Annotated in this window: 108 protein-coding genes, 4 tRNA genes and 1 rRNA gene (1 of these 113 running past the window's edge); 42 read left to right on the top strand and 71 right to left on the bottom strand. The window is 34.7% G+C overall.

Translation table 11 applies throughout. The features are described 5' to 3' along the window. A protein-coding gene (pepE, locus tag NO995_RS11775) for a dipeptidase PepE (RefSeq protein ID WP_258227690.1) crosses the window boundary here: on the top strand, positions 1–642 show its 3' portion. Its footprint begins 66 nt before the window's first position; 642 of the gene's 708 nt are visible here — the last part of the coding sequence; the start codon falls outside the window, past its left edge; it ends in the stop codon at positions 640–642. Between the two features lie 133 nt (positions 643–775). Here the strand turns inward: pepE and NO995_RS11770 are convergent. Then, a tRNA-Gly gene (locus NO995_RS11770) sits at positions 776–848 on the bottom strand. A gap of 321 nt (positions 849–1,169) precedes the next feature. Between NO995_RS11770 and NO995_RS11765 the strand changes: the two genes are divergently transcribed. After that, positions 1,170–1,625 carry a GNAT family N-acetyltransferase gene (locus NO995_RS11765; RefSeq protein WP_258227689.1) on the top strand — a complete coding sequence of 152 codons (456 nt, stop codon included), beginning with the start codon at positions 1,170–1,172 and terminating at the stop codon, positions 1,623–1,625. 77 nt (positions 1,626–1,702) lie between these two features. Here the strand turns inward: NO995_RS11765 and NO995_RS11760 are convergent, their stop codons facing one another. After that, positions 1,703–2,089 (bottom strand): ankyrin repeat domain-containing protein, encoded by a 387-nt coding sequence (locus NO995_RS11760; RefSeq protein WP_258227688.1) that lies wholly within the window; start codon positions 2,087–2,089, stop codon positions 1,703–1,705. Between the two features lie 252 nt (positions 2,090–2,341). Here NO995_RS11760 and gpmI point away from each other — a divergent pair, with 252 nt between their 5' ends. The 6 genes from gpmI (at position 2,342) to NO995_RS11730 (ending at position 7,163) form a co-directional block, all read left to right on the top strand. Further along, positions 2,342–3,859 (top strand): 2,3-bisphosphoglycerate-independent phosphoglycerate mutase, encoded by a 1,518-nt coding sequence (gene gpmI / locus NO995_RS11755; protein WP_258227687.1) that lies wholly within the window; start codon positions 2,342–2,344, stop codon positions 3,857–3,859. Between the two features lie 51 nt (positions 3,860–3,910). Continuing rightward, positions 3,911–4,315, top strand: coding sequence for a BT0820 family HAD-type phosphatase (locus NO995_RS11750; protein WP_258227686.1), 405 nt, complete (start codon positions 3,911–3,913; stop codon positions 4,313–4,315). Between the two features lie 89 nt (positions 4,316–4,404). After that, positions 4,405–5,223 carry a type I methionyl aminopeptidase gene (gene map, locus NO995_RS11745; protein WP_258227685.1) on the top strand — a complete coding sequence of 273 codons (819 nt, stop codon included), beginning with the start codon at positions 4,405–4,407 and terminating at the stop codon, positions 5,221–5,223. A gap of 1 nt (position 5,224) precedes the next feature. Then, entirely contained in the window at positions 5,225–6,007 is a 783-nt protein-coding gene (locus NO995_RS11740; RefSeq protein WP_258227684.1) for a DUF3050 domain-containing protein, read from the top strand. A 5-nt stretch (positions 6,008–6,012) separates the two neighbouring features. After that, positions 6,013–6,777, top strand: a complete 765-nt coding sequence (locus NO995_RS11735) for a class I SAM-dependent methyltransferase (protein WP_258227683.1) — start codon at positions 6,013–6,015, stop codon at positions 6,775–6,777. A gap of 17 nt (positions 6,778–6,794) precedes the next feature. After that, the gene (locus NO995_RS11730) at positions 6,795–7,163 is read left to right on the top strand and encodes a DUF423 domain-containing protein (protein ID WP_258227682.1); all 369 of its coding nucleotides are present in this window, start codon (positions 6,795–6,797) and stop codon (positions 7,161–7,163) included. A gap of 1 nt (position 7,164) precedes the next feature. On the opposite strand, the gene NO995_RS11725 is transcribed toward NO995_RS11730, so the two are convergent. Continuing rightward, entirely contained in the window at positions 7,165–8,139 is a 975-nt protein-coding gene (locus tag NO995_RS11725; protein WP_258227681.1) for an FAD:protein FMN transferase, read from the bottom strand. 1 nt (position 8,140) lies between these two features. Next, a complete protein-coding gene (locus NO995_RS11720; RefSeq protein WP_240574752.1) occupies positions 8,141–8,518 on the bottom strand; it encodes a Na(+)-translocating NADH-quinone reductase subunit F in 378 nt (125 codons plus the stop codon). A 120-nt stretch (positions 8,519–8,638) separates the two neighbouring features. Between NO995_RS11720 and NO995_RS11715 the strand changes: the two genes are divergently transcribed. The 4 genes from NO995_RS11715 to NO995_RS11700 all read left to right on the top strand — a co-directional run bounded on the left by NO995_RS11715 (position 8,639) and on the right by NO995_RS11700 (position 11,750). After that, positions 8,639–10,078, top strand: a complete 1,440-nt coding sequence (locus tag NO995_RS11715) for a DASS family sodium-coupled anion symporter (RefSeq protein ID WP_258227680.1) — start codon at positions 8,639–8,641, stop codon at positions 10,076–10,078. A 57-nt stretch (positions 10,079–10,135) separates the two neighbouring features. After that, positions 10,136–10,591: a Na(+)-translocating NADH-quinone reductase subunit F gene (locus tag NO995_RS11710; RefSeq protein ID WP_258227679.1), complete on the top strand. Its 456-nt coding sequence runs from the start codon at positions 10,136–10,138 to the stop codon at positions 10,589–10,591. Between the two features lie 59 nt (positions 10,592–10,650). Next, positions 10,651–11,043, top strand: coding sequence for a hypothetical protein (locus NO995_RS11705; RefSeq protein ID WP_258227678.1), 393 nt, complete (start codon positions 10,651–10,653; stop codon positions 11,041–11,043). 116 nt (positions 11,044–11,159) lie between these two features. Continuing rightward, positions 11,160–11,750, top strand: a complete 591-nt coding sequence (locus tag NO995_RS11700) for a c-type cytochrome (protein WP_258227677.1) — start codon at positions 11,160–11,162, stop codon at positions 11,748–11,750. Between the two features lie 67 nt (positions 11,751–11,817). Here NO995_RS11700 and nqrF read toward each other — a convergent pair whose 3' ends face one another. The 6 genes from nqrF to NO995_RS11670 all read right to left on the bottom strand — a co-directional run bounded on the left by nqrF (position 11,818) and on the right by NO995_RS11670 (position 18,013). After that, a complete protein-coding gene (gene nqrF / locus NO995_RS11695) occupies positions 11,818–13,125 on the bottom strand; it encodes an NADH:ubiquinone reductase (Na(+)-transporting) subunit F (RefSeq protein ID WP_258228014.1) in 1,308 nt (435 codons plus the stop codon). A gap of 4 nt (positions 13,126–13,129) precedes the next feature. Continuing rightward, positions 13,130–13,870 carry an NADH:ubiquinone reductase (Na(+)-transporting) subunit E gene (gene nqrE / locus NO995_RS11690; RefSeq protein ID WP_258227676.1) on the bottom strand — a complete coding sequence of 247 codons (741 nt, stop codon included), beginning with the start codon at positions 13,868–13,870 and terminating at the stop codon, positions 13,130–13,132. A gap of 46 nt (positions 13,871–13,916) precedes the next feature. Next, entirely contained in the window at positions 13,917–14,561 is a 645-nt protein-coding gene (locus tag NO995_RS11685; protein ID WP_258227675.1) for an NADH:ubiquinone reductase (Na(+)-transporting) subunit D, read from the bottom strand. A 4-nt stretch (positions 14,562–14,565) separates the two neighbouring features. Then, positions 14,566–15,318, bottom strand: coding sequence for a Na(+)-translocating NADH-quinone reductase subunit C (locus NO995_RS11680; RefSeq protein WP_258227674.1), 753 nt, complete (start codon positions 15,316–15,318; stop codon positions 14,566–14,568). Between the two features lie 2 nt (positions 15,319–15,320). Then, positions 15,321–16,547, bottom strand: coding sequence for an NADH:ubiquinone reductase (Na(+)-transporting) subunit B (locus NO995_RS11675; protein ID WP_258227673.1), 1,227 nt, complete (start codon positions 16,545–16,547; stop codon positions 15,321–15,323). 110 nt (positions 16,548–16,657) lie between these two features. After that, positions 16,658–18,013 carry a Na(+)-translocating NADH-quinone reductase subunit A gene (locus NO995_RS11670; protein WP_240574730.1) on the bottom strand — a complete coding sequence of 452 codons (1,356 nt, stop codon included), beginning with the start codon at positions 18,011–18,013 and terminating at the stop codon, positions 16,658–16,660. A gap of 171 nt (positions 18,014–18,184) precedes the next feature. Here NO995_RS11670 and NO995_RS11665 point away from each other — a divergent pair, with 171 nt between their 5' ends. The 3 genes from NO995_RS11665 (at position 18,185) to NO995_RS11655 (ending at position 20,369) form a co-directional block, all read left to right on the top strand. After that, complete coding sequence (locus NO995_RS11665) at positions 18,185–19,435, top strand: DUF5103 domain-containing protein (RefSeq protein WP_258227672.1); 1,251 nt, start codon at positions 18,185–18,187, stop codon at positions 19,433–19,435. Between the two features lie 103 nt (positions 19,436–19,538). Further along, complete coding sequence (gene apaG / locus NO995_RS11660; protein ID WP_258227671.1) at positions 19,539–19,925, top strand: Co2+/Mg2+ efflux protein ApaG; 387 nt, start codon at positions 19,539–19,541, stop codon at positions 19,923–19,925. Positions 19,926–19,931: 6 nt separating this feature from the next. Further along, positions 19,932–20,369 (top strand): hypothetical protein, encoded by a 438-nt coding sequence (locus NO995_RS11655; RefSeq protein ID WP_258227670.1) that lies wholly within the window; start codon positions 19,932–19,934, stop codon positions 20,367–20,369. On the opposite strand, the gene NO995_RS11650 is transcribed toward NO995_RS11655, so the two are convergent. Continuing rightward, the gene (locus NO995_RS11650) at positions 20,364–21,362 is read right to left on the bottom strand and encodes a DUF6695 family protein (protein WP_258227669.1); all 999 of its coding nucleotides are present in this window, start codon (positions 21,360–21,362) and stop codon (positions 20,364–20,366) included. The two genes, NO995_RS11655 and NO995_RS11650, sit on opposite strands and share 6 nt — an antisense overlap. After that, a complete protein-coding gene (locus NO995_RS11645) occupies positions 21,355–22,083 on the bottom strand; it encodes an NRDE family protein (RefSeq protein ID WP_258227668.1) in 729 nt (242 codons plus the stop codon). The genes NO995_RS11650 and NO995_RS11645 overlap by 8 nt, the downstream gene beginning before the upstream one ends. A gap of 145 nt (positions 22,084–22,228) precedes the next feature. Here NO995_RS11645 and pruA point away from each other — a divergent pair, with 145 nt between their 5' ends. Both pruA and NO995_RS11635 read left to right on the top strand, forming a co-directional pair. Continuing rightward, positions 22,229–23,857, top strand: a complete 1,629-nt coding sequence (pruA, locus tag NO995_RS11640) for an L-glutamate gamma-semialdehyde dehydrogenase (protein WP_258227667.1) — start codon at positions 22,229–22,231, stop codon at positions 23,855–23,857. A 131-nt stretch (positions 23,858–23,988) separates the two neighbouring features. After that, complete coding sequence (locus tag NO995_RS11635) at positions 23,989–24,948, top strand: tetratricopeptide repeat protein (RefSeq protein WP_258227666.1); 960 nt, start codon at positions 23,989–23,991, stop codon at positions 24,946–24,948. A gap of 1 nt (position 24,949) precedes the next feature. On the opposite strand, the gene rsmG is transcribed toward NO995_RS11635, so the two are convergent. Next, a complete protein-coding gene (rsmG, locus tag NO995_RS11630) occupies positions 24,950–25,579 on the bottom strand; it encodes a 16S rRNA (guanine(527)-N(7))-methyltransferase RsmG (protein WP_258227665.1) in 630 nt (209 codons plus the stop codon). A gap of 143 nt (positions 25,580–25,722) precedes the next feature. Between rsmG and NO995_RS11625 the strand changes: the two genes are divergently transcribed. Both NO995_RS11625 and NO995_RS11620 read left to right on the top strand, forming a co-directional pair. Continuing rightward, a complete protein-coding gene (locus tag NO995_RS11625; protein ID WP_240574715.1) occupies positions 25,723–26,823 on the top strand; it encodes an acyl-CoA desaturase in 1,101 nt (366 codons plus the stop codon). A gap of 18 nt (positions 26,824–26,841) precedes the next feature. Next, positions 26,842–28,026 carry a pyridoxal phosphate-dependent aminotransferase gene (locus tag NO995_RS11620; protein WP_258227664.1) on the top strand — a complete coding sequence of 395 codons (1,185 nt, stop codon included), beginning with the start codon at positions 26,842–26,844 and terminating at the stop codon, positions 28,024–28,026. A 51-nt stretch (positions 28,027–28,077) separates the two neighbouring features. Here NO995_RS11620 and NO995_RS11615 read toward each other — a convergent pair whose 3' ends face one another. From NO995_RS11615 to trkA, 5 genes are all read right to left on the bottom strand, one after another. Next, positions 28,078–28,344, bottom strand: a complete 267-nt coding sequence (locus NO995_RS11615; protein WP_240574713.1) for a hypothetical protein — start codon at positions 28,342–28,344, stop codon at positions 28,078–28,080. A gap of 174 nt (positions 28,345–28,518) precedes the next feature. Next, positions 28,519–29,919, bottom strand: coding sequence for a di-heme oxidoredictase family protein (locus NO995_RS11610; protein WP_258227663.1), 1,401 nt, complete (start codon positions 29,917–29,919; stop codon positions 28,519–28,521). A gap of 14 nt (positions 29,920–29,933) precedes the next feature. Next, complete coding sequence (locus NO995_RS11605) at positions 29,934–31,103, bottom strand: imelysin family protein (protein WP_258227662.1); 1,170 nt, start codon at positions 31,101–31,103, stop codon at positions 29,934–29,936. Between the two features lie 124 nt (positions 31,104–31,227). Beyond that, positions 31,228–32,724: a TrkH family potassium uptake protein gene (locus NO995_RS11600; RefSeq protein WP_258228013.1), complete on the bottom strand. Its 1,497-nt coding sequence runs from the start codon at positions 32,722–32,724 to the stop codon at positions 31,228–31,230. A 20-nt stretch (positions 32,725–32,744) separates the two neighbouring features. Continuing rightward, entirely contained in the window at positions 32,745–34,094 is a 1,350-nt protein-coding gene (trkA, locus tag NO995_RS11595) for a Trk system potassium transporter TrkA (protein WP_258227661.1), read from the bottom strand. Positions 34,095–34,355: 261 nt separating this feature from the next. Here trkA and ubiE point away from each other — a divergent pair, with 261 nt between their 5' ends. Together ubiE and NO995_RS11585 are read left to right on the top strand one after the other, a co-directional pair. Then, positions 34,356–35,081 carry a bifunctional demethylmenaquinone methyltransferase/2-methoxy-6-polyprenyl-1,4-benzoquinol methylase UbiE gene (gene ubiE, locus NO995_RS11590; RefSeq protein WP_240574708.1) on the top strand — a complete coding sequence of 242 codons (726 nt, stop codon included), beginning with the start codon at positions 34,356–34,358 and terminating at the stop codon, positions 35,079–35,081. Positions 35,082–35,090: 9 nt separating this feature from the next. Next, positions 35,091–35,819 (top strand): porin family protein, encoded by a 729-nt coding sequence (locus tag NO995_RS11585; RefSeq protein WP_258227660.1) that lies wholly within the window; start codon positions 35,091–35,093, stop codon positions 35,817–35,819. Between the two features lie 28 nt (positions 35,820–35,847). Here NO995_RS11585 and NO995_RS11580 read toward each other — a convergent pair whose 3' ends face one another. After that, on the bottom strand, positions 35,848–36,570 hold the full coding sequence (locus tag NO995_RS11580) for an RNA methyltransferase (protein WP_258227659.1): 723 nt from the start codon (positions 36,568–36,570) through the stop codon (positions 35,848–35,850). Between the two features lie 250 nt (positions 36,571–36,820). Here NO995_RS11580 and NO995_RS11575 point away from each other — a divergent pair, with 250 nt between their 5' ends. From NO995_RS11575 to NO995_RS11550, 6 genes are all read left to right on the top strand, one after another. After that, the gene (locus NO995_RS11575; protein WP_258227658.1) at positions 36,821–39,376 is read left to right on the top strand and encodes a BamA/TamA family outer membrane protein; all 2,556 of its coding nucleotides are present in this window, start codon (positions 36,821–36,823) and stop codon (positions 39,374–39,376) included. A gap of 179 nt (positions 39,377–39,555) precedes the next feature. Beyond that, entirely contained in the window at positions 39,556–40,623 is a 1,068-nt protein-coding gene (fbaA, locus tag NO995_RS11570) for a class II fructose-bisphosphate aldolase (protein WP_240574704.1), read from the top strand. A gap of 287 nt (positions 40,624–40,910) precedes the next feature. Beyond that, entirely contained in the window at positions 40,911–41,768 is an 858-nt protein-coding gene (gene accD / locus NO995_RS11565; RefSeq protein WP_240574703.1) for an acetyl-CoA carboxylase, carboxyltransferase subunit beta, read from the top strand. A gap of 129 nt (positions 41,769–41,897) precedes the next feature. Continuing rightward, positions 41,898–42,422, top strand: a complete 525-nt coding sequence (locus tag NO995_RS11560) for a hypothetical protein (RefSeq protein ID WP_258227657.1) — start codon at positions 41,898–41,900, stop codon at positions 42,420–42,422. Between the two features lie 145 nt (positions 42,423–42,567). Beyond that, entirely contained in the window at positions 42,568–42,837 is a 270-nt protein-coding gene (gene rpsO / locus NO995_RS11555; RefSeq protein ID WP_240574701.1) for a 30S ribosomal protein S15, read from the top strand. A gap of 165 nt (positions 42,838–43,002) precedes the next feature. Continuing rightward, positions 43,003–45,252: a polyribonucleotide nucleotidyltransferase gene (locus tag NO995_RS11550; RefSeq protein ID WP_240574700.1), complete on the top strand. Its 2,250-nt coding sequence runs from the start codon at positions 43,003–43,005 to the stop codon at positions 45,250–45,252. Between the two features lie 79 nt (positions 45,253–45,331). Here the strand turns inward: NO995_RS11550 and NO995_RS11545 are convergent, their stop codons facing one another. The 16 genes from NO995_RS11545 to NO995_RS11470 form a co-directional block, all read right to left on the bottom strand. Then, positions 45,332–45,736: a hypothetical protein gene (locus NO995_RS11545; protein WP_258227656.1), complete on the bottom strand. Its 405-nt coding sequence runs from the start codon at positions 45,734–45,736 to the stop codon at positions 45,332–45,334. 221 nt (positions 45,737–45,957) lie between these two features. Next, positions 45,958–46,644: a sterol desaturase family protein gene (locus NO995_RS11540; protein ID WP_258227655.1), complete on the bottom strand. Its 687-nt coding sequence runs from the start codon at positions 46,642–46,644 to the stop codon at positions 45,958–45,960. 57 nt (positions 46,645–46,701) lie between these two features. Continuing rightward, entirely contained in the window at positions 46,702–47,925 is a 1,224-nt protein-coding gene (locus tag NO995_RS11535; protein ID WP_258227654.1) for a radical SAM protein, read from the bottom strand. Then, the gene (locus NO995_RS11530) at positions 47,918–49,717 is read right to left on the bottom strand and encodes a hypothetical protein (RefSeq protein WP_258227653.1); all 1,800 of its coding nucleotides are present in this window, start codon (positions 49,715–49,717) and stop codon (positions 47,918–47,920) included. Before NO995_RS11530 ends, NO995_RS11535 begins: the two co-directional genes overlap by 8 nt. Before the next feature lie 28 nt (positions 49,718–49,745). Continuing rightward, complete coding sequence (locus NO995_RS11525) at positions 49,746–50,300, bottom strand: hypothetical protein (protein ID WP_258227652.1); 555 nt, start codon at positions 50,298–50,300, stop codon at positions 49,746–49,748. 1 nt (position 50,301) lies between these two features. Next, entirely contained in the window at positions 50,302–50,733 is a 432-nt protein-coding gene (locus NO995_RS11520) for a lipocalin family protein (RefSeq protein WP_258227651.1), read from the bottom strand. Between the two features lie 156 nt (positions 50,734–50,889). After that, positions 50,890–51,291 carry a hypothetical protein gene (locus tag NO995_RS11515; protein WP_258227650.1) on the bottom strand — a complete coding sequence of 134 codons (402 nt, stop codon included), beginning with the start codon at positions 51,289–51,291 and terminating at the stop codon, positions 50,890–50,892. A gap of 114 nt (positions 51,292–51,405) precedes the next feature. Beyond that, on the bottom strand, positions 51,406–51,852 hold the full coding sequence (locus NO995_RS11510; RefSeq protein WP_258227649.1) for a hypothetical protein: 447 nt from the start codon (positions 51,850–51,852) through the stop codon (positions 51,406–51,408). Between the two features lie 80 nt (positions 51,853–51,932). Next, on the bottom strand, positions 51,933–52,934 hold the full coding sequence (locus tag NO995_RS11505; protein WP_258227648.1) for an NAD-dependent epimerase/dehydratase family protein: 1,002 nt from the start codon (positions 52,932–52,934) through the stop codon (positions 51,933–51,935). 76 nt (positions 52,935–53,010) lie between these two features. After that, on the bottom strand, positions 53,011–53,802 hold the full coding sequence (locus tag NO995_RS11500; protein WP_258227647.1) for an SDR family oxidoreductase: 792 nt from the start codon (positions 53,800–53,802) through the stop codon (positions 53,011–53,013). Beyond that, positions 53,799–54,782: an NAD-dependent epimerase/dehydratase family protein gene (locus tag NO995_RS11495; RefSeq protein ID WP_258227646.1), complete on the bottom strand. Its 984-nt coding sequence runs from the start codon at positions 54,780–54,782 to the stop codon at positions 53,799–53,801. The genes NO995_RS11500 and NO995_RS11495 overlap by 4 nt, the downstream gene beginning before the upstream one ends. Continuing rightward, positions 54,779–55,456 carry a CPBP family intramembrane glutamic endopeptidase gene (locus NO995_RS11490; protein WP_258227645.1) on the bottom strand — a complete coding sequence of 226 codons (678 nt, stop codon included), beginning with the start codon at positions 55,454–55,456 and terminating at the stop codon, positions 54,779–54,781. Before NO995_RS11490 ends, NO995_RS11495 begins: the two co-directional genes overlap by 4 nt. Then, the gene (locus NO995_RS11485; protein ID WP_258227644.1) at positions 55,453–56,145 is read right to left on the bottom strand and encodes a DUF6134 family protein; all 693 of its coding nucleotides are present in this window, start codon (positions 56,143–56,145) and stop codon (positions 55,453–55,455) included. Before NO995_RS11485 ends, NO995_RS11490 begins: the two co-directional genes overlap by 4 nt. Positions 56,146–56,270: 125 nt before the next feature. Next, a complete protein-coding gene (locus NO995_RS11480) occupies positions 56,271–57,449 on the bottom strand; it encodes an AraC family transcriptional regulator (RefSeq protein ID WP_258227643.1) in 1,179 nt (392 codons plus the stop codon). Positions 57,450–57,572: 123 nt separating this feature from the next. Further along, complete coding sequence (locus NO995_RS11475; protein WP_240574690.1) at positions 57,573–57,728, bottom strand: hypothetical protein; 156 nt, start codon at positions 57,726–57,728, stop codon at positions 57,573–57,575. A gap of 197 nt (positions 57,729–57,925) precedes the next feature. Next, a complete protein-coding gene (locus NO995_RS11470) occupies positions 57,926–62,017 on the bottom strand; it encodes a two-component regulator propeller domain-containing protein (protein WP_258227642.1) in 4,092 nt (1,363 codons plus the stop codon). Positions 62,018–62,191: 174 nt separating this feature from the next. On the opposite strand from NO995_RS11470, the gene NO995_RS11465 reads away from it, so the two are divergent. The 3 genes from NO995_RS11465 to rpe all read left to right on the top strand — a co-directional run bounded on the left by NO995_RS11465 (position 62,192) and on the right by rpe (position 64,430). Further along, positions 62,192–62,566: a hypothetical protein gene (locus tag NO995_RS11465; protein WP_258227641.1), complete on the top strand. Its 375-nt coding sequence runs from the start codon at positions 62,192–62,194 to the stop codon at positions 62,564–62,566. Between the two features lie 165 nt (positions 62,567–62,731). Beyond that, entirely contained in the window at positions 62,732–63,595 is an 864-nt protein-coding gene (locus NO995_RS11460) for an RNA polymerase sigma factor RpoD/SigA (RefSeq protein WP_042497104.1), read from the top strand. Between the two features lie 172 nt (positions 63,596–63,767). Next, the gene (gene rpe, locus NO995_RS11455) at positions 63,768–64,430 is read left to right on the top strand and encodes a ribulose-phosphate 3-epimerase (protein WP_258227640.1); all 663 of its coding nucleotides are present in this window, start codon (positions 63,768–63,770) and stop codon (positions 64,428–64,430) included. Here rpe and NO995_RS11450 read toward each other — a convergent pair. From NO995_RS11450 to NO995_RS11435, 4 genes are all read right to left on the bottom strand, one after another. Further along, the gene (locus NO995_RS11450) at positions 64,427–64,843 is read right to left on the bottom strand and encodes a CBS domain-containing protein (RefSeq protein WP_240574686.1); all 417 of its coding nucleotides are present in this window, start codon (positions 64,841–64,843) and stop codon (positions 64,427–64,429) included. The genes rpe and NO995_RS11450 overlap by 4 nt on opposite strands. Positions 64,844–64,903: 60 nt before the next feature. Continuing rightward, positions 64,904–65,323, bottom strand: coding sequence for a CBS domain-containing protein (locus NO995_RS11445; RefSeq protein ID WP_240574685.1), 420 nt, complete (start codon positions 65,321–65,323; stop codon positions 64,904–64,906). 74 nt (positions 65,324–65,397) lie between these two features. Next, on the bottom strand, positions 65,398–66,294 hold the full coding sequence (locus tag NO995_RS11440; protein ID WP_258227639.1) for a zinc-dependent peptidase: 897 nt from the start codon (positions 66,292–66,294) through the stop codon (positions 65,398–65,400). Between the two features lie 245 nt (positions 66,295–66,539). Then, complete coding sequence (locus NO995_RS11435; protein WP_240574683.1) at positions 66,540–66,989, bottom strand: Hsp20/alpha crystallin family protein; 450 nt, start codon at positions 66,987–66,989, stop codon at positions 66,540–66,542. A 208-nt stretch (positions 66,990–67,197) separates the two neighbouring features. On the opposite strand from NO995_RS11435, the gene deoD reads away from it, so the two are divergent. After that, complete coding sequence (gene deoD, locus NO995_RS11430) at positions 67,198–67,896, top strand: purine-nucleoside phosphorylase (protein WP_258227638.1); 699 nt, start codon at positions 67,198–67,200, stop codon at positions 67,894–67,896. 162 nt (positions 67,897–68,058) lie between these two features. Here deoD and NO995_RS11425 read toward each other — a convergent pair. The 15 genes from NO995_RS11425 to mraZ form a co-directional block, all read right to left on the bottom strand. Next, a tRNA-Arg gene (locus NO995_RS11425) sits at positions 68,059–68,132 on the bottom strand. Between the two features lie 27 nt (positions 68,133–68,159). After that, complete coding sequence (locus tag NO995_RS11420; RefSeq protein WP_240574681.1) at positions 68,160–68,609, bottom strand: GatB/YqeY domain-containing protein; 450 nt, start codon at positions 68,607–68,609, stop codon at positions 68,160–68,162. A gap of 133 nt (positions 68,610–68,742) precedes the next feature. Next, positions 68,743–70,701 carry a cell division protein FtsZ gene (gene ftsZ / locus NO995_RS11415; RefSeq protein ID WP_258227637.1) on the bottom strand — a complete coding sequence of 653 codons (1,959 nt, stop codon included), beginning with the start codon at positions 70,699–70,701 and terminating at the stop codon, positions 68,743–68,745. 139 nt (positions 70,702–70,840) lie between these two features. Further along, complete coding sequence (gene ftsA / locus NO995_RS11410; protein WP_240574679.1) at positions 70,841–72,187, bottom strand: cell division protein FtsA; 1,347 nt, start codon at positions 72,185–72,187, stop codon at positions 70,841–70,843. Positions 72,188–72,190: 3 nt separating this feature from the next. Beyond that, entirely contained in the window at positions 72,191–72,883 is a 693-nt protein-coding gene (locus NO995_RS11405) for a cell division protein FtsQ/DivIB (RefSeq protein WP_308813197.1), read from the bottom strand. Between the two features lie 16 nt (positions 72,884–72,899). Continuing rightward, on the bottom strand, positions 72,900–74,252 hold the full coding sequence (gene murC, locus NO995_RS11400; protein WP_258227635.1) for a UDP-N-acetylmuramate--L-alanine ligase: 1,353 nt from the start codon (positions 74,250–74,252) through the stop codon (positions 72,900–72,902). After that, positions 74,253–75,362 (bottom strand): undecaprenyldiphospho-muramoylpentapeptide beta-N-acetylglucosaminyltransferase, encoded by a 1,110-nt coding sequence (murG, locus tag NO995_RS11395; protein ID WP_258227634.1) that lies wholly within the window; start codon positions 75,360–75,362, stop codon positions 74,253–74,255. A gap of 13 nt (positions 75,363–75,375) precedes the next feature. Further along, on the bottom strand, positions 75,376–76,578 hold the full coding sequence (locus tag NO995_RS11390; protein ID WP_258227633.1) for an FtsW/RodA/SpoVE family cell cycle protein: 1,203 nt from the start codon (positions 76,576–76,578) through the stop codon (positions 75,376–75,378). A gap of 37 nt (positions 76,579–76,615) precedes the next feature. Then, positions 76,616–77,953 carry a UDP-N-acetylmuramoyl-L-alanine--D-glutamate ligase gene (murD, locus tag NO995_RS11385; protein ID WP_258227632.1) on the bottom strand — a complete coding sequence of 446 codons (1,338 nt, stop codon included), beginning with the start codon at positions 77,951–77,953 and terminating at the stop codon, positions 76,616–76,618. 47 nt (positions 77,954–78,000) lie between these two features. Further along, a complete protein-coding gene (gene mraY, locus NO995_RS11380) occupies positions 78,001–79,242 on the bottom strand; it encodes a phospho-N-acetylmuramoyl-pentapeptide-transferase (RefSeq protein WP_258227631.1) in 1,242 nt (413 codons plus the stop codon). A gap of 11 nt (positions 79,243–79,253) precedes the next feature. Next, on the bottom strand, positions 79,254–80,717 hold the full coding sequence (locus NO995_RS11375) for a UDP-N-acetylmuramoyl-L-alanyl-D-glutamate--2,6-diaminopimelate ligase (RefSeq protein ID WP_258227630.1): 1,464 nt from the start codon (positions 80,715–80,717) through the stop codon (positions 79,254–79,256). Beyond that, on the bottom strand, positions 80,714–82,666 hold the full coding sequence (locus tag NO995_RS11370) for a penicillin-binding protein (RefSeq protein ID WP_258228012.1): 1,953 nt from the start codon (positions 82,664–82,666) through the stop codon (positions 80,714–80,716). Before NO995_RS11370 ends, NO995_RS11375 begins: the two co-directional genes overlap by 4 nt. Before the next feature lie 61 nt (positions 82,667–82,727). After that, complete coding sequence (locus tag NO995_RS11365) at positions 82,728–83,045, bottom strand: FtsL-like putative cell division protein (protein WP_240574671.1); 318 nt, start codon at positions 83,043–83,045, stop codon at positions 82,728–82,730. Beyond that, on the bottom strand, positions 83,045–83,941 hold the full coding sequence (gene rsmH / locus NO995_RS11360; protein WP_258227629.1) for a 16S rRNA (cytosine(1402)-N(4))-methyltransferase RsmH: 897 nt from the start codon (positions 83,939–83,941) through the stop codon (positions 83,045–83,047). The genes NO995_RS11365 and rsmH overlap by 1 nt, the downstream gene beginning before the upstream one ends. Then, on the bottom strand, positions 83,928–84,398 hold the full coding sequence (gene mraZ, locus NO995_RS11355) for a division/cell wall cluster transcriptional repressor MraZ (RefSeq protein WP_258227628.1): 471 nt from the start codon (positions 84,396–84,398) through the stop codon (positions 83,928–83,930). Before mraZ ends, rsmH begins: the two co-directional genes overlap by 14 nt. A 294-nt stretch (positions 84,399–84,692) precedes the next feature. On the opposite strand from mraZ, the gene NO995_RS11350 reads away from it, so the two are divergent. Both NO995_RS11350 and yihA read left to right on the top strand, forming a co-directional pair. Then, positions 84,693–85,457, top strand: a complete 765-nt coding sequence (locus NO995_RS11350; RefSeq protein WP_258227627.1) for an alpha/beta fold hydrolase — start codon at positions 84,693–84,695, stop codon at positions 85,455–85,457. A gap of 59 nt (positions 85,458–85,516) precedes the next feature. Beyond that, positions 85,517–86,128, top strand: coding sequence for a ribosome biogenesis GTP-binding protein YihA/YsxC (gene yihA, locus NO995_RS11345; protein WP_258227626.1), 612 nt, complete (start codon positions 85,517–85,519; stop codon positions 86,126–86,128). On the opposite strand, the gene NO995_RS11340 is transcribed toward yihA, so the two are convergent. Continuing rightward, complete coding sequence (locus NO995_RS11340) at positions 86,125–87,219, bottom strand: ABC transporter permease (RefSeq protein WP_258227625.1); 1,095 nt, start codon at positions 87,217–87,219, stop codon at positions 86,125–86,127. The two genes, yihA and NO995_RS11340, sit on opposite strands and share 4 nt — an antisense overlap. 8 nt (positions 87,220–87,227) lie before the next feature. After that, a complete protein-coding gene (locus NO995_RS11335; protein WP_240574665.1) occupies positions 87,228–89,372 on the bottom strand; it encodes a carboxy terminal-processing peptidase in 2,145 nt (714 codons plus the stop codon). Between the two features lie 177 nt (positions 89,373–89,549). Between NO995_RS11335 and surE the strand changes: the two genes are divergently transcribed. The 5 genes from surE to NO995_RS11310 are packed head-to-tail and all read left to right on the top strand — an operon-like array spanning position 89,550 to position 94,354. After that, a complete protein-coding gene (gene surE / locus NO995_RS11330) occupies positions 89,550–90,326 on the top strand; it encodes a 5'/3'-nucleotidase SurE (protein ID WP_240574664.1) in 777 nt (258 codons plus the stop codon). After that, a complete protein-coding gene (locus NO995_RS11325) occupies positions 90,319–90,603 on the top strand; it encodes a hypothetical protein (RefSeq protein ID WP_240574663.1) in 285 nt (94 codons plus the stop codon). The genes surE and NO995_RS11325 overlap by 8 nt, the downstream gene beginning before the upstream one ends. Next, on the top strand, positions 90,604–91,716 hold the full coding sequence (gene lpxB / locus NO995_RS11320; protein ID WP_258227624.1) for a lipid-A-disaccharide synthase: 1,113 nt from the start codon (positions 90,604–90,606) through the stop codon (positions 91,714–91,716). An 8-nt stretch (positions 91,717–91,724) separates the two neighbouring features. Continuing rightward, positions 91,725–92,300 carry a C40 family peptidase gene (locus NO995_RS11315; protein ID WP_258227623.1) on the top strand — a complete coding sequence of 192 codons (576 nt, stop codon included), beginning with the start codon at positions 91,725–91,727 and terminating at the stop codon, positions 92,298–92,300. A gap of 23 nt (positions 92,301–92,323) precedes the next feature. Further along, positions 92,324–94,354 (top strand): ComEC/Rec2 family competence protein, encoded by a 2,031-nt coding sequence (locus tag NO995_RS11310; RefSeq protein ID WP_258227622.1) that lies wholly within the window; start codon positions 92,324–92,326, stop codon positions 94,352–94,354. A gap of 7 nt (positions 94,355–94,361) precedes the next feature. Here NO995_RS11310 and NO995_RS11305 read toward each other — a convergent pair whose 3' ends face one another. From NO995_RS11305 to NO995_RS11290, 4 genes are all read right to left on the bottom strand, one after another. Further along, entirely contained in the window at positions 94,362–94,910 is a 549-nt protein-coding gene (locus NO995_RS11305; protein WP_258227621.1) for a thioredoxin fold domain-containing protein, read from the bottom strand. Between the two features lie 87 nt (positions 94,911–94,997). Then, complete coding sequence (locus tag NO995_RS11300; RefSeq protein ID WP_258227620.1) at positions 94,998–96,773, bottom strand: peptide MFS transporter; 1,776 nt, start codon at positions 96,771–96,773, stop codon at positions 94,998–95,000. 42 nt (positions 96,774–96,815) lie between these two features. After that, positions 96,816–98,177 (bottom strand): peptide MFS transporter, encoded by a 1,362-nt coding sequence (locus tag NO995_RS11295; RefSeq protein ID WP_258227619.1) that lies wholly within the window; start codon positions 98,175–98,177, stop codon positions 96,816–96,818. A 55-nt stretch (positions 98,178–98,232) separates the two neighbouring features. Continuing rightward, entirely contained in the window at positions 98,233–100,422 is a 2,190-nt protein-coding gene (locus NO995_RS11290; protein WP_258227618.1) for a S9 family peptidase, read from the bottom strand. 246 nt (positions 100,423–100,668) lie between these two features. Here NO995_RS11290 and NO995_RS11285 point away from each other — a divergent pair, with 246 nt between their 5' ends. Then, the gene (locus NO995_RS11285; RefSeq protein WP_258227617.1) at positions 100,669–101,994 is read left to right on the top strand and encodes a hydroxymethylglutaryl-CoA reductase, degradative; all 1,326 of its coding nucleotides are present in this window, start codon (positions 100,669–100,671) and stop codon (positions 101,992–101,994) included. Between the two features lie 4 nt (positions 101,995–101,998). After that, on the top strand, positions 101,999–102,904 hold the full coding sequence (locus tag NO995_RS11280; protein WP_258227616.1) for a GYDIA family GHMP kinase: 906 nt from the start codon (positions 101,999–102,001) through the stop codon (positions 102,902–102,904). A 38-nt stretch (positions 102,905–102,942) separates the two neighbouring features. Here NO995_RS11280 and NO995_RS11275 read toward each other — a convergent pair whose 3' ends face one another. The 9 genes from NO995_RS11275 to NO995_RS11235 form a co-directional block, all read right to left on the bottom strand. Then, positions 102,943–104,418 (bottom strand): sodium:solute symporter, encoded by a 1,476-nt coding sequence (locus NO995_RS11275; RefSeq protein ID WP_258227615.1) that lies wholly within the window; start codon positions 104,416–104,418, stop codon positions 102,943–102,945. An 84-nt stretch (positions 104,419–104,502) separates the two neighbouring features. Next, entirely contained in the window at positions 104,503–105,441 is a 939-nt protein-coding gene (locus NO995_RS11270) for a dihydrodipicolinate synthase family protein (RefSeq protein ID WP_258227614.1), read from the bottom strand. 191 nt (positions 105,442–105,632) lie between these two features. Beyond that, positions 105,633–107,762, bottom strand: a complete 2,130-nt coding sequence (locus NO995_RS11265; RefSeq protein ID WP_258227613.1) for a SurA N-terminal domain-containing protein — start codon at positions 107,760–107,762, stop codon at positions 105,633–105,635. A gap of 140 nt (positions 107,763–107,902) precedes the next feature. Continuing rightward, positions 107,903–109,192, bottom strand: coding sequence for a hemolysin family protein (locus tag NO995_RS11260; protein WP_258227612.1), 1,290 nt, complete (start codon positions 109,190–109,192; stop codon positions 107,903–107,905). Then, a complete protein-coding gene (locus NO995_RS11255; RefSeq protein WP_240574649.1) occupies positions 109,193–109,384 on the bottom strand; it encodes a hypothetical protein in 192 nt (63 codons plus the stop codon). Positions 109,385–109,511: 127 nt separating this feature from the next. Next, positions 109,512–110,066 (bottom strand): LPS export ABC transporter periplasmic protein LptC, encoded by a 555-nt coding sequence (lptC, locus tag NO995_RS11250; protein ID WP_258227611.1) that lies wholly within the window; start codon positions 110,064–110,066, stop codon positions 109,512–109,514. Continuing rightward, the gene (locus tag NO995_RS11245; protein ID WP_258227610.1) at positions 110,066–111,445 is read right to left on the bottom strand and encodes a hypothetical protein; all 1,380 of its coding nucleotides are present in this window, start codon (positions 111,443–111,445) and stop codon (positions 110,066–110,068) included. The genes lptC and NO995_RS11245 overlap by 1 nt, the downstream gene beginning before the upstream one ends. Before the next feature lie 24 nt (positions 111,446–111,469). After that, positions 111,470–112,771 carry a hypothetical protein gene (locus NO995_RS11240; RefSeq protein WP_258227609.1) on the bottom strand — a complete coding sequence of 434 codons (1,302 nt, stop codon included), beginning with the start codon at positions 112,769–112,771 and terminating at the stop codon, positions 111,470–111,472. Beyond that, positions 112,768–113,499, bottom strand: coding sequence for a type III pantothenate kinase (locus NO995_RS11235; RefSeq protein WP_258227608.1), 732 nt, complete (start codon positions 113,497–113,499; stop codon positions 112,768–112,770). The genes NO995_RS11240 and NO995_RS11235 overlap by 4 nt, the downstream gene beginning before the upstream one ends. A 170-nt stretch (positions 113,500–113,669) precedes the next feature. On the opposite strand from NO995_RS11235, the gene NO995_RS11230 reads away from it, so the two are divergent. After that, positions 113,670–113,742 (top strand) — tRNA-Phe (locus NO995_RS11230). Positions 113,743–114,093: 351 nt separating this feature from the next. Next, positions 114,094–114,166: transfer RNA gene (locus tag NO995_RS11225), tRNA-Phe, on the top strand. A gap of 404 nt (positions 114,167–114,570) precedes the next feature. Here the strand turns inward: NO995_RS11225 and NO995_RS11220 are convergent. Next, complete coding sequence (locus tag NO995_RS11220; protein ID WP_258227607.1) at positions 114,571–114,753, bottom strand: hypothetical protein; 183 nt, start codon at positions 114,751–114,753, stop codon at positions 114,571–114,573. Between the two features lie 466 nt (positions 114,754–115,219). Beyond that, a 5S ribosomal RNA gene (rrf, locus tag NO995_RS11215) occupies positions 115,220–115,328 on the bottom strand. Between the last annotated feature and the right edge of the window lie 15 nt (positions 115,329–115,343).

The following is a 115,343-nucleotide window of genomic DNA, read 5'->3' as shown; positions in this document are numbered from 1 at the left end:
GAAGAATTAAACACTTTTTTTAAAGAAGCTGAAACCATATTGTTTATCCCATACGCAAGACCAGGAGGTATTTCGCATGATGAATATACAAACATTGTAAAAACAGCCTTTACCAAAATTAATAAAACAGTTAAAGGCATTCATGAATTTGAAAATCCGGTTGAAGCTGTAGCCAATGCAGAAGCTATTTTTACCGGAGGTGGCAATACTTTTGTTTTGACCGATATGCTTCACAGAAACCACTTAATTGAAGCTATACAAAACGCTGTAAAAAACGGAACACCTTATTTAGGCACGAGTGCCGGCAGTAACATTTGTGGATTAACCATTAGAACAACCAACGACATGCCTATTGTTTACCCGCCAAGTTTTAACGCCTTAGCTTTGGTTCCCTTTAACATTAACCCACATTACTTAGACCCAGACACCAATAGTAAACATATGGGTGAAACCAGAGAAACACGAATTAAAGAATTCCACGGTTTTAACCCACAACCTGTAGTTGGTTTACGCGAAGGCAGTTGGTTACGAGTTTCTGGAGATTCTATTGTTTTAAAAGGACATTTAACCGCTCGAATTTTTGAAAAAGGAAAAGCTCCTTGCGAAGTAGAACCTGAAACCGAATTAAATACCCTGAAATAAAAAAAGCATCCCGAAAGGGATGCTTTAAAAGGAAGTTATTCTTATTTTGATTAACACTTAAAAATTAAACTTCTTCCTTAAGTTTTAGAAATAAAAAAGCCTCGTCTATTATCGATGAGGCTTTTTCTTTTTGAGCGGGAGACCGGGTTCGAACCGGCGACATTCAGCTTGGAAGGCTGACGCTCTACCAACTGAGCTACTCCCGCATTGCGGTTGCAAATATATAAAAACCTTCGAGTATTTCACAAATAAAAAATGCAACTTTTTTAAAAAAATTTCAATTAAAAAATTAAGACATTGATTTTGAATATATTTAGATAAAATTATTTTTAATAATTTCTGCTCACTTCAGTTATTAAAAGGGATTTTCAGTGTTTTTCGAACTAAAATTTGGCTTAAAAAACATTCAAAAATGTCCGTTTTATTAAATCGTAATGGAATTTTTGATGACTTGAATAAATTTCCTTTCTAAAACAGGTATGAATTTGAATTTTGATTAAGTTTGATTTCATAGACAATTTCAAATCATGATGAAGCAACACCCATACAATATAAAAATAATAAGTGCCGCTGAAACATTTCCTGTTAGACATCCTGTTTTAAGACCTGGCAAACCCATAGAAACCTGTAATTTTGATGGCGATAATTTGGAAACCACATTTCATTTAGGCATTTATAACAACAATCAACTTCTCGGGGTGGTGTCCTATTTTAAAAGCTCCACTAATTTATTATCAGAAGCATTGCAGTATCAACTTAGAGGCATGGCCGTTTTAGATACTTTTCAAGGAAAAGGACTCGGTAATTTATTAGTAGCCTACGGTGACACATTATTAAAAGAAAAGAAAATTCAAGTCGTTTGGTGCAACGCCCGCGAGGTAGCAAAGACATTTTACAAGAAAAACAATTTCACTGTTATTGGTGAGCCATTCAATATTTCAGATATCGGTTTACACTATGTTATGTACAAATCTTTAAAATAACAAACATAAAAAAGCCCTGTAAAAACAGGGCTTTTTTGAGCGACTAACTCAAATAATCATAAAATTAAGTGTTATAATTATTTTTTTGACAATGCCATTTCAATAACTTGCTGAGCATCTTTAGCACCGTGTAATTCGGCATATTTTTTTGCTGTATAACCTTTTCCACATTTTGCTTTTAAATCGGCACCTTCAGAAATTAAAAGTTGTAAAATTTCAACACGATTATATTTCGCAGCATACATAGCTGGTGTCATCCCGTTAGATTTTTGGTTAACGTCTTCACCTCTGGCTATTAATTTTTTTACGGTAACGATATCGCCTTTAGCGATTGATACACAAAAAGAATTTACTTTAAAATACGTTACTTTGTTTGTTGCAACGTTAGGTTCGATTGTTTTTGCATTTACTGATACTACTGATAAACATAATGCAATTGCTGAAAGAATGATTGTTTTTTTCATGATGAAAGAATTTTGATTTGATTAATGATTTTGTTTTTTGATTATACTTAACAGACGACATTAAGTAACATATGTTACATTAAAACCATTCTTTTCTGCATTTTTAACATATCATTCACATTTCTTTAACGGAATCCACTTTTTTTAATTATACCACAAAAAAGCACAAAAACGGGCTGTTTTTAAACAGTTTCATCTTCCTTTTTTTAACAAACTTCAGTATATTTGATACTGAAAAAATTACACATTATAATGAACAAAAAAGTTATCTTAATGATACTTGATGGCTGGGGAAATTCTCCAGATCCTAAAGTTTCTGCAATCGACAATGCCAACACCCCTTTTATAGATTCTCTTTACACAAAATACCCTTACGCTACCTTACGAACCGATGGTTTACACGTTGGTTTACCTGAAGGACAAATGGGTAATAGCGAAGTTGGCCATATGAATTTAGGTGCCGGTCGCATTGTATATCAAGATTTAGTAAAAGTTAATTTAGCGGTTGAAAACAAAACCTTAAATTCAGAGAAGGTATTGGTTGATGCTTTTGAATACGCTAAGACAAATAATAAAGACGTACACTTTCTTGGTCTATTAAGTGATGGTGGCGTTCACTCTCACATAAAGCACCTTTTCGGATTAATTGATGCCGCCGATGAATACGGTTTAGAGCACACCTACATCCACGCCTTTACCGATGGACGTGATGTAGACCCAAAATCTGGTTTCGGCTTTTTAACCGAATTAGAATCTCACCTTGAAAAATCCAATGCAAAATTAGCTACTGTAACCGGAAGATATTATGCTATGGATAGAGATAAACGCTGGGAACGTGTTAAATTAGCTTACGATGCCATGGTAAACGGTATTGGCGAGAAATCAACCAACGTTACCGATACTGTTCAAAAAAATTACAACAACGATATTACCGACGAGTTCATTAAGCCAATTATTCTAACTGGTGCAGATGGAGAACCTGTAACAAAAATAAAAGATGGAGATGTGGTGATCTTCTTTAACTTTAGAACCGACCGTGGTCGTGAGTTAACAGAAGCGTTGTCGCAAACCGATTTCCACGAGCAAAACATGCACAAATTAAACCTGCATTATGTAACGCTTACCAATTACGATGACACCTATAAAAACGTTAATGTAATTTTCAACAAAGACAACTTATCAGAAACTTTAGGTGAAGTTTTGGCTAAGAATGGTAAAAAACAAATTCGTATTGCCGAAACTGAAAAATACCCACACGTTACCTTCTTCTTCTCTGGTGGTCAGGAAAAAGAATTTGAAGGTGAAACTCGTATTTTAAGAAATTCTCCTAAAGTAGCGACTTACGATTTACAACCGGAAATGAGCGCCTACGAGTTACGTGATGCCTTAGTTCCTGAATTAGAAAAAGGCGATGTTGATTTCGTATGTTTAAACTTTGCAAATGGAGATATGGTTGGACATACTGGTGTTATGGAAGCCGCTATTAAAGCCTGTGAAGCGGTTGATGAATGTGTTAAAGATGTGGTAACAACAGCTCTTGACAACGGTTACACAACTATTTTAATCGCGGATCACGGAAACTGTGAAACTATGATTAACCCAGATGGTACACCAAATACGGCACACACCACAAATCCGGTTCCTGTTATTTTAATCGACAACGAATTAAAATCTATCAAGGATGGTATTTTAGGTGATGTAGCACCAACAATTTTAAAATTAATGGGCGTTGAGCAGCCAGCTGCCATGACACAGCATGCTTTAGTTTAATTTCTTAATTAAAATTGTACATTTGTTTTAAACAACAAGTTTATAATCTTAATGAATTTAAACACACAACTTATAATCGCCGTCGATTTTGATGGCACCATAGTTGAAGATGCTTACCCGAATATAGGAAAGCCGATGCTTTTTGCTTTTGAAACTTTAAAAATGCTTCAAAACAAAGGCCATCGGCTTATTTTATGGACTTACCGCCATGGCACTAAATTAGATGATGCGGTTAATTTTTGCAAAGAACATGGCATTACATTTTATGCCGTAAACCGCAGTTATCCGGAAGAGGATTTCAGTAATAATTCAAGCCGAAAAATTCATGCCGATTTATTCATCGACGATAGAAATATTGGCGGGTTTCCGGGTTGGGGTGAAATTTACCAAATGGTAACCAATACCGAACCAAAGGAAGAAGAAAAAAAGAAAGGCTTTTTCAGAATTTTCAAATAATCTACCTTTCATCGGTAATGTTAATTATTCCTTTCATTCAAAAGGCATTCCCACTATTTTAAGTATCTTTGCCCATATTTTTTTGACACATGATTCAGATTAAAACCAGAGAAGAAATTGAATTAATGCGCGAAAGTGCCTTAATCGTATCTAAAACTTTAGGAGAAATAGCAAAAGCCGTAAAACCAGGTGTAACGACTTTACAACTTGATAAAATTGCCGAAGCGTGTATTAGAGATCATGGCGCTATTCCAGGATTTTTAGGCTTATACGATTTCCCGAACACCCTTTGTATGAGTCCAAACTCACAAGTGGTTCATGGTATTCCTAATAATGATCCTTTAGTTGAAGGCGATATTATTTCAATTGACTGCGGAGCTTTAAAAAATGGTTTTTATGGTGATCATGCCTATACCTTTGCCGTTGGTGAAATTGACCCTGAAACTGAAAAGCTACTTCAGGTTACAAAAGAATCACTTTACATTGGTATTCGTGAATTCAAATTAAATAATCGTGTTGGAGACGTAGGCTACGCCATTCAAAAATACTGTGAAGATCACGGTTACGGCGTTGTTCGCGAATTGGTAGGTCATGGATTAGGTAGAAAAATGCACGAAGACCCTGAAATGCCAAACTACGGAAAACGCGGTCGTGGTAAAAAGTTTGTTGAAGGTATGGTTGTTGCTATCGAACCTATGATTAACATGGGAACACACCGTATTCAGCAACATAGAGATGGTTGGACCATTACCACTTTAGATAACAAACCAAGTGCTCACTTCGAGCATGATGTAGCTATTGTTGATGGTAAGCCTGAATTACTTTCAACCTTTGCTTATATCTATGATGCCTTAGGCATCACATCAAACGAAGAAGACGAATTCAGACAAAAAGCATTAGTTCTTTAACATGAACCAAATTGAACGTATTGAACAAGAGCTTGCACCTTTAAGAGCTCAGTTAAACAATCATAAATTATATAGTGACTTAAACGCTATCGACGATGTTAAAACCTTTATGGAACAACACGCTTTTGCAGTTTGGGATTTTATGTCGCTGTTAAAATCACTTCAAAACCAGTTAACCACAACTACCCTACCTTGGGTGCCTGTGGCTAATCCGGCAACCTCTAGATTTATAAATGAAATTGTTTTAGGTGAAGAAAGTGATGTTAACGAACTTGGCGAGCCTAAGAGTCATTATGAAATGTACTTAGATGCCATGCTTCAGGTTGGTGCCAGTACAAAACAGATTAATACATTTATCGATTTCATAAAAGAAGGACTTTCAATTACCGATGCAGGCTTAAAAGCAAAATTGGAAGCCGAAACATTAAATTTCATTCAGTTTTCATTCGATGTTATTGACACTAAAAAACCTCATGTTATTGCTTCGGCATTTACTTTTGGTCGTGAAGATGTCATTCCTGATATGTTCTTTCAAATTATAAATCAGTCAAAAACTGAAGATAATACCTATAGTAAACTCACTTATTATTTAAACCGTCACATTGAATTGGATGGTGATGAGCACGGTCCGTTATCTTTAAAAATGATTGAAGAATTATGCAAGGAAGATGATAAAAAATGGGATGAAGCTTTAGCAACTGCAAAACAAGCTTTAGAACACCGCATCGCGCTTTGGGACAGTATTTCAGCCTTAATTCAAACCAATCGTTTAGTTGAAGCCTAACGCCATTGAAAAAGCTTTTTAAAATAATTCTGAATGTTATTCCGCGACCTTTATTAATCAGGTTAAGTTATATCATTCGTCCGGTTCTGGCTTTCTTTTTACGAGGAAACAACTTTATCGATCCCATAGACGGCAAAGGGTTCAGAACGTTTTTACCTTATGGTTACGGCACACAACGTAATAACGTGTTGTCACCTTCAACTTTAAGTTTAGAACGCCATAGATTATTGTGGCTCTATTTGAATAAGGAAACCAATTTCTTTACCGACAACTTAAAAGTTTTACACTTTGCCCCGGAACAATGCTTTTTAAAACGCTTTAAAAGCTTAAAGCATTTAGATTATACTACAACTGATTTATTATCACCAATTGCGGATGTAAAAGCTGACATCTGTGATTTACCGTTTAAGGATAATGAATTTGATGTTATTTTATGCAATCACGTACTGGAACATATCCCTGATGATACTAAAGCCATGCAGGAATTATATCGTGTGATGAAGCCAGGCGGCTGGGGAATTTTTCAAATTCCTCAGGATTTGAATCGTGAAACTACTTTTGAAGACGACACAATAACCGATAAAAAAGAACGCGCTAAAATCTTCGGACAATACGATCATGTGCGTGTGTACGGCCGTGATTATTTCAACAAATTGCGTGCTATCGGTTTTACGGTTGATGAAGCTGATTACACCAAAAATTTCTCTGAACAGGATATTCAAACCTATTGTTTAGCCAAAGGTGAAATTATTCCTGTGGTAAGGAAATAAAATTAAGATTAGATTAAATGGCACAACACTATTTTATTATAACAGGCACTTTGTATGGCATGTTATCAGTAATATTTGGTGCCTTTGGTGCCCATGCTCTGAAAAAAATAATTTCGGACAGCGAATTATTAAAAAGTTTTGAAACAGGCGTTAAATACCAAATGTATCACGCCATTGTTTTACTTGCTCTAGGCCTAAATAACTTTAATAATTCAATCATTTACTGGTTTTTCACTATTGGAATCCTGTTGTTTTCTTTTAGCATTTACGGTTTGGTTTTAAGCGCAGCAAAAGGCAAAAAATTAAAATTTTTAGGTCCTATTACACCTCTTGGAGGTTTACTCTTAATATTAGGCTGGCTTTTTATTCTTTTGGAAGTTATTTAATTTACTCCTCTGGAAACCCGTTAAGACCTAAGGTTTCAAATTCATGCTGATCGTTTTCAAAAATTAAAAACACTTTAAGTTCCGGATGCGATTTTAAAAACGTCTTGATCTTTTCAACACCCATAGTTTTAAACGCTGTGGCATAAGCATCGGCCGTCATACAATCTGACGCAATAACCGAAATACTCAACAAATTCGTTTTACTTGGATACCCGGTTTCGGTATTAATAATATGAGCATATTTATTACCGTTTTCATCAACTTTAAACTTTCTATACGTACCCGAAGTAGCCATAGCTTCATCTTTAACGGTAATCCCCTTTAAAATAGATTGGGTTCCATCAAAATGTGGTTGTTCTACGCCTACTTTCCAAGGCAATTGTTTTTCAGCATTTATTCCTCTTGTTCTGATTTCGCCTCCTATTTCAACTAAATAATTTTTGATGTTTTTACTTTCTAAAAACTGTCCAATCACATCAACGCCATAGCCTTTCGCTATCGCATTAAAATCAATAAAAGCACCTTCTGGTTTCTTTAAAATATGATTATTCTGTTGGACTTTATCAAATCCCACCGACAGCATTAAACTATCGATTTTCAAACTATCGAGATTCACTATTTTTCCACCCGGACCAAAATCCCAGGCATTTACTAAAGCCCCAATCGTTGGATCGAAAGCACCTTGTGTTGCTTTATAAATGATTTTTGAGGTATTGAACACCTTCTCGAAATGCGCATCGACCAAACTATCTTCATTTCTATTAATTTTTGAAATATCAGAGGTTGGAATATAAGTGGACATCGACATGTTAATAACTGCAAACAAACTGTCAAACTGTGGTTTATAATTGACATCTGAATCGTAAAGTACCGAATAACTGGTTCCGAAAATCGGACCAGTCAAGGTGGTGTTTTTAACTGAAGTTTCACAAGACACTAAAACAAGTGCCAAGAAAGACGCTAAGAATAATTTCATCTTAATTAAGATTTGTTTCAATAACCTGAATACCGTTGTACTCCATTAAATATTCCTGGTTTAAATAAATGGGCATTTTTTCGCCTTCAACATTACCTATGCCAACGCCGGCATATAGCACTTTTGCATTTTTATCTCTGGCATGCTTTTTAAAAGTCTCCATCCAGACCACATCGTAATTGTTAGGGTTATCGGGTAAAATTACAGCTCTAACAATCACGAAATAGTATTGACTGTTTTTGTCGATACACACAAATTGCGGATGCTTTTTTAATTTGCTGTTTACGGCTACAAACTCAAAACCACGTTGTTCCAAGTCTTTTCCAACATGATTCATAGCCAGATTATGTAGTTCCTGTTCTGTAAGTGGTTTACTCATATTGCAAAAATAATATTAAAAATTCGCCTACCCTAAAATTAAAAAATGTTTAACTTTAAAGCACTTACTTATTTAATCCTTACCAAATTGAGGGTTCATTTTTGTAATTAATATCAATATATGACACCACATCCTCTATCTAAAAAAGTCGGCCTTTTTTTAGGACCTATTCTTTTTATATGCCTTCGTTTAATCCCTTTTGAATCTATATCAGACAATGCCAGCACCGTAATTGCGATTGCCGGATGGATGATTTGTTGGTGGATCACAGAAGCGGTTTCAATTTCGGTTACGGCCTTACTCCCTTTACTTTTATTTCCGTTGTTTAAAGTCATGCCTATTGCCGATGTAGGCGCCAACTACGGAAGTCCAATCATTTTCCTATTCTTTGGTGGTTTTGTATTGGCTTTGGCTTTAGAAAAGGTGAATCTTCATAAACGTATTGCTTTAACCATTATCAAAAAAACAGGATCAACCCCTAATCGTGTTATTCTGGGATTTATGATTGCCACAGGATTTATGAGCATGTGGATTAGTAACACCGCCAGTACGGTTGTTATGCTTCCTATTGCACTTTCGGTGATTAAATTACTGATTAATGATGAAGATGGATTTACAAAACAGGATAAAAATTTTGCTTTGAGCGTCATGCTTGGCATTGCGTTTTCAGCAAATGCTGGAGGCATTGCCACAGTAATTGGCACACCTCCCAATTCCGTTTTAATCGGTTTATTAGAAAATGAATATCATATTGAAATTTCCTTTTTAAAATGGATGATTGTAGGTTTACCTTTTTCAATCATTTTAATTGGAATCATTTATCTGGTTATGGTAAAATGGTTCTTTCCTTGTCAAGGATTAGTATTTAGTACCGAAAAAGATTTTATCGATAATGAACTAAAAAAACTTGGAGAAACTAGTAGCAAAGAAAAACAGGTACTTGTCATTTTTGGTATTACGGTCTTTTTATGGATTTTCAGAACAGTTATTAACAACCTAATTCCAGGTTTAGAACTATCGGATACCATGATAAGTATGTTTGGAGCATTACTCCTGTTTACAATTCCTCACAACTTAAAACGTGGCGAATTCATTTTAGAATGGATAGATACTCAAAAATTAGCCTGGGGTATTCTCATGCTATTTGGTGGTGGTCTAGCTTTAGCCAAAGGCATGTCGGCAACTGGTATTGTCGATGTGGTCGCAAATACCATTGCCACAAGTAACATTAGTATTTTAGTCATGGCTTCATTACTTATTATTCTTATGTTATTCATGACGGAGTTAATGAGCAATGTCGCGTTAACAGCTGTTTTAGCCCCTGTGGTTGCTGGTATAGCTTTAAGATTGAATATCCCGATGCTATATTTACTCATTCCTGTAACAATGGCCAGTAGCTGTGCTTTTATGCTCCCAATGGCGACACCGCCTAATGCCATTGTATTTGCCAGTGGTTATGTTAAAGTCAGTGAAATGGCTAAAGTAGGATTCATTTTAAATCTTATATCGGTAGTACTACTCATCCTACTATTCAAAATAGGATTGCCTTTAGTATTTTAACACACTCGTTTTGGAAAGAGATCTGATTTTTAATAAATTAGGGAAAGCATCTGTATTATGAAAACAGCAAATAACCGTTTAGATATTGCCATAAAAAAATTATACACGGCATTTCACGATGATTGCCTTCATCCGGAGTGTTGTAAACAATGTGCTGTGGGTAACATTTTAGATCATTCAGATGCCTGGAAACACTTCTCTGATGATCACGGCTCAACGAAACTCAATTATATTGGTCACATTAATGAGGCCTTCGGAAAACGGTTTAATGGCTATACCCCTTCAGAATTACTTCTTATTGAAGTCACTTTTTTAAAAGCCTGTGGATATCAATTACCATTGCATTTCAAAAATAACAAGCCTGAAAACCCAACAAACAAAGACAATCTATTCAAAGGACTGCAAGCGGTTATTGAACTACTATGCGAGTTAGATAAAAGCCCGAATGTGATGGACTACACCGAACTTTTTGATAATTTGAGAATCTCAAAAAAGTCGTTGGTTTTAAAATAAATCTTTTCCTAAGCGCAACCAATTAATTAACTGGGCATCTTATACCAAAACCAATGTTCATGAAAGTTTGTTGTTCCTTATTTTTGTCCTTAATAATTATTTCTTGTTCTTCAAATGACATCTTATCCTATGGCAATTACAAGTTAAAAAATAACCGCTGTTACAAACTTATTGAATCAAACTACGAACTTTGTGTTGATTCTATTTCAGACTCGCGTTGCCCGGAAGATGTAGTTTGCATATGGGAAGGTAATGCTTCAGTTTATTTTTCATTAAAATCGCCAAACGAAAATACTAGTTTTACTTTAAACACATTCAGAGGTTTTCAAACAGATTCCATTTTAAAAGGTTTTAAATTTACATTACTTGATGTTTTACCTTATCCGGTAAATACCACTTCTTCTGAACAAAATAATTATAACGTTGAAATAAACATCGTAGACTCCATATAACCATTGCATTATTTTTCATTCATCTGATATTATTTCCTTAAATAGAATTAAATCAGCTATTTAGAAACATTTTCTTACTTTTAGTTTTCACATAATTAACCTCTAACCAATATTATATGAAAACAAAACAATTTATTTTTTCAACATTGTGTAGTGCCGCTCTTTTGGCGTGTATTTCAAAAGAAAAAAAAGAATCTACCGAAGTTTATGAATCGATTGAAGTAAAAGAAGTCGCTGTTGATCCCATAAAACGTGGTAAACATTTGGTTAATGCCATTGGTTGCCACGACTGTCATACTCCAAAAAAGTTTACTGAAAAAGGTATGGAACTGGATTTCGATCGTTTACTTTCTGGTCATCCAGCAGATGAAATTTTACCGCCTTATGATGAAACCACAGCCAAATCATATTTGTTATTCAACATGGGTTTAACAGCTGCCACAGGCCCATGGGGGACATCGTTTGGAGCGAACTTAACACCAGATGCAACTGGTATTGGGTCATGGAGTGAAGCCCAGTTTTTAACAGCTATTAAACTAGGCCTTTATAAAGGTATGGAAGGCAGCAGACCACTATTACCGCCAATGCCGTGGCAATCGTACAAAAACCTACCAGACGACGATTTAAAGGCTATTTTCGCTTATTTAAAAACGATTAAACCGATTGAAAACATAGTACCAAGCAATATTCCTCCTAAAATGAATTAATAAAAATACAGCGTATAAAAAAAGCCAACTCGTTTGAGTTGACTTTTTTTGTATCATAAGTTTTGGATTATCCTCCGAAATCATCAAATCTGATGTTTTCATCTGGAAGACCAAAATCTTCTCCCATTTTTTGTACCGCCTTATTCATTAACGGTGGTCCACAGAAATATAATTCAATATCTTCTGGAGCATCGTGTTTACTTAAGTAGTTATCAATAACACAATTGTGAATGAATCCTACGAAACCATCACCTTCAGAGTCAATATCTGCTTTAACTTTCCAGTTATCTTCTGGTAACGGCTCAGAAAGCGCTAAGAAGAAACGGAAGTTAGGGAATTCTTTCTCCAATTGATAGAAGTGATCTAAGTAGAATAACTCACGCTTAGAACGTCCACCGTACCAATAAGTAACTTTACGTCCTGTTCTTAATGTTTTGAATAAGTGGTATAAGTGTGAACGCATTGGCGCCATACCAGCTCCACCACCAACATAAAGCATTTCTGCTTCAGACTCGTTAATAAAGAACTCACCGTAAGGACCAGAAATGGTTACTTTATCACCTGGCTTTCTTGAGAAAATGTAAGATGAAGCTACCCCTGGATTTACATCCATCCAACCATTTTTATTTCTATCCCATGGCGGAGTTGCAATACGTACGTTAAGCATGATATCACGTCCTTCAGCTGGGTAAGAAGCCATAGAGTAAGCTCTTTCAACCGTATCGTCATTTTTCATTACTAACGGCCATAATCCGAATTTATCCCACTCTGCCTGGAACTTATCCGGAGTTTCATGTTCTTCAGGGTGCGCTGTAATATCGATATCTGAATATTTAATTTCACACTTAGGGATTTCAATTTGAATATACCCTCCCGCCTTATAGTTCATATCTTCAGGGATACGTACTACGAATTCTTTAATGAAGGATGCCACGTTGTAGTTACGTACAACTTCTGCTTCCCATTTTTTGATACCAAATACCTCTTCAGGAATTGTGATATCCATATCTTGCTTTACCTTAACCTGACAAGCTAAACGCGCTCCGTGTTGTAACTCTTTACGTGTAAAGTGAGGTGTTTCTGTTGGAAGTGCTTCTCCTCCACCTGAATTTACGTGACACTCACACTGAATACACGTTCCTCCACCACCACAAGCTGATGGTAAAAATATTTTTTGATTTCCTAAAGTAGATAATAAACTACCTCCTGAGGCAACTTCGATTTCCTTTTCACCGTTAATAGTAATCTTTACCGGCCCTGAAGGCGATAACTTTTGTTTTACTACTAATAGCAAGGTAACCAGTAAAAGCGTAATAATTAAGAACGCTACTACCGTTGCTACTATTGTTCCTGTTGTACCTGCTGCTAATAAAATCATCTTAATTATTTGTATTGTTAGCTAACTCTTCTTTTTCTGTTTCAGCTGCATTTAAAGCAACCTGATCGTTTGATGTTTCCTCTTGAACAGAAGCTGTTTTCTCTTCTTTCTTAGCCTCATCATCACCGCCAGTTAACATACCACCAAAACTCATGAATCCAATCGCCATTAACCCGGTAATGATAAAGGTAATACCTAAACCACGTAATGCAGGCGGCACGTTTGAATATCTGATTTTCTCACGTATAGCAGCAATTGCTAAGATTGCTAAAAACCATCCAATACCTGAACCTACACCGTATACAGTTGCTAAACCTAAAGTTGGGATTTCACGAGATTGCATGAATAATGAACCTCCTAAAATTGCACAGTTTACTGCGATAAGTGGTAAGAAAATACCAAGCGAGTTATATAATGATGGAGAGAACTTCTCTACAACGATTTCTACTAACTGTACCATGGTTGCAATAGTAGCGATGAATAAGATGAATGATAAGAAACTTAAATCGTAAGCTGCATATTCTTCACCTAACCATTTTAAAGCACCTGGTTGTAAAATATACTGATCTAACAACCAGTTTAAAGGTACTGTTATAAGCATTACGAAAATAACGGCAGCCCCTAAACCAACAGCTGTTGAAACTTTTTTAGATACTGCAAGGTAAGAACACATTCCTAAGAACGTAGCAAATACCATGTTATCTATAAATATTGATTTTAAAAATAATTCTAAATGTTCCATATGTTTTCAATTATGAATTCTGAAAAACAGAATCCTAAATTAGAGACTAGTCTTCGATTAATGCTTTATTTCTAGAACGTTGTACCCAAATAATGATACCTACCACGATTAACGCCATTGGCGATAATAACATGAAACCATTATTTTCATATCCTATGGCATATAATCCAGTTTTTTCAATTGGGTCTCCTAAAACTTTAAATCCTAATAACGTACCAGAACCTAATAATTCTCTAAAGAAACCAACGATAACTAAAATTAAACCATAACCAGCAGCATTACCAATACCGTCTAAAAACGATCTCCATGGTCCGTTACCTAAAGCAAAAGCTTCAAAACGTCCCATAATAATACAGTTGGTAATAATTAAACCAACGAATACCGATAATGTTTTACTTAATTCGTATGAGAATGCTTTTAATACCTGGTCTACTATAATTACTAAAGCTGCAACAACAACTAACTGAACTATAATTCTAATTTTTGAAGGTATAATGTTTCTCATTAAAGAGATAACAACGTTACCTATACCTAACACAGCCATTACCGAAATAGCCATTACAATTGATGCTTTTAACTGCGCTGTAATTGCTAAAGCAGAACAAATACCTAATACCTGAATAGTAATTGGGTTATTATCTGCTAACGGATCTGTAATTAACTTTGCGTCTTTTTTTGATAAAAGTCCCATACGATTAATTATTTTTTAAATTATCAAAATAAGGTTTATAAAGCTTTAAATCACTTTTTATCATTGCTGCAACACCATTACCTGTAATAGTAGCACCAGCAATAGCATCAACCTCATTATCTGTTTTATCTTCGTTTGTAGGATCGGCATTTCCTTTAGCTACGTCAACTCCTTTAAAGTTTCCGTTAGCGTCTAATAAATGCTCACCAATAAAATCGTCCATAAAGAAACGCTCTTTAATGTTTGCTCCTAACCCTGGCGTTTCTCCTTTGTGATCGAAGTATGCTCCTTGAATAACCATATTCTCATCCATAGAAACATATCCCCAGATAGCATCCCAAAGTCCTTTTCCGTAGATAGGTACGATGTAAAATGTTTTTCCGTCTTTCTCTCCAACAAAAAGAGGTAAGTTACGCTTAGCAGCATCACCACCGGCAGCAGCTTTATCTTTTTTAAGGTCTATTAAATAAGCCTGGTCATTTTCTTCAACGTTACCATTTTTAATAACCTCTTGCTTAGTAATATATTTAGAGAATAATTCTGAAGCTTCTTTAGTATCTACAAACACAGCACTACCAGCATCGTTATTATTTACTCCCATGGCATATAGAATATTTTGTTGTTTTTCTATACGCATATTTTCTGAAATCTTCGGACTTAATGAAGAAGCCGTAAATGCTAATAAGGCTCCTACAATTACTACCATTGCTATCGCAAATAGAATAGTATATGAATTTTTGTCTGTTCTATTTTCCATCGTTATGCAACTTTAGCTTTTAAACGTTTCATTCTTTTCTTCACATTACCTTGAACTACGTAATGATCGATAGTTGGTGCAAATACGTTCATTAAAAGAATCGCTAACATTACACCCTCTGGATATGCCGGGTTAAATACACGAATTAAGATAGAGATAAATCCTATTAAGAATCCGTAAATCCATTTTCCTTTATTGGTTTGTGAAGCTGTTACAGGATCTGTAGCCATAAACACCGTACCAAAAGCAAAACCTCCAATTAATAAGTGGTGCCAGAATGGGGTGCTCATTAAGCCATAGAACTTACTTGCTTCAGAAATAATACCAGCATCAACAACCTGATTGAAGATTAATCCCATTACAATAGCTCCTACTACAGAAGATAACATAATTCTCCAGCTTCCAATTTTAGTGAAGATTAAGAATAAACCTCCTAAAAGGATTAATACTGTAGACGTTTCACCAACAGATCCAGGAATAAATCCTAAGAACATATCTGAAACTGAATAAGCAAATTCCTTTCCTTGCGCTAAGCTTCCTAAAATAGTTTCACCAGAAATAGCATCTAAATTAGCTCCGGCAGCAATCTCGTTAGTTCTTTCAACTGCACCTTCTACCCATACTTTATCTCCAGACATCCAGGTTGGATATGCGAAGAATAAAAATGCACGAATGGTTAGAGCCGGGTTAAGAATATTCATTCCTGTACCTCCAAATACTTCCTTACCAATTACAACACCGAAAGCTACTGCTACTGCAAGCATCCAAAGCGGAATATCGATAGGTACAATAAGTGGCACTAACATACCAGTTACTAAGTATCCTTCTTCAACTTCGTGTTTTTTGATGATAGCGAATAAGAACTCAATTCCTAAACCAACACCGTAAGACACGATTACTAACGGAAGTATTTTCCAGAAACCAATCATGAAGTTTGCTAAAGTCCAGAATTCTGAACTAAAGAAACCACTTGAAACTGCATCGATAGAACCAACAGCTAAATTGTGTTGATACCCCGCGTTAAACATTCCGAAAATTAAACACGGAATCATAGCCATGATAACCGTATTCATGGTACGCTTTAAATCATCTGCAGCCTTAACATGAGTTCCACCGTGAGTGGTCTCGTTTGGCAAGTATAAGAACGTATGAAGCGCGTTGAACGCAGGAGCAAACTTCGTGCTTTTATACTTTTCTTTTAAAACATGTAATTTATTTTTTAAACTCATTTTTTATAGTTTTCATTTTTAATTAGAAAAATGAATAAGATTTTATTTTTCACTCTGCTTAACAAAACGAAGAAAACTTCATTTTTCATTTTGCTTCACAAAAGGAATAATTATCCAATTTCTTTAAGCATTAAATCTAAGCCCTCTCTAATAATTTTTTGATGTGGTTGCTTAGATACACAAACAAACTCAGTTAATGCAAAATCTTCAGGAGCTACTTCATACATTCCTAAAGCTTCCATTTCATCTAAATCTTTATACATACAAGCTTTTAAAATTTGTAATGGATAAATATCTAAAGGAAATACTTCTTCGTAACCACCAGTAACAACGAAAGCACGGTGTTCACCATTTGTATTGGTATCTAAGTTGTATTCTTTTTTAGGGTTTAACCAAGAGAAGGTTAATGCTCTAGAAGTAGAAATTTTGTTGAATACAGGTTTATTCCATCCAAAGAAATCGTAATCATCTCCTTCTGGAATTACAGTTATTACATTGCTGTAATAATCTAAAGCACCATCTGGTCTTACTTGTTTTCCACTTAAAACGTTTCCTGAAATTACACGAGCATTAGAGTCTTGAGTAATACCTTTATCGTAAATCATAGTTGCTACTTCGCTACCAATTTTGGTTTTAAAGTAACGTGGTTTTTCTATCTCAGAACCTGCTAAAGCAACAATACGCTCTGCGTTAAATTTACCAGTTAACAATAATTCACCTATAATAACAAGATCCTGTGCGTTTACCGTCCAAACAACTTCACCTTTATTAACAGGGTCTACTCTGTTAATTAATGTACCTACATTCCCTGAAGGGTGTGGTCCTGATACTTTGTGAAGTGTAATTCCAGATAAACCTGCTAAAGGCGAATTAGAATTAGCACCAACAGACACGTGTACTTTACCTTCGGTTAATTTCCCTATGGCAGTAACGGCAGCTTGTAATTCTGCTTCTTTACCTTTTAAAGTAAAATCTAAATCGGCTGCTAAAGGTGCACTTGCGTAACCTGAAATAAAAATAGCCTTTGGTGTTTTAGACGGGTTAGCCACAACATCATAAGGACGTTGTTTGATAAATGGCCAACAGCCTGAAGCCAATAAATGCGCCTTAACCATTCCTGGGTTAGCCGCATCGACATCAAACTTACCGTTGTCTAAGTACACTTGTTCGCTATCAACTTCTATTTTAACAGCATCTACTCTACGTTTTGGTCCACGAACTACCTCAACTACAGTTCCAGATACAGGCGACACAAATTTCACAGACTCATTCGATTTATCATAAAAAATCGTTTCACCCGCTTTTAATGTGGTACCTTCTTTAGCTACAAGTTTTGGAATTACGCTGTGGAAATCTTCAGGTCTAACCGTGCAGTACTTACTTATAACTGCCTGTTCAACAGTTTTTTCAGCCTCACCTTTAAGTTTTATATTCAGACCTTTCTTAATCTTAATGTCGTTTGACATACGCTATATAATTGAATTTTGTTGTCTAAAAAGCGACGCAAATTTACTGAATTTCTTCAGTAATAAACGTTATTGTAATGTCTTAGTTTGTTATTTGTACAGATTCTAAATAAGAGATTATTGCCTAGGCATGAATTTTGTATATCTTTACAAGATATTATTCGTAATTAGATGAAAATTAACACACATCTCTTTTTTTATTTTTTCTTTTTCTCTTTCTTAAGCTTTGCCCAAGTTGAAGAAGTTACACCACCTGACTATATAAAAACAATAAATTTTAAAGGAAATACGCCCGAAACGCAATTACCCATTTTAAAGCTTGGTGAATATGTGGTTTTAGAGTTTGATGCCCTAAACGGAAATGAGGATGATTACTACTATAAAATTGAACATTTTAATCACGACTGGACACCTTCCGTTTTATTCAAATCGGAATATTTAGACGGTTTTGATAATCAGCGCATTCGCGACTACGAAAACTCATATAACACCTATCAAATTTATTCACATTACAAACTAACCATCCCTAATCAGTTTACTAAAGGTTTAAAGGTTTCAGGGAATTATATACTTTCAATTTTCAACAGTTATGACGAACTGGTTTTCTCAAGAAAATTTATGATTTACGAAGATGAAGCATCGGTTGGCGTTGCACTTAAACGCGCAAGAAACATTGAGTATATAGACCAGAAACAACGTGTAGATATTACTATTTCCTCTAATGGCGCTGCTTTTAATAACCCTATGCAAACCGTAAAAACTGTTATTGTACAAAACAACAACTTAAACTCAGCTATAAAAGATTTAAAACCCTTGTATACGGTTGGAAAACAACTTATTTACAAGTACGATACCGAAACCAGTTTCTGGGGTGGAAACGAATACCTGTATTTTGAAAACAAAGATGTTCGCGCAGCCAATACAGGCGTGCAATTTATTGATTTAAAAGAACTATACCACAACTATTTATTTACTAATATCCCCAGATACAACAGACCTTACACTTACAATCCGGACATTAATGGAAATTACGTTATCACCAATATTGACGCAGAAAACCCGAGTATAGAAGCCGACTATGTCTGGGTGCATTTTTCCCTGTTAGCCGACGACACTTACAGGAATAAAAATGTACACATCTATGGCAACTTCAACAACTATGTAGTAGATGAAAGCACCCAATTAATTTACGATGAAGATCGAGATACCTTTTCCACGTCTCTACTATTAAAACAAGGATTTTACAATTATAAATACGTTGTTGTTAACACTAACAACACTATTGATGAAGGCGTAATTAGCGGCAACTTTTATCAAACCGAAAACAATTATAAAGTCATTGTGTATTATAGAGATCTGGGTGCCCGTTACGATAAAATTGTAGGCATTGGTGAAGGGTCTTCGGTAAACATATCAAACTAAGTTTTTTCATCCATTTTTTAACACTTTTGGTTAATTTTTACCGATAACTTCTAATATTTCTTATTTTAGCAGTATATCTATACCCATTTTACCCAAAGCAAACATGGTTCAATTAGTTACTAGAGGGATTAAAATCTCGGTCGAAACTACCTACGAAGGCTCTTTTTACAGAGACTACAAAATACAGTATGCTTTCGGCTACACCATTACTATTGAAAACCAAAGTAAAGATGTTGTTCAATTAAATTCACGTCACTGGGACATTTACGATGCTTTAAACAACGTTGAAATTGTAACAGGTGAAGGTGTTATTGGTCAGACTCCAATAATTCAACCCGGCGAATCACATACTTACTCTTCAGGATGCCTGCTTTCTTCCCCTTTTGGAGCCATGAAAGGTTTTTACAACATGCTTAATTTCTCAACCAACAGCATTTTTAAAGTCACTATCCCTACATTTAAACTAAGCGCACCTTTTGCGATAAACTAATAAATTATGAAAACTGTCATTCATCTTGTATGTCTTGTTCTAATTTCAATGACTACAAGCTGCCAGTCAAAAACCGACAAAAGCAAAACTTCTGAAGTTAATAGAGTTGAATTTGCAGAAAATATATCGAGAAAACTTTTAGAAGCACAAAAAAACGGGGACTACTACAAATTAACAGAAGAAGAGGCCACACCAACCATGATTAACGGTCTTAATGAAGACTTACAAAAAAGTTCATACTCTCAGATAAAAAGTATGTTCGGTGATTACCAAGATTTAAAATTTGAATCTTTAAAAATATATCCTAAAAATGGTGAATCTTTTGACATCTATAGGTTTAAAGGCGCTTTCGAAAAAAACAAAGAAGTTGAAGTTCGAGCAGTCTTAAACAAACAAGGCAAACTTTCTGGCTTTTTCATAAAACCCTGGAACGACAACTTATAATTCCCCTACTCTGTTAAAACGATAAACCCTATCCTTTTGTTTAATGTGAAAAAATTTACAGTTTGAGTAGTGAATAAATTCATAAGTTTCATGATACTCAAAGCCATCGTCCTCAATTCTATAAACAGCATCAACATCAACATTCCCGTGAGGTGAAATACGCCTGAATTTAAAATGTAAAGCCTCCTCCAAATCATGCAATTCAAACCAGGCACCGGCAGCAATACCAGATAACCACTGCGATTTATAATGCAAATCTTCAATAGGTTTTGATTGTAATGTTCCGACAAAATTAGGTTTATGGTCTTGCAACCTATCTAAAAAACAACGTATATTTTCACTGGATTGCGAACCTTTAAAAACACATATATCCCCTACCTCAGAAACCTCAAAAACATGAGATGCCGTATTGGCCAACAATACATTTCCAACGGTACTCGGCGTAAACCACTTGGATGTTTCCAACTTGCGTTTAATATTCTTATCTGTCACTGAAGCAATCAAAGCATCAGTAACAAAACGCGCGCAGTTACACGCATTTCTTATAAACGCTGCATACCGAATAAAATGCTTGTTTTGCATTTCGGTAATATGTGCTCGGGCATTTTTATAATCTACAGAAGCACATACCGAAGCCACAAGTTTTCCATCACCATGAGTCAACTTAGGATGTGTTGCTAAAAATTTTAAAATGTCCTCTAAATTTAAAATAGTGTCGCCTTGAATTTCTGCTTTAATAGGAAAATCCAATTCATTATCAGTGTCCTTTCCACGCACTCGCCCCGTAGGTTCTGGCGTTATATAACGTCCGAAATCATGGTATTCCAGACTCCCGGTAGCTTTGTTAATTAATACCAACGCAGCATGTCCTGCTCTTAAATAATTCTTCTTCCCAATTCCTAAAAATCTTAAAAACGGCGAAAACCATTCTTTAGAAACCATAACAATGGTTTCCGGGTAAGCCAGTGTTAAAATGATTCCAGTATTATTCACTAACGATTTCAGGATATTTCAAGGTTTTGTTGGTAATTATATCGTTATGAAGATTTTCATAACACATACTCACCTTATGATTCGACTTTTCTATCTGGGTAATACTTGTAGTTTTAACAAATCCGCGATCCATAATAACACCATAATCTAAATTACCTTGTCCTGCATGTTTGTGAAATTTCATTATGGTTTCTGTAGTCAGTTTATAGTCTTCTTTAAAAGTTTCAAACCAAGATTTACGTTCACTCTTCATCTCTCCTGTATACAAGGTTGAAGACGACCAGATATGTTCTTCCAATGGCAACTCTTTAAAATATTTAAGTTCACCATCCCAAACAAGCTCAAAGAATTTTAAACCATTATTCCAGTCGGCAACCACTATGGTAAACGGCTCAATATCTTCAAAATTATAAGTATGTATTTCATGCTCAATATCTTCTTCAAAAAGCAAAAAATCGGTCGCAACTAAGCCTCTGCTTCGTCTGTAAACATCTCGTCGTTCATGTAAATCGAAAGCGCCATTCAAGACACAAACAACCCGGTTATGTTCACTAACTCCAATCCACGTTCCACCAGAAATCTCATCTTTTGGAAACAATAATTTTGAGTTCTCTTGAGAATAAATCTCAGGAGGAATTGACACTCTAGACGGAGCTTCATCACGATTAGAAGTTAAAATAAAATTGTTATTCCATTTAGGAACCAAAGTAACTGTACACATGCAAATTATAGTCTTTAAACCAAATTGCAACTTACAAAAATCTGTGAAATTTTAACAGGTTTTTGACAATTCACTCCCCCATAAACTCCTTTAAAAAACGTAAATTTGCGAAGAACAAAAACAAACAAAACTAAAAACTCGTAATATGGGAAAAGGATTCTTTAATGTACCTGTTGCAGTCAATGAACCTGTAAAGTCTTACGCTCCGGGAACTCCCGAACGTGATGCTGTATTAGCAGAATACAAAAACATGTATAACAGTACAGTTGATGTACCTTTATATATAAACGGACAAAACATAGAAACTGGAAACACCAGAACCATGTCGCCTCCACACGATCACCAACATGTTGTTGGAACTTACCACTTAGCTGAGAAATCGCATGTTGATGATGCTATCGCAACTGCTTTGGAAGCAAGAAAATCTTGGGCTTTAATGCCATGGGAACAACGTGCTGCTATCTTTTTAAAGGCTGCTGAACTTGTTGCCGGACCTTACCGTTATAAAATTAATGCTGCGACTATGATGGCGCAGTCTAAAAATATTTTCCAGGCTGAAATTGATGCTGCTTGTGAGTTTGTAGACTTTTTACGTTTCAACGTACAGTACATGACTGAAATCTACAGCGAACAACCAAAAAGCACAAGCGATGCATGGAACCGTGTTGAGTACAGACCTCTTGAAGGTTTCACTTACGCTGTAACTCCATTTAACTTTACTGCTATTTCTGGAAACTTACCTGCTTGTATGGCATTAATGGGTAACGTTGTTGTTTGGAAACCAAGTGACAGCCAGATTTACTCTGCTAAAGTAATCATGGACATCTTCGAAGAAGCTGGTGTTCCTGCAGGTGTTATTAATGTAGTTTTCGGTGATCCAGTAATGATTTCTGAAACTGTATTATCGCACCCAGATTTTTCTGGATTACACTTCACGGGTTCTACATTTATTTTTAAAGAACTTTGGAAACAAATAGGAAACAACATTCACAACTATAAAACATACCCAAGAATTGTTGGTGAAACTGGAGGTAAAGATTTCATCATGGCGCATAAATCGGCTAACCCTAAACAAGTAGCTACTGCTATTGTTCGTGGTGCTTTTGAATACCAAGGGCAAAAATGTAGTGCTGCGTCTCGTGCCTACATTCCTTCAAACCTTTGGGATGCTGTTAAAGCACAACTTATTGAAGATGTTAACTCATTTAAAATGGGTTCTCCGGAAGATATGAGCAACTTCATCGCCGCTGTTATTCACGAAGGATCATTCAACAAATTAGTAAAATACATCGAGCAAGCTAAAACGGATGCTGACGCTGAAATTATTCTTGGTGGCGGTTACGATAAGAGCAAAGGCTATTTTGTTGAACCAACAGTAATTGTAACAACAAATCCAAAATACGTAACCATGGAAACTGAGTTATTCGGTCCTGTAATTACTATTTATGTTTACGATGCTGACAAGTACTCTGAAACGTTAAAATTAGTTGACGAAACAAGTGAATACGCATTAACTGGTGCTATTATATCTCAAGACAGATATGCAATTACCGAAGCAACCACAGCTTTACAAAACTGTGCTGGTAACTTCTACATTAACGATAAATGTACAGGTGCCGTTGTAGGTCAGCAACCATTTGGTGGTGCACGTGCTTCAGGAACTAACGATAAAGCAGGAAGCCCTCAAAACTTATTACGTTGGGTATCTCCTCGATTAATAAAAGAAACTTTTGTAACTCCAACGGATTACCGTTACCCATTTTTAGGAGAATAGAAGTCTATATTATGATTATTGAAATAAAGCCTATCAAATTTGATAGGCTTTATTTTTTATGTAGAAATTTATTTATCTTTCAATTGCTATTTCAAAAACAAGAAAGGCACATTTTTTGATTACCATTAACTATGAAAAAACAACTAATCATTACCGCTTTACTTATATCCAGTTTTACAACTTTTGCTCAGGCCAACAAACTCCTGCGACAGGCGGAGCGCAGCACAGATTTAAAAGAACGTATTGAATTATGTGATCAGGTTATTGCTTTAGAACCTAAAAATCTGGATGCTTATTTCTTAAGAGGACTAGCTAAAAATGATACTGGTGATTTCTATGGCGCTATAGTCGATTACTCTAAAATTATTGTTTTAGAACCAGACCCGGACACCTACTACAATCGTGGAAATTCCCGATATGCTTTAAATGATTTTGAAGGCGCTAAGCAAGATTTCGAAAAAGCATTTGAATTGGATCCTAATTTTATTGATGCTCTTTACAGTATGGGCTGTGCTCAATATGACTTAGGTGAATACGAAGACGCCGTGAAAACATTTTGGAAGGTTAATGAAGCTGTTCCTAACAACACTAAAGCCATTTATCGTCGAGCCGACAGTTATAATGCCCTAAAACAATACCGAAACGCATTAAACAATTACACCTTAGCTGTTAACCTTGAAAGATCGTCTACAGCTTTTTATAATCGAGGGGTTTTTCTAATTAGCATTAATTATTATAAAGATGCCCTTAGTGATTTTGAAAAAGCCATCAAAAGAGACGACACAAACTCCAATGCTTACTTCTTTAGAGCAACCTCTCATTTATTTTTAGGAGATTATATCAAAGCTTTTGGCGATTACAATACCGCATTAAAATATGATAATCTGGATTTTGATGCCATGCTAGGTCTCGCCATTGCTAATTACAAAATGAACGACCTAAGCAACGCGAAACTTTTCTTTGAAAAAGCCGGCAATATTATAGATCCGGACAACACCATAGAAGGTATTGACAAGTTTAAGAACACCTATTGGTATACCAACCAACTCTTTTATTTTAAAGAAAGGTATCAGGAATTAATTAAACTGTAAATTAACCTTTGTATTTAAGAGGTAAGTGTACTACCTTTTTAGTTTCAAAAAAATCTTCGTCGTAATAATCGGTTAAATCGTAAATGGTTGCGGTTTTATAATCCTGAAGTTCTTCGGCTAAATCGCCTCCTTTTAAATACAGGATTCCATTTTTAAAATCGTGTCTTTGTTCTTTAGCTATTTTACCTTTTACCCAATGCACAAAAGTTGGCATAGCGGCAACAGCACGACTTACAATAAAATCGTAAGTATCATCAATTTCTTCAACACGAGTATGCGTTGTTTTTACATTGGTTAAACCTAACCCTTCAACAACCTCATTTACTACTTTTAGCTTTTTAGCTATACTATCTACCAAATGAAAAGAACACTCCGGATATAAAATAGCTAATGGAACCCCTGGAAAACCACCACCAGTACCAACATCCATAATTTTACTTCCATCTTTAAACTGCATCACTTTGGCAATTCCTAAAGAATGTAAAACGTGACGTAAGTACAGCTCATCGATGTCTTTTCTCGACACCACATTGATTTTTAAATTCCAATCCTGATACAACGTTTCCAGTAATTTGAATTTATTAATCTGATCTTCTGTCAGGTTTGGGAAGTATTTAAGTATAAGTTCCATTCGTGTTAAATTTTCAACAAAAATATGCTTTTTAAACACATATTTTTATAAAAAAACGTTATAAGTTCAGTCTGTTTATACCTATCTTTGCGCCAGGTATGATAGGCAAATTTTTCATAAGTAATCATATTAAATTTTAAAGAATGTCAAAACAAACGCTTTCCTTTTCAAGAACAGATTCTGCAAAGTTTTTCAGAACACTTAACAAACGTGTAAATGAATACTTTAAAGAAAATGATGTAAAACGTACGGGGAATTGGAAACTTTGGGTTAAAACTATTGTCATGTTTTCAATATTTTTAACGCCTTACTTTTTATTACTAACATTAAACATCCCGGGCTGGGCTCAATTACTATTAACTATTGTTATGGGAATTGGTATGGCCGGTGTCGGCATGAACGTTATGCACGATGGTAACCACGGTGCTTTTTCTAACAAAGAATGGGTTAACCGCCTTATGGGAAGTAGTATTTATATCCTTGCCGGAAATGTGTATAACTGGCAGGTACAACACAATGTACTTCACCACACCTATACCAACATTCACGGTCACGATGAAGATTTAGAAGCCGGACGTATTTTACGTTTTACAGAGCACTCTGAATGGCGTTGGCACCACAGATTTCAACATTACTACTCCGTTTTACTTTACGGTTTATTGACCATAAATTGGGCTATTACTACCGACTGGCAACAAATGCAACGCTACATGAAGCGTAAGTTGTCTTACGGAAAATTCCCAAATCCGGTTTGGAACTGGAGTAAGTTAGTGATCTCTAAAGTTATCTATATCTCCATCTGGATTGTTCTTCCAATGCTTGTTCTAGATATTGCCTGGTGGAAAATTTTAATCGGATTCTTCGTGATGCACTACACCGCCGGATTAATTTTAAGTGTTGTTTTCCAGTTAGCACACGTTATGGAAGAAGCTGAAATGCCACTACCGGAAAAAGACGGTACTATGAAAAATACATGGGCGATTCACCAGTTAAAAACAACAGTTAATTTTGGAGCTAAAAGCAAAATCATTAACTGGTTTACCGGAGGATTAAACCACCAGATTGAACACCACATTTTCCCTCACATCAGTCATATTCACTATGATAAAATCGGGAAAATTGTAAAAGAAACAGCGAAAGAGTTTAACTTACCTTATAACGAATATAAAACCACACGTAAGGCTATCATAGCACATTTCAAGCATTTAAAAGAAATGGGGATGAAACCGGCTTTACAAGTCTAACTATTATTAATTAATTAAATGCAACTACTATCCGATAGAGTTCTAAATATGGCAACGTCTGCGACATTAGCCATGGCTGCAAAAGCAAGAGAACTAAGAAATGAAGGCAAAGATATTATTGGTTTAAGTTTGGGTGAACCAGACTTTAATACACCAGACTTTATTAAAGATGCCGCAATTCAAGCTATTAACGACAACTACAATTCGTATTCTCCTGTAGATGGTTATGCTGATTTGAAAGACGCTATCATTACGAAGTTTAAACGCGATAATAACTTAACATACACACCAGCTCAAATTGTAGTTTCAACAGGTGCTAAACAATCTTTAGCTAACGTTGCTGCCGTTTTAACAAATCCTGGTGATGAAGTTATTGTTCCTTGTCCTTATTGGGTTAGTTATGCTGATATCGTAAAATTATACGACGGTGTACCTGTTGAAGTAGAGACTTCTATTGATACAGATTTTAAAATGACACCTGAACAATTAGAGGCTGCTATTACTCCAAAAACAAAAATGATTTGGTTTAGCTCTCCTTGTAACCCTAGTGGATCTATTTACAGCGCTGAAGAATTAAGAGGTTTAGCAGATGTATTGGCAAAATACCCTAACATTTATGTAGTTTCTGATGAGATTTACGAGCACATCAACTATGTTGGTGGTCATGCGTCTATGGCTCAGTTTGAAGATATGTACGATCGTACCATTACAGTAAACGGTGTATCGAAAGCATTTGCTATGACCGGATGGCGTATTGGTTACATTGGAGCTCCTGAAAAGATTGCTCGTGCATGTAACAAGATTCAAGGACAAATGACAAGTGGTACAAACTGTATCGCTCAACGTGCAACTATAACTGCCCTTAACGAATCTCCAGACCGTGTTAAATACATGATCGACGAGTTTAAAGTACGTCGCGATTTAATCTTAGGATTATTAAAAGATATTGAAGGTTTTGAATGCAACACGCCACAAGGTGCTTTTTATGTATTCCCTAACGTTTCTGCGTTCTTCGGAAAAACATTTAAAGGAAAAACAATCAACAACGCTTCAGATCTTTCTATGTTTTTCTTAGAAGAAGCTTTAGTTGCAACAGTTGATGGTGCTGCTTTTGGTAACCCAAACTGTTTACGTATTTCTTACGCAGCTTCTCAAGAGCAAATTATTGAAGCTATGAGACGTATTAAAGAAGCTTTAAGCTAAAAACACGAAGCATTATATATTTGAAAAGCCACTATTTAAGTGGCTTTTTTTTTATTTAAAATAATAAATACTGAACAATATTAATAACGCTAATACAACTGAAGAAACCACCAATAATTTCATTCTGGCTTTCTTATTCGCCAATTGTACTTTTTCCCGTATCCGAAGCAAATCTGCTTCAGTAGCTTTTGGAAATGTTTTCATTTTCGCATTGGCATAACTGCCTTCCAAAGCTTTATTTTCTTTGCGTTTTGAAACTAAATTTCTGTTATTTTTAAGTGAATTGTTTGCAGCCATCATAGCGCCTTCGCCTCCCATAATTTCTAAAATTTAAAAGTGAAACAAATAGTTAATTCTTAAAATCAAAAAGCACCGCTACAAAACGATGCTTTCATTATTTATTTTTAAAAAGCTGCTTTATCTATAAGTAGTAAAACACTTTCAATTGTTACACCTTTAGAAATTATTTTTCTACGACTTTAGACATATAATTTAAAGTGACTGCACAAATGCAATAAGTTGATCTCTTTCTTCTTTCGACAAGGACTTAAATTCATTTTTAGCATTTTCAGCCTCGCCTCCATGCCATAAAATAGCTTCTTCAATATTTCTTGCTCTTCCGTCATGAAGTAAATAGGTATGTCCGTTTACCACAGAAATCAGTCCAATTCCCCAAAGCGGCTGTGTCCTCCACTCGTTCCCATCGGCAAGAAAGTCTGGCGCATGATCAGCTAAACCTTCTCCCATATCATGTAATAACAAATCGGTGTATGGACGAATCTCCTGATTGCGATTGGCTTCTATATAATAAGAATTATTGGTAGTAAACTTAGGTGTATGGCATTTAGCACAATCTATATCATTAAATATCTGCTTCCCCTTTAACACTTCATCGGTGTCATAATCTCTGCGAGCAGGAACAGCCAAAGTACTTGAATACAGCACCACTCGATCTAAAACTGCGTCTGGCACTTCTGGTTCTCCTCCACTTATAATAGTTGAACCATCGAAACCTGAAGGAAACGTTTCCTCTGGAAAAATAGAGCTCGTTAATCCAATATCTCCTGAAAATGCCCCAGCGACCTGCTGACGAACGGTTGGTTGATTCGCTTTCCATCCAAAACGACCTAATTTTGTAGTATTCGACGTCCTATCAAAAACATAATTTGCCTTTCCTGAAATACCATCAGCATCAGCATCGGTAATATCTTCCGCAGCCAATATGGTTGATTCTGATAATGCTTCAAGTAATCCCATCCCAATCATTTGGTTTGCTACACGCGGTGACACGTGCAAATCTGAAGTCATATCTCCATAATTATAACCTTGAATATTGTAGGTTGGTTTTCTTAATTCCGCCGAGCTACCATCGGGATACATCTCGGTAATATATTCATAGGAAATTGTATAAGCTGCCTCGGCATCTACGCCGTTAATAGCCACATCCTGTAATTGCCCCCCATAAACAGGGTCTGGTAAATATGCCCCGTGAACATCTTGTTGAGACGTACTTAAACGCAATAATAAACCGGTTCCTAATTCACCATCATATTCTGGCGCACGTCCTCTACCATCTTTAAAATGGCAGCTTGCACAAGAAATAGCATTAAAAAATGGCCCTAAACCATCTCTCGCTGTTGCCGTTGCCGGTGCGGTAATCCAACTTTGTCTGAAAAATGAATTTCCTATTCCGAAATCAGTTTCCTGATCTGAAGTTAATCCTCTGGAAAAAAAACCAAAGGCTTCTTCAGAATTATTAACAATCGTTCCATTCTTCCCTCCAGAAAGGTATTCTCCTTCCTCAGGCTTCATAACATAACCGCTTTCATCATCTTTACTGCAACTGTAAAAAACAATGAAAGCGGTTAGTATAATTAATGCTTTATGAAGCATAAAATTAATTCTTCTTAAAGTTCGTTTAATGTAATTCCCAAACTATTCGCCGCATAACTTAGCTCAGAACCAAACAACTGCATTGCTGTTTTAGCTGCAGTTACTTTTGCTCCCTCAATTGATTCCGGTCCTTCTGCAATTGCTAAATCGAATGGAATTAAAGTGGCATCAGTTTTAGCAACAACGTCTGTAATTACACCTTGAATTTCTAAAGCTAATTCCGGATTAACCTCAGCAACTAAATCTGCTATGGACAGTCCTGAAATATTTCCATAAGTTCCTTTATAAACATTGATAGACGCCTGAAGATTTAAACGTACATCTCTGTGGGTATTATCGCTAAAACAAGAATGTTCGTCTTCCTGATCCTGATTAAACAACGCCACATTAACACGCTCGATTGCTAACTCTGAATACACAAGGATAGCTGCTCCATTAAACATTTTCTTAAGGGCTTCATCTTCTGACAACTCTTGTGTAAAATAAGTACGGTAAGCAGCTCCTGGCGCCCAAGCATCTACTAAATACTGAAGGTTTTCTGTTAATAGTTCCGCACAAATTAACAAATAATCGCGTCTTCTACCCTGGTTATCAGCTGTTCCGCCATCAACAAAATCTGTATATGGTCTTAAACCCGCCAATTCTTCTGAAGGCGCAGTTAAATCCTGACCCCACAATAAAAATTCGATAGCATGGAACCCAACACTAATGTTCTTCTCCCCTCCATCTTCATTTAAATCAATTAATAATTGTTTGGTTATACTTGGATAATTAACTAAATCGTTAATGATTCCAGAATCTGAAACACCTTCAACATAATCGATAAAGTTCTCATCTAACGGCCAGCCATTAATTAAGGCTTCCGGTCCGTTTTCATCATCGATTGGTCCATCTACAAAACGGAAAGCTTCTGTCGTTCCATAACTTTCACGAGCTTGTTTCCAAGCCGATTTTGCATTTTCGAAGTTTGCTTCAGTAGGTTGTGAAACAAATACATTTACAACTGTTTCTAAGTTTACAGCATCATTATATGAGTCTAAATAATTCTGATAAACAATTTCAGCGTAATTTTCTATTACTGCACTTTTAGAAATCGACAACTTATCATCGTTATCTTCGTTACATGACACCACCCCCATAATACCGAGGGCTAATGCAAATTTGGTTAGTGTTAATTTTTTCATTTAGATAGATTATATAGTAAATTAGAGCCACAAATATATAATTTATATTTAATCTAAATAAAAATAATAAAATAAAATATAAGAAGTCAATACCAACATCATCATATTAAAGACGGATGATGTTTTACCTATTTCTCCAAAAAAACGGAGTAAACAAGATAAGAACCGTAAATAACTCTAAACGCCCGATAAGCATTAAAAAGGAAGACCACCATTGCGCCAACGGAGGAAGCGCTGCATAATTATTTACAGGACCAAAACTACCTAATGCGGGACCAATATTTCCTAAACTTGATGCTGACAACCCTACGGAAGACGTATAATCGATACCAAACATGGAGAATACTAAAGCGCCAACAATAAAAGATAACATGTATAAAATAAAAAAGGCCAGAATATTAAATACGATATCTCCCGAAATAGCTTTTGTATTATAGCGTACCGGCAAAATCGCATTCGGGTGAAGTGCACGCTTAAATTCTAGAAATCCGTTCTTAATTAGTATTAAGTGACGGACTACTTTTACACCACCTGAGGTACTTCCAGCAGAACCTCCCAAAAACATTAATCCGAAAAAGAACACCACTAAGAATGGCGTCCACAACGTGTAATCCGCTGAAATAAATCCGGTTGTTGTAATAACCGTTAACACTTGAAACAAGGCATGCCTGAAGGCACTTTCACCACGCCCCCAGACCATGGGATGATGAATAGTTGATACAGAATGATCGGCTTTAAAATAGATAATAACCGCCGCTATAATAGAAAACACAAGTATAAACCTGAAGTAAAGTTTAAACTCTTCGTCTTTAATAACTTTCTGAACTTTTCCTTTAAAAGCAAAATAACTGAGTACAAAGTTAGCCCCTGCCAAAAACATAAAAAGTATAACGATATATTGAATAATTGGCTGATCGTTCCAATAGGCTAAACTGGCATTTTTTGTTGAAAAGCCACCTGTAGATACTGTAGCCATTGAGTGATTTATAGCATCGAAAAACGACATGCCCGCCAGTTTAAGAAACACGGTTTCGGCAACAGTGTAACCAAAATAAATCAACCATAAACGTTTTGCTGTGTCTGTAATTCTGGGATGTAACTTATCAGCACTAGGTCCTGGCGCTTCAGCAGCAAATAACTGCATACCCCCGATACCTAACAAAGGTAAAATAGCAATCGCTAAAACAATAATTCCCATACCACCTATCCAATGCGTGGTACTTCTCCAGAACAACACACCTTTTGGAACCGCTTCAATATCGTTTAAGATCGATGCTCCGGTAGTGGTATACCCAGACATGGTTTCAAAAAACGCATTCGTAAAACTAGGTATACTTTCAGTTATCACATAAGGCAAAGTCCCTGATAAAGACATGATAATCCATCCAAAAGCCACAACAATATACCCTTCTCTTTTATTCATTTCTTTGGTATGATGACGCGTAAAAAACATAGCTATTACACCAACCAAAAGCGTTAAAATACCTGCTGTAAAAATTTTAAAAGTAACCCCATCTTCACAAATTAAACTCACCAAAGCCGACAGCAACATAAAGCCTCCATTAAACAAAAGAAGTAAGCCTAAAAAGTGAAAAATGATTTTATAATTAAGTTTCAAAATTGAATATTTTTTGAAGTTGATTAAAGGAACAGCTTTTCTACACGTTTAATAGATTGTAAAAGACAACAAACTACCACTCTATCACCTTCCTGAATTTTAAAGTTTCCTAAAGCTATCATACCAACGCCATCTCGAATAACACCACCTATAATGGCTGAACGCGGAAAATCAATACTTCTAATAACCTTATTACACACAGCAGATGTCGCCTTCACCTCAAACTCTAACAACTCAGCATTTAAATTACTAAGTTTTGTCATTGCAACCACTTCCCCTTTTCTTATATATCTGAAAATATTATTAGCTGCCAATAACTTTTTATTAATAAGCGTATCGATACCAACCGACTGAGACAACTCAAAATAGTCCATATTCTCAACCAAAGCAATGGTCTTTTTAACTCCTTTAGATTTGGCTACCAAACAAGACATGATGTTCGTTTCAGAATTTTCAGTAACGGCAATATAAGCATCCATATCACTGATATTTTCTTCATCTAACAAATCAACATTTCTACCATCACCATGTACCACAAGTACATTAGGTAACAAATCTGCAATATAAAAGGCATGCTCCTTATTCTGTTCAACAAGCTTTAGGTTGAATTTCTTTTTACAAAGATCTCTTGCTGCTTTGTAACCTATTTGACTACCGCCAAGAATCATAACATCCTTAATTTCTCGATTTACCTTTCCGGTTAATCGGCATAGTTCTTCAGCACCACCTTCCGATGTAATAAACACCACATTATCTCCTCGCTCAAATTTAGTATCACCACGAGGAATAATGGTAAACTGCGTACCAAAACGCTGAATAGCGATTGGCACAAAATGTAACTCTGGGAAAATTTCAGCAGCTTCCTTTACTGTTTTTCCAACAAATGAGGCAGACCTTGACAAAGTTAACCCCACCATAGTTAAAGCTCCTCCTTCAAACTCATAAGTATCATTAAATGAAGATTGCTTTAAAGATAGTTCTATCTCTGCCGCTGCTAAAGCTTCCGGAGAAATTAACTCATCAACTCCAAAACGGTCAAAACCTAGCTCCTCTTTATGATGAATAAACTCTGTATTGGAAATTCTAGCAATGGTTTGCTTGGCCCCTAACTGTTTTGCCAGCGCACTTACTGTAATATTTGTGGTTTCGCTGGATGTTACTGCTATAAACAAATCGCAAATCGCTATGCGAGCTTCCTTTAGTATTGTTATAGAAGTTGCATCACCGCGAACCACTCGAATATCTAAATGGGCATCGGCGTAGGCTATACGTTCTTTATCCGGATCGATTAAAGTAATTTCCTGTGATTCGTAGGATAATAATTTTGCCAAATGAAATCCAACTTCTCCAGCACCAGCAATTATTATTTTCATCTGCTAATTTTCATTTTTAAAGAATACATGATACATTCATTAAAGAAATAACTTCGCTATTAATCTTAATTATAGAATGTTTCATTAACCGTTTTTGTAAAAAGTAGTACAAAGATAGAATAATTTACAATTGTTAAATTAAAAGTCCATTTTCATTTCAATTTCCCACTAATTGTAAATTTGCCCTTTTAACGCATTTAGACTTTATTACATATTTTATACTCGGAATAAATTATGTAGGTTTGTCAAAAATTTAAAGCATTGTCAAAAATTAAACCATACAAGAATAGCGATTTAGGAAAAAAAGAGCAGGTAACTCAAATGTTCGACACCATTTCTGGTGATTACGATGGCTTAAATCGTGTTATTTCCTTTGGAATAGATATAAAATGGCGTAACAAAGTTGTTAAAATAGTAAAAGAAAATAACCCTGATACTATTTTAGACATCGCTACAGGAACAGGAGATTTAGCCATTAATTTAGCTGAAACTAATGCATCCAAAATTGTTGGTTTAGACATAAGCAGTGGCATGCTGGAAATTGGTAAAGAAAAAGTAAAGAAAAAAGGTTTAGACAACAGAATTGAAATGATTCTTGGCGATAGTGAAAAAATGCCTTTTGAAGACAATACGTTTGATGCCATTACTGTATCATTTGGGGTTAGAAATTTTGAAACTCTTGAAAACGGTTTAAAAGAAATTTTACGTGTATTAAAACCTGGAGGTACTTTCGTAATTCTTGAGACCTCTATTCCAACAAAAACACCTTATAAACAAGGTTATAATTTCTACTCAAAAAACATCTTACCGCTTATTGGTAAAATATTTTCAAAAGACCGCAGTGCTTACAAATATTTAAGCGAATCGGCTTCTGCTTTTCCTTATGGTGAAGCTTTAAACAATATTTTACGCAAAGTTGGGTTTATTAATGTTGAAGATTATCCGCAAACATTTGGGGTAGCTACCATTTATAAATCATCAAAGTAAAACACCTATATGAAACGCATCCTTGTTGTAATATCCTTTTTATGCTTAGTTCAGGCTGCAAACGCTCAGCTTTTTAGAAGAGATAAAGTTATTTATGATGCCAATCAAGGACGTGGTTCTACCGACAATAATCTATTGCGTTGGGGATACTTTTTAGGTTTTAACTATTTAGATTTCAACTTTGACTATAACCAGGATTTACGTGATATTTATGTAAAACGCAGTCCGGGATTTAATGTGGGGTTAATTGGAAACTTACGTGTCAACGACTTTTTAGATTTACGTTTAGAGCCTGGCTTATTAATTTCAAGTCGAGAATTACATTATAGTGAACAGTATTTTATAGATGAAGAACCTAATGGATCTGATTTAATAAGAGAAGTTAAATCGACTTACATTTATGTTCCTTTATTACTTAAAGTTTCAACCAAACGCATAAACAATTTTAAGCCTTTTATCACCGGAGGGTTTTCAACAGCATTGAACTTATCGGCTAACGAAACCAATCCTAACGACAATAGTAACGGACAGTTTAGAACCAAAAAGAACATGTTGTTTTACGAGTTGGGCTTCGGTATTGATTTCTATCTGCACAACTTTAAATTCACGCCGGCTATTAAAGGTGTTTTTGCTATGAACGATGAGTTAATTAGAGATAAAGACCCGAATAGCCCTTGGACGAGTAACATTCACAGCATGCAAACCAGAGGTGTTTTTATCAACTTCACATTTCAATAAAAACACTGAAAAATTAAGATTTAGAAAACTAAAATCTACGCTTAAACTCACTTAATAAAATAGCGGTTGCCGTAGCTACATTTAAACTTTCGGTCGCTTGCAAATCACCAAATCTTGGTATTGAAATCTTATCGGTTACCAGATTTTCAATTTCTTTCGATATACCGTTAGCTTCATTACCCATAACTAAAATCCCATTTTTAGGCAAGTCTGAGCTATATACATTATCCCCTTCCATAAACGCGCCAAACACCGGTACAGGTACCAAACTAATAAATTCTTCCAGATTTACATAGTTAATATTTACGCGGGTAATAGACCCCATAGTAGCCTGAATCACCTTCGGGTTAAAACAATCTACCGTCTCTTTGCTACACACCAGATCTTTAATTCCAAACCAATCGCATAACCTAATTATGGTTCCTAAATTTCCAGGATCGCGAACACTATCTAAAGCCACTATTAAATTATTACTATCAATAGCTTCTGGTTTTGGCATTTTAAAAACTGCTAAGGCTGTATTTGGTGTAGTTAAGAAACTAATACGTTTTAAGTCGGCTTCTGAAATTACAGTTTCCAGTTTGGCATCAATATTGAAGCTTTCAGTCGTATATAAGGCATAAAGCGTTAATGAAGAAGCTAATAGTTCTTTTATCGTTTTAACACCTTCTACAACAAACAAACCATGTTGCTGACGGTATTTTTTTTGCTTTAAACTGGTTATTAACTTTATTTGACTTTTAGAAAGCATGTAATTAAATGACTTTAAATCTGATTTTAGGGTATAAAGAAATAAAAAAATACTCTGACGAAAGTCTTAATTTATCTAAATCTTTTTTAAGACAAACACATTTTAGATATTTTAAGTTAAACTCAACAAATAAGCACTGAAAAAAATAAAAATAAACTCATGAAATAATGTATTTTTGAGCCTATAAAAGGTGTTTTTTATTTCAGTTAGTAAAAGAATATCAATAACCTACAATAATTATAAATTTCATTTGAAACAACACGTCCTAAAAATATCAATACTAACAGCAATAGCCAGTTATCTTTTTTCTTGTGATGCTGTAAAACGAGTTGGTGAAAATGAACATTTATTAACCAATAACACGGTTATTATTAACGACAAAAAAAATAGCACTGAAACAATCAACAACCTACTGTACCAAAAACCGAATAGTAAGGTACCGGTTTTAGGAACTCCTTTGCGATTACAAATTTACAACTTAGCCAGACCCGATATAGATTCTATCATGGATGAAAAAATCTATAACGACCCTAAAAAACTGGCGCGTAAAACCAAACTTGTATCGAGAAAACAATTAGACAGATACGTTGACAACCGTATAGGTTTTAACAAATGGCTAAAAACTACAGGAGAACCACCTGTGATTGTAGATGAAGACAAAACAGAAAAATCGGTAAAACGATTAGAAGATTATCACATTAATAATGGCTGGTTCGATGTAGAAGCTAGTTACATTATTAATAGAAATGAAAACAAACGTGCCGATGTTGAATACAAAGTAGAAACTGGCCCTGCATTTATTTTAGATACCATTACAACAAAAATAAAATCGCCGGTTGTTGATTCTATTTACCACAAAAAAATATTGCGAAACAGTCGAATAAAATCGAACGAACAATATAAAACTTCAAATTTCGAGCAGGAACGCGAAAGAATTTCAAACGAACTTAGAAATTCCGGGCTATATTATTTCAATCAGGATTATGTAGCTTTTGAAATCGACACCATTGGCACCAACAAAAAGGTGAATGTTGATATTCAAATTCAGAACAGAGCCATTCGAACACAAGATTCTTTAATTCGAGTTCCATTCAATGTTTATAAAATAAAAGATGTAAACATTATAACCGATTATACTTTTGATGACCGTAACAAACCTTTTCAGGATTCAATAACATTTGAAGGTTTTAAACTTTACAGTTACGGTAAAATGCGTTATCGCCCTAAAGCCTTAACCGATGCTATTTTTATTCAACCGGGAAGTATTTTTAAAGATAACGACCGAACCTTAACTTATAGACATATTAATGGACTACGAACCTTTAAGTATCCTAATATTGAATACATAGAAAACGACGATCATACCTTAACCGACACCATTCGGCTAACACCACTTAAAAAATTCAGTTTAGGATTTAGTGCCGATGTTTCTCAAAGTAATATTCAAACCATTGGGTTTTCATTAAACCCGAGTTTATTAATGCGTAATATTTTTAGGGGTGCCGAAACTTTAGAAATTTCAGCTATCGGGTCTATTGGTTCTTCAAAAGATCAAAAAGTGGGTGATCCGTTTTTCGATATTAACGAAATTGGTGCCGATTTAAAACTAACCATTCCTCGTTTCTTTTTTCCGTTTAACACCAACAGAATTATCGCGAAAGACATGTCGCCGAGTACACGAATTTCGCTTTCAACCACCAGTCAGACTAACATTGGTTTAGATAAACAAACGCTTAGTGGTGTGTTTAATTACAACTGGTCGCCATCAAGAAAAGTGACCGACCGTCTTGATGTTTTCAATATACAATACGTTAGAAATTTAAATGCTGAAAATTATTTTAATATTTATACTAGTTCTTTCGATAATCTGGAAAATATTGCCCTGAACTCATACAATACCCCTTCTGAATTTATTGAAGAGAAAAAAAATGGTAAAGAATATTTAATTGTTGAAAAGTCTGATGAGTTCATTGATCTGGTTTTATCTGATAATGCCTATCAAAATAGCAACCCAGACGAATACAAGCAAGTTAACAATATTAGTGAGCGTAAACAAAGACTTACAGAAAACAACTTAATTCTGGCATCAAGCTTTAGTTTAACCAACGACGAGCGCACCAACTTGTTTGATGAAGATTTCTCCATTTTCCGTTTTAAAATAGAAACGGCAGGAAATCTCATTTCAGGAATGTCTGATATTCTTGGACTTAAAAAAGATGATAACAACCGTTACGAATTGTTTAATGTGGCCTACTCACAGTATGTAAAAACAGAATTAGACTATGTTAAGCACTGGGATTTAGGCAAAAAGAACATCTTAGCTGTGCGTAGTTTTTTAGGCATTGCCATACCATATGGTAACTCAACGAATATCCCATTCTCCAAGAGTTTCTTTGCAGGAGGAGCTAACGACAACCGAGCCTGGACTGCCTATAGTTTAGGCCCTGGAAGTTCCAGAAGCAGCAACGATTTTAACGAAGCCAACTTAAAAATTGCTTTAGGAGCTGAACAACGCTTCAATATTTTCGAGGATCTTAATGGTGCCTTCTTTATTGATGCAGGCAACATTTGGAACGTATTGGATGATGTTGAAGATGAAAATGCCGTTTTTTCAGATTTTAGTTCGTTAAAGGATATCGCTATTGGCTCTGGTTTTGGATTACGTTACGATTTTAGCTTTTTCGTGTTCCGTTTCGATATTGGTTTTAAAACTTACGATCCTTCATATCAAGATCAGAATCGTTGGTTTAACGACTATAACTTTTCTAATGCTGTTTATAACATTGGTATCAACTATCCTTTCTAACTACCAGTAACAGACAAAACCACAACATTTCATATTCGTAATAACTAATTGTATTCTTTTATAAAAACTACAACGTTTTAGTTTATTTTTAGCATTTTACCACTCAAAAACAAGCCTGCTTTATATAAAAATTGATTATTTTTGGCTCTTACAAACTAAAAAAACAAAATTTAAATAAAATGGGACACAATATTAAACCAGGAGTTGCTACAGGACAAGAAGTTCAAGCAATTTTCAAACTTGCCAAAGAAAAAGGATTTGCTTTACCAGCAGTTAACGTCATCGGTTCAGACACTATAAACGGTGTGTTAGAAACTGCAGCTGCCTTAAATGCTCCGGTAATCATTCAGTTTTCTAATGGTGGTGCCCAATTTAACGCAGGTAAAGGTTTAAATAACGACGGACAAAAAGCGGCTATCGCAGGGGCTATTGCTGGAGCAAAACACGTACATACTTTAGCTGAAGCTTACGGTGTTCCTGTAATTTTACACACAGACCACTGTGCTAAAAAGTTATTACCTTGGATTGATGGTTTATTAGATGCAAGCGAAAAACACTTCGCTGAAACTGGTAAATCGCTTTTCAGCTCACATATGATTGACCTTTCAGAAGAGCCAATTGAAGAAAACATTGAAATCTGTAAAACCTATTTAGAGCGTATGAGCAAAATGGGAATGACTTTAGAAATAGAGTTAGGTATTACAGGTGGTGAAGAAGATGGTGTTGACAACTCTGATGTTGATGACTCTAAATTATACACTCAACCAGAAGAAGTTGCTTACGCTTACGAAGAATTAAGCAAAGTAAGTCCACAGTTTACTATTGCTGCAGCTTTCGGAAACGTTCACGGTGTTTACAAACCAGGTAACGTAAAATTAACTCCGAAAATCTTAAAAAATTCTCAAGAATATATTTCAGAAAAATATGGAGTTGAGCATAACCACATCGATTTTGTATTCCACGGTGGTTCTGGATCTTCAGTTGAAGAAATTCGCGAAGGTATTAGCTACGGTGTAATTAAAATGAACATCGATACCGATTTACAATATGCATTCATGGAAGGAATCCGTGACTATATGGGAGCTAAAGCTGAATATTTAAAAGGGCAAATTGGAAATCCTGAAGGAGACGATTCTCCAAACAAAAAATTCTATGATCCACGTGTTTGGTTACGTGAAGGTGAAAAAACGTTTGTTGAGCGTTTAAAAAAGGCTTTCGAAGATTTAAACAACGTAAACACGTTATAATAAACATCGAAAAAAACATAAAAGACTCTACTTAAGTAGGGTCTTTTTTTATACTTAGATATTTACAAAACAAGTATTTATACTCTAAAAAATAAGATTTTAAGCAATAAAAGAGATACGAATTGTCTCAAAACTAAAAAAAGACTTAATTTTGTGCACTGTTTTATTATCAAGTTTCGTTTATTTGACAAATAAAAAAGCTTAAAACAGAGCAAAATAAAAGGATAGATAATCCGTAGTGCAAACAGAAATGTTTCAGATTAAAATCTAAAAAATCATAAATCATTATGTCTTGGTTTAAAAGAACAACAAAAGGAATAACCACTACTACCGAAGAGAAAAAAGACACCCCTAGAGGATTATGGTACAAATCTCCAACTGGTAAAATTGTAGACGCAGAAGAATTAGAAAAAAATTTTTACGTGAGTCCTGAAGATGGTTACCACGTTAGAATTGGAAGTAAAGAATACTTCGAAATTCTTTTCGATGATAATAAATTTAAAGAATTAGATAAAAATTTAGAGTCTAAAGACCCTTTAAAATTCGTAGACACTAAAAAGTATCCAGACCGTTTAAAAACGGCTCAGGAGAAAACCAAACTTAAAGATGCCGTGCGCGTTGGTGTTGGTAAATCTAAAGGTAAAGATTTAGTAGTTGCCTGTATGGATTTCGCTTTTATTGGAGGATCTATGGGTAGTGTTGTTGGTGAAAAAATTGCTCGTGCAGCCGATTATTCTTTAAAAAACAACATACCATTAATGGTTATCTCTAAATCGGGAGGTGCTCGTATGATGGAAGCTGCTTTATCATTAATGCAGTTAGCTAAAACTTCGGTAAAATTAGCTCAATTAGCCGATGCTCAAATTCCGTATATCTCACTTTGTACCGACCCTACTACAGGAGGAACAACTGCTTCTTTTGCGATGTTGGGGGATATTAACATTAGTGAGCCAGGAGCTTTAATTGGTTTCGCTGGACCTAGAATTGTAAGAGATACAACTGGTAAAGAACTACCAGAAGGTTTCCAAACTGCTGAATTCTTATTAGAACACGGTTTTTTAGATTTCATCACCGTTCGAAAAGAATTAAAAAACAAAGTGAATCAATATCTGGATTTAATTTTAAATCAGCCGTTAAGAGCTTAATTAAAATATCATTCAGTTTAAAATACAGAGAAAAGCGACTTATTGAGTCGCTTTTTCTTTTTAAAAAACACCTAAATCATTTATACTCAATATATTTAACCTTCACAACAACAACCCAAATCTTGTAATATGAAAATTAAATTACCAGTTTTAGCAATAATATTATTCACCTTTTTTAGTTGTGAAGAACTAGACAAACTCACTGAATTTAATGTAAGTGACAATTTTGGAACAACACTGGAAGTTTCAATCCCTGAAGACGCATCAACAACATGGTCTCAAGAAGTTTCTGTAGATTTAGCTTCTAACGAACAAGTTCAGCAAAATCTAGATTACGTTCAAAATGTAACAATAACCAACCTAAGTTTTGAAATTACAGATTATATTGGTGCCGTCGATACTCAGTTAACAGAAGTCTCCATTAACATTGCAGGGACAAGTATAACTATTAACGAAGCTATTATTCTAAAAACAGCAGATGACAACAATCAAACCTTCCCTATTGGAACAAAAGAACAATGGGCTATAATTGCAGCATATTTAAAACAAGCAGAAAGCGTTACTGCAACATTAACTGGAATAGTTAGTGCAACTCCTGTAGAGTTCAATGTAGTAATCGATGTTAAAGCTACAATAACTATTGATGTTATCTAATTCAAAAAACTCGCACAAAAAATCGACCGCCAATGGCCCATTTTTCTTTTTAACATATTAGCTTGTAAATCATTTTTAATTCCTATATTTGCCGCTCGAAAGATAGTCTTTCGTTTACATAACAATTATTTACAATAATATTAGCATGTATTTATCAAAAGAAGTAAAAGAAGAAATCTTCGCAAAACACGGTAAAGGAACAAACGATACTGGTTCTGCTGAAGGACAAATCGCGTTATTTACGCACAGAATTAATCACTTAACTGAACACTTAAAAAAGAATCGTAAAGATTTTAACACTGAGCGTTCATTAGTAAAATTAGTAGGTAAGCGTCGTGCTTTACTAGATTACTTAACTAAGAAAGATATCTTAAGATACCGTGCTATAGTTAAAGAACTAGGTTTAAGAAAATAATTCGAAAAGAGGCTTTTACAGCCTCTTTTTTGTTTATACACTACTCATGTGCAAGAGTCTAAACCGCACAAAATAAGAAGCTAATTACAGTTTTTCATTGGTCAAACACACAACAACTACACACAACAACACAGCGACCATTGTTTAATTAGAATTAAAAAATTTATGATTCCAAAAACATTTAAAGAGGTTATAAACCTTGGTGATGGTAGAGAAATCTCTATCGAAACCGGAAAATTAGCAAAGCAAGCGCATGGTAGCGTTGTGGTGCAATCTGGAAACTGTATGTTATTATGTACAGTTGTTTCTAACTATCAACAAGCTGATGTAGATTTCTTACCATTAACAGTAGACTACCGCGAAAAATTTGCTGCTGCTGGTCGATACCCTGGTGGATTCTTCAAAAGAGAAGCTAGGCCAAGTGACGGAGAGGTTTTAACCATGCGTTTAGTAGACCGTGTGTTACGCCCGTTATTCCCAAAAGATTACCACAGCGAAACGCAAATCATGATTCAATTAATGTCTCATGACCCAGAAGTTATGCCAGATGCTTTAGCTGGATTAGCTGCTTCTGCTGCTATTCAATTAAGTGATATTCCTTTCGAAACTCCTATTTCTGAAGTTAGAGTTGGTCGCATTAACGGTGAGTTAATCATCAACCCTTCTTTAGCACAGTTAGAAGAAAGTGATATCGATATGGTTATTGGTGCTTCTTCAGACTCTGTTATGATGGTTGAAGGTGAGATGAAAGAGATCTCTGAAGAGGAAATGACTGAAGCGATCAAATTCGCTCACGAAGCTATTAAAGTACAATGTGAAGCTCAGCTTAAATTAGCAGAAGCTTTCGGTAAAAAAGAAACTCGTGAATACGAACCAGAACGCGCTGACGAAGATTTAGCTAAAAAGATTCACGACATGGCATACGATAAAGTGTATGCTGTTGCTAAAGCAGGATCTTCTAAACACGAAAGAGGTGCTGCATTCGCTGCTATTAAAGAAGAAGTTGTTGCTTCATTCTCTGAAGAAGAACAAGAAGAATACGGCGATTTAATTTCTAAATACTACAGCAAAGCTGAAAAGAATGCTGTTAGAGATTTAACATTAAATGAAGGTTTACGTTTAGACGGACGTAAAACTACAGATATCAGACCAATCTGGTGTGAGGTTGATTATTTACCATCTACTCATGGCTCATCAATCTTCACTCGTGGGGAAACTCAGGCATTAGCTACTGTAACTTTAGGTACATCTAAAGAAGCTAACATGATTGATATGCCATCTCAGGAAGCTGAAGAGCGTTTCTATTTACATTACAACTTCCCTCCTTTCTCAACGGGTGAGGCTCGTCCAATTCGTGGAACTTCTCGTCGTGAAGTAGGACACGGTAACTTAGCACAACGTGCTTTAAAAGGAATGATTCCTGCAGATTGCCCATATACTGTTCGTGTAGTTTCTGAAATTTTAGAATCTAACGGTTCGTCTTCTATGGCTACTGTTTGTGCTGGTACTATGGCGCTTATGGATGCCGGTGTACAAATGGTAAAACCTGTTTCAGGTATTGCTATGGGATTAATCACCGATACTGAAACTGGTAAATACGCTGTATTATCAGATATCTTAGGAGATGAAGATCACTTAGGTGATATGGACTTTAAAGTAACTGGTACCGAGGACGGTATTACGGCTTGTCAAATGGATATTAAAGTAAAAGGATTATCTTATGAAATTCTTGTACAAGCTTTAAAACAAGCTCGTGATGGTCGTTTACATATTTTAGGAAAAATAACTGATACAATTTCTACACCTAACGAAAGTGTTAAGGCTCATGCTCCTAAAATGGTTACTACTACTATTCCTAACCAGTTTATTGGTGCTTTAATTGGACCTGGTGGAAAAGTAATTCAAGAGTTACAAAAAGAAACTAAAACAACTATCGTTATTAACGAAGATCCGGTTACTGAAGAAGGTATTGTTGAGATTTTAGGCACTGATCAAAACGGTATTGACAAAGTTTTAGCTAAAATTGATTCTTTAATGTTTAAACCTCAAGTTGGAGAAGTTTACGAAGTAAAAGTTGTAAAAATGTTAGATTTCGGAGCGGTTGTAGAATATACAAAAGCACCAGGAAACGAAGTATTATTACACGTAAGCGAATTAGCTTGGGAACGTACTGAAAATGTTTCTGACGTTGTAAATATGGGTGATGTATTTGAAGTGAAATACTTTGGTACAGATCCAAAAACACGTAAAGAAAAAGTTTCTCGTAAAGCGATTTTACCAAAACCTGAAGGTTATGTAGCGCGTCCACCAAGAGACAATAACAACAAAGGGGGAAGCAGAGACAATAGAGATAACAGAAATCGCGATAACCGTCGTGATGACAGAAAACCAAGAAATGATAGAAAAGAAGAATAATTTTTTATCTACTCTATAAAACTAAAATCCCGCAAAGTATTTTGTGGGATTTTTTTATTCATTCCTTTTAAAATTTAAACTAATTCTCAAAAAGTAGAGTATAAGATTTGCTCGTAGATTTAACACCACAAACACTTACATCATCATCTGTCTCGTATGCTACAGCACTAACGCTAACCTGTAAAATAAAGTTTCCTGTTTCCAATGTTACTCCTTCAAAAACCAAGAATCTGCCATCTTCTTTGACTTCTATTCCATCGGGCAGACGACCTTTAACATTAAATCTATACTGGTATGCATCATCATCAGGTTCATTATTTACAGAAGCCTTAAGTTCATCATAATAATATACCTCCGCATGTCCTCGCTTTAATTCTTTATCTGGCAGCTCGGCATGTTTTTTTATAATACAATCTGAAAAATCAAGATTCTCGCAAGCCATTAATAAAACACATGACAGAAAAAGCACCTGCTTCAAAACCATGCAATTTGAATTTACTATACCAAAATACTTCATAAACAGTTCGTAGATTAAAACACATAACTCAGTAATATTTTTACAAGCCAATTTTTGGATTTAACTGCATCAAAACTCCTAAATCTCAGTATACCTAAGTTACAAATTCCTTTTAACTTTAGGTCACTGTTTATCTGATGATTTATACAAAAATTAAAACATAAGCGAACATTTAACTATTCATCAAGCTACCCTGCTTCTTTTTTAATCAAGTATGTTCCCATTAACCTGTCCCAAAATGTAAAATACAAACCAAAATTATATTTTGAATTGGTATGGTGTACATCATGGTCTAAAGGTGTATTTTGAAATTTAAACAACTTTAATTGTCTTATGTTGTATCCTAAATGCACGAAAGTATCGTAAAATATCATCCAAGTTATAAAAATCACTAATGCCCAATTATGCCAGGGAATAGTAAAAATAATTACAGGCACTATTCCCATGGTTAAAACAGACTCAAAAGGATGAAATGCAAAGGCACTCCAAGGCGAGGGATTTTTAAATCTATGATGTAACAAATGCGTATACTTGAACAGCATTTTATGATGCATTAACCTGTGAATCCAATAAGAATACGCATCATGAATAAGTATCATAAGCAGAATACTGACCAAAAAATATATTATTCCATAATCATTAATCTCCAAATAATTTTTAGTGTATCCGTCTTTCAACCAAAACAAAAATGGCCAAATACCTGAACTGTAAACGCAGAATGTTATTAAGGAATATTTTATTTCCAGCAACACCTGTTTTCTTGTAGGTTGTGCTTTTTGAATTTTATATTTCACGTATTTATCCTTACCTATTACATATAGCCATAAGTAAGGAACTCCTGCAACCACAACATATCGAAAAATCAATATGCCCATTAACAAAAACCATAATTTGACCGATGAAAATTCTAATAATTTTTCCATGTTATATAGTTAATAAGAAGGACAGCCCTTTTTAGACAAATCTTTTAGATGAACATCGAAATCCTTATCGAAAATATTTCCTGAATTGCTATGGCAAAATGTACAGGCATTAATATTCCCGAAAGCATCTACATACATACTTCTATTCCCTCCAGAAAAACATCCTTGACGTCTTTGGTAATAGCCATGGTAACTTATAATTGGAAAATCTAAAAACTTTTTAGAAAAGTTCATTTTAACGTAAAACGATTCTAGCTTCGCTATCTGATCTTGACTTAACATTACATCCTTGCCTTTATAATGACCAACGGCTTTGGGTTCTAGAAATTGAACAAAATGCACGCCCATATCTTTTGCCAGTTTCATATACTTCATAAGATTTTCTTCCTCAACAAAATCTTTAGTTACACATATTGAAAAAGCCACAACCAATTGATTGGCCACTGCATTTTTAGCACCATGAATTGCCCAATAATAAGCATCTTTATAGTTTCGAAATTTATTATGCTCCTGTTCATTGAAATGATCTAAGCTTATAAAAACTCCAGTTAAACCCGACGCCTTTAAACGTTTAGCTTTTTCATTAGTAAGTTTAAATCCTGAGGTATTCACCCAAAAGTTAGATGACCACCTTGATCTTTTTAATAATTTAGTCAAAATATCTACCTTAAGCATTGGCTCTCCACCAGTGAAATGAATTTGCCCAGTCCCCATAGCCTGTAACTTATGAATAACACCAGATAAATCTTGCTCACTAAGAACATCGCGTTGATTTAAGGTGTCCCACGCATAACAGTGATCACATTGTAACGCGCATTTATTAGTAACAGCCACTTGAACATGATTAAATCTTAACGTCTCCTTTTTAACAGGTTTAAAGTAATTAAGTTCTGAAACAATAAAATGCTGATAATTTAAATCATTCCATCCAGGGGTATATAATCCCATATAATATTTTCCATCTACCCTAACCATTTTCTTTAACCGAAAATTACCTAAAAACTTTTTTCTTAACTGAACAAGGTATTTGAGTCCAGAAATCCAATCGATAGGACTTTTATAAGTACTTATAAGTACACCGACTAGTGTTAGTCGAATTCGGAATAACCACCACTTCATTTCAAGTCCTGATATAACAGAGACCTTTTCGTTCAACTGTTCTTTTTTAAAAACAGTTAATACTTCTGAAGCACTAGACTTAAAGGGAAACGGTATGGTTTTAATATTACTCATGGTAAGCCAAGGTATTTAAGTCAAAATTCACAAAATTGAAGTATTGCTGTTCCGAAAACCTCGTAAAAGTGTTCTTTTCTCTAAATGATTTTAAACTGTCAAAATCCGGAACCCCTGTATAATCCCTTATATAATTATAATATCCTCTGTTTTTAAGAAAAAATGTTTGAGTTAATTCTTCTTCTACTACTTTATTGACAGGAAAGTAAACTTCAACCTCATCTCCTATATTGGGTTGCTTTAAATATATTTCATCTTTATCTACTAAAAGCTTTGTAACATTTTTACCTAATTGATCCAGAGCTAAAGATGGTTTGATATATTCCTGATTTAAGCTTAAATTATCTGTAAAATCCACAGCTACATAATCTACTTCCCAGAAATTAAAGCCCGTTTCAAACTTCACCTGAAGTTTATCACCGGAAATATTATTACATTGAATCGGTACGACAAGATTTCTCATAGTCATTGGTCCAACGGTATTTATACGCTCTACCAAAACCCAAACATCACTCTGTTTCACATATACCGATAAAGGTATATGTTGCTCATTCAACCATTTGTTCATACCTTCGGCTGGTATATTTTGCTGTTTTTTCTGAAATGTTTTGTAATATGATCCAAACTGTTCATTAAATTTTCCGAATATATAATCCAACCAAACCGAATTTTTAGCTGTTATATAAAGTTTAGCATACTTTATATCTGCTGGTTTATCAAACTCTAAAATCATTTCTCTTGTACTGCTTTCTGTTACTTTTAAAGTATTAAAAGCGTAAACATCTTGGTCTTTTTTCAAAATCGGAGTTGCTTCAACTAACTCTCCATCAAATAATATTTTTTTTGGACCTTCTAAGTTTTGAAATGTTTGTAAATGACCTTTACTATCTAATAGAACATTTAAATCCTTTTTATGCTGAACAGCTATTAGTTGTAGTTGATCTGTATATTGAATTTCCTTTAATTGATTGGTAACTTTTACGATATATTCCTCACCATCTAATTCAAAATTAGGCATTGGTAAATAATCATCCTTTTGCATATTGGGTGTTATTGTACCTGGATACAACTCTCCAACAAAGTCTATAACTTCTCCATTTCTAACATACACAAATGGACAGGAACTCTTTAAAGCAAATACTAATAGAGTCGCCAAAAATACTGTGGCGACATAACCTATTACGACATTTACTATAGCACGACCTGTATTTTTATCGTTAACTGAAATTCTTGTAATATCTGATAAGGGTATACTAACAGATTGCAAATTTTTGTACTCTTTATTATTTTTTATATAAAAATGTACTTCGTTTAATGGCTTTGAATAATATCTATTATACCTATGCACTCGTTTACTATCCCTTGTCTTTACAGATTTCTGAAGTGTATCTTTAGGTTTTAAATTTCCCCCTTTCTTATGTATTGAATCTTTACTTTTTTGTTGTGCTTTACGTGAATCGTAAACTTTAGAAAAATACACATGCTCTCCAGATACTGGTTTTAAAACACCTTCAATAAATTGCTGATCTTCGTTAATTACCATCTTACTTAAATGCCATTGTACATTGTTATCAAAATGAAGAATCACATATTTTTCGGCTTGGTTAAACTTATTAATACCTCTTGAAATTTCTTCTTGAGTTGTTGCCACATTGTTAACATTATAATAAGAACACGATACCGAAAGACTTAAGACTAACAATGATAAAATTATTGAAATACTAACAGACTGTGCCTTGCTTAACCTCAATGAAATGTAAGCCCTGGCAAATTTATTTTTAAAAGGTTTCATATGATATGTTTGTTGGTTATCTCGTTACTTAAAACCTATATTGGGTTATTAGGTTAATCGCTACAATAGAATAATCTGCATCAAAATTAATATTCACATTAGGGTTTATTCCTATTGCAAAGTGTTTACTTAAATAAGCATTTGCCTTAATTCTAAAAGGAAACCCCAGTGTGTTCTGTTGATCTATTTCTCCATCTAAATAATAATATTCTTGTTTCGTTTGAAAATACCCCATACCGAAATGACCTTCTAAAGCAAACCAATCTTTACTTATAAATTCCATACCAACGGTTATATTGTATTCTGAATAATTCACTTTGTTGTCTGTAGCAACATCTCCTAGACCTGAAGAAAAGTAAAACGAAAAAATATACCGATCTAACCAAAGTGCTATATCTCCATTTATATTGAAAACAGACTGCTTCTTAGAATGATCTTCGCCGGAATAGTGCGTATCGCTCGAAAAATAACTATAAAAACCACCTCCTACACTCACCGAAAACACAGGAGCCTTATCTTCTTGTGCGATACTTAAAAGTGATTGAAAGAGCACTATAATTACGAGCGTGGTTAGCCTTCTCATTTTATTTTACTCTTATGTACTCACCATAATAATGAGCATTATCATCAGCTACATCGCATAACTCACTATCATATTGACCAACTTTCAAAGTACTTTCTGTTACTTCAAACAAGGAGATCTCAATCTCTCCAAAACCACTTTCTGTTATAATTAATTTATCATTAACTATCTTCCATGTACCGCTGGACTCTCCATCATACTCACAAACATCATCATATTCATAATAATATGTTTCTGTCCATGTGCCATTAGTTCGCATCGTTAATCTTCCGGTTTGCTCACAGGCTGTTGAATTTTCCACCTCTTCCAATTCAGAACATACATAAACAAACTTCAAAGGTTTCCATTCTCCTACCAATAAACTAGAATTAGCTTTAACATCATCGTTATCATCACTGGAACTGCATCCTGCGGCAACAAGAAATATAAGCATGCATTTAATTAAATTTTTCATCGCGTTTTAATTTATTTATTACACTCTAAATTGTTGTTTAATTATAATATCCTGATTTAATCAATATTAGAACAAATCAACTAAAAAGCCTTTTACTATTCTGTCATACCGTAGCAGTATTTTTTCAGGTAATGGTTAAAAAACATAACTCAGCGATATTTTCACGAGGTAATTATCGGGTTTAACCGCATCAAAACTCCTAAACCTCAGCATACCTAGGTTGCAAATTCCTTTTAACTTCAAGTCTCTGTTTATCTTATGTTTGATTCCCAAATTCAAACCAAAATCGAAATAATTATAAAACTGATTGAAGTTAGCTACACCTTCGATGTATTTAAATGATTTTTCAAACAAACCTCCAAACTGAGGTTCGGCACAAAACTTAAAGTTGTCATGAATTATGATTTCAGAATTGAAGTTGACTTGTTGTGCGAAAAGATGATTTAACCGGATTTCAGGAAACACCACTTGTTCCTTTTGCGCATAACAATGAACAGTCAGTGTCAAAATCAATATGAGCTGCTTCAATGTTTTCATGACTATTATGGTTTTACATTATATCTTTAATTGCTTTGTAAAACTACCCACTTACAACCTATTCAATATCCAGAATTTTACATCATAGAAAAACTTGGACACTTTTTATTCGTACTAATTCGAAAGGATTTCTATGTCGTACTCTCGACTCGTACTATAATCTATACAGATTAAACTTTCTGGATAACGCGGATCGATATCTAAATACACCTTAAACTTAAATCTTCCTGTTTGTGTTGGAATACCTTGAAACGAAACCGTTCTATAATCATAAACAATTTCTATTCCGGATGGTATGCGACCTTCTACCGTAAAATAATATTCATAATAATCGTCATGTGGTTCATTATCGACAGATGCTATAATTTTATCATCATAATACTGGTCGATATAACCTTTTTTAAACTGATGACTTGGAAGACTTGCTTTTACATTCCCAATACATTCCAAATTGAAATCTTCATCAACTCGGCAACTAATAAATATTGCATTTAAAATAAACAGCAATATATACAGGAGTTGTCTAAATCGGTACGCCTTAATTATACAGGATACTTTCATAATTCTGAATTTAGATTTCGATAAAGCAAATTTCGAGTTTATATTAAATTGAATATCCTAAAATGTTGTATATAGATAATTTAGGACATTTTTCTTTTCATATTTTCATTAGTGATGAACCAAACAACTGCTTCCTTCAGTCCTTTTTCAATTGGAGAAAATGTAAGACCTAGTTCTTTTTTTGCCTTAACATTGGAATAAAAACTGCTTGCACAAAGGATTTTCATGTTATTAGAAGAAAAAGGAATCTTAAATTGAAGTCGTCTTAAAAGATCTCCAATAAATCCCATAAAAAGCAGACCCACTTTTGGAATTTCAACCAATACTGCCTTAGTTGATTGTTTCTCATTTAAAAGCTTAAAAAAATTTTTAAAGCTTAAATTTTCATTTGATAAAATATAGGCTTCACCATTTTTCCCGTTCGTTATTGCTTTTACAATACCTTTTGCCACATCTTGTGCACAAATAAAACTCTTACCTCCCGGTGGATGAAAAACAAACCGTTTATTTAAACCCAGCAACACCAATTTACCCGAAGTTGGTTTAGTATCGTAAGCCCCAATTATAAAAGAAGGATTAAGAACAACTACTTCAATATCGTTTGCTTTAGATAAAACAAACTCCTGAGCTTCTAACTTACTTTTTGAATACAATGATTTTGAGAATGGTTTCTTTATAGCTTTTAACTCATTTCCTAAATCGTCTAAGGTTCCATACCCAAACACATTTGCAGTACTGATGTAAATAATTCTTTTAATCTTATGTTTTATTGCAAATTGAACAATCGTTTTGGTTCCCTGTATATTAACATCTTGAAATTCTCCATAATTTAAAATTTCAGGATTGGTTAATGAAGCTGCATGCACTACATAATCACAACCTTTTATAACCCGCTCCATGGTCTTCTCATTTAAAAGATCTCCTTTTATCAATCTTAAATTTTTATGTTCACCCCCTTTAAACCTACTCTTAGATCTTACCAAACCAACCACCTGATATCCGTGAGTCAATAATTCAAGAACTGTATTCGTTCCTAATAATCCGCTTGCTCCTGTTACTAAAACTGTAATTCCATTAGACATTACTAAATAATTTTCAGGTTAAAATGCACGACATGTCTTCCTTAAAAAAGTCCTTAATAAAAACATTCATACTAATCTAAGTCGAGACCGGTAATTTATTTATCTCTCTTTCTGCCAGTTTATCTTTAATAATTTCAGGCAATAACTTATCTAAAACCATAAGACATTTATTTATAAACCCTGGCACCACCATTGCTTTTCCTTTAAGCAATGCCTCTACAGCAATTGTTGCCGCATCTTCAGGGTTTAATACAGACTGTCTTGTAACCCACCCCATCAATCTGTTTTGGTAACACAACCTTGTGGTGGTATTTAATCCCCCCGGACAGATGATTGTCACCGACACATTATCTGGCTTTAATTCTTTGGCTAAACTCCTTGAAAAAGATGTTAAGTATGCCTTGGTTCCTCCATAAACCTGTTTCTTTGGCAAGGCAAAAAAACTTGCCATACTACTTATATTTAATATACCAGACGGAGCATTTCTTTTAAGGTTGGCTAAAAGTAATTTAATCAACAAAGTCGGCGTCATAACATTAACATCGATTTGCTTTAAAATGTAATTTTCATCTAACCCGGAAAATAAGCCACGACTTAATACGCCTGCATTATTCACTAAATATTTAACTGGCAGATTATGTGTTTCAATATAGCGAGCAACAGCATAACAACTTTCGGTAAAGCTGAGATCGAATTCTAAACAATGTACACGAACCTGAAGATGTTGTTCTATAAAATCTGACACTTTTTTCAATCCGGAATTTGGTAATGCTACCAATATTAAATTCATTTCTCTTTTTGCAAATTCCAAGGCCATAGCCTTACCAAACCCTTGACTTGCTCCTGTTATTAACGCGTATGTTTTCATGATTCAACTTTTAGACTATTTATGGTTTCAATCAATCCTTTTTCTAAGGATGTCGTTCTATATTTCAATTCCCTTTTGGCTTTATCAGATAATGAATTCCTACATACAAATAAAGCCTCCAAAACTTGAGGAGACAAACCAGACTTCCCGATGATGTTCCCTAAAAAACTACTAACAGCCAAACAGGTCTTAACCAGTCCATAATTAAACTTTACTATTTTAGTCTGACTTTTAGTGAGTGTTTTTATCTTTTCAAATAATCTACTATAACTTATATTATCGCCGCCTACTATATACTTCTCATTAGCTAGATTACGCTTCATTGCTTTTATATGTGCTTTTACAACATCTTTGATGTAGACATAATTTGACGTCACCTCTATTCTATTAGGCACAAACAAAACATTCTTTTTTGCTATGAGCTCTATTAAACGGTTAACTCCATTAGAAAACGTTTTAACTCCAGGTCCGTACACCTTGGAGACATTTAAAATAACATAAGGCAAACCTTGCTTTGCATATGCAGCGACCCTTTCTTCTGCCATACTTTTAGTAAGCTCATAATCATTAGCATAAGATGATAATCGAGGTTGTTCTTCTGTAATAGGTATATCTTTATACGATGGCCCATAAACCGACAAACTACTTGTAAACACGAACTTTTTAATACCATGTTGTAATGAAACTTCAAGTAAATTCTCTGTTCCAATAACGTTAGCCTGGTAAAAATTTTGGATGCTTTTACATTTTAAATTGGTATATGCCGCTGTATGAAACACATAATCACAATCTTTAATAGCTCTTTTTAATGAAGTCTTATTACAAATATCACCCTCAAATAAAACTATTTTTTCGTGTAATGGAACTTTTAGCGAATGAATATCTCTACACAATGCGTGTACCGTAATGTGTTCTTTAGCCAAGGTCAATGCCAATTGATGACCTATATAACCTGTTGAACCTGTAACTAATACTTTCATGACAATAATTTATTTTTTAAGGTTAAACGATAGAAAACAGAAATTTCATAAACTGCTGATAGCACTAAATGCAGTACAAATGCATACCATACACTATTAGTATAATAGCTAAACAAACACAAAACAATCCCAAATGGAATGGCGCCTAGCATTTCACGTTTTGAATCAAACACATGGATAAGCACATAAAAAAAAGTAACATACCCAATAGATAAGGTTAAGCCATACGATTCTAAAAAGTAAAAAAGCATAATGCCTCTAAAAAAGAATTCGTAACATAGTAAGAATATAAACCGAACTGCGAAGTAACCTATAGATTCAGAAAGACGGTATAAACAAGTTTCGTTAGCACTTATAACCTCATCGTTATTCTTAACACCTAAACAGCTAACATAAACACATAAAAACGTCAAAAACAAAAAAAGTATTAATGTCGGCGTATTTAACTCTTTTATGCTAAGGATCAAAAACCTTGAATCTGGGATTAGCACAAAAGGCAAAACACCAAAAAATATAATTCCTAAGACGTGTTTTAAGTTTAGTAAACGTAAGCCACTTACAACTTGTAAAGAAACTACAAGATTATTCAAATGAAGCTTTTTAAAAACCCAACTAATTAAAAAATATGCTGAGAAGCTTATTACTAAAATCCATTTAACAACTTCAGTTTTCATGATGAAACAGGTATTAAAGTAACATTAAACAGTTTGCTTACAGCATCTATTTTAACGCATTCTCCATTCTTATAATGAAATACATTGTATTTTCCCTTTTCAAAATCTACTCGATAACACCCTTTATTTAGAGGTGTTACAACTATTTCCTGTTTCTGGTTGTCACAATAGATTTTGCGAATTGTTTTGGGCTCTTCAAAATATAGAGTGATTAAATTCTGAGTCAATTCATCCAGTTCTAACAGCTGTTTTTTATTATCATAAAACAAAGTATATCGACCAGATTCACGCAATAATTTATGATTTGCTTTCACCTTTCCATTTACTTTTCGATATACCGATGAATAAATTAAAACCCCATTTTTGTAAATCGTTTTTTCATTACATAGAATACTTATATTAACAAGAAACTTGGCTTCAACATGACTCTTTAAAACATAGGTTGTTACATCACTTTCAACCTGCTTTTCAATGTTTATAAAACCAATAGTTGTATTATTTTTTACAATTTTATAGGTTAAGGCTTCTGAAGTGTTTACTGTATTGTACGCAAAAGAAGAACTTACTATAAAAAAGAACAAAAAAGACTTGATTTTAAGTACGATATCCCGAAATTTCCTAAAATCGGTTGAAGCATCTGAACCATACTTCATTCTTCGTATGAGATATAAAATTAGTGCTGGTATCATGACTCTTAAATTTTAGATTAATAATTCTAATCGTAAAATTAGGAGAGCCTTTCAAATCGGTTATCCGATAAATTCTATACTACACATATTGGGATATCCAAAGATAATTTCGGACATATAAACGCCTAAAACTGGCTTCTGTAAATGGTTGGCGTAACTGAGGTAAACTTTTTAAATGCTGAATAAAAAGTAGATTTTGAATTGAAACCGCATTCTAAACCAATGGCTACAATAGTATATTCGCTAAATTCATCGTTAGACAAAAACTTTTTGGCCTGTTTTACACGTAACGAATTGATAAAATCTGAAAAATTGTAGTCGCTGTAGGAATTGATTAGTTTTGAAAAATAGCTTTTGCTCATCCCTAAATCTGACGCCACCGCTTCCATACTTAGGAGTGGATCGAGATATAGCTTTCTTTTTACTATATGAGCCTTTATTTTAGCAAAATCGGCTTGATGTTTTTCATTGAAAAAATCATCGCCTTCTTCGTTACCATTTTGGCTAACTGATTTTGTTAAAATATCATCATTCGCAATTTTTGATCTTAATGAAATACGATCACTCACTATGGTATATTTATAAAATCCTTGATACCCCAACCAATACAGCAAAACCGAGGTACAAAAATTTAAAGGTAAGTAGGCTGTTCTTTCCCCTGTTGCAATATGAAACAGTAAAGCCAAACCCCATAATCCTATATTCAAAACACCTAAACGGACAAACCACTTTATCCAGTTTAAATCATCATAAGATACAATGTAATCTAACAGATAATGCTTTTTAAAAATGATTAAACAAGCATTGAGAAACATGAAAAGCGAATATCCTAAGTTTATTATATTTTCAATAAAAAACCATTTGGTAATTAAAGGGGAATCTTCTTCCATGTAAGGATCAAAATCGAATACTATTATTCCTAATCTTATAACGATCTCTGCAACAAAAAGAATTATAGTTGGTTTTATATATTTATAGACTTTATCTTCAATCCTAAAATAATGAACGGTAAATGCATAAAACATAGGAACAATAAAAATATGCCAGGGTACCTCTAAATTATTAAGAACAAATCTAATCGCTGAATGCTCCTCAATTAGTCCCCAAGTTATTAAACTACCTAAATAATCCTTATACCTCAACCATGCCTGTAAATTATTTAATGAAATAGCTAAGACAATTAAATTTAAATATAAAACTGTTGGATTGAATTTCCTTTTCACACCAAAAGTTACAAGGTTAAATCCAAAACCTTGCAGCACTCCTGCAATGAGTAGAAAGTTTATAACAGAAACTAAACTCATACCTACTTCTTAACTTTAACAAATTAATTATCTTATCTTCAATATTTTAAATCCTTTAATCTAAAATACTAAAAATTAAGCAAACCATTTGAAAGAAAAACAGCATTATCCTCAACTGTAAAATTAATTGACAGCATGCTTTGAGACATTTTTAACTTCTTTTTTTAAGACATGTTTCTTGTAGGTTTCGCGAATAACTACATAATGAACATATAAGTCTATGGCATTTTGAATAAAGTTTACGAAGCCTTTTTTCTGAAGATGTAATTGTGTTTTCATAATCTAATTTTTTACATGAATAGTTCACTAAAGGCTACTAATAGATTTTCTGTTTTGCTAGGGAAGTGCAACTAGCCTATATTACGAAACGATTGCCCAATAAAGGTATTTAATCGATAAAAAAAAGACTTTCAGTATTTAGTCAAAACCATGTATTATTTGTGCAAACTCTTGAAGTTATTTGAGTTTTATCAAATTCAACTTTTCCCCAGGTCGCTTGGAGAAAACCCGAATTCTTCCTTAAATACCCGACTAAACCAAGAAGGATCATTAAACCCAACAGCATACGCTATTTCTGAAATGGTTTTATCGGTAGTCCGGATTAACATTTTAGCCTTCTGTAAACGAACACTGCGTATAAATATGGCTGTAGATTTATCGGTTACCGCCTTTAATTTCCTGTATAATTGCGATTCACTCATATGTAGAATCTGAGCCAATTGAGCTGAATTAAAATGACTATCATCTATATTTTCATGAATAACAGAAATGACTTTATTTACAAATTTCACTTCGGTTTTAGGCTCAGTTTCTCTTGATATGAATTCAGTGTAACTGCCACGAAATTTATCTATCATGCGTTTGCGCAGTTCAACCAAACGATTTAACCTTACAAGCAATTCCTCCTTATTAAATGGTTTAATTAAATAGGCATCAGCCCCACAGGTTAACCCCTCTAACCGATCTTCTTCTAAGGACTTTGCTGTTAGTAAAATTATCGGAATATGATCAGTTATTACATTACTTTTCAATTCCCTACAAACTTCAAACCCGTTTTTTATGGGCATCATGACATCACATATAATAACATCGGGCACTAATTTATACGCCATATCTAACCCGTCTTTTCCGTTAGGTGCATGATGTATAAGATAATCTTCAGTTAAACACATTTTTAAATAATACACTATGTCTTTATTGTCTTCAATGATTAAAGCTATAGGCTGGTCAATGTCCTGTTGACTCTCAATTTCATAACTAACAACGTTTTGCTTTATATTTTGAATTCCATTTTCGTACGTTTCAATATTACTATGAACAATCTCAGCTTCATTTTTAACTGGTAATAAAATTGAAAACGTGCTACCTTTACTCACCTCACTAGATACCTGTATCTCGCCTTCCATCAGCAGCACCAATTCCTTCACCAAAGCCAAACCTATCCCAGTGCCTTGATAATGTCTGGAGATCGAGGAATCTACTTGATAAAATTTTTCAAATACTAACGTCATTTCTTCCTTTGATAGTCCAATACCCGTATCAATAACCTGCATTTCAAAATAGCACCCTAAAGTACTTTTTAAAGTACTCAGTTGCATGGTTACCGCCCCATTAGCCGATGTGAATTTTATAGCATTCATCAATAAATTAGTCACTATAATGACTAATTTATCCTTATCAAAATCCATTAAAAAATATTCTTCTCTGGAATGAAACTCATAACGAATCTGTTCGTCTTTTGCCAAAGACTCAAAACTCTCAAATAAATATTTCAGATATGATACAATATCAGATTGCTCCAGATCAAGTTCCATTTGAGCACTTTCGAGCTTGGTTAAATCGAGCATATCATTTACCAGTTTCAAAAGACTTCCTGCATTACGTTGTATAACTTCCAAAGGTTTATACAACGCTTTTAATTCCTGCTTATTTGTCTCTGATTTTAACTCATCAATTAACCCCAAAATCACTGTCAGTGGGGTTCTAAACTCATGGGTTATATTAGTATAAAGTGAATTTTTAAGGCTATCGATCTCCTGAAGTCTTTTGCTTTCTGAAAGTGCCAGTTTTCGTGATACAGTAAAATTATAAAACCAGTAACCCGACAGAACAAAAATTAAAAAGTAAATAAAATAAGCCGTTTTAGTTGACCACCAAGGTGCTTTAATAATTAAATGCATTTCTAAAGGCTTTGAGGCCCACTCCTGCCCTCGAGAAAACCCATTAACCTGTAAAGTATAATCTCCAGATGACAGATTTAAAAACTGAATTTCATTATTTGTTAAAAAGTTCCAGGCTTTATCTTGAGGTAAAAGCTTGTATGCATATTGAATATTTTTATCTAATCGGAAATCTATTGAAGAAAACGACAAATAAAATGGAAACTGGTCATAATTGAATGTTAATTGACTGGACTTTTCTAAGGCTTTAGTAAAAATAGTGTTTGATGCTTCAGTGGCTTCAATAGTTTTATCTTTCACCCTTAAATTTGAAAAATATAATTTCTGGGGTGCATCTAACGTGTCAAAATCTTCGGGGTTAAAATAACTAAGCCCATCGATACCTCCCAAATAAATATTTCCTGAAACATCTCTAAATCTTGCATGAGAATCAAACTCTTTCCCTTGTATATTGTCGGCCTCATCATAATGAGAAAAACGGTAGGTTTTTGTATTGAATTTAACAATCCCGTTATTGGTACCCAACCATAAATTACCTTCCAAATCGTCTTGAATACTATAAATTAAATCATTTGGAAATTGTTTTTGTTTTCTCCAAGATTGAAAAGTATTATCGGCTTTCAACAAGCTAAGTCCATTGCGCGTGCCTAACCAAACCCGATTGTAATTATCGAAGACTATATCATTTATTGCATTATGAGCTAATGTATTTTCTAAAGAGTCATTTCGTTTATAATTTAAAAAAATAGGGGCACTATACGGCTCTTTTTGAAAGGACAATTGACTCAATCCATTTTGAGTTCCTATCCAAATTCGGTTTTGTTTATCAACACGAATACATTGCGTGGCATTACTTACCAATGAATTTTCGTCATCGCTATCGTTATAATAACGAATCACATTAAAAGTACCATCCTGCTCGTATTCCAATCTAAAAATTCCTTGTTCATAAGTAGCCCCCCAAAGATTATTTTTGTCATCTAAGGCTAAATCCATCACAAAATTCATATTTATAGAATTAGAATTTCCTGCATCATAATAAAAGTTTTTAAATACAGGCTGGTTTGGATTAAAGGTTTTTAAATTAATCATACTCAACCCTCGAGTGGTACCAAACCACATTCTCTGATTCCTTATATCGTGAACTATAGCTCTAACAACCGAACCAGCTATAGAATTTGCTGTATTTTTATTATCGATATAATGGTAAACCTTTTTAGGAGTTATTAAGTTTAAACCACCATCAGATGTTCCTATCCATAAATTATCGTCATCCTTATAAACAGAAAAAATAACGTCGTCATTTAACACCTGCCTCCCCTTTTTACTTTTAGATATATTCTTAAAATAGGGCTCTTGAAAATCTAAAATATTAAGTCCGCTAGCTGTTCCTACTAATATTTTTTTATCCGATAATCTATGTAGAGATTGAACAGTATTATTGGTTAACCCTTTATCGGACTCTTCTAAATATTCAATTTTATGAAGTACCTGGTTGTTCAACGAATTAAATAAATACAACCCTCTTCCCGTAGCCACCCATATTTGATTTTTGCCCTCCTCCAAAAAATCAACAACATGCATTGTTTTAAAGGCGCCTGAAGTCTCTAATTCAACATTTTTAAAAGTTTCTTTATCTATGTCATATATATAAAAACCCTCATAACTTCCTATAAAGAGCTGATTTCCTACCCTGTAAAACGCCTGTATATTCCCCTCTAATGACATATTAACTTCAGGATTTTGATTGAGTTGTTTAAACCCTTTCACTTGTCCATTTACATCCCCTATCCAAATCCAACCATAATCATCTTTATAAAAACAAGTAACCTCATTCGCATCGTAAACCTGTTCAGCAACATACCCATCTACCCCTCTATTAAACGGGTTTGCATTATAAATCCCATTATTTCTGGTAGCCACTAAAATATTCCCCCCTGCTTCCGGACTTATATCTGTTATTATTTCTTTAGAAAGCGTTCCATGCAAATCAATTCTGTCAAACCTATCATTCAAAGTACTATAAACACATAACCCGTTTCCCTTGGTACCAACCCATAATAGCCCTTTGAAGTCTAATGCCATTCCAGAAATATAATTTCCGGAAAGGCTTAAACTATCGGCAACACGATTTCTATACTCTTTAAAAATAGTTCCGTCAAAACGATTTAACCCATCGGCAGTACCTACCCAAACAAATCCCTGTTTATCAACAGCCAAATCGTTAACAGAAACCTGAGACATCCCATCATTTAGACTAAAGTGTTTAATTCTATATATCTTGGTTTGCGCAGCTAAAAACATTCTGGAAAACATCATTAGACATAACCATAAACAGATATATTTTTTATCTCTTTTCAATAACATTATCTCCAATAATTTTCTCATAATCTAAACATAAAACATTCTCATTAAGAACATCTTATAATATTAAATTTAACAAAAAATAAAATACCCATTGTCTACAATTTAGAAGATATTTATTCTTGATGCTCTTTTAAAAATTCGTTAAACCTCTTACATTATTTTCATTTAACTCTCATTTTCACTATCTTACGCATTATGATTTACGAAGACAAAGCAAAATATTCAGACATTCTAAAAAATTCCATTCAGTATTTAGAGAACCACGGTTTTGAGCACATCAAAGCCGATATCGACGGTTACGAAACCCCAAAATCCTATACAAAATCTGGCAGCAACATCTCCATAACTCCAGATGTAGTTGCTATAAAAGAGGGGCGTAAATATTATTTTGATATCAGCTTAAAATCTGAAAAACCCAATCTGTTAAAATCAAAATGGATTTTTCTAAATGCTCTAAGTGCCATGAAATCTTCAAGGTTTAGACTAATTACTACGCGTGGGCATTATGCATTTACTCAGGAAATGTTAAATTCTATCAATCTAAACAATGAAAATTTAATTAAACTTTAAAACTTCTGAAACCGTTTAAAACCTGTGACTTCAGCCAAAATTCTGTGTCTTAAAAAGAGGACAAAAAAAAGAATTTAATAATTTTTGTAACATTTTTTTGCCTTATTACGTATAACTATATACAAAAGTAATATTCATATAATTATTTACAGGAGCACTTTTTAAATGAGACAACTTAAAATTACGAAGCAGGTTACCAATAGAGAAACAGCTTCGCTAGATAAGTATTTACAAGAAATTGGTAAAGTTGACTTAATTACAGCCGACGAAGAAGTAGAATTAGCACAACGTATTAAAGCTGGAGATCAGGTAGCTTTAGAGAAATTAACAAAAGCTAATTTACGTTTCGTTGTATCGGTAGCTAAACAATACCAAAACCAAGGTTTAACCCTTCCCGATTTAATTAACGAAGGTAACCTGGGGTTAATTAAAGCCGCTCAGCGTTTCGATGAAACTCGTGGTTTTAAATTCATCTCGTATGCTGTTTGGTGGATTCGTCAATCTATCTTACAGGCATTAGCAGAGCAATCACGTATTGTACGTTTGCCTTTAAACAAAATTGGTTCAATTAACAAAATTAATAAAACCTTCGCTTTCTTAGAGCAAAGCCATGAACGTCCGCCAAGTGCTGAAGAAATTGCAAAAGAGTTAGACATGACTATTAACGATGTTAAGGAGTCTATGAAAAACTCAGGTCGTCACGTAAGTATGGATGCACCATTGGTTGAAGGTGAAGATTCTAACTTATACGACGTATTAAATAGTGGTGAGTCGCCAAACCCAGATAGAGAATTATTACACGAATCGCTTCGTACCGAGATTGAACGTGCTCTGGAAACTTTAACGCCTCGTGAAGCCGACGTAATTCGTCTGTATTTTGGTTTAGGAAATCAACACCCAATGACGCTTGAAGAAATTGGAGAAACCTTCGATTTAACTCGTGAGCGTGTTAGACAAATTAAAGAAAAAGCTATTCGTAGATTAAAACATACGTCTAGAAGTAAAATATTAAAAACATATTTAGGTTAGTAAACTTTTTACGACTAAATAAACGTAACAACAGTTACACATAACTGTTCGTTTTTTGATTGATGAAAGAACCCCCGGCTGATTACCGGGGGTTTATTTTTATATATTATTTAACCTATTTAGTTACAAGCTTTTCTATATTTGCAAAAAATTTACAAAAACACAACACAACATGAATTCTAAATTAATTGCCCCATCGTTATTAGCTGCAGATTTTGCTAACCTTCAACGCGATATTGAAATGGTTAATCAAAGTGATGCCGATTGGTTTCATATAGATATCATGGATGGTGTTTTTGTTCCTAACATTTCTTTTGGTATGCCTGTTTTAGAAGCTATTGGCAGACATACTAAAAAAACTCTGGATGTACACTTAATGATTGTAGATCCTGACCGATACATTAAAACCTTTGCAGACTTAGGCAGCGATGTATTAACAGTACATTATGAAGCCTGTACTCACTTACACCGTACTCTTCAAGCTATTAAATCCGAAGGTATGAAAGCCGGAGTTTCCTTAAACCCACACACTAATGTGAACCTTTTAGAAGACACTATCAACGATATTGACTTAGTGCTTATTATGAGTGTTAACCCAGGTTTTGGAGGTCAAAGCTTTATTGAAAACACTTACGAAAAAGTAAAACAGCTTAAAGCATTAATTGAACGCAAAGGCGCCTCGACCATCATTGAAATTGACGGTGGAGTAACTAACAAAAACGCCAAGGCATTAGTTGATGCCGGCGCCGATGTTTTAGTTGCCGGTAGCTACGTATTCAAAAGTGAAACACCAATTGAAACGATAAAAGATTTAAGAGAAATCGCTAACTCTTAATATTTTTTCACAAAGTACTTCAACAAATCTCTTGTTGTAACAATACCAATTAACATGCCTTCCTCAACAACGGGAAGTGCATGAAATGAACTATTTGCCAAAATAGTAGCTGCTTCTTTAATAGTTGTATCTGCTGTAATGGTAATGACATTTTTTGTCATCACTTGCTCAATGGTATAGCTGTTATAAACAACCGTATTGATATCGTGTTCATCAGCGGTAGCTTCAGCTAAACTTATTTTTTGAAGATCAGTAAAACTTAGCATACCAATTACAACATCTGCTCCCACAACGGGAATATGCTTAATACGGTATTTATTAAAAAGCATTTCGGCACGTTCTAAATCGTCCGTTCTATTCAGAGCTATGACATTTTTCGTCATAATATCTGCCACAGGTATTAAAGCGTTCATAGTCTATTAGTTTTTTGGTTATATATTATTAGTGGTTGGTTTTAAGCTTGGGCCTTACAATCAAAAATGATTTAGTAAATACTTTATCAAATCTGTTGTGGTTACAATACCTACCAGTCTATTACTATCTACAACCGGCAAGGCATGAAACTCGTGTTCGGCAAATATTTCTGCCACTTCTTTTATAGTACTTGTTGAAGTGACCGTCAAAACGTTTTTAGTCATAACTTGTTTAACTTTAAACATTTTGTACACCAAAACATCCGCATCATCCTGTTGGTCCTCTGTTAAATCTGCAAAACTTAATCTCAGCAAATCATTATAACTTAACATACCTCTTAGATAAAACCCAGAAACTATGGGTATATGTCTTATATGATGAGTTTTAAAAAGGTGCTCGGCAGTATCTAAATTATCATTCTCTTTTAATGTAATAACAGGCGTTGTCATTATCATCGAAACTGGTGTAGTACGTATCATCTTCTTTACTGTTTTACACCATAAAATTAGCAAAGACCCTGTTAAAGTTTCATGATAAAAATCATGTTATAATTCTAATATCCTACTATATTGAAGTTAAGCATCTGTTTAACCTTCACATAGATTTCAGGAAATTCTAACTGGAAAGTATTAGGGGTTTCTATGAAGTTTTCAATGACTACTGCTAAAAATTCAAACTGATTGGTGAAAGCATATTTTCTGAAGTAACCCGAGGTCATTAAACGAGCTCGAAGGGCTTCATCATTAACCAGTAAATCTGATAATTCTTTAAACGTATCACTGAAGATTGTAGAGCTCACATCGCGCTCTTTTATGCTATTAATATGTATGGCATGGGTTAGCTCATGGATTCCCAGGTTTAAATTATCGTCTGCTGTTTTATACCCTTCTTTAAAATCTTCCCAAGACACTACTAAAGCTTCCAATTTAGGATTAAACTCTCCCTTGTGATAGGCATCATTGGTTTTTGAATAGAACTTTGTCGGATAAACAACAATTTTAGAAATCAGACCGATATAAAAATCTCTAAAACCGAAAGTAAGCATCACAGCTGTGGCTGAAATTAAAACCTTTATTTCATCGTTTATTTCAACACCTGATCTACCTATAAATTCTTTATCCTCGATAAAGCGAAACACACGGTGTTCAAAATAACGTTTAGATTTGTTTGGTAGTTTATTATAAAAAGTAAATTGTTTCTCAAGAATTAAACGTTGACTTTTATCCAGACGCTTTAAATAAAGATATACATGATTATACATGGGTTTTCTGTACTTCATCACATAAGCCATCTCCACCATTTTAAAGATATAATTAAAAATAATCCCTAAAAGGAAAACAACTAAAATACCAAGTAGTACCATACTACTCATATCCACATCCCTTGATAGTACCAGATTCAACATAAAATAACTTAATGTATTTGGGGTTACATTGGCTAACTTAATCAAAAAAACGGCTTGTCGTTATGCAAACTCTTAAAAACCTATAATTAACAAGAAAAAAAGCCTTACCGCGAACGGTAAGGCAAAAAAAAAATTGCTATTTGCTATATAACTCTTCCTCTCAATAACAAATAGATTATACTGCGTAACTAATTATAAAAGCCCTTTCCCATATAGATAAAGATTAGTTCAACAATTGATTTAAAAGCGTTAAGTAGAAAGCCTGAAAAGACTTTCTACTTATAAATTCGTTAATTAATTTCTACTACCTTTTTAGGAATCTCTTTAACAGGTTCTTTTTTTAAAAGGTTTAATTTTAAAATGCCGTTTTTGTAAGTCGCTTCAATCTCTTTACTAACATCTACGGTTTCTGGAAGTCTTAAAGAGCGTTTAAAAGAATTATAACTAAACTCTTGACGGGTATAGTTATCTTCTTTCTCCTCTTTTTCCATTTTTTTCTCACCACTTACATACAAGACATTGTCTTCAATAGTCACTTCAAAATCTTTTTTATTGAATCCTGGGGCAGCAAATTCAATTTCAAAATCGGTATGATGTTCTTTAACGTTCATTGCGGGCATCAATCCTTCTTCTGCAAAAAAATCTGAATTAAAAAAGTCATCAGAGCCTAAAAAACTCTTTAAGTCAAGATTATTCCAAGGAAATAATCTGTTTCGGTTGTTAAACTTTGTTAGTGACATGACAATTAATTTTTGATTATTAATTTACTGCTCTAATGTAGCATTTAAGAACTCTTTATAATATGATAAATATCAGTTAATGAGCGTTTATCCGAATAAATTTAAAAGAAATTGACGTTGTAAACTAACCTTTATGACGTTTGTCAGTAATGGATTAAATGATAATCGCTAACTTTAAAAATCTATAATTTTAAATATCAATTTTAGGATGAGTGTGCATATTGAAGCCGAAAAAGGAGCTATTGCTGAAACTGTTTTATTACCTGGAGATCCATTACGTGCACAATGGATTGCCAATACTTTTTTAGAGAATGTGGTTTGTTATAATAAGGTTCGAGGGATGTTTGGCTTCACAGGATATTATAAAGGCAAGCGTATTTCTGTTCAGGCTTCAGGAATGGGCGTACCATCTGCGCTAATTTACTATCATGAACTGATTAACGATTATGGGGTTAAAAACCTGATTCGCGTCGGTACCGCCGGATCTTATCAAAAACATGTAAAGCTAAAAGATATTGTTATTGCGATGGCAGCTTCGTCCACCTCAGCCATTAACGCCCAAAAATTTAGTCCTTATACGTATGCGCCAACGGCAAGCTATAATCTATTTGAAAAAGCTATTGATTATGCTAAAGCGAATCAAATTCCTTTCCATGCCGGAAATGTATTAACTGCCGATGTGTTTTATGATGACAATCCGGAGTTTTATAAAATCTGGGCAGACTATGGTGTTCTTTGTGTTGAAATGGAAACCGCAGGTCTTTATAGTATCGCTTCAAAAAGCAATGTGAATGCTTTAACTATTTTAACCATTTCAGACTCTTTAGTCTCCAAAGAAACAACTAGTGCGAAAGAACGTGAAAGTACCTTTGATAAAATGATTGAGATAGCTTTGAATATTGGTTAAAACAAAAACACTATGTAACTTTTTTAAATTACATAGCGTTTTTATAATGTGAATCCTTTTAAGAGGATTACATTTCCCAAATCGTTCCGCTTTGAAAATAAAAACACCTCACTTACAAATTCAAGCAAGCTTGATTTGACGTAGGGTGTTTTTATTTATTCGTGACCGCGAAGGGATTCGAACCCCCAACCCTCAGAGCCGAAATCTGATATTCTATCCAGTTGAACTACGCAGCCAGTATCTCTTTTTAAGAGACCATATTGTTATGCTAATTTTTGTCTAACAATAGTCGATATGGTTTTTCCATCGGCTTTTCCTGCCAATTCCTGAGATACAACCCCCATTACTTTACCCATATCTTTCATACCTTCAGCGCCAGTTTCAGCAATAACTTTCAGTACTATTTTCTCGATTTCTTCTTCCGATAAAGCTTCCGGTAAAAACTGACTGATAACTTCAGCTTCTGCTAACTCAGGAGCTGCTAAATCCTCACGTCCTTGCTCTAAATAAATAGTAGCGCTGTCTTTACGTTGCTTAACTAATTTCTGAAGCATTTTAAGCTCTTGCTCTTCGGTTAAACCTTCTTGAGCGCCCGCTTCGGTTTGCGCTAATAAAATAGCTGATTTTACTGCTCTTAAAGCCGTTAAAGCTGTTTGGTCTTTAGCTTTCATGGCTTCCTTTAACGCCGTCATGATATCTTGTTGTAAACTCATTGGTATATTTTATTTGATTGCGAATATAATAAGAAAAATAGTTTCGTTACCCGATTTAGAGGCATAAAAAAACCCGTAAAGCTGAGAGAGGGACTTTACGGGATCCATAACATAGAAAGGGTAGTGTACTAAATTAATCTACATTGTCATGTAAGAATGAATTATTACTTCTTAATTGAATATCATCGTTATCGTCCAGACCAACGCTGGTTCTTGACATATTGGTTTCCGATGAATGTCTGGCTTCGTTTAAATTTACACCTTGACGCTTGTAAGCCGGAACTTTTTCTATATCGTCTATTTTTGCATTATTAAACTTATAGTTAAAGTCTTTCATTTTACGTCTGCGTTCTTCAGCACGTTCTTTTAACATATCTGAAATCGGACTGTTCATAGGATCAATTTCTTCGGCCGGATTGGCTTCAGAAACTTCCTGTTTAATCACCTTTTTCTCGAAAACCACATCTTGATCGTAATCTTCTAAAACATTAACCTGCTTCTTAGCTTTTGAGGTTTCTGGCTCTGCATAATCTTCCAATGCATAACGAATATCACCTTTTTCACTGGTTTCGTTTACCGGAATAAGCTCTACATAATCATTAACCTGAATTTGCTTCACTTCTTCATTCAAATCAAAACGTAATGGCTCTTGCGTTTGTTTTGGTTGTTCTTTTTCTTCGTTTAAAATTGGTAAATCGAAGGTTAAAGTGATTTGTTTTTCCTCATCAACATCAACAATCGGTTCTGGTTTCGACATTCTGGTTACCGGTTTGATAACAAAATCGTCGTCCTCTTCAATATGTGCCTTTACTTCTTCGTATTGCACATTAATGTTTCTAATAAATTGTGACGTTGGAATGATATCGAAATCATTTACAGGCTTTTGGTTGGTTTCCTGCTTTTTTTCGAAAACAGACTCCTCCTCTTCCACATCAAAATCTAAAGTATGTCTAACCACAGGTGGTTCTTTCTTTACTTCTAACTCTATAATAGGCTCGATTATTACCGGATCTTTAGTTTTAGCTACAGGCGTTTTAGTTTCTGTATCATCACTACCTAACGAGTGCACTACTTTTTTAGTCTCGGTATTAGAAATCTCGTCTTGTTGCTCTACATTAAAACCCGTTGCAATGATAGTTACTGCGATTGATTCTTCTAAAGCATCGTCTTCACCAACCCCCATAATGATATTGGCACCATGACCTGCTTCATTTTGAATGTGATCGTTGATTTCTCCAATCTCATCAATGGTAATTTCATGCGAACCTGAAACGATTAATAATAATACGTTTTTAGCTCCTGTAATTTTATTATCGTTTAATAAAGGAGAATCTAAAGCTTTACGAATAGCATCTTGAGCACGGTTTTGTCCAGCAGCAATTGCCGACCCCATGATAGCAGTTCCACTATTACTTAATACCGTTTTAGCATCACGTAAATCGATATTTTGAGTGTAGTGATGTGTAATAACTTCGGCTATACCACGAGCAGCTGTGGATAACACTTCGTCGGCTTTAGAGAACCCGGCTTTAAACCCAAGGTTTCCATAAACTTCACGTAGTTTGTTGTTGTTTATTACAATTAACGAATCAACTACATCTCTTAATTCTTCAATTCCTTTTTGCGCTTGTTCAATACGCATTTTACCTTCGAACTGAAATGGCATAGTAACGATACCTACTGTTAAAATATCTAAGTCTTTAGACATTTTAGCAATAATAGGCGCAGCACCTGTACCTGTACCTCCACCCATTCCGGCAGTAATGAACACCATTTTTGTGTTGGTATCTAACATCGTTGCAATGTCTTCAAAACTTTCAACGGCTGAATTTTTACCAACTTCAGGATTGGCACCTGCACCTAACCCTTCGGTTAAATTTACTCCTAACTGGATTTTATTTGGCACACCACTGTTTTGAAGCGCCTGGGCATCGGTATTACAGATATAAAAATCTACACCTTTAATACCTTGTTGGAACATGTGATTGATAGCGTTGCTACCGCCACCGCCAACACCAATAACTTTAATAACATTTGATTGATTTTTTGGTAAATCAAATGCGATGCTTTCGAATTCTTTTTTGCTGCTCATAAATTCTGTTTTACTGGTATAATTTAATTTTTCTTTATTCTTCTATTTCTTCCTCGATAATCGAGTTTTAAAATGTCGAGATTTCTCTCGGGTTCTTATTAATTCACTTCTAAAATGCACTACTAATTCAGAAGTTGATTTATTCTGCGTTATCTAAAAAATCTTTAACGCGCTCTGTTAATTTATCTAAAAACGAACGACGTTCCTTTACAGGTTGTGGTTCTGGTTGTTCCGTTTGTTCTTCAACTTTCGCAATTTCTGCGGCATCTTCAACAACAGGAATTTCTTCTTCAACAACTTCTTCCTGTTGTTCTACACGTCTGCGTTCCTGACGTTTTAATCCGTCTAAAACTAAACCTACAGCTGTCGCATATAACGGACTTGTAATTTCATCATCACTATCGCCAGCTAAATGCTCGTTAGGATACCCAATTCTGGTATCCATACCTGTAATATATTCAACCAATTGCTTTAAATGCTTTAACTGAGCGCCTCCTCCTGTTAAAACAATTCCGGCAATAAGTTTCTTTTTCTGTTCTTCGTGTCCGTAATTTTTAATTTCTACGTAAACCTGCTCAATAATTTCAACCACACGTGCGTGAATAATTTTCGAAAGGTTCTTTAATGTAATTTCCTTTGGTTCACGACCACGTAACCCCGGGATTGAAACAATCTCATTATCTTTATTTTCTCCTGGCCATGCCGACCCAAATTTTATTTTTAATAATTCGGCTTGTTTTTCAATAATTGAGCAACCTTCCTTGATGTCTTCAGTAATCACATTACCACCGAAAGGAATCACCGCTGTATGACGAATAATGCCATCTCTGAAAATAGCTAAATCGGTTGTACCACCACCTATGTCGATAAGCGCTACTCCCGCTTCCTTTTCTTCCTGACTTAACACCGCATTGGCTGATGCTAACGGCTCTAAAGTGATACCTTCTAAATTTAAACCGGAACTTTTTACACAACGCCCAATGTTTCTAATAGAAGACACCTGACCAACAACCACATGAAAGTTGGCTTCTAAACGACCACCGTACATCCCAATAGGTTCTTTAATTTCGGCCTGACCATCAACCTTATATTCTTGTGGTAATACATGAATAATTTCTTCACCAGGAAGCATCACTAACTTATGCACCTGATTGATTAATCGGTCGATATCGTCATCGTCGATAACTGTTTCAGAATTCGCTCGGGTAATATAATCGCTGTGTTGTAAGCTTCGAATGTGTTGTCCTGCAATGCCGACAGTAACATTTTCTATTTTCATACCGGCAGCGGCTTCAGCCTCTTGAACTGCCTGCTGAATAGATTGAATGGTTTGCGTAATATTATTAACGACACCACGATGTACACCCAAACTTTTAGACCTACCAATGCCTAAAATTTCGACTTTACCGTAATCGTTTTTACGGCCAATCATGGCCACAATTTTTGTGGTTCCTATGTCTAATCCTACTGCTAAATTATGCTCCATTGCTTAAATTTTGGTACAAACTACTTGGTTGTCAAACTGTAAATTGACCTTACTATAATTCTTAAGCGTATTCTCTTTTAAATTCTTTTGATAGAACGCTTTAAGATTATTAATCTTCTTATCTAAAAATTTAGTATCGCCTAACTGTACTAAAAAGTTGCATTGTCTGAGTTTTAAAAATATTTTCTCGTCTTTGCTTTGATAAATTTCTATGACATGTTTTTCAAGGAAATCATCGGTTGTAATCTTTTTGGCTACAGTATAAACTTCTGCTAAATTATTTTTTTCAATAAAACCAGTAACCAGTGGCACTCGTGCGGAGTAATTACCAGATAAAGGCATGTATTTGCCATCACTATCTATGTAATAAGACGCATTGGTGCTAACTCTTGCAATAGGTGTTTTTTGCTCTACTTCTGCATTAAGTGTTCCGTTTACAGCGAGATACACTTCTGCATTTTTGATCATTGGATTAGATTTTAGGGCATTCTCTAATTCATTCAAATCTAAAGTTTCTTTAGCAACATTTTTAACTTCACCAAAATTTTGTATTAACAATTTACTAACAGCCTCATCTGTAATGTATAAATTGTCTTCTCCAACAAATTTAACGTGTGGATGCATAACCACTCTTGATGCATTTCTATTTGATGCAAAAGCAAACAGAAACCCAACCAATATGAGTAACACGCCCATTTTTATGTAATTCCAGTTAATTCGCAACGCTAAATTCCTTTTTAATTCGTTTTACTTCTTCGCCTATATCGCCTGCTCCAATAGTAAGAATAACTTGTGCCTCACTTTTATGAATCTCTGCTAATAGGTCTTCTTTACTTACTAATTTCTTATTGTTATTATAGACTTTATCTAATAACCACTGAGATGTTACGCCTTCAATTGGCAACTCTCTTGCCGGATAAATATCTAACAATAACAACTCATCAAACTGTGCTAAACTTGCAGCAAATTCATCTGCAAAATCACGTGTTCTACTAAATAAATGCGGTTGAAAAACAGCCAACACTTTTTTATCAGGATACATCTCTCTTACGGCCTGATGAACCGCATTAATTTCTTCCGGATGATGTGCATAATCGTCTATAAAAACTAAATCGTCTGTTTTGATCTGATAAGTAAATCGACGTTTTACACCTTTGTAGGATGCTAAAGCTTTGGCGAGCTGCTGGTTAGGGCAACCATACTCTACAGCCATCGCCAAGGCTATTAATGCATTCGACAAATTATGTCTCCCGGGCAGGTTAAATTCTAAATTTTCAAGTACTGTGGTTGGTGTTTTCACATCAAACACATAAGTACCGTTTACTATTTTTATATTTTTTACACTGTAATCAGCGTTATCTTCAATGCCGTAAGTAATTCCAGAAATAGGCAATCCGTTTTTAACAAACAGCTTTCCATTCGGTTTTACGCGTTTCGAAAAATCTTCAAAAGACTTTTTCAATTCTGATGCATCGCCATAAATATCCAAATGATCGGCATCCATAGAGGTGATACAGGCTAAATCTGGTGACAAGGTTAAAAATGAACGATCAAACTCGTCAGCCTCTACAACTGATACCTCAGTACCATTTAAGATTAAGTTTGAATTGTAGTTCTCACTTATTCCACCTAAAAAGGCCGTAACAGACACCTCGCAAACATTCATTAAATGACCAAGAATACTGGTTGTTGTGGTCTTTCCGTGTGTTCCTGCCACAGCTAAACAAAAGGTATTCTCTGTAATTAACCCCAGTATCTGAGAACGTTTTAATACTTGAAAACCTTCAGATTTAAAATAGTTCAACTCGGCGTGATGTTTAGGAATCGCCGGTGTAAATACCACTAACGTAGTTTCAGTATTTTTAAAAGCCGATGGAATATTCGCAATTGCATCTTCAAAATGCACAGCCACACCCAAATCTTCAAGACTTGATGTAATATCGGTAGGCGTTTTATCGTAGCCGGCAACCGCTTTTCCATTGGCTACAAAATAGCGTGCCAAGGCGCTCATACCGATACCCCCGATACCTACAAAATAAACATTATGTATGCTGTTTAAATTCATTTAACTTTTTACCTTAAGAAGTTTTTCAACTTCATCTACTATATCATTTGTAGCATTTACTAATGCTATGTTTTTAATATTTTCTCCTAACTCTTTTTGCCTTTGTGGCGAAGCTACCAACTGCGAAAATTTATTCTTAAAATCTACTTCCAGTTCATCTTCTTTAATAATCATGGCTGCATTATGATCTACAATAGCCATGGCATTTTTTGTCTGATGATCTTCTGCCACGTTTGGAGACGGAATAAAAATAACCGGCTTACCAACAATACACAGCTCTGAAACAGAACTCGCTCCTGCACGTGATATAACAATATCGGCTGCAGCATAAGCAAAATCCATATTATTCAAGAACTCATGTACCTGTACATTTACCGTATTATTGTAAATTTTATATTGCTGATAATACAACTTACCACACTGCCAAATAACTTGAACGTTTTGTGTATCTAAGAAATCAAGTTCCTTCTCAATCAATTCATTAATACGTCTTGCCCCTAAACTTCCACCTAAAACCAGTAAGGTTAACTTACCTTCTTTTAAGTTGAACAACTTTTTTGCTTCTTCGGTTTTAGAATTGATATCTAACAAGCTTTTTCGAACAGGGTTTCCTGTTTTTACAATTTTATCAGCTGGAAAAAAACGTTCCAATCCGTCGTAAGCGACACATATTTTTTGAACATGCTTTGCTAACAATTTATTTGTTATTCCGGGAAACGAATTTTGTTCCTGTATTAAACTCGGAATACCATTTTGCGATGCCATGTACAATAATGGTCCGCTTGCAAAACCTCCAGTTCCTATAGCCACATCGGGTTTAAACGATTTTACAATTTTTCGAGCGTTATACAAGCTACTCATTAACTTAAACGGAAACATTAAATTCTTCATCGTTAACTGACGCTGAATTCCGGAAATCCATAAACCTTCAATTTTATAACCGGCCTGTGGTATTTTTTCCATTTCCATTCTATCTTTTGCTCCTACGAATAAAAATTCGGCATCCTCAAAACGATGCTTCAATTCGTTCGCAATAGCTATTGCAGGATAAATATGCCCTCCTGTTCCTCCGCCAGACAATACAATTTTATATGTTTTTTTTGTCGCCACTAATTAATCCTATTTATATCGTTTCAGATAAAATTTCCAACGGATTTTCTTCTTCCGTTAGCACTTCCTCTTGTTCTTTTATTTCTTCACGCTGAGCGCTTACACTTAATACTATTCCAATAGCCAAACAGGTCATCCAAATAGATGTTCCTCCACTACTAATTAATGGCAAGGTTTGTCCTGTAACAGGAAACAATTCTACCGCTACTGCCATATTTATTAATGCCTGAAATACGATTGGCAGACCAACACCAAGTGCCAGCAACTTACCAAAAACGGTATCGGCTTTTTGAGCTACTATTACAATTCTGAACAGTAACCACATATACATGACCATGATGAATACCCCTCCAATAGAGCCATATTCTTCAACTATGATGGCAAAAATGAAATCGGATGACGACTGTGGCAAAAAGTTCTTTTGAATACTTTTACCTGGTCCGACACCCTGAATGCCACCAGAAGCAATCGCTATTTTTGCTTTTTCAATTTGATAGTCGGCTTCGGTATCTTCATTATTCGAGAAATTCTCAATACGACTCATCCAGGTATCTACACGGTTTGGCATAACGCCCGGGAAGGCTTTTGCCACCAAAACAAACATGGCTAAGGCTAAAATTCCAGAGCCTATAATAACTGCTAAATAACGTATTGGATAGCCTCCTAAAAACACCAACATTAAAACCATTAAAAATATAATAGCCGCTGTTGATAAATTGGCTGGCAAAATTAATGCTAATACTAAAAATACCGGCATCCAAAGTGGTAAAATTGACTCTTTAAATGTGATAACCTCATCTTTCATTTTCGACATATATCGCGCTACATAAACCAGCAACACCACAGCTGCAAACGTTGATGTTTGAAACGACATTCCAACAATTGGAATTTGAATCCATCTACTTGCATTTGCGCCATCGATAGTTGTTCCTTGAAGCATAGTGATTCCCAATAAAACCAGAACTACTGGAATCATAATAAGCGACAAGCCTCTGAAATATCGATAAGGTATTTTATGCACACCGTACATAATAGCAAAACCTAAAAACAGGTGCATAAAATGTTTAATAAAAAAGGCGAACGTATTACTGTTCTCTCCCTTATATGCCAAATTACTTGCAGCACTATATACAGGCAAAAACGACAGAATAGCCATTAAAGCTACTATCGCCCAGATTAATCTATCACCTTTTATATTTTTAAATAATGCCTGCACTATTTTTACCTATTATTATTTTTTTACTTTTTTAATCTTATAAATTTCTAACTGCTTCCTTAAACTGACGTCCGCGATCTTCATAATTTTCAAATAAATCGAAACTCGCACACGCCGGAGATAACAACACATTATCACCTGATTCTGATAACTTATAAGCCATTTTTACAGCGTCGCTCATACTTTGTGTTTCAACCATGGTATCAACCATACCTCCAAACGTATCAATTAGCTTGTCGTTATCGACTCCCAAACAAATGATCGCTTTTACCTTTTCATTTACAAAAGCAAACAACTCCTCATAATTATTGCCTTTATCAACTCCGCCAACAATCCAGATTGTTGGTGCATCCATACTTTCTAACGCATAGTAAGTTGCATTTACATTTGTCGCTTTAGAATCGTTTATGTACTGCACTTTGTTTATTTTAAGTACCTGTTCTAAACGATGCTCAACACCTTGAAAACTCTCTAAGCTTTCGCGGATAGTCTGCTTTCTAATTTTAAGCAAATGCGCTACGGTTGAGGCTGCCATAGCATTTTTAATATTATGCTTTCCTTCTAATGCAAGATTGTTTGTTGACATATGTATCTGGTTGTTATCAATTGCTATAATCATCTTTTCCTCTTCTAAATATGCGCCCTTCTCTACTTTTTTTGTTATTGAAAACGGTAATAATGTCGATTGAACCGGATGTTCTTTTAACCAATTTGTGATGACTTCATCGTCGGCATCATAAATTAAATAATCTTCTTTGGTTTGATTTTCTGCAATCCTGAATTTTGAAGCAATATAATTTTCAAACTTATAATCATATCGATCTAAATGATCAGGAGTTACATTAAGCAATACAGCAATCTTTGGTTTAAATGTTTCAATATCGTCCAACTGAAAACTGCTGATTTCTAAAACGTAATTCGGGTAATCGTGCTCTAAAACCTGTTTCGCAAAACTATCACCAATATTTCCGCCTAACCCTACATTCAACTCCTGCTTTAAAATATAATGCGTTAGTGTTGACGTGGTGGTTTTACCGTTACTTCCGGTAATTCCAACAATAGTTGCTTTAGTGAACTTTGATGCGAACTCAATTTCTGAAACCACCTGAATTCCTTTTTCACGAATTTGTTTTACCAAAGACGCTTTATCCGGAATACCAGGGCTTTTCATCACGATATCGGCATTTAAAATTTTAGATTCCGAATGCGTTTCGTCTTCCCATTCAATCTCATTATGTATAAGAACCTGTCTATACTTTTCTTTTATTTTTCCTTTATCTGATACAAAAACCTCGTATCCTTTTGCTTTCGCTAAAAGTGCAGTTCCTACTCCACTTTCTCCTCCGCCTAACACTACTAACCTTTTCTTTGTCATTCCGTTTTCAATTCATAAGATTCCTGCCTCCGCAGAAATGACAATTTTTATCTAATTTTTAAGGTCACGATGGATAGAATAGCTAACAAAATGCCAACAATCCAGAATCGTGTTACTATTTTACTCTCGTGATATCCTGATTTTTGATAATGATGATGTAACGGCGACATTTTGAAAATGCGTCGTCCTTCACCATATTTTTTCTTGGTGTATTTAAACCAACTCACCTGCATCACCACCGATAAATTCTCTGCTAAGAAAATACCACACAACACCGGAATTAACCACTCTTTACGAACCGCAATAGCAATAACTGCAATAATTCCACCAATAGTTAAACTTCCTGTATCTCCCATAAATACCTGCGCCGGATAGGTATTGTACCATAAAAACCCGATTAAGGCTCCAACAAATGCAGTGATATAAATAGTCATTTCCTCAATACGAGGAATGTACATGATGTTTAAATATTCTGAGAATACAATATGCCCAGAAACAAAAGCGAATATCCCTAGAGTTAACACAATAATCGCTGATGTTCCCGCTGCCAGCCCATCAATACCATCAGTTAGGTTTGCACCATTTGAAACCGCTGTGATAATAAAAATGGCGGCCAAAATGAATACTAGCCAAGCGTATTTTTTTAAATCAGGACTAATCCACGTGATTAAATCAGCGTAATCAAACTCATTTCCTTTTACAAATGGAATAGTTGTTTTTGTAGATTTTTCTTCACCATTAAACAACTTTGCCGGAGACACATTCCCATCTTGAGCAATTATTTCCTGCTGCTGTTCAACCGACACTTTTTCTTTTATCGTTACATCGTTATGAAAATACAAGGTTGCTCCAACAATAACCCCTAGTCCGATTTGCCCAAGAACTTTAAAACGTCCTTTTAAACCTTCCTTATCTTGTTTAAATTTCTTTAGGTAATCGTCAATAAAACCAATAACCCCCATCCAAACCGTTGTTATTATCAACAATATGATGTATATATTTTCAAGTTTAGCCAATAGCAATACAGGAATTAAAGTTGCCAAAATGATGATGATACCACCCATAGTCGGCGTACCAGCTTTTTCACTTTGTCCTTCAAGACCTAAATCTCTAATGGTTTCACCCATTTGCTTTTTTTGTAAAAAACGTATAATTCGTTTACCGTAAATAGTAGATATTAACAATGACAGAATCATAGCCAAAGCCGCTCTAAAGGTGATGAACCCAAAAAGTGAAGCTCCCGGAAATTGGAATTGTTGTTCTAAATATTCAAATAAATAATACAGCATCTACTATTCTTTTATTTCTGTAATTGTTTTAAATAATCGTTTACCATTTTAAAATCGTCAAAGTCGAAACGCTCTCCTTTTATTTCCTGATAGGTTTCGTGGCCTTTGCCCGCAATTAAAATGATATCGTTAGCCTGCGCCATTTGGCAAGCCGCTTTAATAGCCTGAGCGCGATCTACAATCGTTAAGGTCTTTTTAAAATTTTGAGGCTCTACACCTTTTTCAATATCTTCCAATATCGCTTCCGGTTTTTCACTCCTTGGATTATCACTTGTAAAAATCACTTTGGTACTCAAAGCCGAAGCAATATGTCCCATTTTAGGACGCTTGGTTTTATCACGATCACCACCACATCCAACAACAGTAATCAACTCTTCGTTTTTGGTTCGAATACTATTAATGGTTTCCAATACGTTTTTAAGCGCATCAGGTGTGTGAGCGTAATCTACTATAGCCGTGATTTTATCATTGGAAATCATATACTGAAAGCGTCCGCTAACACTTTCCAGTTCACTGATTAATCGAAGCACCTCTACTTTTTCTAACCCTAACAACTCTGCAGTCGCATAAATAGCTAATACGTTATACGCATTGAAGCTACCAATTAGACGTGTCCAAACTTCGGCTTCGTTAATTTTTAACAATAAACCTCCAAATTGATTCTCTAAAATCTGCGCTTTATAATCGGCGTAACTTTTTAAAGCATAGGTTTGTTTTCTGGCTTTTGTGTTTTGTAACATCACCAAACCATTCTTATCATCAATATTCACTAAAGCAAAAGCTTCTTTTGGCAGATTATCGAAGAAGGATTTTTTCACATCTCGATATTCTGCAAACGTGTTATGATAATCTAAATGATCGTGCGATAAATTGGTGAACACCCCTCCTTCAAAATGCAATCCGGTGGTTCTGTGCTGATGAATACCGTGTGAGCTGACTTCCATAAAACAGAACTCAACACCTTCATCATTCATCATTTTTAAATACTTGTTAATCGTTAACGAATCTGGTGTGGTATGAGTGGCTTTAAACTCCTTATCACCTACCATGATTTTAACAGTTGACAACAAGCCCACTTTATACCCTGCTTTTTTAAACAACTGATATAACAAACTCGTTACTGTTGTTTTTCCGTTAGTTCCAGTAACCCCAACAAGTTTTAAATTTTCAGATGGCACATCGTAATAATTCGATGCCATAATCGCCAAGGCCTTATGTGAATTATCGACCTCAACATAAGTTACACCTTCCACCAAATTCTCAGGCATAATTTCACAAACAACAGCTATCGCTCCTTGTTTAATAGCACTATCAATATATTTATGCCCATCAACTACACTTCCTGCAATAGCCACAAAAACATCATCGCTCTTGATGTTTCGGGAATCAAAATCGATAGCCGCAACATTCACAGCCGTATTACCTACTACTGCATTTATAGTTACTTTATATAATATGTCTTTTAAAGCTATCATGAAGCTGTTAATATGATGGTTTGATTATCTTTTAATTTTATATTCTTTTCAATCGACTGGCTTTTTACCACGCCGTTACCTTGTAATTTCACAGTGACGTGCACCTGCATATTTTCTAACAACGCCACAGCATCCATAACTGGCAATCCAACAACATTAGGCATGATAGTTTTATAAGTCTGAGCCGTTTCATAGAAACCATTAAACTCTTTTTCTACCGAAGCACGCTTCACCTCTAAAGTTTCCACTTCATCAATAATTGGTGTATCGGTATGAATTTTTTGAGCAATTCTTTGAAATACAGGCCCAGTTACATCGGCACCATAATACCCTTTCTTTACACTTGGTTTATGAATAACCACAATGCAAGAGTATTTTGGATTATCGGCAGGGAAATACCCGGCAAAGGATGAAATATAGCGACGATTTTCCTTCCAGTCTTTCATCCAATATTCTGTTTGTGCCGTACCCGTTTTACCTGCCATAGAAAAATACGGCGAATATAAGGAACGTCCGGTTCCCCGTTCTACAACATTCTTTAAAATATTTTGAATTTCTTTCAAGGTTTTTTCTGAACAGATTTTATCTCCTTCTTCAACTTCCTCAAAGGATTCCACAACCTGATCCAACTCCTTAACCTCACGTATAAACTTAGGTTTTACCATCACCCCATTATTCGCAATAGCATTATAAAACGTTAAGGTTTGTAACGGTGTTAACTTTAAATTATACCCATAAGCCATAGAAGGCAATGCATTTCTACTCCAAATTTTATCTCCTGGTTTTGGTATTACAGGCTCTCCTTCTCCAAGAATAGGTAACCCTAATGGTTTATCTAAGCCCCAATCCTGAAGGTGATTTACAAATTTCTGAGGTTGCTTCGCATACCCTTGATCTACAATAGTTGCCAAACCAATATTTGAAGACACCTCCAAAGTTCTTGCTACTGAAATTTTTCCATGACCATGTGTATCATAAATACCACGCCCATAAAACTGCTTATACCCCATTTTTGTGTCAACCACAGTTGCTGTATCAACTACCTTATCCTCTAAAGCTGCCATTAAAGCCATCACTTTAAAGGTAGAACCCGGCTCATGTGCTTCACCAACGGCATAGTTTAAGCGTTCGTAATATTTTCCGTTTTCATTTCTACCTAAATTAGAAATTGCACGAATTTCGCCAGTTTTAGCTTCCATAACCACCACACAACCATGATCGGCTTCATATTCTTCCAATTGTTTCAACAACGCATGATGCGCTATATCCTGAATATTAACATCAATAGTTGTATAAACATCATAGCCATCTTTAGGCTCAATTTCATTAGCATCGCTCAATGGTTTCCACTGACCTTTTCCAATTTTTTGCTTTCTGCGCTGTCCATCTGTTCCTCTCAGGTATTTAACGCCAAAAGCGCCATCAATACCGGCGCGAGTTACATTTCCATCTTCATCAAATCTTTCATATCCTATAGAACGTTGAGCAATTGCCCCCATAGGATGTTCGCGTTTGGTGGTTTGCTCTACAATTAAACCTCCTTTGAATGCTCCTAAACGTAACAGCGGAAAATTTCTTAATCGAATATAATCGCCATACCCAACATTTCTTGCCAGTAAAAAATAGCGGTTTCTGTTAGCACGTTCTTTACGTAATGCTTTTTGATAATAACTTGAGGATTTTCCTGAGTACTTAGCCAGAGAATCGCTAAGCGGAATAAGATATTCTTCGAAAGTTGCACTTGAAGGCGTTAGCAAATCGATGCGTACATCGTACTTAGGTACCGACGTTGCCAATAAATTCCCTTTAACCGAGTACACATTACCACGGTTCGCCGGAATTTTCACATTCTTAACCACGCGTGTATCTGCTAATGCGCGATATTTTTCACCCTGCAAAAACTGTATACTAAACAACTTAAACAACACGGCAACACCAAAGACGAACATACATCCTGATATAAAATACAAGCGGTTTAATATGTTTTTGTCGTTTACTGCCAAGTGTTGGTTAATTTTGTGATTTAATTTTTATTTTTTTTGGCGGAATTACCGATGGCGCAATCCCCTTATCTTTCATTACATTAATTACTGCCGATTCCATTTTTAACTTCATCAACCGAGACCGGCCATCTATAAATGCTGAACGCATTTCGTTGACTTCATTTTTCAATCGTGCAATTTCGTACACTTTTTTATCTGCACTATGCGAGCTCGCAATCATTACTATAGCCAAAACCGAAACAAAAATGATGAACCTCCAGTTTTTAAAAGCATCATCACTAACTAAAAATGTTCCTTTTAATATGCGATAGATATTCTGCTTCATTATACCTTTTCTGCTATTCTTAATTTCGCGCTTCTGGCTCTGCTATTTATTTTTATCTCTTCTTTTGTCGGAACTATTAAACCGCCTACTTTTTTAAAAGGCACTTCAAAATTCCCGAACATATCGCGCTCCGGTTCTCCTTCAAACATTCCGTTTCTTATAAAACGCTTTACTAAACGATCCTCCAACGAGTGGTATGAAATTAAACTCAAGCGCCCTTTTTCATTTAAAAGCTCTGGAGACTGAAGCAACAATTCTTTAATAACCTCTATTTCCTGATTCACTTCTATACGAATCGCCTGATAGATTTGTGCTAAAATTTTATTTTCATGCTTTGGCGACAAAAACTTTTTCAGAACAGCTTTTAACTGATCACTGGTAACAATTGGAGCTTCTTCTCGTTTTTCAACAATTAGTCTCGCCATTGCCGGCGCTGAACGCAACTCACCATACTGAGCCAACACCGCTCTCAACTGCTCCTCATCATATTCGTTTACCACATGATATGCGGACAAAGCACTATTCTGATTCATTCGCATATCTAATTCAGCATCAAAACGGGTTGAAAATCCTCGTTCCGCAACATCAAACTGATGCGACGACACACCAAAATCTGCCAAAATTCCATCCACTTTTTTTACGCCATAAAATCTTAAAAAACGTTTTATGTGTCTAAAATTTTCATTGATTAGCGTAAATCTCGGATCATCAATTTTATTTTCAAGAGCGTCTAAATCCTGATCGAAAGCAAACAACTTTCCTTTCTCACTCAGTCTACTTAATATTTCTCTACTATGTCCGCCACCACCAAAAGTCACATCCACATAAATGCCATCCGGATTAATATTTAATCCATCCACCGTTTCTTTTAACAATACCGGGTTATGATATTCCATAATCTTCATCATCTTGTCCCATTACCTCTTCAGCTAAATCTGCGAAATCATCAGCTGCATCATCAATGGCTTGTTCATATAAATCTTTATCCCATATTTCAACAATGTTTATCGCCGAAGCAACAACAATCTCCTTTGAAATATTTGCAAACACCGTTAAATCTTTTGGAATTAACAAACGGCCGTTAGCATCAATCTCAACAATTTTAACACCAGCTGTAAAGCGACGAATAAAATCGTTATTCTTCTTTTTAAACCTGTTTAGCTTATTCATCTTAAGCATCAGCCTTTGCCACTCTGCCATGGGATACAATTCTAAACACTTTTGAAACACCGAACGACGCAACACAAACCCATCTTCTAAAATAGAAGACAACTGCTTTTTCAACGGCGCAGGCATCATTAATCTACCTTTGGCGTCTACTTTACAATCGTATGTTCCTGTTAGTAAGTCCACTGTGATTTACAAATACGTTAACGGTTTGTGTTTCAAATATATTGAAAAATTTACCACATTTTACCACAATTTACCACTTTGTTGATAATTTTTTGATGAAATGAAGCTAAAAATCGTTTTGATGCTACCACAAACCCAATCCCCACTTATAATCAGCAGGTTACACATAATCATTTATCAACAGCAATTTTATTAACATCTCTCTCCAAAACTATTATTTTTGAGATTTGTTTAAAATCATCGTAAGTATAGATGAAATAACTATATTTGTTTTAAAGTAACGACACCTGATTAATGACGCATCGTTTAAAAAAAGAAAAGAACTACAGCTATATTGAAGCTGGCGAAGGTACGCCAATTATTGTTTTACACGGCTTAATGGGCGGATTAAGTAATTTTGATTCGGTAATAAAACATTTTAGCCAGACCGGCTATAAGGTCATCATCCCTGAACTACCTATATACACTAAGCCTTTACTAAAAACTAATGTTAAAAGTTTTGCCGGATTTTTAAATGAATTCATTGAATTTAAAGGTTACAATGAAGTTATTCTATTAGGAAATTCTCTTGGAGGACACATTGGTTTATATTACACCAAATTATACCCGACTAAAGTAAAAGCTTTAATCATTACCGGAAGCTCTGGACTGTATGAAAGCGCCATGGGTAGCGGTTACACAAAACGTAGTGATTACGAAGTTATTAAAAAGAAAGCTCAGGATGTTTTTTACGATCCTGAAGTAGCAACAAAAGATATTGTTGACGAAGTTTACGCTACAGTAAACGACCGTAATAAACTTATAAAAACTTTAGCTATTGCCAAAAGCGCTATACGCCACAACATGGCTAAAGATTTACCTAAAATGCAAACACCAACCTGTATTATCTGGGGAAAAAACGACACGGTTACACCTCCGGAAGTTGCTGTAGAATTTAATGAGCTTTTGCCGAATTCAGAATTATTCTGGATTGATAAATGCGGACATGCTGCCATGATGGAGCACCCGGAAGAATTCAACAAAATTCTTGAAGCCTGGCTTAACAACAAAAGTTTATAGCCAATAAAACACAATTAAGATTTAACACGACATCGTGTAAACTCATATAAATTACCCTCATGCAAATAAAAACTGCAGAATTTGTTATGAGCAACTCCGACGTTGCTAAATGCCCAAAAAGCATGTTACCAGAATATGCTTTTATAGGACGAAGTAATGTTGGAAAATCGTCGCTTATAAACATGCTTACCAACCGAAAAAGTTTAGCCAAAACATCTGGAAAACCAGGAAAAACACAGTTAATAAATCACTTTTTAATTAACAAAAACTGGCATCTGGTAGATTTACCTGGATATGGTTATGCTCGTGTTTCGAAAAGCACAAAAAAGGTATTTCAAAAGTTTATTACCGAGTATTTTAGCAAACGTGAACAATTAGTAACAGCCTTCGTTTTAGTAGATATCCGACACGAACCACAATCTATCGATTTAGAATTTATGCAGTGGTTAGGAGAAAATGGCATCCCTTTTTCAATTATATTCACAAAAGCCGACAAATTAAAACCAAAGGCTATTGAAAATCATATTGAAGCCTACCAAAACATTCTTTTAGAAACATGGGAAGACATGCCAAATTATTTTGTGACTTCATCGAGTAAAGAAATTGGTAAAGATGATGTTCTCAATTACATAGATGAACTTAATGAAAATATGCAATTAAGCTCAAACTAAGCCTTAACATCTAACGCATCACGCAGTGCATTACCTATAAGCATAAAAGCCATTACCAAACTCATAATACAAAGTCCTGGTATAAGTGCTAAATAAGGTTTTCCGAGAATAATATAATTGTAGTGATCTTTTATCATGGCTCCCCAGCTTGCCATAGGTGGTTGTGCTCCAATACCTAAAAAGCTTAAACCGCTTTCAATTAAAATCGCGGAGGCAAAATTGGCTGCCGAAATTACAATAACAGGCGCCATAATATTAGGCAAAATATGTTTTGTTATAATTCTAAAATCATCAAAACCTAAAGCCCTGGCCGCTGTAACATATTGCTGCTCTTTAACACTTATTACCTGCCCTCTAACCACTCTGGCCACCTCAACCCACATGGTTAAACCTACAGCAATAAACACCTGCCAAAAACCTTTTCCTAAAGCCAGAGTTATAGCAATAACCAGAAGTAACGTTGGTATAGACCAAGTTACATTAATTACCCACATAATCATCGCATCAATTTTACCTCCAAAATACCCTGCTAAACTTCCCATAAAAATCCCGAGAATTAACGAAATAAAAACGGCTACAAAACCAATAAAAAAGGAGATTCTCGCCCCCACTAAAATACGACTCAACAAATCACGCCCATATTTATCGGTTCCAAACAAAAATGTTTTCTCCTTTACAAAACCATCAACAGATCGATTAGGAAAACCAGCTAAACTTATTGTTTTTTCAACACCTTTTAAACCATCAGATGCATATTCTGTATAGGTTAACTCTCCTTCTTTTATTTGGTAATCTGAAACAGGAATTTCCGTATCGGTTGTTTTCGTTCCAAAGAATATTTTATCAAAAGCACTTTGTTCTATTTGCAACTGAGATGGAATGGTTAACATTGTTACTTTAAAACCCGGCTTTTTGGAATGAATAGCCAAATGCATTTGATTAGCATGCTGCGAACTATCTGGAGCAAACACATAAGCAAATACCGAAATAATCCCAACAAAAATTACAAAACCAAAACTAAAAACGCCCCAAAAGTTCTGTTTAAACTTTTGGAGCGCTAAGTGTTTTAAAGAGTTCGATTTATAACCCATACACAATATTAGTTTTTCACCTCAGCATTGGCTGTAACTATCTTTTTAAGACGCTGAGACGCTTTCATATCTTCCAACACATTAAGAGCTTCTTCAACATAAACATCCTGACTTAAACTCTCGTGCCAGCGGTTACGTTTTTCTTTTAAATCGGTTGTATCCTTTTCAAAAAGCGATCTTTCGTAAGATGTTGAATTAAAAGTAAGATTCGTTTTATAATCTGAAATAGCTTCAAATCGTTTAGCTTCTTCTTCATTTAAATCTAATTCAGCTTTATATTTTTTAAAATTCAATGACACGACAGTTTCATCAATTTTACCTTTTACCCATTTCGCGTTTTCTTCAATTAACTTTAACTGCTGATTATTTTTCATTCGTTCTTCACTGCTTTTTACAATAGCATCGTAATCAAAATAATTCCAAGGTGTATAATCAGCTGAATCGATTTCATCCCATGGCAATGGATTGTCTTTATCCTTCTCTCCTACTTCAATAAAACTGAAACGACCAGGCACTTTCACATCGCTTTTAACACCTTCCAACTGCACAGAACCCCCGTTAATTCTATAATACTTTTGAGTGGTTAACGCTAAAGCGCCTAAATCGCCACTCGTATTATTTCTTAACATGGTGTTTAAGTTAATGACATTCTGAACTGTTCCTTTTCCGTAGGTTTGCTTACCTCCTATAATAATAGCTCGCTTGTAATCCTGCATAGCTGCCGACATAATTTCGGAAGCTGAAGCCGATATTTCATTCACTAAGATTACTAATGGCCCATCCCAAGAAATTGAACTATCTCGGTCTTCCAGAACTTCTTTCGCCTTACCTGTTGAACGCACCTGTACAACCGGACCATCTTTTATAAACAACCCAGCCATATCAACAACCGTTGGCAACGATCCTCCACCGTTATTACGTAAATCTAAAACCAGACCTTCTATCCCTTCAGATTTTAATCGTGCAATCTCGGTTTTAACATCTTTAGCTGCATTGATATTTTTATAATCTTTAAAATCGACATAAAACGATGGCAAATCAATGATACCAAACGTCATTCCGTCCTTTTTAACTACCGACGATTTTGCATAAGTATCTACCAACTCAATAACATCTCTGGTTAAGGTAATATCCTTAATGGTTCCATCAACCTTTTTAACGGTTAAAGTCACTTTAGTTCCCTTTGGACCTTTAATATATTTAATAGCATCATTAATACGCATGCCAACAATATTTACCGGCTGGTCTTCGTCTTCCTGCTTTACTTTTAAGATTAAATCTTCAACCTCTAATTCCTGACTTCTCCATGCCGGACCTCCAGAAATCAAACTCACGACTTTAATATAGTCGTTACGCTTTTGAAGTTGAGCCCCAATTCCTTCTAATTTACCAGACATGCGCTGATCGAAATCTTCTTTACTGTTTGGAGCCAAATAATAGGTGTGCGGATCGAACTCTTCAACAATCGTATTCACATAAATAGCGAACCAGTCTTCACGTTGAAAATCTTCTAAGTTATCGTTGAAATAAATCTCTATCGAACGCAGCGTAGATTCACGAGCTTCTTTCTCAATCTCTGCATCTGTTTTCATAACATGAGACGGATCTTTTTCTTTTGCTCTTAACTCTTCCTCATAAATATCGTCATAATTTGAAAGTGCAGAGAACTTAAGTTGTCTTCTCCAACGGTCTTTCAATTCTGCTTTATTTTTCACAAAGCCTGTTTGCTCGTAATCGGTGTTAAACGATTCATCAAGTGTGTAATCAAAAGGTTTTGATAATACTTCGGCATAAATCTCTTTAGCTTCTGCTATACGCTTCACCAAACGCTCATGCACCACATTGAAAAACGTAATATCCGTGGCTTTAATCTGGTCATCAAGCGTTAATTTATACTTAGCAAAATCTTCGTAATCCGACTGATAAAAATAGCGTTTCACAGGATCCAGAACATCTAGATAATTTTTAAATAATTTCTCTGAAAACGTATCGTCAAACATTACAGGATCATAATGTCCATTCTCCAAAACAAAAGTTATAACTTGAATTAATAACTTATCTTTATCAGGATTATCAAACTTTTTTGTAGTAAAACTGCAGGATGCAAACCCCAAAAGTAAGGCCAGCAGCAACACTTTATATTTCCTTCTCATAACATTTTTCATTCGGTTAATATTCAACGACACCTAAGATGTCCGACATTTTTTTACTAAAATAAAGAAAAAAGTATGCCAAGCCCGGCATTTGCTACTAATTTTTTGTTAAACACAATAAATAAAGTGTATCCTACGGAAATTATGTATTTTAGCGTTACAATTTTCAGAATGTAAATGACAGAAAGACCGCTTATACTTGTAACGAATGACGACGGCATAACAGCACCAGGAATTCGAACTCTAATTTCAATTATGAATACCCTTGGAGATGTGGTAGTTGTCGCTCCAGATAGTCCGCAAAGCGGTATGGGGCATGCAATCACTATCGACTCTACATTATATGTTGAACAGCTAAAAGTTGATGACGGACCTCAAACCGAATACAGTTGTTCAGGTACTCCTGCCGACTGTGTTAAACTGGCTATTCGAGAAAAATTACACCGTAAACCCGATTTATGTGTCTCAGGAATTAATCACGGTTCGAACTCCTCTATAAATGTTATTTATTCAGGTACGATGAGTGCTGCCATTGAGGCGGGTATTGAAGGTATTCCTGCCATTGGTTTTTCATTGTTAGATTACAAATGGAGTGCCGATTTTGAAGCTGCCAAAAGTTTTGTAAAAACCATTACCGAAAATGTTTTAAAACATGGTTTACCAAATGGTGTTGTACTTAATGTTAACCTTCCTAATTTACCAAAACAAGATATTAAAGGTATTAAAGTTTGCAGACAAGCCAGAGCCAATTGGGTGGAAGAATTCGATAAAAGAAAAACACCTTCAGGCAAAGACTACTATTGGCTTACTGGACGATTTGTAAACTTAGATGGTGGTGAAGATACAGACGAGTGGGCTTTAGAAAATGGTTATGTTTCTGTAGTACCCGTTCAATTCGATTTAACAGCGCATCATTACATTCAAAATTTAAACTCCTGGAATTTAAATGATTAAAAAAGAACTTTTTATAGGCATTACCGTTGGTTTAATCGCCAATGCTATTGGCCTAATATCAATCGCTACCCTTTTAGGACAAGGCGAAGATTTTACAACCGTAATAAAAGCAGCGTACAACGAAGGCTTTTTAGGAAAACTTATAAGCTTAGGAGCTGTTTTAAATTTAATAGCATTTTTTATCTTTATAAGAAAACGTCAGGATTATCGCGCTCGCGGCGTGTTAATCATCACCATTTTTGTAGCGGTATTTACCTTTATTTTTAAACTTTTTTAAATGAAGTATTACATTTTAGCAGGAGAAGCATCAGGCGATTTACACGGCTCTAACCTAATGAAAGCATTGTTTGAAGTCGATGCTCATGCTGAAATCAGATTTTGGGGTGGAGACCTTATGCAGTCTGTTGGTGGCACTCTAGTTAAACACTATAAAGAACGTGCTTTCATGGGCTTCTCTGAAGTGATTATGAACCTGAATAAAATCTTCAAACTTATTGCGTTTTGTAAAGAAGATATTAAAGCCTACAATCCAGATGTTCTTATTTTTATAGACAATTCGGGTTTTAATCTGCGTATTGCCAAATGGGCAAAACAAGAAGGCATTACCACAAATTATTACATTTCGCCTCAGGTATGGGCATCAAGAGCTAAACGTGTTTTTGATATTAAACGCGACATCGATGCCATGTATGTTATCTTACCCTTTGTTGAAGACTTCTACAAAAAGTACGATTATAAAGTCAACTTTGTTGGACATCCGCTTATCGATGCCATTGCGAACAGAGATCAGGTTAACGAAACTAAATTTAGAGAATCACATAATTTAGGCAACAAACCAATTATTGCTTTGTTACCCGGAAGTCGAAAACAGGAAATAAAGAATATGCTTTCGGTGATGCTGGAAATGGTTGATAGTTTTAAGGATTATCAATTTGTTATTGCCGGTGCACCAAGTCAGGATTACAGTTTTTATGAAACTTTTATTAAATCGAATAACGTAAAATTCATATCGAATAAAACGTACGATTTATTAAGCATTTCAACAGCAGCGTTAGTCACTTCGGGTACCGCTACTTTAGAAACAGCATTATTTAAAATACCCCAGGTTGTCTGCTACAAAGCCAGTGCTATTTCATACCATATTGCAAAACGTATAATAACTTTAAAGTTTATTTCGTTAGTAAATTTAATTATGGATAAAGAAGTCGTAACTGAATTGATTCAGAATGATTTCAACAAAAAAAGGCTAAAACAAGAATTAACTCGTATTTTAGACGAAACGGAACGTAAAAAAATGTTCTTGAATTATTACGAATTAGAAAAAGCCCTTGGCGGAAAAGGTGCCAGCAAAAAAACAGCTCAATTAATCTATAATTCAATAAAAAAATAAAATACTTTATGAGGAGTATTTGTATCCTACTTATTTTAACACTTGGTTTTACAAGCTGTAAATCTTCAAAAAGTGCCAGAAAAAAAGATAACCAAGTTGTTATTGATGCCAAACGTGCGTTAAATAATTATGATAATTTAACTACTGAAGTTGAACTTATAAAAACTGAATCTGAAACAATCGAGGAAGACAAAGGTGAAATAAGTAAAGCTGATGCCATTACTAATTATGCCTTACAATTTGAAGGGGTAAGATACAAATGGGGAGGTACAACTCCTGAAGGTATGGATTGTTCGGGACTGGTTTTTGAATCCTTTAGAGCTTACGATATTATATTGCCTCGTATCTCTCGCGATATGGCAAAACTTGGAGATAAGATTCCTTTGAAAAAAGTTCAGGAAGGCGACCTTTTATTTTTTAAAACCGCTAACCGCAGAAATAACATAAACCATGTTGGATTAATCGTTACTACTGATAATGATATTCAATTTATACACGCTACAACCAGAGCCGGAGTTATTGTTTCTAAACTGTCTGAGGACTACTGGACAGATGCCTTTGTAGAAGCTCGTAGAATTCTATAAGTTTTTTCTTATATTTATTGAGTATGAAAATACTCAATTTCACTATAATCAAGTTGACGCTATGCCTCATTGCAGGTATTATCATTGCTTACCTATATGCTTTCTCAATTAATTTAAGCCTGATTTTAGCAATAACAGGACTTGTTCTACTTTTCATTAGCTATGTCATTGCGAAAAATCAATTTCAGAAAACCATCTGGTTTGGATTATTAAGTTACCTAACCATGATATGTATTGGTATATTGACGGCGACACTTCATAATCCAATAAATTCCAAACACCATTACACCAAAACCCTCGACGAAGATTCCATACCTAAAACAACTTTTAGAATTCGGGAAGTATTAAAATCAAACCATTATTACAACAAATATATTGTCGATATTCTTGAACTAAACACCAATCAAGTTTCCGGAAAAATACTTTTGAATCTTCAGAAAGACAGTATCAACAACAAATTACATGTTGATGATATCTATATTACAAAAACAGAATTTAAAAATCTTCCTACTACTTTAAATCCCGGACAATTTAATTACAAAGCTTATCTACATAGGAAATACATCTATCATCAATTCACTGTAAACAATAATGAACTCCTAAAGGTTCAGTCAAAAAACAGGACCATATTTGGTTATGCCGATATACTCAGAAAGCATATCAACATTAAGTTACAGGCATATCATTTTAAACCTGAAGAACTCGCCATAATAAACGCTTTATTTCTTGGACAAAAACAAAATATAAGCGAGGAAGTTTATAGTACTTATGCCAATGCAGGGGTCATTCATATTCTCGCTGTTTCAGGTTTGCATGTTGGAATTATTCTAATGATTTTAAACTTCATCTTAAAACCGATAGAGTATTTAAAATATGGTAATATCTATAAAACACTATTACTTCTTATTCTGCTATGGAGTTTTGCCATTACAGCAGGGTTGTCGGCTTCGGTAACCCGAGCAGTTACTATGTTTAGCGTTTTGGCGATTGCGATAAACTTAAAACGTCCTACCAACATTTACAATACACTAGCATTAAGCATGTTTATTATTCTGTTATTTAAACCTTTATTCCTATTCGATGTCGGTTTTCAACTCAGTTATTTAGCGGTTCTTTCTATTGTTACAATCGATCCTCTACTTTACAATATTTGGACTCCAAAAAATAAAATTCTAAATTTTTATTGGCATACATTAACGGTTACCATTTCTGCTCAAATAGGTATTATTCCTATTAGCTTATATTACTTTCATCAGTTTCCCGGATTATTCTTTATTTCAAATTTAGTCATCATTCCCCTACTTGGGTTTATTCTTGGTTTTGGTATACTGATTATATTTTTAGCTCTTCTGAATGTACCATCAAGTATTTTCAACACCGGTTTTGGTTACCTTATATCCTTGTTAAACCAATTCATTTCGTGGATTGCCAGTCAGGATCAGTTTGTATTCAAAGACATTCCCATCAATATATTTCAAGTTTTTGCTTCCTATTGTCTAATTATTGCAGGCATTTTACTTTACAAAACAAAAAGTTACCATTCGATAAAACTATTTTTGGTCGGAATTATAGGATTACAAATGGCTTTCATTTATACATCACTACATATACCTCATCGAGAATTTGTTATTTTTCATGAAAGCAGGCATACTTTAACCGGAAATACTATTAATAACAAAACAATCTTTAGTACCGATATAGATAGTCTTAATTTATTTGAAAATATTATTAAAGATTATAAGGTCTCAAATCATATAAAAAACGCTTCTACAGATTCTCTTAAACCTGTCTATATACTAAACGAAAAAAGACTAATTATTGTAGATAATATAGGCGCATATCATGTAAAATCTTTCCAACCCGATTATGTATTACTAATACAATCTCCTAAGATTAACTTAATTCGGCTGATAGATTCCATAAAACCCAAAACCATTATTGCCGATGGCAGTAACTATAAATCATATGTAGAACAATGGAAAACGGTTTGCTTAAAACGAAAACTCCCCTTTCACTATACAGGTGAAAAGGGAGCCTTTACTATTTCATATTAAATGATATTTAGCTTTTAAATTCAGGTTTAAACGCCTTATAATAATCGTTAAATTTCTCCTGAGAATCCATGTCTTTATGATCATCATTTTTGAATAACTTCAAATACAACTCTAACTGATTAGGTTGTTGATAACCTCGAATAGGTGCAATTAAATCGCCTTTTTCATCTATAAAAATTATTGTTGGATAGGCACTCACCTGAAAGTATCTTGTTAATTCATGAGCCGAATTACGTCGACTGGCCAATTCTGGTTTATATCCGGGATTTGAAAACGTTTTACCTTTATAACTCACCTGGTCATTGCCTTCTGCATTAAATTTAACAGCATAATAATTCTTATTTACATAATCCGCAACATCGGGATTATGAAAAGTATTTTTATCTAACATTTTACACGGACCGCACCAACTGGTATACACATCCATCATAATCTTTTTAGGGGTTTTCTTTTGAAGCTCTAAAGCCTGCTCCAAGCTTACCCATTTTATTTCCTGTGCTATACCGCTAACTGAAGTTAAAGTAGCTAACAATAATATAAATCCTATTTTTTTCATAACCTTTAAGTATCAAAACCTATGCCTAACTTACAAAAAAAGCTCCGAACACGGAGCTTTTTAAATGTATTTAACCTTTATATTCGATTAACGCACACCGTGCATTAATTTTTTCAATACTGGGTTTAATGCCAGAATTAACAATCCTGCTATTACAGGCACAATAGTAAATATTAAGAAGAACGTAGATAAACTATACTCTTTGGTAATGTTTTCAATTTGTCCACCAACAACAGCTGCCAATTTATTTCCAATAGCAATGGCCAGATACCACATACCAAACATTAAAGCAATCATTCTTGCTGGCACTAACTTACTAACATATGATAATCCAACAGGCGATAAACATAACTCACCAAGCGTATGGAATAAATATGCTAAGATTAACCAGATCATACTCACTTTTACACCTTCCTGAATACCGTAAGCTCCAAACGCTAACAATCCAAAACCAACAGCCATGATAATTAAACCTAAAGCATATTTAGCTGCAGCTGAAGGATTGTATTTACTCTCCCACCATTTCGAGAAGAACGAAGCAAATACGATGATAAAGAATGAGTTTAAAATACTAAACCATGACACAGTAATTTCAGATACATCTGAAGTAAACTCTCTTACTAACATCCAGCCTACAATGGCCCACATACATAAGAAACATACCACCAATACAATATTTGAATACGGGATTTTTTTGAAAGTTTTCTTCCATAAATCGTATAAAACATAAGTGATGATACATAAAGGCACAATGGTTAATATAGCATTAAAGATATTAAATGTTGTTGCCGAATTTCCTGTTAATACACGGTCTACATTATCACGTGCAAATAACACTAATGAAGACGCTCCTTGCTCGAAAGATAACCAGAAAAATACCGTAAAGAATGCAAAAACAATAAAAGCAAGCATACGATCTCTAACAACTGCTGAGTATCTAAAAATACGTCCGATAACCAATACCAGGAACAACACTAAAGCGATTAACACAGCCACATACTGACCTTCAAGTGCACCAACTTTAAACGCCGAAAACATATCAATTCCTGCAATTTTAGACATCGGATCGTTAATAGCATAGCCTAAACCTACAATAGAACAGATTATAATTAACACTTTATCAACTAATGTAAATGGGTTTGGCTTTTCTTCTACCTCTTCCTCATCAACTTTAGCTAAATGGTCGTCGCCATCAACTGTATCTTCTACAAGATGCTTACTTGTTGGTTTCTTTCCTATTTGTCCAAATAAATTTCCTGAGAAAGCAAATTGAAGCGTTCCTAACAACATAAAGATTCCCGCAAGACCGAATCCGTAAGACCAGCCAATTTTTTCAGCTAAATAACCACAAAGCATCATTCCGAAGAACGCTCCGGCATTCACCCCCATATAGAAAATAGTGTAAGCACCATCTTTCTTCTCTGGGTTTTTCTTGTACATTTCTGAAATAATAGATGTAATATTCGGTTTAAAGAATCCCGTACCAACAACTAACAAACCTAATCCAAAATATAAAGAGAATTCGGTTTCTACAGCCATTGAAGCGTGCCCTAAAGTCATGATAATGGCTCCAATGATTACCGCCCAGCGATAGCCTGTTAATTTATCGGCTACAATACCTCCAATAATTGGGGTAATGTATAAAAGCATGGCATATGTACCAAAAAGCGCTCCTGCATTTTCTGCAGACCAACCCCACCCCGGGTTATCGCCAATAATAGAAAATGTTAAAAAGTTAACCAGTAACACGCGCATTCCGTAAAAGGAAAAACGCTCCCACATCTCGGTGAAAAATAATACGAACAACCCTGCAGGATGTCCTAAAACTTTGTCTTTAAAAAGATTTTCAATATCTGTCGTCATATATAATTAATGGTTGATTTAATTCTATTTTATTTTGAAGATCTACTCGTCATGCATTTCGCGCTCGTTGTCTTCTGCCCCGTGGGTTAAAGCTTCCAATTTATTTCTAAACAGCATAACAAGCATACCGAATATTAAACAGAATACAGCAATACCCGTAAAAATGGCATATTCCCCTAAACTTTCAGAAGCTTCTCCTAATAATCCAGCTACTTTATTACCAAAACCTGTCATAGCAAAATAAATACCCATCATTAATGATGCATATTTTACTGGTGCTAATTTCGTAATGTATGATAATGCTACAGGAGAAATACAAAGTTCTCCAATAGTATGGAATAAATAAGCTAACACTAACCAGTACATCGCTGAAGAACCAGCACTCTGATATTGCGCCGCAGCAGCCGTCATAAAGAAAAAGCCTGTTCCCATAATCATTAAACCAATAATCATTTTAAACAGTGATGTAGCTACTTTACCTTGTAATTTACGCTTTGCCCAATAGCCAGCAACAGTTGTTCCTAAGAAAATAATAAACATGGCATTTAAAGATTGAAACCAAGATGCCGGCACTTCCCAACCTAGTAAATTTCTATTGGTATTGTCCATCGCATAAATATTCATTAAACCTCCAGCCTGCTCAAAAGCACCCCAGAATACGATTACTAATAAAAACGAAATAAACAATACAACCACTCTATCCTTTTCAACTTTAGTAAGTGGTTGGTTCATTAATTCTTTATCAGAAGAACTTTCAGAACCTCCCAAAAAGTTTCCAACGTGTTTTAAATGTTTTTGCCCTGCAACATACTGAATAAGCCCTAAAGCCATTCCGATTCCGGCTAAACCAAATCCATAATGCCATCCGTACACTTCACCTACAAAGCCAACAATTAAACTGGCTAAAAAAGCTCCAACGTTAATCCCTATGTAGAAAATAGTAAAACCTTTATCACGTCTTACATCTCCTTGTTTGTAAAGCCCTCCAACCATTGTTGAAATATTTGGTTTTAACATCCCCACACCTGCAATGATTAATCCTAAACCTGTATAAAAGGCCCACATCTGCTCAATAGCCAAAATACTGTGTCCTGCAACCAAAAGAATACCTCCATAAAGTACTGCTTTCTTTTGCCCAAGCATTTTATCGGCAATCCAACCACCAGGAATAGATGCTACATAAACCAACATGGTATACCATCCATATAAAGCTAAAGCCTCGCCGTTAGACCAACCTAAACCAGCATTAGCGCCCTGAGTTTCGGCTACTAAATACAATACCAAAATGGCACGCATTCCGTAGTAAGAGAATCTCTCCCACATTTCCGTAAAAAACAGTACATACAGTCCTATTGGATGTCCAAATAATTCTTTGTGTTTAGTTGTAGTAATTGCGTCTGACATATATTTTGTGTTAGTTATTTAAAAAACTAAGCTGTACGAATACAGCTTAGTTGATTTATTTTATTTTATCTCCTAAATTTTCGTTTAGGAAGTTAGTCATTTTTTTGAAAAGATGTAGCCTCGTTTTTCCACCATAAATACCATGGTTTTTATCCGGGTAAATCGCCCAATCGAATTGCTTATCTGCCTGCACCAAACTCTCTACCAATCTCATGGTATTCTGTACATGCACGTTATCATCTGCAGTTCCATGAACCAATAGAAAATCACCTTGTAATTTATTTACATGATTGATTGGTGAATTATCATCGTATCCACTTGCATTATCCTGAGGTAATCCGTTGTAACGCTCAGTATACACCGAATCGTAAAAACGCCAGCTCGTTACCGGAGCTACAGCAATCGCCATTTTAAAGACATCGCTCCCTTTAAACAAACAGTTACTACTCATAAAACCACCGTAACTCCATCCCCAGATTCCTATTCTGCTTTCATCAACGTATGGTAATGTTGCTAATTGCTTAGCTGCAGCAATCTGATCTTCAACTTCGTATTTTCCCAATTGCTCATAGGTCACTTTTTTAAAGGCTGCGCCTTTAAAACCTGTTCCGCGACCATCAACACAAGCAATAATATAACCTTCTTGTGCTAAATGCTGGTACCAGTAATCGTTATAAGAATTCCAAGTATTAGCTACTTGTTGAGAACCTGGTCCTGAATACTGAAACATTAAAACAGGGTATTCTTTATTAGCATTAAAATTGGCAGGCTTAATCATCCACATGTTTAAATCGTTCCCATTTACATTAATGGTACTGAATTCTTTTGCAGAAATGGTATAGTCTGATAACTGTTCTAGAAGTGCTTTGTTATCTTTTATGTTTTTTACAACTTCTCCTGTCGATGCTTTGTTTAAAGTGTATACCGGAGGGGTTGTTGTATTTGAAAACGTATTAATGAAGTATGAGAAATCGGCACTAAAATCGGCGTTATTTGTTCCTTCTGTTTGTGATAATCGTTTTTTACTACGTCCATTTAATTTAACAGAATAGACATCACGATTAATTGATCCGTTTTCTACTGACTGATAAAAGATTCTATCACTTTTCTCATCGTAACCATAGTAGGCGGTTACTTCCCAGTTTCCTGTTGTTACCTGATTGATTAAATCACCCTTTTTCGAATAGTGATAAATATGATTATACCCATCCTTTTCACTTGTCCATATAAAGCTATTATCCTTTAAAAAGGTTAGGTTGTCTGTAACATCAACATAAGCCTTATCGGTTTCAGCTAACACTAAAGACGATGTGTTTTTTGAAGCATCAATCAACCATAAATCCAATTCGTTTTGCTTTCTGTTTAAATAATGTGCACTTAAAACGTTCACATCGTTGGTCCATTTAATTCTTGGAATATAAAAATCGTTATACTCTTTACTCACCTTAACAGCTTCAATGGCTTTAGCAGATAAATCATATAAATGAAGTGACACTAAAGAATTCGCCTCTCCTGCTTTTGGGTATTTAAACACCTGCTGTGTTGGATACAGACTTTCGCCGTAAACATCCATGGAAAACTCAGGCACATTAGTTTCATCAAAACGAATGAACGCAATTTTTGTTCCATCGGCATTCCACTCAAAAGCACGAACAAAAGCAAACTCTTCTTCGTAAACCCAGTCGGTTATACCGTTTATAATTTTATTCTTAACACCATCTGTTGTTACTTGTGTAGTAGCTCCAGAAGATAAATCTTTAACATAAATATTATTGTTGTAAACATAGGCTATTTTCGAACCGTCAGGTGAAAAGGTTGGTTCCTGAATACGTTCATCTGAAACCGAAATCACAGATTTGTCTTCAACATTATACACAAAGTAATTTCCTAAAACCGAATGACGATAAATAGACTCTTCATTTGTTGCTAAAAGCACTTTAGTTTCATCTGTACTAAATGTGTAATTTGTAAAGTAACTTATCTCCTGAATGTCTTTGGAATCGACAAGCGTTTTAACTTTTTCAAGCGTTTTATAATCGTAAATATCTACCGAAGTTGAACGTGTGCTTCTATCGAAGTTAAACACTGAATATTGCTGACCATTTGCCATAGAATGAAGCACGTCCATACGTTCTGTTCTAAACGTACCATTCCATATTTCTTCAAGGGTAATTTGCTTATTTTGAGCGGTTAAACTTGCTACGAATAGTACGCAAACATAAAACGAGAATTGTAGGTATTTCATTAAAAAAAATATTTATTTCGTAAACAGAGCCCAATTTTACTAAAAATAATATAAAACACCCTTTTTATTAACACTTTAATAACGTCTTTAAATAAAAAAATCGAGTTCAATATTGCATTTAAGTATAGTATCTTTGCGAAACCTATCGCGTTAAAATAAAATATAACGGGATAATAAATAGCAACCAAAAATTCAAGGTTCTCCTTGAAACAGTGATATCTCGATAATCGAGTAAACAAACAACTTATGAGTAAAACAATTGCCGGTTTTTCAAAACTATCAAAATCAAAGAAAATTGATTGGATGGTAGAAACCTATTTTTCAAATGCCGAACAAGCTAAAACGGTATTAAAACAGTATTGGAATACCAACGAAAAATTACAAACCTTACACGACGAGTTTATTGAAAATACCATTACCAATTATTATTTACCACTTGGTGTGGCGCCAAATTTTTTAATAAACGATACGCTGTACACCATCCCTATGGCTATTGAAGAAAGTTCGGTAGTCGCTGCTGCGAGTAAAGCGGCAAAATTCTGGTTAGACCGCGGCGGATTTAAAACAACGGTGATTTCCACAACCAAAATCGGTCAGGTACATTTTATGTACCACGGTAATGCCGAAACGTTAAAAAGCTATTTTGCTCATATAAAACCGAAATTAATTACAGATGCCCAACCCATTACCAAAAATATGGAGAAACGTGGTGGCGGTATTTTAGATATTGAGCTACGCGATAAAACAAACGACATTGCTGGCTATTACCAGCTTCACGCTTCTTTTGAAACGCTGGATGCCATGGGTGCTAACTTCATCAATTCATGTTTAGAGCAATTTGCCAAAACATTTAAAAACGAAGCGCAGTCTTTTGAAGGTTTTACAGAAGCTGAAAAAGACATTCAAATCGTCATGAGTATTCTATCGAATTATGTCCCGGAATGTTTGGTTCGTGCGGAAGTGAGTTGTAAAGTTGAAGACTTAACCGAAAACAAAAACATTTCAGCCGAAGAGTTTGCCTCTAAATTTGTTCAGGCCGTTAACATTGCTGAAATTGAACCTTACCGCGCCGTAACCCACAACAAAGGTATTATGAACGGTATCGACGCTGTGGTTCTGGCTACAGGAAACGATTTTAGAGCCATTGAAGCCTGTGCGCATGCTTATGCTTCGCGCAACGGAAGATACAGTAGCTTATCACACGCTAAAGTTGAAAACGGAATTTTCACCTTCTGGATTGAAATGCCCTTAGCTTTAGGAACAGTTGGCGGATTAACAGGCTTACACCCCTTAGTCAAATTATCTTTAGAATTACTATATCACCCGAGTGCTAAAGAACTTATGCAGATTGTTGCCGTTGCCGGATTGGCCCAAAATTTTGCAGCGCTGCGTTCATTAACTACGACAGGTATTCAGCAAGGCCACATGAAAATGCATTTAATGAATATTCTAAATCAGTTTGAAGCCACTAATGATGAAAAACTGATTTTAACCGAACAGTTTAAAAACCAGACCGTTTCGCATAGTGCCGTAGTTGAAGCTATTGAAACCCTACGTTCTAAAAGTAACTAACTCTATGCAGGAATTTTATAGCAACGGTAAACTTTTAATTTCTGGTGAATATGTCGTACTTGATGGCGCTAAAGCTTTGGCTTTACCCACTAAGTTTGGGCAATCTTTAACCATAATGCCAATAGACGAAACTAAACTCTTCTGGAAAAGTTACAATAATGATAAATCGTTATGGTTTGAAGGTACTTTTGATATTGAAAACGGAACACTAAAAGCGCATCAGGATAACGAAGTTTCAAACAGAATTGTTCAAATTTTGCAGACAGCGCAAATTTTAAACCCCGATTTTTTAAGTTCAAACCAAGGCTATAATATTTCAACAGCATTAACATTCCCAAAAAACTGGGGATTAGGTACATCATCAACCCTTATTAATAATATTGCTGATTGGGCAAAAGTAGATGCCTACGAGTTATTGAAAAACACCTTTGGTGGCAGCGGTTATGATATTGCCTGTGCGCAAAACAATTCAGCTATCACCTTTCAAATAGCACCAAATGGTATCGAGGTAAACCCTTTAAATTTCATTCCTGAATTTAAAGAGCATATTTATTTTGTGTATTTAAATGAAAAACAAAACAGCCGAGAGGGCATCGCTACGTACAACAGCAACAAATCGAATATCGAACCTGTTATTTCTGAAATTAATAAAATAACAGAACTACTTCTTAATTGTGAGTCTTTAACAACATTTGAAGACTTATTAACACAGCATGAAAGCATCATTTCAAAAGTCATCAAGCAACAACCTGTTAAAGACCGGTTATTTCCAGATTATAACGGTGTGGTAAAAAGTCTTGGTGCCTGGGGAGGTGATTTTGTTTTAGTAACTAGCGAAGATGATCCAACAACCTATTTTAAAATCAAAGGTTATCATACCATATTAAGATATCAGGATATGATTCTTTAAAACAAAAAGCGGAACTTTCTAAAGTTCCGCTTTTTGTTTTAATATTTAGCTTTTGGCTTCATTATATAGGAAGCAAGAAAACCAACCAGGAAAATGGCCATGGTGCCAAATACAATGGTTAAATACGTATGGAATGAGGCACCGATGGTGTCCGGTCCGAATATGCGACCAGCAAACGTCATCCATAAGATGACTAAAATTCCGGCAATCATACCAATAATAGCTCCTTTAACATATTTAAATTTTGAGAACATCGCCAAAAGAAACAACCCTAACATACCTCCACTAAAGATGGATGACAATTTCCACCAGGCATCTAAGGCACTTTTTACGTCAATCATAGCTATACCAATACCAACACCTATTAAACCGATAATGGCCGAAGAAAAATACAGCACACGCATATGCTGTTTATTTGATGCATTCTTATTGATATAACGGTTGTAATAATCGGTTAAAAACACCGTTGCCGAACTATTAAAACTTGTTGAAATGGTACTCATTCCTGCTGCAAAAATAGAAGCAATCATTAAACCTGTTAATCCAGGAGGCAGTTCATTGACTATAAAAAAAGGAAATACTCTATCAGCTTTCGCTATATCCTGTAATTCCAAAGGAAGTGTTTCGGCTGAATGATAATACCCAAATAAAGCGGTTCCTATAAACAGAAACAACACAGAAATGGGCAAATAAATTAATCCACCAATTAATGCAGAACGTTGGGCTTCCTTATCAGACTTCAACACCATATAACGCTGTACATAATTCTGATCGATACCGTAATTCTGAAGATTAATAAACACCCCATAAATTAACACCACCCAAAACGTGGGTTCGGTGAAATCCAGTTTAAAACTTCCTAAACTAAATTTATCATATGCTGATCCAATTGTAAAAATTTGCGAGGGGCCTTCCGGCATGCTAAAAAGCATATAAATAATACATCCTAAGGCACCAACTATTAAAAGAATACCCTGAATAGCATCGGTCCATAAAACGGCTGTAATACCACCCAACATAGAATAAACAGCAACAATAATTCCGGTGAATAAAATAATGGTGGCAATATCCCAACCAATAATAGCATTTAGAGTTAATGCCAATAAATAAAGAATAGTACCTACCCGCATGAGCTGCGTTAACAAATAACACAGTGACACATACAAGCGCGCCCAAGCACCGAATCGCTGTTCCATAAATGTATACGCCGATGGACTATTTATTTTTCGATACAACGGCACAAAATATTTAACAGCGATTAGAGTTGCAATGGGTAATGACAAACTAAACACTAAGGCATTCCAATTAGATTGAAATGCATTACCCGGTAAAGCCAAATAACTTATGCTACTCACAAAAGTTGCAAAAATTGACATGGTAACCACCCATCCGGGTATATCTTTATTGCCGACTGTATAAGATTCAGGTGTTTTGTTTCTTTTAAAGAACGAACCCCCAAATAAGGCTATTCCTCCTATGTAAAGAAAAAACACAACAAGATCTATAGAATTCATTAATCTTTCTACATTTTAATTCAGTTGGCAAAAGTAATATCTTTTTAAGTTTAATCTGGTTAGAATTAAACTGTATCTTTTATTTTATAACAGGTTATCTATCTCTGCTTTAATTCTGTTAACACTTTCAACGACCTGAGTCATTTCTTTTTCTTCAAATGTATTGAACGGTGGCGCAATATACGGTTGGATTAGTCCTAATACCGATAAGGCCGATTTTAATCCTTTTAAATAACTTGATCCATAAGATCCAATGGTATAAATTTTTGTTGCCACATCCATTACTAAATTTTGTAACACCCGAATTCGATCGAAATCTCTGGCTATGGTTGCATTATACAATTCAACATACAACTTCGGAAACATATTAGCTCCTCCGTTAACACCTCCACTTCCGCCCATTAAAATGGTTTCGGAAGTAATTTCTTCCGGGCCTACTAATAATGAAAAATCTTCTTTATCTTTTAACACATAACACAACGACTGATAATAAACCGTATTTGCAGAGCTATCTTTTAAGCCGATAATATTTGGGTGTTCGGCTAAACGTAATACCGTTCCGCGATCGATATTTACTTTAGTGTGCGAAGGCATATTATATAGGAACAATGGCAGAGGCAACTGGCTCGCCAAAGCCCAGTAATATTTATATAATTCCTCCTGACCCAAACCATAATAAAACGGTGGCGCAGCCACTACGGCTGTTGCTCCAGCTTTATAGGCTACATCTGCTAAATGTAAACTCTCTTCAATAGCCGTATCGGTAATACCAACAAAAACAGGAATTCTTCCATTTACAATTCTACAAGTTTCGTTAATAAGTAATTCTCTTGTTCGATAACTTAAACTTGTAGACTCTCCGGTTGTTCCCAGAATAAATACACCATGAACACCTCCTGCTATTAAATGTTCTAATAAACGATGAACACTTTCAACGTCTAAAGACAGATTATCTGATAGCAAAGGGGTAACCATAGGCGGCACGATACCCTTAACAATAGTTTGATTGGTTCCTGAAGACATTAGTAATGTTAAATTTATTTGGTTTAGCTTAATTTACAACTAATCTGTGATTAATTACTTACTAATATTACCAATTTAATAACAAAACAATGTTATTATTAATCGATGGTCAATTTTATAAATTTAAAATTAAAGCATAAAAAAGCGGGACAATAACTTGTCCCGCTTTTTTATTTCTATGTTTAAGCTTCTTATTGAATCTGAGTTTCTACTCGGTTATCTTCAATATCTGCAGCTTCTTTTAATGCATTGTATAACTTAGTCGTTACAACATTCATTTTTTGCTGTTCTACACGATTAGCAGCAGCCTGGTAATTTTCTAAAGCTACAGCTGGCTCCACCTTCGTAACCTGAATCATGTAAACTCCATTGTTACCATCAATTAATTCTGATGTCTCACCTTCGTTTAATCCGAATGCAGCACCAACAACTATTGGCTCTCTACCAGCACCCGAAATGGTTGGGTTTTTCATATTGATAGCAGAAGCTGTTCTAACTGATGTATTTTGGCTAGAAGCTAAATCGTCTAAGTTCGTTGCAGATACTTTATCTCTAAGCATTTCAGCCTTTTTCTCCTTACGAATAATTGGTAATACACTTGCAGTTGCTTCTTCAACAGACATCAATCCTTTTTCATGCTTAGCTACTAATTGAGCAAGTACATATCCGTTAGTAACAGAAAAACGTTTAATAGTTCCTACACTAGTACCTTCTTCAAAAGCCCAACGAACAATTTGTCTTTGGTTTCCAACACCTGGAATATTTTCGTCTAAAACTTTAATACCGTTTACTGGTCGTACTACAAACTTCTGAGCTTCGGCTTCAGCATCAAAATCTTTACCGTCTAATACTGCTAACTCAAAGCTTGAAGCATCTCTAAATACTTTATCAATTGTAGCTTCAGATGGCTCAATTCTTCTTGCAATTGTTCCAACCTGAACCGCTTTTTGTTTTTCTTTTAAACCTTCAATTTCGATGATATGGTAACCGAATACGGTTTTAACAACACCTAAATCACCAACATTTCCTTCGAATTCGAAATCGTTGAATTCTGGAACCATGGTGTTGTATGGATGCCAGTCGTAACGACCTTCGTTATCAACACTTCCTTTATCTGAAGAAAATTCAGTTACTAATTCTGAGAATTTAGAACGATCTCCTTTTATTACTGCTAATAAACTATCGGCAGTTGTTTTAGCCTGAGCATCAGTTTGAGTAACTTCTGCACCAGCCATTTGAGCTCCAATAAATGGAATTAAAATGTGTCTTACTTTAGCAGAATCCGGAACTTGTTTAACAGCAACTACTTTAGAAATTTTGTAGTAACCGTTGTCTTTATAAGGTCCGTAAGTCTCACCTGCATTTAATTTAAAAATGCTATCTGCAATAGTTGAAGGAATGCTAGATTTAAATAAGAAACGATTATCGAATTTAATATCTGAATTTGAATTCACAAATCCTTCATCATCCGTTGTGCTTAAAAATCCTTTTACAGTTTCGTTAGCTTTAGTTGTACTGTTGTACTCTTCTTTATCTTTTAAAAGATCAGCTAATTCCCCTTTAATTTCGTTTTCATCTTCAACTGATGCTACTTCATTAAACTGAACAAACTTAATATCTCTTGAAGCTTCTACTTCGTATTTCTTTTTGTTTTTGCTAATGTAGCTTGAAATATCAGATTTAGACACTTCAACTAAACTATCGGCAATCGAGCTGTAAGGTAACTGCACATATTTAATATCTACTTTGTTTCCTTCTAATTTATACTCTAATTCGCCTTCAGCTAAAGTACCTGTTAAACCCGCTTTAACCATGCTAAAGTAGTTTTGTTGTAAAGCATTTGACGAAACCGTTTTTTCATACTCTACCCACTGTGCATAACCTTCAGGAGACGTTTCTTTTAGGTTTGCGATATACTCGTTTAACTTATTTTCATCAAACAAACCTGCTTCATTTAAAAACTCAGGGCTATTAGCCAAAGCTGTTTTTAAAATATCACGCATCTGATCCTTCTCTACAGTAATACCTAACTCCTCAAATTGAGTTTCTAATACTGCGGTTCTTACTTCTTGCTCCCAAACACGGTTCATAACCTGAGTACTGGTTGCGTTTGGACCTAATTGGCGCTGCGCGATTTCTACTTTTTGAAGAAAATCTTCTCGGGTAATCTCTCTTCCATTAATTGTCGCCACTACATTGTCGCTACCTGCAAAAGCACTTCCGCTTTTAAATAAATCTGCTAATACAAAAGAAAATAACGCCAGTGCTATGACTACTATTAAAAATAGGGAGCGTTGTCTAATCTTATTTAAAACTGCCATCTGTAATTAAAAATTTTAAAAAATCCTAGTTGGATTTAGCTTGTTAAGTTCTATATATGTGACTCTCGCACATACGTCGTGGGCGAAAATACTATTTTCTATTTAATAATAAAAGCCCTTAGATGCGATTTAATTAAACATTAATCCTCATCTAAAATTTTAAGCTGAATAAGGTCTATTTTGGTATTGGAAACTTCGATGATTGTAAACTGAAATTTATCGATTTTCACCACTTCGTCCTGTGCAGGAATTTCCTCGGTGTGATTAACAATTAAACCTCCTAAAGTCTCATAATTCTCACCTTCGGGAAGATTTAATTTGTAAGTCTCGTTAATATAATCAACTTCCAAACGTGCTGAAAACGTGTAAGTTTCATCATCAATCTTCTCCTCAATTAAGTCTACCGTATCGTGTTCATCTTCAATTTCTCCAAACAGTTCTTCAACAATATCTTCAACCGACATAATCCCTGAAGTTCCCCCATATTCATCAAGTACTACGGCTATGCTTTTTCGCTTTTTAATAAGCACACTTAGTACATCTTTAATAAGTACTGTTTCCGGAACAAATTCTACCGGCAAGACCATGGCCTTGATATTTTTTGGTTTTTTGAACAATTCGAACGAATGCACATAACCAACAATGTCGTCTATAGTTTCTTTGTAAACCAAAATTTTAGTAAATCCGGTTTCGGTAAATAAACTGCTTAAATTTTTAAGAGAATCGTTAATTTCGATAGCCGTAATTTCGGTACGAGGCACCATAACCTCGCGGGCTTTAACTTCGGAAAATTCCAGAGCATTTTGAAAAATCTGAATTTCAGAATCGACTTCTTCATGCTCTTCAACCGATTCCATTTGCTCACTAATATAATTCCCCAGTTCTACTTTTGTAAACGCCAGCTGAATCTGGTCGCCTTCGGTTTTAAACACATGTTTTAATACGAAATCGGAAATCCAGATAACGAAATCGGATATAAAACTAAACAGGATATAAAACACATAAGCCGGAATGGCTAAGGTTTTAATTAAGGTGTTGGCGTAAATTTGAAAAAATACTTTCGGTAAAAATTCTGCCGTAATTAAAATAACCAATGTTGAAATTATAGTTTGCGTTAACAAACTAAAATCGTCTAACATGACATTTACAAAATTATATGGCGATGGCAGCAAGGACTGAAACCATTCCACCAATAAATCGCCCATAAAAAACCCGTAAATAACCAAAGCAATATTGTTACCAATAAGCATGGTTGCAATAAACTTCGATGGTTTTGCGGTAAGCTTTTTTAAGACGTTGGAAAGCAAGCCTTCCTGCTTTTTCTCAATTTCAATGTGAATTTTATTCGAAGACACATAAGCAATCTCCATTCCTGAGAAAAAAGCCGATAGTAATAATGAAACAATTATGATAACAACATAAATGCTCATCTATTTTCTGTTGTTTTTATTACTGTATTTATTTGCAAACTTTCTTCTGAAGAAAAAGATAAAAATCGCTAAACCGGCTAAGGCGAAAGACACATAGGCCCCATTACCTTTTCCTAATTTAGTTATACCATCGTAAAGGAATAACACAGCGAAAACCAGATATGCGTATTGAAAAATTTTAGAAAATGTCATAAAGTTATATTATATCTCCAATGCATCTTTTAGTAAAAACACACCGGAGTTTTTGTTAATTTTTATAATGTAAAGATAATTAAATTTGAAGTAAGCCGAATTTTAATTTCAGGAGATTAAAGAAAATCTAATCTTCTACAGTAATGATACCTGTTACTTCAAGTACCTCGGCATTTGTGAATTTGGAATTCGAATCGAAACCATTACCATTAATAATATCTACTTCAGAAGCAAAAGTTACAGGTTTATTGGTAAACAACCATTCTTTCTTTTGATCGTAATACAACTGATTGGTTTTTAACTCTCGATTATCAACCGTGGTGATAACCACATTCCCCTGTAAATCGATTAAATCGGTCTTACCGTAAACTATAGCATAATCGGCAACAACGGTACTTTTCTTATTGTTTTCGTCATACAAATACAAGGTAATACCATCTTGAAATTCATTAAATGGAAAATCACGATTACTATAATCCAGCATTTTTGCACTTAACAAATTGGCTGTTACACGACCAGAATCGGTATATTTTAAATTAATATGTTCCGCAACACCCATAGGTTCGTTTTCAGACATCCCTATTTGCTGCACTTCATTATAACTGTTGTTACATGAAAAAAACATAGTCACCGTAAATGCGGTGACTATGTAGAATATTTTATTTAATTGTTTTGTACTCATTAAATATTTGGAACAGTTACAGAACCATTAATCCAACATCCGATGTTAATTACTTTTCCTGAGCATCCACAACTGAAGATTTCAGATCTCTGTGGAGCTTTAGCATTGTAACTTGCTACAGACTGTGCAGAAGCTTTCTTTAAAGTGGCATCTACATTTCCTGCTTTAGCTGCTTCCTGAGCTGCTAACCAGTAAACCGCTCTTTTGTTAAATGGTGTATCTCCACAACTATTAGCACTTGCAGCATACATAGCGGCGATAGCTAAATACGGACGACCGTTAGATGGGTTTAATTTTAGAGCTTCACGGAAATAGTTTCTTGCCTGACCAAAACTTCCAGACTTTTTAAATTTATCACCTACTCTATAGTATAATTTAGATTTTTTGTAATTATCTGTTTCTAAATTAATAGCTTGTTGATAAAACTTAACGGCCTCACTTGATTTTCCTTCTTTATCTTTAAGAACCCCTAAATAATAAGCAGAGTTCGCTGAAGGATTTAATTCGTGTTGTGCATTTACCAACTTAACAAATAGCGGGCTATCTGTACAGTCTTTCTCGTACATTTTAGCTACGGCTCTACGCACCCAGGTTTCATTAGTTTTGTTAGCTTCAAAGTCTTTTTCGTATAAAGGAATCAAGTTGTCGCAGTTTGCACGATCACCTAATTTTTTATCCATTCCTGCTGAAATTATATCGTAATTCAACAAATAACTTTCATAATACTTTTTATAAGCTGGTTCATTTCCTGACAAAGGAGTACCCGCCTCTTCCTTTTCGATAAGTGGATTTAACTTCGCTGAGTAGTTTTCTACTTCACTGTCAATTTTTTCAACAATATCATCATACTTATCAAATAACTCGCCTGCACTTTTCTTTTTAGCATCATATAAATCTACCATTAAAGAAAAGTAAGTATATAAACTTTTAGGGTTTGTAAACGTTGCTTTGTCTAATTTATAAGCAGCATCAAAACAGTTGTATAATTCCTCATCTGTTTTGTTTAAAATTTCTCTGTTGTCATATTGTAACTGACACGCTTTTGCTGCATACTCTCCCTTTGGTGTTTTGCTTGGAAAATTTTCTGCGCGTTGCTCATATAACAATACTAAATCGTTAATAAAAGCCGATTTTTCTGCCCCTTGAGCTTTTTCTATTTTAGCTTCCAAGATTTTTTCACCATCGATATAAATGGCATTATTAAACTTCGGGCATTTGTTTCTTACAGCCATCCAAGGCTCGTAAGCTGCATCATAATTTTTTGCCTTTACATACTCATGGAATATAGAAAGCTTAGTCATACATTCCTCATCCTGTTGTGCAAACCCAGTGAAGCCAACAAGTAATAACGCAAATAAAAATGTAAATTTCGTCTTCATGTTTCTTAATTTTTCTCTTTTCTGTTAGTCATATTTCCTTTTCTGAAACCATCTATCGTTCAAAGATAAACTTAATTGGAAATTAATAAAATTCTCTTGTATTAAATTGCTGTTAGTTGTTCCTCTTTTACCCAGTTCTAGACCTAAGTTTGCATTAGAGAAAAATGTACCAACTGGTAATCCTACTCCAAAAGATATGCCAAACTCGTTTATAGACTCATCTTCAAACTGTAAACCTGTATTCTCAAAATGCATTCCGGCTCTATAGGTTACTCGTTTAAAGTAATGATTGAATGAATTATATTGTGGAATATAAAATCCTCCAATGGTATACTTTTTAGAATCTTCGTAAGTTGAAGCTGCTGTTCTGTATAGTGAATTTGAAAATTTACTAGAACTTAAAAATTCGGTTTCAATACCTACAAACCATTTTAAAGGCTGACCAATTCCAGCTCCAAACGATAATTTTGAAGGCATCGTTAAATCTGTATTTTTCAAACCGTCTTCCTCTAAATCTTCTTCTATGGTATCTACAACATATTCCTGTCCTGTACTAGACAAGGTAATGGTAGAATACGAGCGTTCGTTTTCTGATGCCAGATCACTCTGCGGCGTATAAGTCAAGGCTGAAACAAATTCCAGCTTTTCATTTAACATGGTTTTATAGTTCACCCCAAGGTTTACATTTAAACCACTTAAATCTGATCTGTTATTTTCTCTGGACTGATATTGCGTTGGAATATCATCATCATCATAATTATAAACTATTGTGCTGTTTTGAATGTTACCAAAGTTATACTGAACATCAACACCAACATTTAAACCTTTGCTTATTTGATAACCTAAGCCCATGAAGACTTTGTTTAAACCACCTTCGCCTCTAAATCTATGAGAAACACCTTTATCACTCAAAGATTCTAATTTATAACCCACCGATGTATAAGGCATCAAACCAAAACCTACACCAAATTTTCCCATTGGGATATTCATGGCTAAATAATCGAATGTTGTTGACGATGTTTTATCGCTACCTGAGTTACTTTTTAAGTTAATACTTGAATAAGTACCTCCTACAGTATATTTAACAAGACTGCTACCATCGTTAAGACCTTCAAAATTATTTCCGGCATACGACGCTGGGTTTCTTAAGTTAACATGTATACTATCTGAATAAATACTAAGGCCTCCCATGCTTCGATTTTCTACAGTACCTTTAAATTTTAAGCTACCAATACCGTAAAAAGAATATGGCGAGGCTGTTCCCTCTTGCCCGTAACTTTTAATTGCAATAACTGCAATAAAAATTAATACAAGTTTTTTAATCATTCGTTTGAATTAAATTGTAATATTTGATTTAAACCTTCTAAAAGAAAATTCAGGTTGACAAATATGGTACTTTTTAATTGTTTAGACAAGAAATTACAATCGCCCCCTGTTAAAATAACTGTTAAATCTGAATATTTTTCTTGATAATTAAGAATAATTCCTTCGATTTCATTTAAAACGCCATAAACAACTCCGGAATGTATTGAATTTATTGTTGAATCTCCTATGATACTTTCAGGCATCTCTGTATCTAATAACGGTAAATTAGCCGTTAAATTATTTAAAGACTTGTATCGCATTCTTAACCCTGGAGAAATGGCGCCACCTAAATATTCATTTTCCGATGTAATAAAATCGTAAGTGATGCAAGTACCTGCGTCAATGATTAACGTATTCGTATTAGGAAATTCGGTTACTGCAGCACACACCAACCCGATACGGTCGACACCTAAAGTCTTAGGTGTTTGATACCGATTTGTGAATGGTAAATTGGTAGTACTGTCAATTACCAACAGATTAAACATGCTTTTTATCTCTTCAATTGTATCTGTTTCTAATTTACCGACAGAAGACACTATTGCCCGTTGTATATTTGTATAAGTACGCTTTAAATCTTTTAGAGCTTCTAGAATTATCGATAGATCAACAACCTCTTTCTCTATTAACCTATTTTCACTAAAAACAGCTAGTTTAACCAGCGTATTCCCCACATCTATTACTAAATTCATCTGTTTTATTAAAACCGTAAATTTACAAAACAAGAATTAATAAAATTTATTTTTTCATACACCTCTGATTATAAATCAGATAACAAACAAACACATAAAAACCATATTTTTTTTCAGTTTTTTCTTGGTGAACATATAAAAAGATTATAAATTTGCAACCGCTTAACAGAGGTACCTTAGCTCAGTTGGTAGAGCAAAGGACTGAAAATCCTTGTGTCCCTGGTTCGATTCCTGGAGGTACCACTACAAAAATCCTGAAACATATGTTTCGGGATTTTTTGTTTTTATAGGTTAACTTTTTATCTAGATAGGTTATTTGTCTAAATTCTGAATTCCTCAGATATCAGAAAAAATAAAGATATATTAACCCCTTGAAGTCCTTTTATCATGAAAAGGGAAGAGTGTACACAAACAACGAGTATGCCCTAAGAAGTTAAAAGTATTTATAATGGTCTATATTTATTTCCACCAACATCCCTGATTTACAACACAAACGACAATCGTAAAGTTTAAACTAATAAAAACTACAATATCTTTTCACTTTTCTTTTGGTGAAAAGTTAAAAACCATCTATATTTGCCACCTCTTAAAAGAGGTACCTTAGCTCAGTTGGTAGAGCAAAGGACTGAAAATCCTTGTGTCCCTGGTTCGATTCCTGGAGGTACCACTACAAAAATCCCGAAACATATGTTTCGGGATTTTTTGTTTTTATAGGTTAAATTACAATGCTTAAAACCGCATTGGATGATTAGTTTTAAATTTGAATAGGTGTTATATCTAAATAAACGCTTTTAACAAAAAGAAGCTCAGCAATGTGTTCTAGGTTCAAGGACAAATTATCTTAAGATCAACTCAGACAAATAATTTAAGTTAGACGAATTTACCTTAATTAAAAAATTACTTCCTTGAACTAATTACCGAATTAAATATCTTAAAAACGCATAAAATTAATCTTCTGAGACGATCTTAGTTATGACTATAAATTCTCCTTAGAATCTCTCACAATCATTTCTATTACCAATAACTAGAACTTCACCTTAACATACGAGATTTAGCCTTATGATTGAATAACTAGTCAATTAATTTCAAGTACTCTACTGGAACTTCTAACAACTCTTGATAACACCAACTATTAGGACAATCATTATTTAATTTTGAGTGTTCTGCTATTCGTATAGTTACCGTACCATCTCCATTATCTGTTCCTGTGTAAACTTCGCCGATTGCAAAAGTACGTTCTGTTATCCCTATCACACCTCCTACCGTTACTTGTGCAGAATACTCTACTATAAACTCGAACCTCTCTTTCGACGTTTCGCTATCGGAACTACATGAGTTGAAAACTAAAGAAATAATAAGCAGAATATAAACCTTTTCATTACCTACTTTTTATTAATAGATACAAAATTCCTACAAAGGTTGCGTTTAGAATCTAATTTTATTTAACTTTTATATTAAACTAAACTTAAAAGTCATGTTTAAACTGGAAGAAATAATCGCTAAGACAATTACAGCGTTCACAAAATAATCTTTACGAAGCATAATAGTTTAGAACATTATAAAATCATGATGGTGTAACGCCTACCGAAACACCAACAAATAATTCCTACAAAATCTAATAATTAGGTTTATTTGAGACAACAAAATCATTAGAACTAAAATAAAGTGAAGAAGTATAAAACAAAAAAATCCCCAACAAATTAATGTTGAGGATTTCCAAAAAAGGCAACGACCTACTCTCCCACAAATGGCAGTACCATCGGCGCTAACGGGCTTAACTTCTCTGTTCGGAATGGTAAGAGGTGAGCCCCGTCGCTATAATCACCTTAAATTTTAGGTTGTTG

Origin of the sequence: Aestuariibaculum sp. M13 (genome assembly GCF_024723255.1) — a bacterium.
GTDB classification, from domain to species: Bacteria; Bacteroidota; Bacteroidia; order Flavobacteriales; family Flavobacteriaceae; genus Aestuariibaculum; species Aestuariibaculum lutulentum.
This window is presented reverse-complemented; position numbering and strand designations above follow the sequence as displayed.

What these genes read in the sequence shown, in the direction of transcription:
- lptC (WP_258227611.1), bottom strand. Translation starts at nt 110,066, where the DNA reads ATGAGTACAAAACAATTAAATAAAATATTCTACATAGTCACCGCATTT.
- NO995_RS11710 (WP_258227679.1), top strand. Translation starts at nt 10,136, where the DNA reads ATGAAAACAGCAAATAACCGTTTAGATATTGCCATAAAAAAATTATAC.
- NO995_RS11530 (WP_258227653.1), bottom strand. Translation starts at nt 49,717, where the DNA reads ATGAAACCTTTTAAAAATAAATTTGCCAGGGCTTACATTTCATTGAGG.
- NO995_RS11235 (WP_258227608.1), bottom strand. Translation starts at nt 113,499, where the DNA reads ATGAATTTAGTAATAGATGTGGGGAATACGCTGGTTAAACTAGCTGTT.
- pruA (WP_258227667.1), top strand. Translation starts at nt 22,229, where the DNA reads ATGGGAAAAGGATTCTTTAATGTACCTGTTGCAGTCAATGAACCTGTA.
- NO995_RS11645 (WP_258227668.1), bottom strand. Translation starts at nt 22,083, where the DNA reads ATGTGTACAGTTACTTTGGTTCCTAAATGGAATAACAATTTTATTTTA.
- NO995_RS11490 (WP_258227645.1), bottom strand. Translation starts at nt 55,456, where the DNA reads ATGAAAACTGAAGTTGTTAAATGGATTTTAGTAATAAGCTTCTCAGCA.
- yihA (WP_258227626.1), top strand. Translation starts at nt 85,517, where the DNA reads ATGCAAATAAAAACTGCAGAATTTGTTATGAGCAACTCCGACGTTGCT.
- NO995_RS11510 (WP_258227649.1), bottom strand. Translation starts at nt 51,852, where the DNA reads ATGAAAGTATCCTGTATAATTAAGGCGTACCGATTTAGACAACTCCTG.
- NO995_RS11685 (WP_258227675.1), bottom strand. Translation starts at nt 14,561, where the DNA reads ATGGGACTTTTATCAAAAAAAGACGCAAAGTTAATTACAGATCCGTTA.
- NO995_RS11450 (WP_240574686.1), bottom strand. Translation starts at nt 64,843, where the DNA reads ATGAACGCTTTAATACCTGTGGCAGATATTATGACGAAAAATGTCATA.
- NO995_RS11525 (WP_258227652.1), bottom strand. Translation starts at nt 50,300, where the DNA reads ATGAGAAGGCTAACCACGCTCGTAATTATAGTGCTCTTTCAATCACTT.
- NO995_RS11350 (WP_258227627.1), top strand. Translation starts at nt 84,693, where the DNA reads ATGACGCATCGTTTAAAAAAAGAAAAGAACTACAGCTATATTGAAGCT.
- NO995_RS11465 (WP_258227641.1), top strand. Translation starts at nt 62,192, where the DNA reads ATGATTTACGAAGACAAAGCAAAATATTCAGACATTCTAAAAAATTCC.
- murD (WP_258227632.1), bottom strand. Translation starts at nt 77,953, where the DNA reads ATGACAAAGAAAAGGTTAGTAGTGTTAGGCGGAGGAGAAAGTGGAGTA.
- ftsZ (WP_258227637.1), bottom strand. Translation starts at nt 70,701, where the DNA reads ATGAGCAGCAAAAAAGAATTCGAAAGCATCGCATTTGATTTACCAAAA.
- gpmI (WP_258227687.1), top strand. Translation starts at nt 2,342, where the DNA reads ATGAACAAAAAAGTTATCTTAATGATACTTGATGGCTGGGGAAATTCT.
- NO995_RS11620 (WP_258227664.1), top strand. Translation starts at nt 26,842, where the DNA reads ATGCAACTACTATCCGATAGAGTTCTAAATATGGCAACGTCTGCGACA.
- NO995_RS11500 (WP_258227647.1), bottom strand. Translation starts at nt 53,802, where the DNA reads ATGAAAACATACGCGTTAATAACAGGAGCAAGTCAAGGGTTTGGTAAG.
- NO995_RS11370 (WP_258228012.1), bottom strand. Translation starts at nt 82,666, where the DNA reads ATGTTCGTCTTTGGTGTTGCCGTGTTGTTTAAGTTGTTTAGTATACAG.
- NO995_RS11625 (WP_240574715.1), top strand. Translation starts at nt 25,723, where the DNA reads ATGTCAAAACAAACGCTTTCCTTTTCAAGAACAGATTCTGCAAAGTTT.
- NO995_RS11615 (WP_240574713.1), bottom strand. Translation starts at nt 28,344, where the DNA reads ATGGGAGGCGAAGGCGCTATGATGGCTGCAAACAATTCACTTAAAAAT.
- NO995_RS11460 (WP_042497104.1), top strand. Translation starts at nt 62,732, where the DNA reads ATGAGACAACTTAAAATTACGAAGCAGGTTACCAATAGAGAAACAGCT.
- NO995_RS11435 (WP_240574683.1), bottom strand. Translation starts at nt 66,989, where the DNA reads ATGTCACTAACAAAGTTTAACAACCGAAACAGATTATTTCCTTGGAAT.
- nqrE (WP_258227676.1), bottom strand. Translation starts at nt 13,870, where the DNA reads ATGGAACATTTAGAATTATTTTTAAAATCAATATTTATAGATAACATG.
- NO995_RS11550 (WP_240574700.1), top strand. Translation starts at nt 43,003, where the DNA reads ATGATTCCAAAAACATTTAAAGAGGTTATAAACCTTGGTGATGGTAGA.
- NO995_RS11670 (WP_240574730.1), bottom strand. Translation starts at nt 18,013, where the DNA reads ATGTCAAACGACATTAAGATTAAGAAAGGTCTGAATATAAAACTTAAA.
- NO995_RS11560 (WP_258227657.1), top strand. Translation starts at nt 41,898, where the DNA reads ATGAAAATTAAATTACCAGTTTTAGCAATAATATTATTCACCTTTTTT.
- deoD (WP_258227638.1), top strand. Translation starts at nt 67,198, where the DNA reads ATGAGTGTGCATATTGAAGCCGAAAAAGGAGCTATTGCTGAAACTGTT.
- NO995_RS11740 (WP_258227684.1), top strand. Translation starts at nt 5,225, where the DNA reads ATGAACCAAATTGAACGTATTGAACAAGAGCTTGCACCTTTAAGAGCT.
- NO995_RS11365 (WP_240574671.1), bottom strand. Translation starts at nt 83,045, where the DNA reads ATGAAGCAGAATATCTATCGCATATTAAAAGGAACATTTTTAGTTAGT.
- NO995_RS11315 (WP_258227623.1), top strand. Translation starts at nt 91,725, where the DNA reads ATGAGGAGTATTTGTATCCTACTTATTTTAACACTTGGTTTTACAAGC.
- NO995_RS11335 (WP_240574665.1), bottom strand. Translation starts at nt 89,372, where the DNA reads ATGAGAAGGAAATATAAAGTGTTGCTGCTGGCCTTACTTTTGGGGTTT.
- NO995_RS11245 (WP_258227610.1), bottom strand. Translation starts at nt 111,445, where the DNA reads ATGAAGACGAAATTTACATTTTTATTTGCGTTATTACTTGTTGGCTTC.
- NO995_RS11585 (WP_258227660.1), top strand. Translation starts at nt 35,091, where the DNA reads ATGAAACGCATCCTTGTTGTAATATCCTTTTTATGCTTAGTTCAGGCT.
- rpsO (WP_240574701.1), top strand. Translation starts at nt 42,568, where the DNA reads ATGTATTTATCAAAAGAAGTAAAAGAAGAAATCTTCGCAAAACACGGT.
- NO995_RS11470 (WP_258227642.1), bottom strand. Translation starts at nt 62,017, where the DNA reads ATGAGAAAATTATTGGAGATAATGTTATTGAAAAGAGATAAAAAATAT.
- NO995_RS11270 (WP_258227614.1), bottom strand. Translation starts at nt 105,441, where the DNA reads ATGTCTTCAGGAACCAATCAAACTATTGTTAAGGGTATCGTGCCGCCT.
- NO995_RS11680 (WP_258227674.1), bottom strand. Translation starts at nt 15,318, where the DNA reads ATGGAAAATAGAACAGACAAAAATTCATATACTATTCTATTTGCGATA.
- NO995_RS11375 (WP_258227630.1), bottom strand. Translation starts at nt 80,717, where the DNA reads ATGATAGCTTTAAAAGACATATTATATAAAGTAACTATAAATGCAGTA.
- NO995_RS11720 (WP_240574752.1), bottom strand. Translation starts at nt 8,518, where the DNA reads ATGAGTAAACCACTTACAGAACAGGAACTACATAATCTGGCTATGAAT.
- NO995_RS11480 (WP_258227643.1), bottom strand. Translation starts at nt 57,449, where the DNA reads ATGAGTTTAGTTTCTGTTATAAACTTTCTACTCATTGCAGGAGTGCTG.
- NO995_RS11255 (WP_240574649.1), bottom strand. Translation starts at nt 109,384, where the DNA reads ATGACATTTTCTAAAATTTTTCAATACGCATATCTGGTTTTCGCTGTG.
- NO995_RS11605 (WP_258227662.1), bottom strand. Translation starts at nt 31,103, where the DNA reads ATGAAAAAATTAACACTAACCAAATTTGCATTAGCCCTCGGTATTATG.
- NO995_RS11580 (WP_258227659.1), bottom strand. Translation starts at nt 36,570, where the DNA reads ATGCTTTCTAAAAGTCAAATAAAGTTAATAACCAGTTTAAAGCAAAAA.
- NO995_RS11280 (WP_258227616.1), top strand. Translation starts at nt 101,999, where the DNA reads ATGCAGGAATTTTATAGCAACGGTAAACTTTTAATTTCTGGTGAATAT.
- map (WP_258227685.1), top strand. Translation starts at nt 4,405, where the DNA reads ATGATTCAGATTAAAACCAGAGAAGAAATTGAATTAATGCGCGAAAGT.
- NO995_RS11475 (WP_240574690.1), bottom strand. Translation starts at nt 57,728, where the DNA reads ATGAAAACACAATTACATCTTCAGAAAAAAGGCTTCGTAAACTTTATT.
- NO995_RS11610 (WP_258227663.1), bottom strand. Translation starts at nt 29,919, where the DNA reads ATGCTTCATAAAGCATTAATTATACTAACCGCTTTCATTGTTTTTTAC.
- NO995_RS11340 (WP_258227625.1), bottom strand. Translation starts at nt 87,219, where the DNA reads ATGGGTTATAAATCGAACTCTTTAAAACACTTAGCGCTCCAAAAGTTT.
- NO995_RS11290 (WP_258227618.1), bottom strand. Translation starts at nt 100,422, where the DNA reads ATGAAATACCTACAATTCTCGTTTTATGTTTGCGTACTATTCGTAGCA.
- NO995_RS11310 (WP_258227622.1), top strand. Translation starts at nt 92,324, where the DNA reads ATGAAAATACTCAATTTCACTATAATCAAGTTGACGCTATGCCTCATT.
- NO995_RS11420 (WP_240574681.1), bottom strand. Translation starts at nt 68,609, where the DNA reads ATGAGTTTACAACAAGATATCATGACGGCGTTAAAGGAAGCCATGAAA.
- NO995_RS11275 (WP_258227615.1), bottom strand. Translation starts at nt 104,418, where the DNA reads ATGAATTCTATAGATCTTGTTGTGTTTTTTCTTTACATAGGAGGAATA.
- NO995_RS11535 (WP_258227654.1), bottom strand. Translation starts at nt 47,925, where the DNA reads ATGAGTAATATTAAAACCATACCGTTTCCCTTTAAGTCTAGTGCTTCA.
- NO995_RS11725 (WP_258227681.1), bottom strand. Translation starts at nt 8,139, where the DNA reads ATGAAATTATTCTTAGCGTCTTTCTTGGCACTTGTTTTAGTGTCTTGT.
- NO995_RS11715 (WP_258227680.1), top strand. Translation starts at nt 8,639, where the DNA reads ATGACACCACATCCTCTATCTAAAAAAGTCGGCCTTTTTTTAGGACCT.
- murC (WP_258227635.1), bottom strand. Translation starts at nt 74,252, where the DNA reads ATGAATTTAAACAGCATACATAATGTTTATTTTGTAGGTATCGGGGGT.
- NO995_RS11540 (WP_258227655.1), bottom strand. Translation starts at nt 46,644, where the DNA reads ATGGGCATATTGATTTTTCGATATGTTGTGGTTGCAGGAGTTCCTTAC.
- NO995_RS11665 (WP_258227672.1), top strand. Translation starts at nt 18,185, where the DNA reads ATGAAAATTAACACACATCTCTTTTTTTATTTTTTCTTTTTCTCTTTC.
- surE (WP_240574664.1), top strand. Translation starts at nt 89,550, where the DNA reads ATGACAGAAAGACCGCTTATACTTGTAACGAATGACGACGGCATAACA.
- NO995_RS11295 (WP_258227619.1), bottom strand. Translation starts at nt 98,177, where the DNA reads ATGTCAGACGCAATTACTACAACTAAACACAAAGAATTATTTGGACAT.
- NO995_RS11700 (WP_258227677.1), top strand. Translation starts at nt 11,160, where the DNA reads ATGAAAACAAAACAATTTATTTTTTCAACATTGTGTAGTGCCGCTCTT.
- NO995_RS11765 (WP_258227689.1), top strand. Translation starts at nt 1,170, where the DNA reads ATGATGAAGCAACACCCATACAATATAAAAATAATAAGTGCCGCTGAA.
- ftsA (WP_240574679.1), bottom strand. Translation starts at nt 72,187, where the DNA reads ATGGAGCATAATTTAGCAGTAGGATTAGACATAGGAACCACAAAAATT.
- fbaA (WP_240574704.1), top strand. Translation starts at nt 39,556, where the DNA reads ATGGGACACAATATTAAACCAGGAGTTGCTACAGGACAAGAAGTTCAA.
- NO995_RS11635 (WP_258227666.1), top strand. Translation starts at nt 23,989, where the DNA reads ATGAAAAAACAACTAATCATTACCGCTTTACTTATATCCAGTTTTACA.
- NO995_RS11485 (WP_258227644.1), bottom strand. Translation starts at nt 56,145, where the DNA reads ATGATACCAGCACTAATTTTATATCTCATACGAAGAATGAAGTATGGT.
- NO995_RS11325 (WP_240574663.1), top strand. Translation starts at nt 90,319, where the DNA reads ATGATTAAAAAAGAACTTTTTATAGGCATTACCGTTGGTTTAATCGCC.
- NO995_RS11760 (WP_258227688.1), bottom strand. Translation starts at nt 2,089, where the DNA reads ATGAAAAAAACAATCATTCTTTCAGCAATTGCATTATGTTTATCAGTA.
- NO995_RS11300 (WP_258227620.1), bottom strand. Translation starts at nt 96,773, where the DNA reads ATGACGACAGATATTGAAAATCTTTTTAAAGACAAAGTTTTAGGACAT.
- lpxB (WP_258227624.1), top strand. Translation starts at nt 90,604, where the DNA reads ATGAAGTATTACATTTTAGCAGGAGAAGCATCAGGCGATTTACACGGC.
- rsmH (WP_258227629.1), bottom strand. Translation starts at nt 83,941, where the DNA reads ATGGAATATCATAACCCGGTATTGTTAAAAGAAACGGTGGATGGATTA.
- NO995_RS11240 (WP_258227609.1), bottom strand. Translation starts at nt 112,771, where the DNA reads ATGATTAAAAAACTTGTATTAATTTTTATTGCAGTTATTGCAATTAAA.
- NO995_RS11265 (WP_258227613.1), bottom strand. Translation starts at nt 107,762, where the DNA reads ATGGCAGTTTTAAATAAGATTAGACAACGCTCCCTATTTTTAATAGTA.
- NO995_RS11445 (WP_240574685.1), bottom strand. Translation starts at nt 65,323, where the DNA reads ATGATACGTACTACACCAGTTTCGATGATAATGACAACGCCTGTTATT.
- NO995_RS11675 (WP_258227673.1), bottom strand. Translation starts at nt 16,547, where the DNA reads ATGAGTTTAAAAAATAAATTACATGTTTTAAAAGAAAAGTATAAAAGC.
- NO995_RS11750 (WP_258227686.1), top strand. Translation starts at nt 3,911, where the DNA reads ATGAATTTAAACACACAACTTATAATCGCCGTCGATTTTGATGGCACC.
- NO995_RS11545 (WP_258227656.1), bottom strand. Translation starts at nt 45,736, where the DNA reads ATGGTTTTGAAGCAGGTGCTTTTTCTGTCATGTGTTTTATTAATGGCT.
- NO995_RS11655 (WP_258227670.1), top strand. Translation starts at nt 19,932, where the DNA reads ATGAAAACTGTCATTCATCTTGTATGTCTTGTTCTAATTTCAATGACT.
- NO995_RS11730 (WP_258227682.1), top strand. Translation starts at nt 6,795, where the DNA reads ATGGCACAACACTATTTTATTATAACAGGCACTTTGTATGGCATGTTA.
- NO995_RS11505 (WP_258227648.1), bottom strand. Translation starts at nt 52,934, where the DNA reads ATGTCTAATGGAATTACAGTTTTAGTAACAGGAGCAAGCGGATTATTA.
- trkA (WP_258227661.1), bottom strand. Translation starts at nt 34,094, where the DNA reads ATGAAAATAATAATTGCTGGTGCTGGAGAAGTTGGATTTCATTTGGCA.
- rpe (WP_258227640.1), top strand. Translation starts at nt 63,768, where the DNA reads ATGAATTCTAAATTAATTGCCCCATCGTTATTAGCTGCAGATTTTGCT.
- accD (WP_240574703.1), top strand. Translation starts at nt 40,911, where the DNA reads ATGTCTTGGTTTAAAAGAACAACAAAAGGAATAACCACTACTACCGAA.
- NO995_RS11305 (WP_258227621.1), bottom strand. Translation starts at nt 94,910, where the DNA reads ATGAAAAAAATAGGATTTATATTATTGTTAGCTACTTTAACTTCAGTT.
- NO995_RS11285 (WP_258227617.1), top strand. Translation starts at nt 100,669, where the DNA reads ATGAGTAAAACAATTGCCGGTTTTTCAAAACTATCAAAATCAAAGAAA.
- NO995_RS11260 (WP_258227612.1), bottom strand. Translation starts at nt 109,192, where the DNA reads ATGAGCATTTATGTTGTTATCATAATTGTTTCATTATTACTATCGGCT.
- NO995_RS11495 (WP_258227646.1), bottom strand. Translation starts at nt 54,782, where the DNA reads ATGAAAGTATTAGTTACAGGTTCAACAGGTTATATAGGTCATCAATTG.
- mraY (WP_258227631.1), bottom strand. Translation starts at nt 79,242, where the DNA reads ATGCTGTATTATTTATTTGAATATTTAGAACAACAATTCCAATTTCCG.
- rsmG (WP_258227665.1), bottom strand. Translation starts at nt 25,579, where the DNA reads ATGGAACTTATACTTAAATACTTCCCAAACCTGACAGAAGATCAGATT.
- NO995_RS11520 (WP_258227651.1), bottom strand. Translation starts at nt 50,733, where the DNA reads ATGCTTATATTTCTTGTTGCCGCAGGATGCAGTTCCAGTGATGATAAC.
- NO995_RS11515 (WP_258227650.1), bottom strand. Translation starts at nt 51,291, where the DNA reads ATGAAAACATTGAAGCAGCTCATATTGATTTTGACACTGACTGTTCAT.
- NO995_RS11705 (WP_258227678.1), top strand. Translation starts at nt 10,651, where the DNA reads ATGAAAGTTTGTTGTTCCTTATTTTTGTCCTTAATAATTATTTCTTGT.
- NO995_RS11405 (WP_308813197.1), bottom strand. Translation starts at nt 72,883, where the DNA reads ATGGGCGTGTTACTCATATTGGTTGGGTTTCTGTTTGCTTTTGCATCA.
- apaG (WP_258227671.1), top strand. Translation starts at nt 19,539, where the DNA reads ATGGTTCAATTAGTTACTAGAGGGATTAAAATCTCGGTCGAAACTACC.